Source organism: [Anoxybacillus] calidus (assembly GCF_013760845.1).
GTDB lineage: Bacteria > Bacillota > Bacilli > Bacillales > Anoxybacillaceae > Paranoxybacillus > Paranoxybacillus calidus.
In genome coordinates this window covers 240277-355619 of the sequence record NZ_JACDUU010000003.1, presented here as the reverse complement: position 1 = coordinate 355619, position 115343 = coordinate 240277, and the positions used below count along the sequence as shown (strand labels likewise).

The 115343-nt window shown below is 39.2% G+C and carries 119 protein-coding genes, 1 other RNA gene, 3 pseudogenes and 2 riboswitches (1 of these 125 running past the window's edge); of the genes and pseudogenes, 23 read left to right on the top strand and 100 right to left on the bottom strand.

Going from position 1 to position 115343, the window contains the following annotated elements:
• Positions 1 to 182: 182 nt before the first annotated feature.
• The gene (locus HNQ85_RS08585; protein WP_181537320.1) at positions 183 to 1676 is read right to left on the bottom strand and encodes a leucyl aminopeptidase; all 1494 of its coding nucleotides are present in this window, start codon (positions 1674 to 1676) and stop codon (positions 183 to 185) included.
• A gap of 60 nt (positions 1677 to 1736) precedes the next feature.
• Positions 1737 to 2120 carry a DUF309 domain-containing protein gene (locus HNQ85_RS08580; protein ID WP_181537319.1) on the bottom strand — a complete coding sequence of 128 codons (384 nt, stop codon included), beginning with the start codon at positions 2118 to 2120 and terminating at the stop codon, positions 1737 to 1739.
• 106 nt (positions 2121 to 2226) lie between these two features.
• Between HNQ85_RS08580 and HNQ85_RS08575 the strand changes: the two genes are divergently transcribed.
• Positions 2227 to 3039, top strand: coding sequence for a cobalamin-binding protein (locus HNQ85_RS08575; protein WP_181537318.1), 813 nt, complete (start codon positions 2227 to 2229; stop codon positions 3037 to 3039).
• Positions 3040 to 3146: 107 nt separating this feature from the next.
• On the opposite strand, the gene HNQ85_RS08570 is transcribed toward HNQ85_RS08575, so the two are convergent.
• The 4 genes from HNQ85_RS08570 to HNQ85_RS08555 form a co-directional block, all read right to left on the bottom strand.
• The gene (locus tag HNQ85_RS08570; RefSeq protein ID WP_181537317.1) at positions 3147 to 3857 is read right to left on the bottom strand and encodes a 3D domain-containing protein; all 711 of its coding nucleotides are present in this window, start codon (positions 3855 to 3857) and stop codon (positions 3147 to 3149) included.
• 215 nt (positions 3858 to 4072) lie between these two features.
• Positions 4073 to 4396, bottom strand: coding sequence for a YuiB family protein (locus tag HNQ85_RS08565; RefSeq protein ID WP_181537316.1), 324 nt, complete (start codon positions 4394 to 4396; stop codon positions 4073 to 4075).
• 70 nt (positions 4397 to 4466) lie between these two features.
• On the bottom strand, positions 4467 to 4595 hold the full coding sequence (locus HNQ85_RS08560) for a YuiA family protein (protein WP_181537315.1): 129 nt from the start codon (positions 4593 to 4595) through the stop codon (positions 4467 to 4469).
• A 387-nt stretch (positions 4596 to 4982) separates the two neighbouring features.
• Positions 4983 to 6206 carry an FAD-dependent oxidoreductase gene (locus HNQ85_RS08555; protein WP_181537314.1) on the bottom strand — a complete coding sequence of 408 codons (1224 nt, stop codon included), beginning with the start codon at positions 6204 to 6206 and terminating at the stop codon, positions 4983 to 4985.
• 407 nt (positions 6207 to 6613) lie between these two features.
• Between HNQ85_RS08555 and yumC the strand changes: the two genes are divergently transcribed.
• Positions 6614 to 7606: a ferredoxin--NADP reductase 2 gene (gene yumC / locus HNQ85_RS08550; protein WP_181537313.1), complete on the top strand. Its 993-nt coding sequence runs from the start codon at positions 6614 to 6616 to the stop codon at positions 7604 to 7606.
• A gap of 311 nt (positions 7607 to 7917) precedes the next feature.
• On the opposite strand, the pseudogene HNQ85_RS08545 reads toward yumC, so the two are convergent.
• A pseudogene (locus HNQ85_RS08545) lies at positions 7918 to 8012 on the bottom strand (iron-sulfur cluster assembly accessory protein); the annotation flags it as partial.
• A 360-nt stretch (positions 8013 to 8372) separates the two neighbouring features.
• On the opposite strand from HNQ85_RS08545, the gene HNQ85_RS08540 reads away from it, so the two are divergent.
• On the top strand, positions 8373 to 9128 hold the full coding sequence (locus HNQ85_RS08540; protein ID WP_181537312.1) for a CAP domain-containing protein: 756 nt from the start codon (positions 8373 to 8375) through the stop codon (positions 9126 to 9128).
• A gap of 491 nt (positions 9129 to 9619) precedes the next feature.
• On the opposite strand, the gene HNQ85_RS08535 is transcribed toward HNQ85_RS08540, so the two are convergent.
• Positions 9620 to 9982, bottom strand: coding sequence for an iron-sulfur cluster assembly accessory protein (locus HNQ85_RS08535; protein WP_181537311.1), 363 nt, complete (start codon positions 9980 to 9982; stop codon positions 9620 to 9622).
• 68 nt (positions 9983 to 10050) lie between these two features.
• Entirely contained in the window at positions 10051 to 10905 is an 855-nt protein-coding gene (dapF, locus tag HNQ85_RS08530; protein ID WP_181537310.1) for a diaminopimelate epimerase, read from the bottom strand.
• Positions 10906 to 11247: 342 nt separating this feature from the next.
• On the opposite strand from dapF, the gene HNQ85_RS08525 reads away from it, so the two are divergent.
• Positions 11248 to 11949, top strand: a complete 702-nt coding sequence (locus HNQ85_RS08525) for a DUF2225 domain-containing protein (RefSeq protein ID WP_181537309.1) — start codon at positions 11248 to 11250, stop codon at positions 11947 to 11949.
• A 121-nt stretch (positions 11950 to 12070) separates the two neighbouring features.
• Here HNQ85_RS08525 and HNQ85_RS08520 read toward each other — a convergent pair whose 3' ends face one another.
• Complete coding sequence (locus tag HNQ85_RS08520; RefSeq protein ID WP_181537308.1) at positions 12071 to 12310, bottom strand: YuzB family protein; 240 nt, start codon at positions 12308 to 12310, stop codon at positions 12071 to 12073.
• A gap of 215 nt (positions 12311 to 12525) precedes the next feature.
• Between HNQ85_RS08520 and HNQ85_RS08515 the strand changes: the two genes are divergently transcribed.
• Positions 12526 to 13596 (top strand): NAD(P)/FAD-dependent oxidoreductase, encoded by a 1071-nt coding sequence (locus tag HNQ85_RS08515; protein WP_181537307.1) that lies wholly within the window; start codon positions 12526 to 12528, stop codon positions 13594 to 13596.
• A gap of 231 nt (positions 13597 to 13827) precedes the next feature.
• On the opposite strand, the gene HNQ85_RS08510 is transcribed toward HNQ85_RS08515, so the two are convergent.
• Positions 13828 to 14154: a YuzD family protein gene (locus tag HNQ85_RS08510; protein WP_181537306.1), complete on the bottom strand. Its 327-nt coding sequence runs from the start codon at positions 14152 to 14154 to the stop codon at positions 13828 to 13830.
• Positions 14155 to 14264: 110 nt separating this feature from the next.
• On the opposite strand from HNQ85_RS08510, the gene HNQ85_RS08505 reads away from it, so the two are divergent.
• On the top strand, positions 14265 to 14501 hold the full coding sequence (locus tag HNQ85_RS08505) for a NifU family protein (RefSeq protein WP_044748558.1): 237 nt from the start codon (positions 14265 to 14267) through the stop codon (positions 14499 to 14501).
• 51 nt (positions 14502 to 14552) lie between these two features.
• On the opposite strand, the gene thrB is transcribed toward HNQ85_RS08505, so the two are convergent.
• The 5 genes from thrB to yutH form a co-directional block, all read right to left on the bottom strand.
• Entirely contained in the window at positions 14553 to 15467 is a 915-nt protein-coding gene (gene thrB / locus HNQ85_RS08500; RefSeq protein ID WP_181537305.1) for a homoserine kinase, read from the bottom strand.
• On the bottom strand, positions 15464 to 16525 hold the full coding sequence (thrC, locus tag HNQ85_RS08495) for a threonine synthase (RefSeq protein ID WP_181537304.1): 1062 nt from the start codon (positions 16523 to 16525) through the stop codon (positions 15464 to 15466). The genes thrB and thrC overlap by 4 nt, the downstream gene beginning before the upstream one ends.
• On the bottom strand, positions 16522 to 17823 hold the full coding sequence (locus HNQ85_RS08490) for a homoserine dehydrogenase (RefSeq protein ID WP_181537303.1): 1302 nt from the start codon (positions 17821 to 17823) through the stop codon (positions 16522 to 16524). The genes thrC and HNQ85_RS08490 overlap by 4 nt, the downstream gene beginning before the upstream one ends.
• A 301-nt stretch (positions 17824 to 18124) precedes the next feature.
• Entirely contained in the window at positions 18125 to 19120 is a 996-nt protein-coding gene (locus HNQ85_RS08485) for a 2-hydroxyacid dehydrogenase (RefSeq protein WP_181537302.1), read from the bottom strand.
• Positions 19121 to 19255: 135 nt separating this feature from the next.
• Positions 19256 to 20257, bottom strand: coding sequence for a spore coat putative kinase YutH (yutH, locus tag HNQ85_RS08480; RefSeq protein ID WP_181537301.1), 1002 nt, complete (start codon positions 20255 to 20257; stop codon positions 19256 to 19258).
• Between the two features lie 174 nt (positions 20258 to 20431).
• Between yutH and HNQ85_RS08475 the strand changes: the two genes are divergently transcribed.
• Positions 20432 to 20935: a phosphatidylglycerophosphatase A family protein gene (locus HNQ85_RS08475; protein ID WP_181537300.1), complete on the top strand. Its 504-nt coding sequence runs from the start codon at positions 20432 to 20434 to the stop codon at positions 20933 to 20935.
• A gap of 178 nt (positions 20936 to 21113) precedes the next feature.
• Here the strand turns inward: HNQ85_RS08475 and HNQ85_RS08470 are convergent, their stop codons facing one another.
• The 3 genes from HNQ85_RS08470 to HNQ85_RS08460 all read right to left on the bottom strand — a co-directional run bounded on the left by HNQ85_RS08470 (position 21114) and on the right by HNQ85_RS08460 (position 23432).
• Entirely contained in the window at positions 21114 to 21884 is a 771-nt protein-coding gene (locus HNQ85_RS08470) for a TIGR01457 family HAD-type hydrolase (protein ID WP_181537299.1), read from the bottom strand.
• Positions 21885 to 22277: 393 nt separating this feature from the next.
• Positions 22278 to 22919 (bottom strand): helix-turn-helix transcriptional regulator, encoded by a 642-nt coding sequence (locus tag HNQ85_RS08465; RefSeq protein WP_181537298.1) that lies wholly within the window; start codon positions 22917 to 22919, stop codon positions 22278 to 22280.
• Between the two features lie 75 nt (positions 22920 to 22994).
• On the bottom strand, positions 22995 to 23432 hold the full coding sequence (locus HNQ85_RS08460; protein WP_181537297.1) for a DUF86 domain-containing protein: 438 nt from the start codon (positions 23430 to 23432) through the stop codon (positions 22995 to 22997).
• 137 nt (positions 23433 to 23569) lie between these two features.
• Here HNQ85_RS08460 and HNQ85_RS08455 point away from each other — a divergent pair, with 137 nt between their 5' ends.
• Both HNQ85_RS08455 and HNQ85_RS08450 read left to right on the top strand, forming a co-directional pair.
• Positions 23570 to 23836, top strand: a complete 267-nt coding sequence (locus tag HNQ85_RS08455) for a DUF3055 domain-containing protein (RefSeq protein ID WP_181537296.1) — start codon at positions 23570 to 23572, stop codon at positions 23834 to 23836.
• A 49-nt stretch (positions 23837 to 23885) separates the two neighbouring features.
• Complete coding sequence (locus tag HNQ85_RS08450) at positions 23886 to 24131, top strand: cytosolic protein (protein WP_181537295.1); 246 nt, start codon at positions 23886 to 23888, stop codon at positions 24129 to 24131.
• A gap of 111 nt (positions 24132 to 24242) precedes the next feature.
• Here HNQ85_RS08450 and HNQ85_RS08445 read toward each other — a convergent pair whose 3' ends face one another.
• Positions 24243 to 24518 (bottom strand): YutD family protein, encoded by a 276-nt coding sequence (locus tag HNQ85_RS08445; protein WP_044748569.1) that lies wholly within the window; start codon positions 24516 to 24518, stop codon positions 24243 to 24245.
• Between the two features lie 110 nt (positions 24519 to 24628).
• On the opposite strand from HNQ85_RS08445, the gene HNQ85_RS08440 reads away from it, so the two are divergent.
• On the top strand, positions 24629 to 25327 hold the full coding sequence (locus HNQ85_RS08440; protein ID WP_181537294.1) for a YhcN/YlaJ family sporulation lipoprotein: 699 nt from the start codon (positions 24629 to 24631) through the stop codon (positions 25325 to 25327).
• 144 nt (positions 25328 to 25471) lie between these two features.
• On the opposite strand, the gene lipA is transcribed toward HNQ85_RS08440, so the two are convergent.
• Positions 25472 to 26374, bottom strand: coding sequence for a lipoyl synthase (lipA, locus tag HNQ85_RS08435; RefSeq protein WP_181537293.1), 903 nt, complete (start codon positions 26372 to 26374; stop codon positions 25472 to 25474).
• Positions 26375 to 26589: 215 nt separating this feature from the next.
• On the opposite strand from lipA, the gene HNQ85_RS08430 reads away from it, so the two are divergent.
• Positions 26590 to 27558, top strand: a complete 969-nt coding sequence (locus tag HNQ85_RS08430) for a M23 family metallopeptidase (protein ID WP_181537411.1) — start codon at positions 26590 to 26592, stop codon at positions 27556 to 27558.
• A 157-nt stretch (positions 27559 to 27715) separates the two neighbouring features.
• Here the strand turns inward: HNQ85_RS08430 and yunB are convergent, their stop codons facing one another.
• The 23 genes from yunB to HNQ85_RS08315 all read right to left on the bottom strand — a co-directional run bounded on the left by yunB (position 27716) and on the right by HNQ85_RS08315 (position 50637).
• Positions 27716 to 28471 carry a sporulation protein YunB gene (yunB, locus tag HNQ85_RS08425; RefSeq protein ID WP_246326820.1) on the bottom strand — a complete coding sequence of 252 codons (756 nt, stop codon included), beginning with the start codon at positions 28469 to 28471 and terminating at the stop codon, positions 27716 to 27718.
• 198 nt (positions 28472 to 28669) lie between these two features.
• Positions 28670 to 28972: a YunC family protein gene (locus HNQ85_RS08420; protein WP_181537292.1), complete on the bottom strand. Its 303-nt coding sequence runs from the start codon at positions 28970 to 28972 to the stop codon at positions 28670 to 28672.
• 56 nt (positions 28973 to 29028) lie between these two features.
• Positions 29029 to 30423, bottom strand: coding sequence for a bifunctional metallophosphatase/5'-nucleotidase (locus tag HNQ85_RS08415; protein ID WP_181537291.1), 1395 nt, complete (start codon positions 30421 to 30423; stop codon positions 29029 to 29031).
• A 27-nt stretch (positions 30424 to 30450) separates the two neighbouring features.
• Positions 30451 to 31269 carry a sulfite exporter TauE/SafE family protein gene (locus HNQ85_RS08410; protein WP_181537290.1) on the bottom strand — a complete coding sequence of 273 codons (819 nt, stop codon included), beginning with the start codon at positions 31267 to 31269 and terminating at the stop codon, positions 30451 to 30453.
• Positions 31270 to 31284: 15 nt separating this feature from the next.
• Positions 31285 to 32130 (bottom strand): DUF72 domain-containing protein, encoded by an 846-nt coding sequence (locus tag HNQ85_RS08405; protein WP_181537289.1) that lies wholly within the window; start codon positions 32128 to 32130, stop codon positions 31285 to 31287.
• Between the two features lie 161 nt (positions 32131 to 32291).
• Entirely contained in the window at positions 32292 to 33689 is a 1398-nt protein-coding gene (sufB, locus tag HNQ85_RS08400; RefSeq protein ID WP_181537288.1) for a Fe-S cluster assembly protein SufB, read from the bottom strand.
• A gap of 34 nt (positions 33690 to 33723) precedes the next feature.
• A complete protein-coding gene (gene sufU, locus HNQ85_RS08395; RefSeq protein WP_181537287.1) occupies positions 33724 to 34161 on the bottom strand; it encodes a Fe-S cluster assembly sulfur transfer protein SufU in 438 nt (145 codons plus the stop codon).
• Positions 34151 to 35371: a cysteine desulfurase gene (locus HNQ85_RS08390; protein WP_181537286.1), complete on the bottom strand. Its 1221-nt coding sequence runs from the start codon at positions 35369 to 35371 to the stop codon at positions 34151 to 34153. The genes sufU and HNQ85_RS08390 overlap by 11 nt, the downstream gene beginning before the upstream one ends.
• Positions 35371 to 36681: a Fe-S cluster assembly protein SufD gene (gene sufD / locus HNQ85_RS08385; RefSeq protein ID WP_181537285.1), complete on the bottom strand. Its 1311-nt coding sequence runs from the start codon at positions 36679 to 36681 to the stop codon at positions 35371 to 35373. The genes HNQ85_RS08390 and sufD overlap by 1 nt, the downstream gene beginning before the upstream one ends.
• A gap of 17 nt (positions 36682 to 36698) precedes the next feature.
• Positions 36699 to 37481, bottom strand: a complete 783-nt coding sequence (gene sufC, locus HNQ85_RS08380; RefSeq protein WP_181537284.1) for a Fe-S cluster assembly ATPase SufC — start codon at positions 37479 to 37481, stop codon at positions 36699 to 36701.
• A 305-nt stretch (positions 37482 to 37786) separates the two neighbouring features.
• The gene (locus HNQ85_RS08375) at positions 37787 to 38149 is read right to left on the bottom strand and encodes a carboxymuconolactone decarboxylase family protein (RefSeq protein WP_181537283.1); all 363 of its coding nucleotides are present in this window, start codon (positions 38147 to 38149) and stop codon (positions 37787 to 37789) included.
• 127 nt (positions 38150 to 38276) lie between these two features.
• A complete protein-coding gene (locus HNQ85_RS08370) occupies positions 38277 to 39116 on the bottom strand; it encodes a MetQ/NlpA family ABC transporter substrate-binding protein (protein ID WP_181537282.1) in 840 nt (279 codons plus the stop codon).
• A gap of 15 nt (positions 39117 to 39131) precedes the next feature.
• Positions 39132 to 39800 carry a methionine ABC transporter permease gene (locus HNQ85_RS08365; protein WP_181537281.1) on the bottom strand — a complete coding sequence of 223 codons (669 nt, stop codon included), beginning with the start codon at positions 39798 to 39800 and terminating at the stop codon, positions 39132 to 39134.
• Positions 39790 to 40818 carry an ATP-binding cassette domain-containing protein gene (locus tag HNQ85_RS08360; protein ID WP_181537280.1) on the bottom strand — a complete coding sequence of 343 codons (1029 nt, stop codon included), beginning with the start codon at positions 40816 to 40818 and terminating at the stop codon, positions 39790 to 39792. The genes HNQ85_RS08365 and HNQ85_RS08360 overlap by 11 nt, the downstream gene beginning before the upstream one ends.
• Before the next feature lie 93 nt (positions 40819 to 40911).
• A riboswitch (SAM riboswitch) is annotated at positions 40912 to 41018 on the bottom strand.
• 111 nt (positions 41019 to 41129) lie between these two features.
• Positions 41130 to 42443: an O-acetylhomoserine aminocarboxypropyltransferase/cysteine synthase family protein gene (locus HNQ85_RS08355; RefSeq protein ID WP_181537279.1), complete on the bottom strand. Its 1314-nt coding sequence runs from the start codon at positions 42441 to 42443 to the stop codon at positions 41130 to 41132.
• Positions 42444 to 42510: 67 nt separating this feature from the next.
• Positions 42511 to 42615, bottom strand: a riboswitch (SAM riboswitch).
• A 72-nt stretch (positions 42616 to 42687) separates the two neighbouring features.
• Positions 42688 to 43035, bottom strand: a complete 348-nt coding sequence (locus HNQ85_RS08350; protein ID WP_181537278.1) for an SCP2 sterol-binding domain-containing protein — start codon at positions 43033 to 43035, stop codon at positions 42688 to 42690.
• A gap of 272 nt (positions 43036 to 43307) precedes the next feature.
• Positions 43308 to 43616: a thioredoxin family protein gene (locus tag HNQ85_RS08345; RefSeq protein WP_181537277.1), complete on the bottom strand. Its 309-nt coding sequence runs from the start codon at positions 43614 to 43616 to the stop codon at positions 43308 to 43310.
• 21 nt (positions 43617 to 43637) lie between these two features.
• Complete coding sequence (locus HNQ85_RS08340; protein ID WP_181537276.1) at positions 43638 to 43985, bottom strand: toprim domain-containing protein; 348 nt, start codon at positions 43983 to 43985, stop codon at positions 43638 to 43640.
• A 172-nt stretch (positions 43986 to 44157) separates the two neighbouring features.
• The gene (gene gcvH / locus HNQ85_RS08335; protein ID WP_181537275.1) at positions 44158 to 44541 is read right to left on the bottom strand and encodes a glycine cleavage system protein GcvH; all 384 of its coding nucleotides are present in this window, start codon (positions 44539 to 44541) and stop codon (positions 44158 to 44160) included.
• Between the two features lie 78 nt (positions 44542 to 44619).
• Positions 44620 to 44976: an arsenate reductase family protein gene (locus HNQ85_RS08330; RefSeq protein WP_181537274.1), complete on the bottom strand. Its 357-nt coding sequence runs from the start codon at positions 44974 to 44976 to the stop codon at positions 44620 to 44622.
• A gap of 57 nt (positions 44977 to 45033) precedes the next feature.
• A complete protein-coding gene (locus HNQ85_RS08325) occupies positions 45034 to 46818 on the bottom strand; it encodes an acyl-CoA dehydrogenase family protein (RefSeq protein WP_181537273.1) in 1785 nt (594 codons plus the stop codon).
• A 102-nt stretch (positions 46819 to 46920) separates the two neighbouring features.
• A complete protein-coding gene (locus HNQ85_RS08320) occupies positions 46921 to 48099 on the bottom strand; it encodes an acetyl-CoA C-acetyltransferase (protein ID WP_181537272.1) in 1179 nt (392 codons plus the stop codon).
• A gap of 153 nt (positions 48100 to 48252) precedes the next feature.
• Positions 48253 to 50637, bottom strand: coding sequence for a 3-hydroxyacyl-CoA dehydrogenase/enoyl-CoA hydratase family protein (locus HNQ85_RS08315; RefSeq protein WP_181537271.1), 2385 nt, complete (start codon positions 50635 to 50637; stop codon positions 48253 to 48255).
• Positions 50638 to 50837: 200 nt separating this feature from the next.
• Here HNQ85_RS08315 and HNQ85_RS08310 point away from each other — a divergent pair, with 200 nt between their 5' ends.
• Positions 50838 to 50987 (top strand): YuzL family protein, encoded by a 150-nt coding sequence (locus tag HNQ85_RS08310; protein WP_181537270.1) that lies wholly within the window; start codon positions 50838 to 50840, stop codon positions 50985 to 50987.
• A gap of 330 nt (positions 50988 to 51317) precedes the next feature.
• Here HNQ85_RS08310 and HNQ85_RS08305 read toward each other — a convergent pair whose 3' ends face one another.
• Together HNQ85_RS08305 and HNQ85_RS08300 are read right to left on the bottom strand one after the other, a co-directional pair.
• Positions 51318 to 51797 carry a putative immunity protein gene (locus HNQ85_RS08305; protein WP_181537269.1) on the bottom strand — a complete coding sequence of 160 codons (480 nt, stop codon included), beginning with the start codon at positions 51795 to 51797 and terminating at the stop codon, positions 51318 to 51320.
• 393 nt (positions 51798 to 52190) lie between these two features.
• Positions 52191 to 53108: a proline dehydrogenase family protein gene (locus tag HNQ85_RS08300; protein ID WP_181537268.1), complete on the bottom strand. Its 918-nt coding sequence runs from the start codon at positions 53106 to 53108 to the stop codon at positions 52191 to 52193.
• 177 nt (positions 53109 to 53285) lie between these two features.
• On the opposite strand from HNQ85_RS08300, the gene HNQ85_RS08295 reads away from it, so the two are divergent.
• Together HNQ85_RS08295 and HNQ85_RS08290 are read left to right on the top strand one after the other, a co-directional pair.
• Positions 53286 to 53546: a hypothetical protein gene (locus HNQ85_RS08295; protein ID WP_181537409.1), complete on the top strand. Its 261-nt coding sequence runs from the start codon at positions 53286 to 53288 to the stop codon at positions 53544 to 53546.
• A gap of 74 nt (positions 53547 to 53620) precedes the next feature.
• On the top strand, positions 53621 to 53899 hold the full coding sequence (locus HNQ85_RS08290) for a spore coat protein (protein ID WP_409994124.1): 279 nt from the start codon (positions 53621 to 53623) through the stop codon (positions 53897 to 53899).
• A gap of 198 nt (positions 53900 to 54097) precedes the next feature.
• Here the strand turns inward: HNQ85_RS08290 and HNQ85_RS08285 are convergent, their stop codons facing one another.
• A complete protein-coding gene (locus tag HNQ85_RS08285; RefSeq protein WP_181537266.1) occupies positions 54098 to 54352 on the bottom strand; it encodes a YusU family protein in 255 nt (84 codons plus the stop codon).
• Positions 54353 to 54457: 105 nt separating this feature from the next.
• On the opposite strand from HNQ85_RS08285, the gene HNQ85_RS08280 reads away from it, so the two are divergent.
• From HNQ85_RS08280 to HNQ85_RS08270, 3 genes are read left to right on the top strand one after another with little or no spacing between them, the layout of a single operon-like run.
• Positions 54458 to 55966 (top strand): spore germination protein, encoded by a 1509-nt coding sequence (locus tag HNQ85_RS08280; protein WP_181537265.1) that lies wholly within the window; start codon positions 54458 to 54460, stop codon positions 55964 to 55966.
• 14 nt (positions 55967 to 55980) lie between these two features.
• Positions 55981 to 57069, top strand: a complete 1089-nt coding sequence (locus tag HNQ85_RS08275; RefSeq protein ID WP_181537264.1) for a GerAB/ArcD/ProY family transporter — start codon at positions 55981 to 55983, stop codon at positions 57067 to 57069.
• Positions 57066 to 58133, top strand: a complete 1068-nt coding sequence (locus HNQ85_RS08270) for a Ger(x)C family spore germination protein (protein ID WP_181537263.1) — start codon at positions 57066 to 57068, stop codon at positions 58131 to 58133. Before HNQ85_RS08275 ends, HNQ85_RS08270 begins: the two co-directional genes overlap by 4 nt.
• A 149-nt stretch (positions 58134 to 58282) precedes the next feature.
• Here the strand turns inward: HNQ85_RS08270 and HNQ85_RS08265 are convergent, their stop codons facing one another.
• From HNQ85_RS08265 to HNQ85_RS08250, 4 genes are all read right to left on the bottom strand, one after another.
• Positions 58283 to 58576 (bottom strand): hypothetical protein, encoded by a 294-nt coding sequence (locus HNQ85_RS08265; protein WP_181537262.1) that lies wholly within the window; start codon positions 58574 to 58576, stop codon positions 58283 to 58285.
• 146 nt (positions 58577 to 58722) lie between these two features.
• Positions 58723 to 60096 carry an adenosylmethionine--8-amino-7-oxononanoate transaminase gene (gene bioA, locus HNQ85_RS08260; RefSeq protein WP_181537261.1) on the bottom strand — a complete coding sequence of 458 codons (1374 nt, stop codon included), beginning with the start codon at positions 60094 to 60096 and terminating at the stop codon, positions 58723 to 58725.
• Positions 60086 to 60808, bottom strand: a complete 723-nt coding sequence (bioD, locus tag HNQ85_RS08255; protein ID WP_181537260.1) for a dethiobiotin synthase — start codon at positions 60806 to 60808, stop codon at positions 60086 to 60088. The genes bioA and bioD overlap by 11 nt, the downstream gene beginning before the upstream one ends.
• Positions 60808 to 61371: a biotin transporter BioY gene (locus HNQ85_RS08250; protein ID WP_181537259.1), complete on the bottom strand. Its 564-nt coding sequence runs from the start codon at positions 61369 to 61371 to the stop codon at positions 60808 to 60810. Before HNQ85_RS08250 ends, bioD begins: the two co-directional genes overlap by 1 nt.
• A gap of 774 nt (positions 61372 to 62145) precedes the next feature.
• Between HNQ85_RS08250 and HNQ85_RS08245 the strand changes: the two genes are divergently transcribed.
• Positions 62146 to 62709, top strand: a complete 564-nt coding sequence (locus tag HNQ85_RS08245; RefSeq protein ID WP_181537258.1) for an FAD-dependent oxidoreductase — start codon at positions 62146 to 62148, stop codon at positions 62707 to 62709.
• Here the strand turns inward: HNQ85_RS08245 and HNQ85_RS18050 are convergent.
• The 23 genes and pseudogenes from HNQ85_RS18050 to HNQ85_RS08130 all read right to left on the bottom strand — a co-directional run.
• Positions 62704 to 62893: pseudogene (locus HNQ85_RS18050) on the bottom strand (pre-toxin TG domain-containing protein); the annotation flags it as partial. The gene HNQ85_RS08245 and the pseudogene HNQ85_RS18050 sit on opposite strands and share 6 nt — an antisense overlap.
• A gap of 312 nt (positions 62894 to 63205) precedes the next feature.
• Complete coding sequence (locus HNQ85_RS17590) at positions 63206 to 63343, bottom strand: immunity 22 family protein (RefSeq protein WP_246326831.1); 138 nt, start codon at positions 63341 to 63343, stop codon at positions 63206 to 63208.
• A gap of 159 nt (positions 63344 to 63502) precedes the next feature.
• Positions 63503 to 63919 (bottom strand): immunity 70 family protein, encoded by a 417-nt coding sequence (locus HNQ85_RS08235; RefSeq protein ID WP_181537257.1) that lies wholly within the window; start codon positions 63917 to 63919, stop codon positions 63503 to 63505.
• A 13-nt stretch (positions 63920 to 63932) separates the two neighbouring features.
• Positions 63933 to 65102 carry a pre-toxin TG domain-containing protein gene (locus HNQ85_RS08230; RefSeq protein ID WP_181537256.1) on the bottom strand — a complete coding sequence of 390 codons (1170 nt, stop codon included), beginning with the start codon at positions 65100 to 65102 and terminating at the stop codon, positions 63933 to 63935.
• Positions 65102 to 65413, bottom strand: coding sequence for a DUF5082 domain-containing protein (locus tag HNQ85_RS08225; protein WP_181537255.1), 312 nt, complete (start codon positions 65411 to 65413; stop codon positions 65102 to 65104). The genes HNQ85_RS08230 and HNQ85_RS08225 overlap by 1 nt, the downstream gene beginning before the upstream one ends.
• A gap of 649 nt (positions 65414 to 66062) precedes the next feature.
• Positions 66063 to 66290: a hypothetical protein gene (locus tag HNQ85_RS08215; protein WP_013876263.1), complete on the bottom strand. Its 228-nt coding sequence runs from the start codon at positions 66288 to 66290 to the stop codon at positions 66063 to 66065.
• On the bottom strand, positions 66277 to 67593 hold the full coding sequence (locus HNQ85_RS08210) for a glycohydrolase toxin TNT-related protein (protein ID WP_181537254.1): 1317 nt from the start codon (positions 67591 to 67593) through the stop codon (positions 66277 to 66279). Before HNQ85_RS08210 ends, HNQ85_RS08215 begins: the two co-directional genes overlap by 14 nt.
• Positions 67590 to 67904 carry a DUF5082 domain-containing protein gene (locus HNQ85_RS08205; RefSeq protein WP_181537253.1) on the bottom strand — a complete coding sequence of 105 codons (315 nt, stop codon included), beginning with the start codon at positions 67902 to 67904 and terminating at the stop codon, positions 67590 to 67592. Before HNQ85_RS08205 ends, HNQ85_RS08210 begins: the two co-directional genes overlap by 4 nt.
• Before the next feature lie 149 nt (positions 67905 to 68053).
• Positions 68054 to 68545, bottom strand: a complete 492-nt coding sequence (gene essA, locus HNQ85_RS08200) for a type VII secretion protein EssA (protein ID WP_181537252.1) — start codon at positions 68543 to 68545, stop codon at positions 68054 to 68056.
• The gene (gene esaA / locus HNQ85_RS08195) at positions 68535 to 71348 is read right to left on the bottom strand and encodes a type VII secretion protein EsaA (protein ID WP_181537251.1); all 2814 of its coding nucleotides are present in this window, start codon (positions 71346 to 71348) and stop codon (positions 68535 to 68537) included. The genes essA and esaA overlap by 11 nt, the downstream gene beginning before the upstream one ends.
• 19 nt (positions 71349 to 71367) lie before the next feature.
• A complete protein-coding gene (gene essC / locus HNQ85_RS08190; protein ID WP_181537250.1) occupies positions 71368 to 75807 on the bottom strand; it encodes a type VII secretion protein EssC in 4440 nt (1479 codons plus the stop codon).
• Between the two features lie 41 nt (positions 75808 to 75848).
• The gene (essB, locus tag HNQ85_RS08185; protein ID WP_181537249.1) at positions 75849 to 77183 is read right to left on the bottom strand and encodes a type VII secretion protein EssB; all 1335 of its coding nucleotides are present in this window, start codon (positions 77181 to 77183) and stop codon (positions 75849 to 75851) included.
• Between the two features lie 34 nt (positions 77184 to 77217).
• A complete protein-coding gene (locus HNQ85_RS08180; protein WP_181537248.1) occupies positions 77218 to 77457 on the bottom strand; it encodes an EsaB/YukD family protein in 240 nt (79 codons plus the stop codon).
• Between the two features lie 78 nt (positions 77458 to 77535).
• Positions 77536 to 77829 (bottom strand): WXG100 family type VII secretion target, encoded by a 294-nt coding sequence (locus HNQ85_RS08175; protein ID WP_064552108.1) that lies wholly within the window; start codon positions 77827 to 77829, stop codon positions 77536 to 77538.
• Positions 77830 to 78103: 274 nt separating this feature from the next.
• Positions 78104 to 78436, bottom strand: a complete 333-nt coding sequence (locus HNQ85_RS08170; RefSeq protein ID WP_181537247.1) for a hypothetical protein — start codon at positions 78434 to 78436, stop codon at positions 78104 to 78106.
• A gap of 18 nt (positions 78437 to 78454) precedes the next feature.
• On the bottom strand, positions 78455 to 80389 hold the full coding sequence (locus HNQ85_RS08165) for a DUF6792 domain-containing protein (protein ID WP_181537246.1): 1935 nt from the start codon (positions 80387 to 80389) through the stop codon (positions 78455 to 78457).
• 22 nt (positions 80390 to 80411) lie between these two features.
• Complete coding sequence (locus HNQ85_RS08160) at positions 80412 to 81002, bottom strand: hypothetical protein (protein ID WP_181537245.1); 591 nt, start codon at positions 81000 to 81002, stop codon at positions 80412 to 80414.
• A gap of 165 nt (positions 81003 to 81167) precedes the next feature.
• Positions 81168 to 81767 (bottom strand): annotated as a pseudogene (locus HNQ85_RS17930) (DUF6792 domain-containing protein).
• A gap of 120 nt (positions 81768 to 81887) precedes the next feature.
• A complete protein-coding gene (locus HNQ85_RS08150) occupies positions 81888 to 82451 on the bottom strand; it encodes a 3D domain-containing protein (RefSeq protein ID WP_181537244.1) in 564 nt (187 codons plus the stop codon).
• Between the two features lie 281 nt (positions 82452 to 82732).
• A complete protein-coding gene (locus HNQ85_RS08145; RefSeq protein ID WP_181537243.1) occupies positions 82733 to 83299 on the bottom strand; it encodes a hypothetical protein in 567 nt (188 codons plus the stop codon).
• 18 nt (positions 83300 to 83317) lie between these two features.
• Entirely contained in the window at positions 83318 to 83533 is a 216-nt protein-coding gene (locus HNQ85_RS08140) for a helix-turn-helix domain-containing protein (protein ID WP_181537242.1), read from the bottom strand.
• Positions 83534 to 83543: 10 nt separating this feature from the next.
• Positions 83544 to 83993, bottom strand: coding sequence for a DUF2975 domain-containing protein (locus HNQ85_RS17580; protein ID WP_181537241.1), 450 nt, complete (start codon positions 83991 to 83993; stop codon positions 83544 to 83546).
• Between the two features lie 286 nt (positions 83994 to 84279).
• Complete coding sequence (locus tag HNQ85_RS08130; RefSeq protein ID WP_181537240.1) at positions 84280 to 85275, bottom strand: hypothetical protein; 996 nt, start codon at positions 85273 to 85275, stop codon at positions 84280 to 84282.
• Between the two features lie 336 nt (positions 85276 to 85611).
• Between HNQ85_RS08130 and HNQ85_RS08125 the strand changes: the two genes are divergently transcribed.
• A complete protein-coding gene (locus HNQ85_RS08125) occupies positions 85612 to 85755 on the top strand; it encodes a hypothetical protein (protein WP_181537239.1) in 144 nt (47 codons plus the stop codon).
• 33 nt (positions 85756 to 85788) lie between these two features.
• Here HNQ85_RS08125 and HNQ85_RS08120 read toward each other — a convergent pair whose 3' ends face one another.
• From HNQ85_RS08120 to HNQ85_RS08100, 5 genes are all read right to left on the bottom strand, one after another.
• The gene (locus HNQ85_RS08120) at positions 85789 to 86637 is read right to left on the bottom strand and encodes a sugar phosphate isomerase/epimerase family protein (RefSeq protein ID WP_181537238.1); all 849 of its coding nucleotides are present in this window, start codon (positions 86635 to 86637) and stop codon (positions 85789 to 85791) included.
• Positions 86638 to 86670: 33 nt separating this feature from the next.
• Complete coding sequence (locus tag HNQ85_RS08115) at positions 86671 to 87315, bottom strand: SDR family oxidoreductase (protein ID WP_181537237.1); 645 nt, start codon at positions 87313 to 87315, stop codon at positions 86671 to 86673.
• 46 nt (positions 87316 to 87361) lie between these two features.
• A complete protein-coding gene (locus HNQ85_RS08110; RefSeq protein WP_181537236.1) occupies positions 87362 to 88306 on the bottom strand; it encodes an LLM class oxidoreductase in 945 nt (314 codons plus the stop codon).
• A gap of 197 nt (positions 88307 to 88503) precedes the next feature.
• The gene (gene mnmA / locus HNQ85_RS08105; RefSeq protein ID WP_181537235.1) at positions 88504 to 89616 is read right to left on the bottom strand and encodes a tRNA 2-thiouridine(34) synthase MnmA; all 1113 of its coding nucleotides are present in this window, start codon (positions 89614 to 89616) and stop codon (positions 88504 to 88506) included.
• A gap of 112 nt (positions 89617 to 89728) precedes the next feature.
• Complete coding sequence (locus HNQ85_RS08100; RefSeq protein ID WP_181537234.1) at positions 89729 to 90139, bottom strand: RrF2 family transcriptional regulator; 411 nt, start codon at positions 90137 to 90139, stop codon at positions 89729 to 89731.
• A 241-nt stretch (positions 90140 to 90380) separates the two neighbouring features.
• On the opposite strand from HNQ85_RS08100, the gene HNQ85_RS08095 reads away from it, so the two are divergent.
• Complete coding sequence (locus HNQ85_RS08095; protein ID WP_181537233.1) at positions 90381 to 90581, top strand: hypothetical protein; 201 nt, start codon at positions 90381 to 90383, stop codon at positions 90579 to 90581.
• 256 nt (positions 90582 to 90837) lie between these two features.
• Here HNQ85_RS08095 and ssrA read toward each other — a convergent pair.
• From ssrA to HNQ85_RS08030, 13 genes are all read right to left on the bottom strand, one after another.
• Positions 90838 to 91191: a transfer-messenger RNA gene (gene ssrA / locus HNQ85_RS08090) on the bottom strand.
• A gap of 112 nt (positions 91192 to 91303) precedes the next feature.
• Positions 91304 to 91771, bottom strand: coding sequence for an SsrA-binding protein SmpB (gene smpB, locus HNQ85_RS08085; RefSeq protein WP_181537232.1), 468 nt, complete (start codon positions 91769 to 91771; stop codon positions 91304 to 91306).
• A gap of 147 nt (positions 91772 to 91918) precedes the next feature.
• Positions 91919 to 94240, bottom strand: a complete 2322-nt coding sequence (gene rnr / locus HNQ85_RS08080; RefSeq protein WP_181537231.1) for a ribonuclease R — start codon at positions 94238 to 94240, stop codon at positions 91919 to 91921.
• A 22-nt stretch (positions 94241 to 94262) separates the two neighbouring features.
• A complete protein-coding gene (locus HNQ85_RS08075) occupies positions 94263 to 95003 on the bottom strand; it encodes an alpha/beta hydrolase (RefSeq protein WP_181537230.1) in 741 nt (246 codons plus the stop codon).
• A 126-nt stretch (positions 95004 to 95129) separates the two neighbouring features.
• The gene (gene secG, locus HNQ85_RS08070; protein ID WP_181537229.1) at positions 95130 to 95363 is read right to left on the bottom strand and encodes a preprotein translocase subunit SecG; all 234 of its coding nucleotides are present in this window, start codon (positions 95361 to 95363) and stop codon (positions 95130 to 95132) included.
• A gap of 448 nt (positions 95364 to 95811) precedes the next feature.
• Positions 95812 to 97035, bottom strand: coding sequence for an ABC transporter permease (locus tag HNQ85_RS08065; protein WP_181537228.1), 1224 nt, complete (start codon positions 97033 to 97035; stop codon positions 95812 to 95814).
• Between the two features lie 3 nt (positions 97036 to 97038).
• The gene (locus tag HNQ85_RS08060) at positions 97039 to 97923 is read right to left on the bottom strand and encodes an ABC transporter ATP-binding protein (RefSeq protein WP_181537227.1); all 885 of its coding nucleotides are present in this window, start codon (positions 97921 to 97923) and stop codon (positions 97039 to 97041) included.
• A gap of 77 nt (positions 97924 to 98000) precedes the next feature.
• Positions 98001 to 98285, bottom strand: coding sequence for a hypothetical protein (locus HNQ85_RS08055; RefSeq protein ID WP_181537226.1), 285 nt, complete (start codon positions 98283 to 98285; stop codon positions 98001 to 98003).
• A gap of 2 nt (positions 98286 to 98287) precedes the next feature.
• Entirely contained in the window at positions 98288 to 98488 is a 201-nt protein-coding gene (locus tag HNQ85_RS08050; protein WP_181537225.1) for a helix-turn-helix transcriptional regulator, read from the bottom strand.
• A 110-nt stretch (positions 98489 to 98598) separates the two neighbouring features.
• The gene (locus HNQ85_RS08045) at positions 98599 to 101796 is read right to left on the bottom strand and encodes a type 2 lanthipeptide synthetase LanM family protein (RefSeq protein WP_181537224.1); all 3198 of its coding nucleotides are present in this window, start codon (positions 101794 to 101796) and stop codon (positions 98599 to 98601) included.
• A gap of 91 nt (positions 101797 to 101887) precedes the next feature.
• Positions 101888 to 102076, bottom strand: coding sequence for a mersacidin family lantibiotic (locus tag HNQ85_RS08040; protein WP_181537223.1), 189 nt, complete (start codon positions 102074 to 102076; stop codon positions 101888 to 101890).
• A 21-nt stretch (positions 102077 to 102097) separates the two neighbouring features.
• Complete coding sequence (locus tag HNQ85_RS08035) at positions 102098 to 102283, bottom strand: mersacidin family lantibiotic (protein ID WP_181537222.1); 186 nt, start codon at positions 102281 to 102283, stop codon at positions 102098 to 102100.
• Positions 102284 to 102443: 160 nt separating this feature from the next.
• Complete coding sequence (locus HNQ85_RS08030) at positions 102444 to 102632, bottom strand: mersacidin family lantibiotic (RefSeq protein ID WP_181537221.1); 189 nt, start codon at positions 102630 to 102632, stop codon at positions 102444 to 102446.
• Between the two features lie 655 nt (positions 102633 to 103287).
• Between HNQ85_RS08030 and HNQ85_RS08025 the strand changes: the two genes are divergently transcribed.
• The 3 genes from HNQ85_RS08025 to HNQ85_RS08015 are packed head-to-tail and all read left to right on the top strand — an operon-like array spanning position 103288 to position 107075.
• Positions 103288 to 103539 carry a response regulator transcription factor gene (locus HNQ85_RS08025; protein ID WP_181537220.1) on the top strand — a complete coding sequence of 84 codons (252 nt, stop codon included), beginning with the start codon at positions 103288 to 103290 and terminating at the stop codon, positions 103537 to 103539.
• Positions 103514 to 105664, top strand: coding sequence for a peptidase domain-containing ABC transporter (locus HNQ85_RS08020; protein ID WP_181537219.1), 2151 nt, complete (start codon positions 103514 to 103516; stop codon positions 105662 to 105664). The genes HNQ85_RS08025 and HNQ85_RS08020 overlap by 26 nt, the downstream gene beginning before the upstream one ends.
• Positions 105645 to 107075, top strand: coding sequence for a S8 family peptidase (locus tag HNQ85_RS08015; protein WP_181537218.1), 1431 nt, complete (start codon positions 105645 to 105647; stop codon positions 107073 to 107075). The genes HNQ85_RS08020 and HNQ85_RS08015 overlap by 20 nt, the downstream gene beginning before the upstream one ends.
• A gap of 373 nt (positions 107076 to 107448) precedes the next feature.
• Here HNQ85_RS08015 and eno read toward each other — a convergent pair whose 3' ends face one another.
• From eno to rpoN, 8 genes are all read right to left on the bottom strand, one after another.
• Positions 107449 to 108741 (bottom strand): phosphopyruvate hydratase, encoded by a 1293-nt coding sequence (gene eno / locus HNQ85_RS08010; protein ID WP_181537217.1) that lies wholly within the window; start codon positions 108739 to 108741, stop codon positions 107449 to 107451.
• 86 nt (positions 108742 to 108827) lie between these two features.
• Positions 108828 to 110366, bottom strand: a complete 1539-nt coding sequence (gpmI, locus tag HNQ85_RS08005; protein ID WP_181537216.1) for a 2,3-bisphosphoglycerate-independent phosphoglycerate mutase — start codon at positions 110364 to 110366, stop codon at positions 108828 to 108830.
• Positions 110359 to 111120 (bottom strand): triose-phosphate isomerase, encoded by a 762-nt coding sequence (tpiA, locus tag HNQ85_RS08000; protein WP_181537408.1) that lies wholly within the window; start codon positions 111118 to 111120, stop codon positions 110359 to 110361. Before tpiA ends, gpmI begins: the two co-directional genes overlap by 8 nt.
• A 37-nt stretch (positions 111121 to 111157) precedes the next feature.
• Positions 111158 to 112342: a phosphoglycerate kinase gene (locus HNQ85_RS07995; protein WP_181537215.1), complete on the bottom strand. Its 1185-nt coding sequence runs from the start codon at positions 112340 to 112342 to the stop codon at positions 111158 to 111160.
• 124 nt (positions 112343 to 112466) lie between these two features.
• Positions 112467 to 113474, bottom strand: coding sequence for a type I glyceraldehyde-3-phosphate dehydrogenase (gene gap, locus HNQ85_RS07990; RefSeq protein ID WP_181537214.1), 1008 nt, complete (start codon positions 113472 to 113474; stop codon positions 112467 to 112469).
• A gap of 39 nt (positions 113475 to 113513) precedes the next feature.
• Entirely contained in the window at positions 113514 to 114533 is a 1020-nt protein-coding gene (locus HNQ85_RS07985) for a sugar-binding transcriptional regulator (protein ID WP_181537213.1), read from the bottom strand.
• Between the two features lie 137 nt (positions 114534 to 114670).
• Entirely contained in the window at positions 114671 to 114916 is a 246-nt protein-coding gene (locus tag HNQ85_RS07980; RefSeq protein WP_181537212.1) for a glutaredoxin family protein, read from the bottom strand.
• 18 nt (positions 114917 to 114934) lie between these two features.
• A protein-coding gene (rpoN, locus tag HNQ85_RS07975; protein ID WP_181537407.1) for an RNA polymerase factor sigma-54 crosses the window boundary here: on the bottom strand, positions 114935 to 115343 show its end. The gene runs 890 nt beyond the window's last position; the window shows 409 of its 1299 coding nt (coding positions 891–1299); the start codon falls outside the window, past its right edge; its stop codon occupies positions 114935 to 114937.

Here is a 115343-nt window from a genome sequence, read left to right as displayed (position 1 = left end):
ATATGTCGAATTTACAATTATTTTAGCTAAAATTTACAAAAACTTAACATTAACTTAACATTTATTAAACATAAAATTTTATTACTACCTTATTTTATTTTTCACAAAAAACTTTGTTACTATCTCATTTTATTGTTTGTAAAAAAGGCTATCCGAATAAACGGACAGCCTCCCCTACCAAATTATTCAAAACGCTCAACAAATGTCGCAAGCGTACGCACCATCACTCCTGTCGCACCAGCTGGTCCAAGATCATGCGCGCTTGATGTCACTGATGTACCGGCAATATCAAGGTGAACCCAAGGTGTATCTTCGGCAAACTCGCCTAAGAAAGCGCCGCCCATAATCGCATGCCCCTCACGTCCTGGAGAGTTATTAAGATCAGCAATTTTACTGTTGCGAACGCGTTCTTTATCTTTCTCTGTAATTGGCAAGCGCCAAATAAATTCTCCCGTCTCTGCTGAAGCTTCCAATAATTGTTCAAACAATTGCTCATTATTTGTCATTGCTCCAGTCGTGTGATTTCCTAACGCGATAATCACACCACCTGTTAACGTAGCCACATCGATAATGTAATTCGCTCCATGATGCTTTGCATAAGTAATCGCATCAGCTAAAATCAGTCTTCCTTCAGCATCTGTATTTTTGACTTCAATCGTTTTGCCGCTCATTGACGTGATCACATCATCCGGCTTGAATGCATGACCACTTATCATATTGTCTGTTGCAGGAATGACGGCAACAACATTTTGTTCAGGACGAAGCTCACCGATGATTTCCATTGCTCCAAGGACAGCTGCAGCCCCTGCCATATCCGTTTTCATGTCAACCATGCTCTCTCGCGGTTTCAGCGAATAACCGCCTGTATCAAATGTGACCCCTTTACCAACTAAACCGATAACATTTTCCCAAGTTTCTTTTCCTTGATATTTTAAAACAATCATTTTCGGCGGCTCCGTAGATCCTTTATTAACCGCAAGAAACGCACCCATGCCGAGCTTTTCCATATCTTCTTTTTCAAGCACTTCATATTCAAAATCGTACTTCTTCGCGAGCTTTACTGCATAATTGGCTAAATCAGCAGCTGTTAACATGTTGCCTGGCAAGTTCACTAATGTGCGTGCAGAATTCGTCGCATTTCCATATACATAGCCGACTGTTAAACTAGCTTGAACTTCTTCCTGATCACCTTGTGTATAAACGACGACCTTCTCAATTCGTTTTTCCGGCTCATTTGATTTTTGTTTATAGCCTGCAAACTGATAGGTTGCAAGCGGTAGCGCTTCGGCAAGAGCATGTGCTGCTTCATTATAGTCAATCTGATCGCTCGTGAACGTATCAAGTGCAATCGCTACCTTTGTTAATTTTGCTTCTTTCACCGTTTTAAACAACTTCCCAAACGCTTCTCTTAACACTTCAAATGTGAGATCCTCTTCTTTTCCCAAGCCGACAAAATAAAGCCGCTTTACATTTATTTTCCCAAGCGTATGTACTTTTGTAACCGCTTTTTTCTTTGCGGATATGTCCCCTTCCTTTAACAAAGTCATGAGCTGTCCATCAAGCAGCTCGTTCATTTCTCTTGCCAATCCATCCAGTTGCTTATTCTTTTCAAATAATCCAATGACTAACGCTTCATGTAAATAATTTAGATCAAGATGATTTAATACTGTAAACATAAAAAACACCTCCATCTCTTCACGCTTATTATATATTAAAATTAAAAATATTTCGATTATCTAAATATCATCTTGTAAATATAATAGCAGCATCGGCAGCTTAGGAAGCTGATTAGCCTTATCAAATGAAACACGGTCAATCTCACTTGGTATAACTGCAAGACAGCGCTCGATAAATTCATTTACTTCCTCAAGATTCACTCCCCAATAAAACGGCCGATATTTTTGAATATACTGTCTAGCTGCTTCCATCATCATTCTGGCCCCTTTCACATTGCCGTAGCTGTAGTGATAAAGAGCGACCGTCATTTGCAGCATTCCTTTTAAAAAATAATTTTCTTTATCAGTCATCCAAATTTCTTCAAGCAAATCATGGCAAGTGTAATAATCTCCTTCGTTAAACTTGATAAAAAATTCATAGTACTCAAGCGGGTAATTCTCCAAAGAAATCTCCCCCTTTTTCCCATCATAACAAACAAGGAAATAAAACAGAACATGTAGAATACAGTACATAAGTTGAAACTTCTTATAAAAAACCGAGGAGGATACAATGCGGATTATTTCGATTTGTCCGAGCAATACAGAACTTCTTGAGTATTTAGGAATGACGGAACATTTAGTCGCGGTTGATGATTTTTCTGATTGGCCACTAACCATTCAGCACCTACCTCGTGTTGGTCCTGATTTAGACGTTAACATGGATTTGGTCGAACAATTAAATCCTGATATTGTGCTTGCCTCTCTTAGTGTTCCAGGGATGGAAAAAAATGTGGCACAATTAAAAAAAAGAAACATTCCTCATCTCGTTTCAAATCCTAATTCTTTGGACGAAATTGCAAATGATTTACTCACATTAGGAAATGCTTTACATGTAAAGGATAAAGCCCAAACAATCATTCAAAAGTTTTATACTTTTATTGACGAGTACAAACAGTTATCGAATAAAATTGAGCAAAAAGCACGACTTTATTGGGAATGGTGGCCCAAACCTGTTTTTACTCCAGGAAAAAAGAACTGGTTAACAGAAATTAGTTTGCTTGCTGGAGGGGTAAATATTTTTGCTGATTTGGAGCAAGCCAATGTGCAAACCGACTGGAAGGAAGTAAAAGCGCGAAATCCGGAACATATTTGTCTTGCATGGGTAGGCGTACGAACGGATAAAATCCATCCAGACATCGTACGTAAAAGGCCGCAATGGTGCGAGATAGAAGCAGTCAAAGAAGACCGAATTTATGTTCTTGAAGAAGCATTATATTGCCGCCCCTCACCTCGCCTATTGCTCGGACTAAAAAAGCTAGCAGCTATTTTACATCCTAACGTTTTTCCATTATACGATGAAAAGGATGCACTTTTGGAGAATTAAAATAGGGACTTGACCTAAAAGGAAAGTGTCAGACCCACAACTACAATATATAGTTCTGATACTGTGTATTGTGCGTGAGGTCAGACACTTATAAGTCAGTCCCTATCTCAGCTTTTAGCTTTTAAATATTGTTGACGAAATACTTGCATCGTCTCATTTTCATTTAGCTTTACTAACTCTTGCTCTGAAAGCGTTCCATCACCTTTTTTTACCACATATACATCAACCGTCTTTTTACCCCAATATTTATATACGTCTTCCACAGTATCGTAATATAAGTCAATTCGGTTCCCTTTGATCGCACTTCCCGTGTCAGCAACAACCCCATATCCATAACCAGGAATAAACAAGATTGTCCCAACCGGGAACACATTTAAATCGGCCGCAATGGTTGAATATAAATCTCTTTTTACTTTTACTCCTGAATACGTAATTCCGTATTGAGGATGGTCTGGTGTTTTTCCAGTAGATTCAACTCCTGCTGTATAACCGGTTGCAATGACCGTTTTTGCCGGGTATTTTGACCAATCAAACGCCTCTTCAAGACGAATAGAGCCATTAAAAGTTTGTTTGGATGAAATTTGTGTTTGTATGCGCTTTTGTCGTTGTAACTCTTTATAGTCTAACGATATGCGTTTTTCCATATTATCATTATTATTATTATCATTATTATTGTCACCAAAGAAATGATAACTATAAAACCAATTAGAAAGTATTTTTGCCTCTACCCCAGAAATAGATTGAAAGGTAGTTAATAGTGCAAAAAGAAATAAAATAGATATTGTTATTCGTCTTACAGCTTTCTTGAATCTATTCATCTTCTCACTCCTCTCACAGTTGTATTTATTTCCAAAATAAAAAAGAAATATACATATTAAGAGGAGCAAGAAAGACAAACATTGTTCCTTCATAAAAAAAGAGGCTGACCAAACAAGTGTCAGACCTCACCATCATCATAATAGGACATAACAATAGATAAAAACACTATATATTGTAAGTTACCTGGGAGGTCAGACACTGATGGGACAGCCCTTTAAAACATCTGATATCCTTTAGCTCGTAAAGCACGAATGGCAATACCGGCGCATATTGCTCCAAACAAACCGCTGCTTAAAATCATAATATCAGCAGGAGCCAAAGATAAAATCCGTTCTTTCAAGGCACCGAAAGAAGTAACGGGATCAGTAAAATATTGAATAAACTTTACATCATCAATGATAAATATAAATACGATTGGACTTAATATTGCCATAATCCACGACATTCGAAGCAACATATTCAACAAAAAGCCAATGCCGAAAAACAGTACAAAAAATAACAACATCGATATAACTAAAACGGGTATACTCATTTCCATCCCTAATCACCTCCAGTACATCATTCTTAAGTGTACTGAATCGTGAAAAGGGAGTCAATGAATTACAATGCTATTGTTTATCTTTAACAGCAGTACCTTTTCCAGAGCAACTGTAACAAGTTTCAGAACCACCTAAAATTAACTGTACATATCCGTTTCCTGAACAATAAGGACATACTGTTTGATTGGTTTGTGTCATTTTTCATCCATCCCTTCGTTATTTTCTTAATTTTCTGATAATATAACAAAATTTTTAGCAAAAAGGAAAGAGAGAAATTAAGCTGTTTACACCAATGTAAACGGATACATTGATGATATACTCCCAATTTCTTTATCTTTTGTAATTTTTCGAATTTTTAAAACAAAAGTGTGTTTTGTATATCTGAACTTATTTTCAAGATTTATTTGGTAATAAGGTGTTAACATCGAATTTTGACAACCATTTCTGCAACAGCTAACTATATTTTGCCCCATTTCTCGTTCATATTAATCATCCGATTCCTCTTTTTCTTTCTATTGTAAAACAAAAAAGGCAAAAGCAGGAGGAATCATCTCCTGCTTTTGCCTTTTGTTTTATTCATTATTATTAAAGGAAATTGAATTTACCTTTTTTCATCACTAATGACGGACCACCGATTAAGTATAACGCGCGGTTGTCAACCATTTTCTTCATGAAGCTCGCTTTTGAGCCCCATACTTTCTTACCGAATACAACACCGATTGCATCATCATGACCAAGAGAGCAAACCGTACCTTTAATATCCGGCTTAAATGGTTGTAACTCACCTTGCTGGCGGATAAGAACAGCAAGGTTCTTCGCACAAACTTCACCTTGTTGCATTGCAATTTGTGCAGTTGGTGGGTATGGACGGTTCGTTTCTTCGTTAATGATTAATGAACAGTCACCAACAATAAATACATTCTCATAGCCTGGCGCACGTAAGAATGGGTCCACTTTTACGCGTCCGCGCATTGCTTCAAATCCTGATTCATCAATCACATGGCTGCCGCGCACACCTGCTGCCCAAACAACAGTACCAGCTTTAATTTCTTCTACTTCATCGCCTTTAGCAACGATGATGCCTTCTGGAGTACACTCTTTAATCGCTGTTCCAATTTTGAATTCGACACCTTTGCGCTCTAATAAGTTCACCGCATACTCCACTAGCTCTGGGTCAAAGCCAGGAAGAGCAGTTGGAGCGGCTTCAACGCAAATAATGCGCACTTTATGCGGGTCAACATCATACTCACGGCAAAGCTCTGGAACACGGTTCACTAATTCTCCAAGGAATTCGATACCAGTGAAGCCTGCACCACCAACAACGATTGTTAAACGCTCATCACGTTTTTCTTCTTCTGTGTTATAAGTCGCAAATTGATACTCAATGTGCTCGCGAATTTGACGTGCTGCATTTACGTTTGCGATTGAGAAAGCATATTCTTTTAAGCCTTTAATACCGAATGTTTCTGACTCAAATCCAAGTGCCACAACTAAGTAATCGTAAGTTAATTCACCGTTTTCTAAAATAACGCGATTTTCCTCTGGAACAACTTTTACTACTGTGTCTTTAACAAAGTTTACTTTGCTGCGATCAATTACATCGGCAATCGGATAGCGAACGCGATCATGATGCAATGTACCAGCAGATGCTTCATGTAACCATGTTGATTCATAGTGATAGTCGTTTTTGTTTACGAGCGTAATGTTCGCTTCATTGACGCCTACCATTTTTTGCAGGCGTACTGTTGTCATTAAACCACCATAACCAGCACCTAAAATAACAACATTTGGCTTTTTCAACCGAATCACTTCCACCCTTTTTAGTTTTTTGCAGCTTTAATTAGCTATATTGTACCGCTTCGTAAAAAATTTTATCGAAAAAAGTTTGTGAATTAATTCACGATGTACTACACAAAAAAATTATACATTTGTAAAAATGTTGTCACAAAATCTTAACAATCTCTCCACTAAATCATATTATTCGTTTTCCTGACAATTTTCAAGTGATTTTTATGTTTTTTCCCCTTGTTTTTTCTTTGCTCCACCGCCTGTTTTAAAACCTCAAATATAAGCCTGTTCAAAGCGTTAGTTGAATATGATAAAATGAATATGTGCTAACTATCGTGCATGAATTGAGTGATGAGAAAGCAAAAATGATGATATAGCTTTATAACCATGCTGGCTCATCAGACAATTGATATTTAGGGGGAATTGTTGTGAAAGAAGATCAAAAAGTATACGATATCACCATTATCGGTGGCGGTCCAACGGGGTTATTTGCTGCTTTTTATGGCGGTATGCGTCAAGCGAGCGTGAAAATCATTGAAAGTCTTCCACAGCTAGGCGGACAACTTTCTGCGCTTTATCCGGAAAAATACATATATGACGTTGCTGGATTCCCAAAAATCCGCGCTCAAGAGTTAATTGATAACCTAAAAGAGCAAATGGCCAAATTCAATCCTACTGTTTGCTTAGAACAGTCTGTGGAAAAGCTTGAGAAACTCGAAGATGGTACATTCAAGCTTACTACGAACAAAGAAATTCACTATTCAAAAACAGTGATTATTACCGCTGGAAACGGTGCTTTCCAACCACGCCGCTTAGAGCTTGAAAACGCGATGCAATACGAAGGAAAAAATCTTCATTACTTTATCGATGATTTAAATAAATTTGCCGGCAAAAAAGTGCTTGTTTGCGGCGGTGGAGACTCTGCGGTAGACTGGGCATTAATGCTTGAACCGATTGCAGAAAAAGTAACCATCGTTCATCGTCGCGATAAATTCCGTGCTCATGAACACAGCGTTGAAAACTTAATGAAATCAAAAGTAGAAGTAAAAACTCCATTTGTGCCTGTAGAATTAATTGGCGATGAAAACAGCATTAAACAAGTCGTATTGGAAGAAGTAAAAGCGGGAACAAAAGAAACAATTGATGTTGATGCAGTCATTGTAAACTACGGCTTTATTTCTTCTCTCGGACCAATTAAAGAATGGGGATTAGAAATCGAAAAGAACTCGATTAAAGTCAACTCGAAAATGGAAACGAACATTCTGGGCATCTATGCCGCTGGAGACATTTGCACATATGAAGGAAAAGTAAAATTAATTGCTTGCGGTTTTGGAGAAGCACCGATAGCAGTTAACAACGCGAAAGCATACATCGATCCAAACGCAAAAGTACAACCGTTGCATTCAACATCCATGTTCTAATAAGAAAAGCGGAGGCGCCGCGGTTAGCTCTCGAAGCCAAATGTTCTTCACCCGCAGAAGTGCTTGTCACTTCGAGGGGGAAGGTTATTTGGCACAGAGAGCTAGGCGCTGAAGCTAGACAACAAGAAAAGCGGAGGCTGCTTGCTTATCCCCGACACGCTCTGGAGGATCCGCGAGGAGGCTGTTGCCGCCACAGCGGAGCCGAAGCGTCGGAAGGGGATAGCCGCCAGAGCTAGACAACCAAGAAAAGCGGAACAACGATCTCTCATATTAGAAAACGAGTTGGTGGTGCCCAACTCGTTTTTTTATTCTTACCATTCCTCCGGCGTACCTGCATCGTCGCTGTTCTAAACGATGAACCGCAGCTGCAGGAAGCGATGGCGTTCGAATTATTAATCGCGAACCCCGCGCTATGTTTACTGGAGATTGAAATACAATAATATCAACGTTTTAACCCGCTTGTGTGGGGTTATTTTTCGCTTTAAGGATTGTTTTAAACGTTCTAACTTACCTCATTCAATAATACCCAAAGCCGAAGCTATGTACATATAGAGGAAAATAGAAAAAGCCGCAGTTCTACCTTAAGGCAAGCCCGTTAGTTTTTTCACCATAAACCACTGAATCTCATTTGACTCCGTATTTTGCCCATAAGTAACCCACTTTTATTCTCCGTACCTTCCATTTATCACAGGTATTCCCATCTTTACTTTCCTTCAAAGATATAAAAACTAAGGATGTAAAAATAATACCTTAGGAGGCGTTACAATTGATAAAGAAAATAACTGGCTTTCTCGTAGCTTCTGCCCTAGTAATGGGACTTACAGCGTGTAACACAATGGATACAAACCGTAATGACAATGATGATAATGAAAACATGAATATTTCAGCTTGTTATACATCAATACCAAGTAACAAATATCCTCATACAAGAGCGATATTAATCCAAGATGCAAAGTACCAATTTGTTCAGGTGGACCCTAAACAAGCAGCTGAGTTGCAAGCAAGGCTTCAGCAAGAATTGAATCAGCAAAGAAGACAATATGCACTACCACCAAATCAAACACAAACGCCAACACAACAGCAACAAACTCAACCTAAACAACAGACACCAACTCAGCAACAACAGGCTCAGGTTCCCACAGGGATCAGTCAATATGCCCAACAAGTAATTGAATTAACGAACAAAGAAAGAGCTCGAGCAGGTCTCCCCGCTTTAAAAGCGGATGCTCAACTAAGTGCTGTAGCTCAGAAGAAATCACAGGATATGCAACAAAACCATTATTTCTCACATACAAGTCCGACGTATGGTTCTCCTTTTGATATGATGAGGGACTTTGGTGTTACTTACAAAACAGCGGGTGAAAACATTGCTCAAGGTCAACGTACTCCACAAGAGGTTGTTACAGCTTGGATGAATAGCCCTGGTCACAGAGCAAACATTTTGAATCAACAGTTTACTCACATTGGAGTAGGTTTTGAGCAAGCTGGAAACCACTGGACACAAATGTTTATCGGTAAATAATAAATGGATATTCAAACAGGGAGTCTAATATTCGGCTCCCTTTTTGAACCCATATACAAATAAGTACGGTTATTTCCCCCTTCTGAATCGAATCCCTAAACGCGTTGTACATGGCGGCAAACTCAATGTGATGGTTGAGCCTGTCCGAAAGCAAGCCCGTTATTTAAACGTAATGATCGTTTACGTAGTCCCTCTACTCGTTTCCGAGTGATTACCAAATCGAGAGCTTGGCCTAGCGTCAATTTCGGGTATTGCCCGCTTTCTTTCGCTTTAAAGCCAAATAAAAAACCTCCTTACCGACGAAATTCGATGTTTCATCGGTAAGAAGGCCGTTATTCACAATCCTATTCCCACTCATTTTACGGTCGTTCATATGCTCGTACACGCGGATTCTCTAGCGTGATTATCAACCCCGTCGAGGCTATCCGTTTATGTTTGCAATAGATTGAACGAAATAATATCCCGCCTCTAAAAACGTTGATAGATCGCGTTTAACACTCCTCCGGCGTACCTGCATTTGTCGCTGTTCTGAACGATGAACCGCAGCCGCAGGAAGCGATGGCGTTCGGATTATTGATCGTGAACCCCCCGCCCATTAATGATTGCTTATAATCAATAACCGTTCCTTTTAAAATCGGTGCACTTTCTTTATCAATTAAAATTTTAATACCATGTTGTTCGAATTCATGATCATCCTCGTTACGTTCATGCTCAAAGCCCATGCCATATGTTAAGCCGCTGCAACCACCGCCTTTTACACCAACGCGGAGATATGCACCTTCTTCCTCATTTTCTTTCATCATATCTTTAATTTGTAAAGCTGCTACTTCCGTAAGAGTAATAATTTCACTCACAATTTTCCCTCCTTTATCTCCTTGTTGTTAGTATATCTTTTTCAAGCTAATCTGCTCAAATATTATGTTTAATAATAATAAACTCCTGTACAAATAGTTTCCGCTGGCCCTGTCATTAATACATTTCCTTCATCTGTCCATGTAATATATAAATCACCGCCAGCAAGATGAACGACCGTCTCTTTATTTCTCGCTGTCTTTCCGTTTAGCACTGACGCGACTACTGCCGCACACGCTCCTGTTCCACACGCCTGTGTAACGCCAGAGCCGCGCTCCCAAACGCGAAAATGAAGCTCATGATCATTGACGACCTCAACAAATTCAACATTAATACCTTCCGGGAAGCGAGTGTCTTTTTCGACAATTGGTCCAAGCGTCGTCACCGGAGCTTGCTCAATATCATCGACGTAAAATACAGCGTGCGGATTCCCCATAGAAACGCCTGTCATTTCATACCATTCTTCACGAAATTGTATTGGCTCCGCGACAACTTGTTCGGCTTCTTCCCCAACCATTGGAATTTCGCTCCGCTTCAAACGTGGACGTCCCATATCAATTGTTACTTTTGTCACTACATCGTTTTCGACAAACACTTCTGCTTTTACAAGTCCTGACAATGTTTCAATAAAAAACGATGTTTCTTTCACTAATTGATGCTCGTACGCATACTTCGCCACGCAGCGTAACCCGTTGCCGCAATTTTTTCCTTCTGAGCCATCACTATTGAAAATGCGCATTTTCACAGGGGCTACTTCTGATGGACAAATTAAAATCATTCCATCAGCGCCAATTCCGGTGTTAACGTTAGAAACTCGAACAGCTAACTCTGACAGCATTTTCTCTGGGATATTCTCTTCAAATAAATTCACATATATATAGCTATTGCCTAATCCATGCATTTTTGTGAATGAAAAGCTCCGCATTTTTTCCTCCTAGATGAATCATTTTTTAAGTTAAGTATAAAGTGTAGAAGATTAGGAAACAATGAAAATATCCCCCGTTTTTTCACATACATCTAAAAGGGGCTGACCCATAAGTACTGACCTCACACGAAATCCATCATATATCGTGTTCTCACGTTATTTACTATATGGTGGTTGTGGGGTCTGACACTTTGCTTTCGGGTCAGCCCTTTTTTCTTAGGAAAATAGATAGGAATATACGAACAAATCTATATAATATAGTTCTATCATCACACATTTGACGTTATAATCGTGGTATACAATATAGGATGTTATTCTTATTAGCGAGAGGAAGGAGTTACAATGAAACATTTAGAACCACTCTATGACCGAAAGATAAAATGCTTAGTCTGTAAAAACGTTTATACAACAAAAAAAATTCGCTCTCGCTTTATCCGAGCTATTCAGCATGATACCGACTTTTGTTCTTATTATCATCCCGAAGAACTGAACCCTTTGTTTTATTATGTTAGTGTCTGCCCTCATTGCGGATTTTCAGCAACAGAAGAATTTTCTACGTATTTTCCACCTTCTACTCTTGAAACAATTCAAAAGAAAATATGTGAGCCATGGTCCGGCTTTGATTACGGTGGTCAACGCACATTTCAAGAAGCCGTTAACACATATAAGCTTGGTATTTATTCAGCTACACTAAAACGCGAAAAACATATTGCGATGGCAGGATTGTATATGCGTCTGGCTTGGTTATACCGCACATATCAAATCATAGACCAAGAAGAACGCTTTATGAGACTGGCATTGCAGGAATATATCTCTTCCTATAGCGAAGAGGACTTTATCTATACGCATATGTCGGAAGTTCGTCTTCTTTACTTAATTGGTGAACTGAACAGAAGACTTGGCAATGATAAAGAAGCTATTTTGTACTTTTCTAAAGTAATCGCTAAAAGGAAAGAAACAATTGAAAGAAGAATTGCTGAAATGGCATATGAACGTTGGCAGGAAATTCGTGAACAACAGAAGCTTGTACAAAACAGGGGCTGACCCATAAGTGTCTGACCTCACACCCAATCCATCATATACCGTGTTCTTATCGAGTGTTGGATACTATATATTTTGGTTGCGGGGGTTGACACTTTACTTTACGGTCAGCCTCGTTTTTTAGCTAAAACATCGGATTTTCATCTAAATATTTATAAATATTTTTCACTAAATCATCAGGAGTTTCCCCAGTAACAATCTCCCCATTCACCATCGCATATAATGTCTGTGCACATTTTCCGCAATACCCTAAACATCCATATTCAAGGATATCTAAATTCGGGTCTTTTTCTAATATTTCTAAAGCCTTCTGAGCCCCGTTGGCTAAATTGCTAATACAAAATTCAATCATCGGCTTAATCATTTTGTTTGCTCACCTCACTACTGTTTATCATCGTATCCATTTCTGTTTAAAACGTCAATTTTTATGTTTTTTCGACACAATTAGAGATTTGTGTTATCATTTTTCGAAAAATTGTTGTTATTTTGTCACAATTTAGCTATACTTTTAGTGTCATTTTGTACACGTTTTTTTGGATATACTGCTTGATGAAAAGAAGAAAAAAGGGGAATCCTGCCATGAGAAACCTCGTTCTGCTCGGCGGGGGGTACGGAAACATGAGAATTTTGCTCCGCCTTCTGCCAAACAACGTACCTGAGAACGTTCACATCACACTTGTTGACCGTGTACCTTATCATTGTTTAAAAACGGAATATTATGCACTTGCAGCTGGAACAATTAGCGACCATCACATTCGCGTTCCATTTCCTGAACATCCTCGCTTGACACATGTCTTTGGTGAAGTAGTAAAAATTGATTTAGAAAATAAAAGTGTTATTTTAAGCGACGAAACGGTCATTCATTATGACGAACTTGTGATCGGCTTAGGATGTGAAGACAAGTATCATAATGTTCCCGGCGCCGAAGAGTTTACGCACAGCATTCAATCGATTGATAAATCAAGGGCAACTTATCAAAAATTAAATAATTTACCGCCCGGTTCAATCGTTGGAGTTGTCGGTGCAGGTTTAAGCGGTGTAGAGCTCGCAAGTGAATTAGTTGAAAGTCGACCGGATCTACACATTAAGCTATTCGACCGTGGACAACGAATTTTATCCATGTTCCCAGAGCGGCTCAGCAACTATGTAGAAAACTGGTTCCATTCTCACGGTGTTGAAATTGTTCGTCAATCTAACATTACAAAAGTTGAAGAAAATGTGCTGTATAACCATGATGAACCGATTCATTGTGACGCGATTGTTTGGACAGCGGGCGTTCAGCCAAATAAAGTTGTGCGCGAACTGGATGTCGAAAAAGATGGGCAAGGCCGTGTTGTGCTAACAAATCAACATAATATCCCAGGCTATGAAAATGTATATGTTGTTGGCGACTGTGCGAGCTTACCGCATGCTCCAAGCGCTCAACTCGCTGAGGGACAAGCGGAACAAATCGTTCAAGTACTGCAGAAGCGTTGGAGAGGCGAAGAACCGCCTAGTGAGTTTCCACCAATTAAATTAAAAGGGATACTCGGCTCTCTTGGAAAAAAACATGGCTTCGGACTTGTCGCTGATCGTCCTTTAATCGGAAGAGTACCACGCCTGCTCAAGTCAGGTGTGCTTTGGATGTATAAATACCATAACGGTCATTGAGAAAAGCAGTCGCGAACGCTGAACACGGTAAAACATTGTTCTTCTGTGTATAGTTGCAAAGCTGCTCATTCAAACTGTTGACACATTCAAGGCAGAACTTAGCGAAAAAGGGGCTGCCCCATAAGTGTCTGACTTCACTCGCATTCCACAATATGTAGGATATTTCGCCTGTTCTACGTACCATTGTGTTGCGGAGGTTGACACTTTGTTTTCGGGTCAGCCTCTTTTTCATCACTGGGCTTTATAACCGTATTTCTCCATTTCTGCATACACATCTTTTAACTTTGGATTTCCTTCGCCGACAATGGTTCCTTCCACTAATACAACAGGATAAAATAAATCTTCCTCAATCACTCTTGCCGCAAACGCTTTCTTTTCTGCATCATTTGGCGGATTAAAAATGTCAATATAAGAAATAGAAAACGGTTGATTGGGATACTTGCGCTTAATGGCCGCTTCTAACCATTCATATGTCTCTTTAGAAGAGGGTAAATTGACACAGGAAGGGCATACTACTTCTGCGCCATATACACATATTTCTACAGGTTTGAATATCATGTTTTGTCACCATTCCTCTCAGCGCTGAAAAATGAAATCATATAAACTATGTCAATAGATTTTTTTCTTTATCCTGATTATAATAAAGTTAAAGAAAGGAGTCGATAAGAATGTCTGATCAAGATATTAAACAACAAGTACAAGAAGTTTTAGATAAACTTCGTCCATTTTTACTCCGCGATGGCGGTGACTGCGAATTAGTCGATGTGGAAGACGGCGTAGTAAAATTGCGCTTGCTTGGTGCATGCGGCAGCTGCCCAAGTTCAACCATTACATTAAAAGCTGGTATCGAACGTGCACTTTTAGAAGAAGTGCCTGGCGTTGTCGAAGTAGAACAAGTGTTTTAATCTCTGAACGCCGAAACAAAATAGGAGCAGCTCTTCTTTAAGAGCCTGCTCCTATTTTTCTAGCGCCATCTTATAAACTTGGCTTCCGTTTCGCTCCACGGATAATAATTCAACCGAGCAATCTTGAAAATGACGAGAAAGATGTTTGTGTATTTCTTTTCCTTTTCCAGGTTCAGCAAAGCAAAGCACCGTTGGCCCTGCACCGCTCAAGGCGGCACCGAATGCTCCATACTTTTTCGCAACATTTTGTACAGTCTGCAATTCTGGAATGATGGCCTTGCGATATGGTTGATGGAATACATCACAATCCATCATTTTCCCAGCTAAACTCCAGTTTCCTGTCAGTAATGCAGCCACTAATACATTGCTTACCGAGCTTGCTTCAACAGCATCATATCGTGAAAAATAATCGGGGAGAACACTTCTTGCCTCTGCTGTTTTTAATTCATAACGCGGAATCACAGCAACGAGATCAAAATCAAGATTGTTAACATGCACAATATTTGTCTCATCTCTCCTATGACTGCCAATGACGAGCCCACCGTATAAAGAGGCTCCTACATTGTCAGGATGTCCTTCAAAACAGCTGGCAAAACGCGCTTTTTCCTCCATTGTAAGCGAAAGACCGGCCAGCTCATTTGCCAATTCAATGCCGGCAATGATGGCCGCGGCACTGCTTCCAAGTCCACGCGTAAACGGAATATCGCTATATACATTCACTAAGCAGCTGGGAAGAATTTTTCCATACTTCTTTGCCAAGTGGTCCGCGACTTGAAAAATGAGATTGTCTTCACCCGTTGGAATATTTTCTACTTCCGGAGAGCAGGGAACAAATGTCCATTGATTGCTTAACATAACTTCCAATGTTAAATAGCGAGACACGGCCAAGCCGATTGAATCAAATCCGGGACCAAGGTTGGCTGTGCTGGCAGGAACAACAATCTTTAACATTTCATCTTCCTTCATTGATGAACAACTCCTTGAATATGTTGAAAAAGAATTTGTTCATCATTTGGAAGAACAAGCGGTTTTATATCAGCTGCGTCCATGGCTATATTCGGGTCTTTCAAACCGTTTCCCGTTAATACAGCAACAACCGTACTTCCTTTCGTAATTTCACCTGATTTCAATTGTTTTAATACACCGGCAATGGAAGCGCATGAAGCCGGCTCAGCAAATACCCCTTCTTTTCTAGCAAGAAGCTTATAGGCCTCTAATATTTCCCCATCTGACACCTCATCAATCTTTCCGTTTGACTCGTTTGCTGCCTGTACGGCCTTATCCCAGCTTGCTGGATTTCCGATACGAATCGCTGTGGCAATTGTTTCTGGATTCTCAATGACTTGATTGCGAACAATCGCCGCAGCCCCTTCCGCTTCGAAACCGCGCATTTGCGGCAGTCCGGTTTGATGTTTTTCATTATATTCTTTAAATCCTTTCCAATAAGCAGTAATATTTCCGGCATTGCCGACCGGAATCGCAAGAATATCCGGTGCTTTGCCAAGTTGGTCACAAATTTCAAAAGCGGCAGTTTTTTGTCCTTCGATTCGATATGGATTCACGGAGTTGACTAATGTAATCGGGGCAACCTCACTAAGGCGGCGTACCATTTTTAGTGCTTCATCAAAATTCCCTTGAATCGCAAAAATCTGCGCTCCATACATCACTGCCTGAGCCAACTTGCCCATCGCAATTTTTCCGTCAGGAATGACAACCATACAGCGCAAGCCGGCACGCGCCGCATACGCAGCAGCGGCTGCTGACGTATTGCCTGTCGAAGCACAAATAATGGTGCTGCTTCCTTCCTCTTTCGCTTTAGCGACCGCCATCACCATGCCACGGTCCTTAAAAGAGCCTGTCGGATTAGCCCCCTCTACTTTTACATAGAAATCAATCTCAAATCTTTTCGACAAACTTTCTAAGCGAATCAGAGGGGTATTGCCTTCATTCAACGAAATCATTGGTGTTTTCTCTGTAACCGGTAAATAGTCACGATATTGATGCAAAAGCCCTTTCCACATCATAGCTGCCCGTCTCCTTCAACACGATACGAACTTTTCACTTCCTGAACAACTTCTAAGTCGCGAAGCTTTTGGAAAATTTCCTCATAATCCTGAAGCGATGCCTTATGTGTAACAACAACAATCTCAGCAAGCTCGCTGTTTTTTAAAGGAAGCTGCAAAATCTTCTCAAAGCTGACTCCGTGCTCTGCAAAAACCGCTGTAATTTTCGCAAATGCCCCAACTTGATCTTTTACATGGATACGCAAGAAATATTTAGAAAAAATTTCGCAAGGCGACTTCAATCGTTTAGCATACTGAGGAGCAACAGCATTTCTGCCATTAACCCCTAATCTCATGTTTTTCATGACTGCTACTAAATCGGATACAACCGCTGTCGCTGTTGGAAGACTTCCTGCTCCTGGCCCGTAAAACATCGTTTCACCAACCGCTTCCCCGTAGACATAAACAGCATTAAATTCATCATTAACCGATGCAAGCGGGTGTGAATCAGGCAGCAACGTTGGTTGGACGCTTACTTCGACTTTGTCCCCGTCGCGATGAGCAATACCAATCAGTTTCATCGTATAACCGAGACGTTTGCTATAATTGAGATCTTCCTCCGTAATTTCCGTAATCCCTTTTACTTGTACATCATCTAAATCAATGTTCATCGAAAACCCTAATCGCGCTAAAATCGCCATTTTCCTCGCTGCATCTAATCCTTCTACGTCAGATGTTGGATCCGCTTCCGCATAGCCGAGCGCCTGCGCTTCAGCCAACACTTCTTCATAAGGTGCTCCATATTTGCACATTTTCGTTAAAATAAAATTCGTTGTTCCATTAACAATTCCCATCATTTTCGTAATCCGGTCTGAAGCTAATCCATCAACAAGGCTCCGCAAAATCGGAATACCGCCCGCTACGCTCGCCTCATAAAACAAATCACAGTGATTCTCTGATGCAACCGTTAAAAGTTCTGAACCATATAATGCCATTAAATCTTTGTTTGCCGTAACGACATGTTTGCCATTTCTTAACGCATTTAAAAGATGACGTCTTGTTTCTTCAATCCCCCCCATCACTTCAATAACGACATCGATTTCCGGATCATTAATCACTTCATTCACATCTGTCGTCAATAAATGAGCATCGATTTTCACACCGCGTTCCTTATATAAATCTCTTACAAGAACTTTTTTTATTTTCACAGGACAGCCGACTTGATGGCTTAATTTGTCTTGATGATTCTCAATAATTTTCACAACTCCACTGCCGACTGTTCCTAATCCTAACAAACCAACCGAAATCGGTTTTACCACTTTCCCCACCTCTTTGTATTTTTAGAATGAACATATGTATTTATATAGTAGACATTATAATTGATTATGGTTTTCTTTACAATCGTTATTTTTATCATCTTATATCTTGAAAACGCTTAACATCAAGTTAATTCCGAATTATTTAAATAAAAAAATTTTTATAAAAAATAAAAAGGAGCTGCCCAAAAGCAAAGTGTCACCCCTCACAACACAATATATAGGACATCACATCGGATCAATGAACGATATATTGTGAAATGTACGCGAGGTCAGACGCTTATGGGTCAGCCCCTTTTATTCATTAACAACGCTTCGTTTCGCGTAGCCATTCTTTATTTACTAGTGTTTCCGGCTTTTCACCATTTAGCACTAACATAATGTTTCGGCAGCATAATTCCATCATCGCTAAACGGGTCTCCATGCTTGCACTTCCGATATGTGGCAAAGCAACTACATTTTTCAATGTTAATAGCGGATGGGTTGCATCAATTGGTTCTTTATAAAAGACATCTAAACCAGCTCCGGCAATTTCCCCATTGACAAGCGCTTCATATAACGCATCTTCATCAACGACAGGACCACGCGAAGCATTAACAAAAATGGCTGTTTTCTTCATTTTTTTAAATGCTTCTTTGTCAAACAAATGACGTGTTTCATCCGTTAATGGAGTTAAACATACAACAAAATCAGATTGTTTTAATAACTCGTCAAATGAACAGTATGTAGCTCCAAGCATTTGTTCTGCTTCTTCATTTCTTGAACGGTTATGGTAAAGAATGTTCATGTCAAAACCTGTCGCCCGCTTTGCAACCGCCTGCCCAATTTTCCCCATACCCACAATGCCGATTGTTTTATGATGTACATCATAGCCTGCTAAAAGAAGCGGACTCCAGCTTTTCCACTCTCCTGCTTTAACAAACTCAGCCGCTTCAACTAGACGACGAGCCGTAGCCAACAATAAAGCAAATGTCAAATCTGCGGTTGTATCCGTTAATATATCAGGTGTATTACAAACAGCAATTCTCCGCTCAGTAGCAAACGTAATATCAATATTATCAAAACCAACTGCTAAGTTAGCGATGATTTTGAGATTTTGTCCAGCTTCTATAACTTCTTTGTCAATGCAGTCCGACAGCATCGTCAATAGCGCATCTGCTTTTTTCGCTTCTTCCAATAATACCTCTCGGGTAACTGGCACGTCCTCATACGGCCACATTTTGACTTCAGCGAATGACTGCAAACGTTCAATGATGGTGTCCGGCAATTTTCTTGTAATGAAAATGTACGGCTTATTCATGAATAGGACCCCTTTCAAAAGTTAAACTATTTCTACACTAGAATAGAAAAATTTCCATCTTTTTTCAAACAAAAATCAATAGGATAGCCCCCTATTCTGCAGCCTCTCGAAGAAGTCAAACGACTTTTCTTATTCTCACGAAAAGGACAGCCATTTAATTTTTGGTAAGTTGAACCGTTTTACCGGAAGCTCTACTAAATCATAAAATCCCTGTAAAAATTGCTCATATTCGCTGGAGTGGTTTAATATGTGTAACAACCTTTCTTCATATATTCTTTTCTGCTCTTCCTCCTGAGCCAAATAATATCCTTCAATGCATTCAAAATAATGAAGCGGAAACAACAGCCGGGAATAAATCAGCCGCCAAGAAAAGGTGGTAAGCGGCGTGACCCGTTGATATTCCGCAAAAAAGCTTTTCATTTTCTCCGCTTCAAACGATGAATTGGCATGATAAAAATAACGAACCCATTCCGCAAGATCGCGGGAACAATGGTCATATACCCATTCCGTGGGCAACTTTGTTCCCTGCCTCCACAACCGTTCTGTAAACCGCTGATGACAAATCGTCGCACAATCAACTGTATGCGGCTCGTCATCAAGTTCAGTGTCAACTAAATATTGAATCGCATTTTCCGTCAATCCTAAATAATAAGGGAAGGAGTCAACAAACATTCGTTCAAACGCATTTTCTGGATGCATTTGCACTTTGCTGCGCCAAAACATTTCCATCTGGTCTAACCTTTTTCCCCATAAATCTTTCCATTGTCCAATTCGTTTGCAATAATTCACGGAATATGGATAAGTCCGACCACGTTGGTGAAATTTTGCTAATTCTTTTCCTATGTTGATTGCTCTCGTATACGGCTGAATATGCTTGCGTAAAATAACAATCGGTTGTTCATGAATGTGAGCAATGATGGTGCCTGTTCTCGTTGGAACAAAGGAAGCAACTGCTGTATCTCCTTTTGATAACATATATGCGCTCATCTGATGCAATTCCGTCATTTCGCCTTCTGTTATATGGATTGCCGGCACAATAAAATACAAATAATTTTGAATGATAAATGTGTCATAACCGTCAGCTTTTTCAATTTTGTCCGTTCTTAATCCGTATTTTTCATAAATCTGTTTTTGCATCTTTTCCGCCCCCCTCTATGAAAAATATATGTAGATATTCAACAAAAAATCTGCATAAAGTTCCAAAGGGGGGTAATGATGAAAAAGAGAATATGTAAAAAAAATCACATTTCTATCATAATAAACGTATATATATCTAAAAAGCTTTTACTTTAGAAGAAATAGGTGACGATGATGAGTGAAGAGAAACGAATCATGAGTAAAATCGAGCAAGCAGCACGAAAATGGCTCGAGGAGCGCGGAGTTACCATTGAAGATATTGCGGAACTAGTGTACTATTTGCAGTCAAAATATCATCCTAACTTACAAATAGAAGAATGCATTCGTAACGTTGACCGCGTTATCGCTAAACGCGAAGTACAAAACGCCATTTTAACAGGGATTCAGCTTGACAAATTAGCGGAAAGCGGACTGTTAGATGAGCCGCTGCAAACAACCATCAAAAACGACGAGGGTCTATATGGAATAGATGAAATTTTAGCCTTATCGATTGTAAACATCTACGGTTCGATTGGCTTTACAAACTATGGTTATGTTGATAAAGAAAAGCCAGGCATCTTAAAATACTTAAATGATAAATCGAGCGGCAAATGCCATACTTTCTTAGATGATATTGTCGGTGCGATTGCCGCTGCTGCTTCAAGTCGTCTTGCTCACCGCGCCGCTAATACAGAATAACAGGGGCATGAACTTCATGACTTTGTGATTGAAGGAGGCTGACGCATAAGGTGTCTGACCTCACGCACATTCAATTATATAGCTTATTTATCCAATATTATGTCTTATACATTGCGTTGTGTGGGGGGGTGACACTTTGATATTAGGTCAGCCTCCTTTTGCATTGCGGCATGTTAACTTAAATACGATCCATCCACTCTTTTAGTGAATCGACTACATATGTCGGCTGCTTTTCATATTTCTTTAGCAATTCTTTTGTTGTTACCCCTGTATGAACGAGCAATGTATCCATCCCAGCGTTCATTCCGGCCATAATATCTGTATCATAATAATCTCCAATCATTAACGTATCTTCCCGGGGAACTCCTAAAACTTTCAAAGCTTGTTCCATAATGATTTTTTCTGGCTTGCCGATAAAGATAGGATTTACTTGTGTCGATACGGCGACTACGGAAGTTAATGAGCCATTACCAGGCAATAACCCTCTTTCTGTTGGAATCGCAATATCTCCGTTCGTCGAAATAAAGGTTGCCCCGTTGCGAACAGCCAAGCAGGCAATTGCTAATTTCTCGTAGTTAATGCTGCGGTCGATTCCCATAACAACAAATTCTGCATTTTCTTCAGCAAATGTAAACCCTTTTTCCTCTAAAGCGGTGCGAATGCCTTCTTCACCAATGACATAGACAGAAGCATTAGGTTTTCGTTCGAAAATATAGTTAGCCGTTGCCTGACTTGTGGTAAATACTTGCTCTTTTGTTGCTGGAATACCAAAGTTCTCAAGTTTTTTTGCGACTTGTTCTGGCGTGCGTGATGAGTTATTCGTAACAAATAAATAAGGAATGTTTCGTTTGTGCAATTCCTTAACAAAATCACGCGCTTCCACAATACATTCCGTTCCGCGATACATCGTACCATCTAAATCAATTAAATAGCCTTTGTACTTTTTCATTCCTATACACTCCTTTATGATACATAAAAGAAAAGCAAAAGCGCCCCAATTTCGCCTAAAGGGCTGCCCACACCTGTAGACAAACGGCGAAATGTCGCCATCCTAGCTCTCTCGAAGCCAAATGTTTTTCACCCGCAGAAGTGCTTGAGGGGAAGGTTATTTGGCACATGAGAGCTAAGCGCTGAAGCTAGACAATAACGAAAAGCGGAGGCGAGCGCCTAACGCCGTAGGAAAATGTTCTTCCGACGAGAAGCGCTTGCCGCTTCGATGGAGGAAGGTTATTTTCCACTAGGCGTTGCGAGCTGAGCTAGACAATCACATGAAAAACTGTATCGTATGTTTTATTTATTGTCAAAAAGCAAAAACGCTTCCTGTTTGAGAAAGCGTTTTTGCTTATTCAGCATAATCGTGTTTCTTGATTTCGTAATGACAAACATCATCGCCTTTTGCCATGCAAGCTTGCGACGTCACTTTTGAAGTTCCTAACCATTGTTGAAACAATTGCAGCTCACAATCACAGGCAGCTTGATAATCTTTAGCCACTTCAACGATTGGACAATGATGTTCAATGAAATGATACGTGCCATCTTTATCTTTTTTCAACTCTGTCATATAGCCTTGTTTATTTTGAATATGGGCTAATTCAACCACTTTTTCATCAAATGATTTATTTGCAAACTGTTCCTCATACATTTGTTTGATGCGTTCTTTCCGGTTTTGAAACAATTTCTCTACTAAATCTCGCCCTGCTACAGATTCAATATCTTTTAGAAAATCGAGAGCGATTTGCTTATAGCTTTGTGGAAATAGCTCTTCGCCCTTTTCTGACAATTCATAAACATTCATCGGGCGTCCCATCGCTTGACGAACAAGTATTGTCCGTACTAACTGATCACGTTCCAGTGTATTTAAATGACGACGCACCGCCATTTCTGTAATCCCTAGCTGCTTTGCCATTTCACTGACCGTTAAGCGTTTTTGGAATTTTAACATGTTTACAATTTCCTGTTTTGTTGAAGAGGACTTACTTTCCATTTCCTTCACCATCCTCTTCCTATTTTATATGATTTGCGATAATGAAACAATTTTTAAACAAAATTGTTTCATAAGTTAGTTACGGAAGGCAGAAACCGGACCGAGTTCATTTCGCAAATAGTCGCGAATCGCTATTGGATATGCTTCTAAAGCTGTAAAGTGTTTTGTTAACGTTTCCAATAATTCTTGGTGATTAATATTTGTATATTTTTGTACAAGCACTTTTCGATATTGAATAATTTCTTTTAATCCTTGTGCACTATCTGCGGTAATTACTTTTTCATCCGTTAAAATATCAATGATGTCTTCGTAGCTTCCCGGGTCACGCATAATAAATCCGTCAATCATCGCATTTCCAACATCGAGCACCGCTTCAATGAACAGGTGAGCAATGCGCTCAAGGGTTAATTGTTCAAATTCGGATTCCCATGTTTGCCGTTGTTTAAAGATGTACATTACTTTTTCCATGTACTGCAATGTTTCCTCAATTTTTTGCCGATCGACGAAATACATCCCCTTGTGCTCCTTTCTTATCTCCATTTACAATGTATATTTTATCACATATTTACAATATTCTGTTTCTTTGTTGCAGACATAGGCAAAAACGTTTGATATGATGAAGATATTGAAAATGATGGAGGTGTTTATGTATGGGAGAAAGATTTTTCCTTTATGATGATACGGTGCAAACAAAAACGCGGTTTGTTAGCTTTATGGGGGAAACTCAGCGATTTGATTTGGCTATTATGCAAACCGATCGTTTTTACGGAAAATATTTAGTGTTAGACTTACAAAGCAATCGATTTGCCATTATCGGGCAAGACGATCTAGATGAACCTGGATATTTGGAGCATGCATACAATTTAAGCGAAGAAGATGCCAATGATTTACGTTCATTTTTACAAGAATTTATCTAATATCACATCTTCCTTGCGGGGAAAGTATAAGCAAGGAAGGTGATGAACTATGAGAGATGAAGAAAAATACAGTGACTTTTCCAATGTAGAAGCAATGCACAATTTTCTTATACCAGAAACATTGCCTGAAGGTCCATATGGCTCTCCACGCGGAAAAACAGAGCCTGTCCAAAATAAAAGCACCCCTTGGAAAAAAGGACAGCGCTACCATAGTGCATTTAACTATGAATACAAATCATTTCATCAAGACATTCCAAGACAAGACCCAGGAGCTCATCCACCACACGATGAATAGGGGTCTGACCCCCACTCCATTAACGTATTAACGCTTTAAATTAGTGGGGGTCTGACCCCCATTACATTAACGTATTAACGCTTTAAATTAGTGGAGATCTGATCCCCACGTTTATCTTTTTACTTTGCGCAAAACAAAATAAGCACAACCGAAATTACAGTACTCGTACAAATACTCTGACAATGTACTTATTTTTGTGTCATATGTCGCTTTTTGATTATGGTCATCAAAAAAGCCTCTTAGCCGTAACTGATTGTATCCCCAATCTCCAACAATGTAATCATATTTATTTAAAATATCCGCATAACGTGCACGAAATGCCTCTTCATTAAACCCATTTTTCACATTTTCTACAAGTTCATAACATGTATTGTTAATACAAATCATCCCACTCACCTCGTCTTCCTCTTTAATCATAAATGATGAAACATTCCCAATCAATTACTGTTATCAAATATTTTAAAGTTAGCCATTCTGAAAGTGAGGGGGTGTTAAAGTTGAAAAAAACGTTACTTGTGTTATCGATGGGTGCAACGATATCATTATTTGGCTGTGCACAAATGGCGGAAAATAATAATGATGAGCTATTTGAACGCAGCGGAAATACGATTAATGTAACAGATCGCAACGAGTTATATAATGATGACGGCATACGAAACGGCAATGATTCACGCATGACGAACTTTGGCTATGTGCGTCATCAAAAAAGTCCGGTTCCCGGGGATACAAACAACTACACAAATATCCCTACATTAAACCGTGAACGAGTCGCTGATTTAATCAGCAAGTTATGTACACAATTGCCAAACGTCAATGATGTAGCAACGCTTGTCACAGATGAAGAAGTGTTAATTGCGTATGATACGGATACAAAAAACCGTTTTGAAACAGCAGACCAAGTAAAGAAAACCGCTCTTTCTGCTGTCCCGCGTTATTATCACGTGTACGTTGCCGACAATCCGCGCATGATAAGAGAAATTGAACGTTACGGCCGCTTAGATGCGAATAGTAGAAACATTGATCAAATCATCGATACGACCATTAAAGAAATGTTAAAATATCCGCAAGGCCGCAAACTAAGTGACGGTGAAAACGCAAATGGAGAAATGATAAACGAAATGAATGATCGTATTGATCGTGATTTCAATGATGGTTCAGCTAAACGAATTACTCCACAGCAAACCATGACAAAATAAAAAAATGAAAAACAGGGAACTGACCCATCAGTGTCTGACCTCACGTGCACTTCACAATATATAGTTTATTTATTCAATGTGATGTCTTATACATTGTGTTGTGGGGTCTGACACTTTATTTTTTGGTCAGCCTCCTGTTTTGTTTTACTCTTTTTCGTTCATTTGCTTTTGCTTTGCCGCAGCATTTACCTGCTCATCAGCATGATAAGAAGAGCGAACGAGCGGTCCTGCCTCACAATGACTGAATCCTTTGCTTAAAGCGATTTCCTTTAACTCCATAAATTCATGTGGATGATAATATTTTTCTACTTTCAAATGTTTTTTTGTCGGTTGTAAATATTGTCCAATTGTTAAAATATCAACATGATTTGCCCGCAAATCGTCCATCGCTTCTAAAATCTCTTCTTTTGTTTCTCCTAGTCCAATCATAATACTTGATTTTGTTGGAATATCCGGTTGCAGTTCTTTAGCACGGCGCAAAAATTCCAGTGAACGTTCGTATGTTGCACGGGCACGCACTCTTGGAGTAAGACGACGAACCGTCTCAATATTATGATTTAAAATATCTGGTCTTGCATCCATTAAAATCTTTAAGTTTTCATAAACGCCACCCATGTCGGAAGGAAGCACTTCAATCGTCGTAAACGGATTTTTGCGGCGAATTGCACGCACTGTTTCTGCAAAAACAGCTGCTCCACCATCTTTTAAGTCATCGCGGGCAACTGCTGTCACGACAACATGCTTTAAATTCATTAAGCGAACAGAATCTGCGACACGCTCTGGCTCCTGCCAATCAAGCTCTGTTGGCAATCCCGTTTTTACCGCACAAAAGCGGCAAGCCCGAGTACAAATATCCCCTAAAATCATAAATGTTGCTGTTCTTCTTACCGCCCAGCATTCATGAATATTCGGGCATTTCGCTTCTTCACATACGGTATGCAGCTGTTTTTCGCGCATCATTTTCTTTAAACCGATATAATTTTCATTTGTATTTAGTTTTATTTTCAACCATTCCGGCTTACGAACATGTTCTTCTCTCGTTGCCATTTATCTCACTCCACTATATGTAGTTTAATATCAAGATGATTGTAACATAAACAAAGACATCGGAAAAATTTTTTGCGGGAACAAACTCCTTTTATATAATTACCAATCATTATCAATTATGAAAAATGAACAATCTCCTTAAACTAAAAGTATGAAATCGGCTGAAAGGAGTAAAAAACGTGCATAAATTATTTGCTCTTATCACCAGCACAGCAATGTTTTTTTCTCTGTTTTTCCCTGCTTCCACGCAGGCAACAAAAGAGCAAGATGCTATTTATGAAAAACGAATGGAACTTTACAAAAAGGCGGAAGCGGTTTCTTTCATTCCGTGGTATTACTTTGCAGCCATCGACCAATATGAACGAAATGTCCGCCAAGTGCGCCGCGATATCCCAACAGCTGAAGGAGTACTTGGGATTTATATAAAACCAGAAATATGGGCAGGGCCGCTCAACAAGGACAAAAATGACACAAACCCATTTACGATTTCTCAATTTGGAGGGCTCGGAGTAGATGGAAACGGCGACGGTATTGCTGATAGAAAAAATGATGAAGATGTCATTTTTGCCATCGCTCGCTACCTTCAATCTTACGGCACCGACCATGAACATATAAAAATCGCGTTATGGGAATACTATCAACGGAGCAAAACGGTCGATTTAATATTAGGGAAAGTAAAAATTTACAAGAAATATGGGACATTAAAGTTAGACGAGCACGCTTTTCCACTCCCGCTTTATACGAATTACAGTTATAAAAATACATGGGGCGATGCAAGAGGCTGGGGTGGAAGACGAATTCACGAAGGAACTGATATATTTGCTGGTTATGGAGTGCCAGTTCGTTCAACTTGCTATGGCATTGTTGAGTTAAAAGGTTGGAATAAATATGGCGGATGGCGCATTGGGATTCGTGATATTAACAATACGTATCATTATTTTGCTCATTTAAATGGCTTTGCGAGTTATTTGCATGAAGGACAAATTGTTGAGCCGGGAATGATTATCGGATCGGTTGGAAGTTCTGGCTACGGTCCGCCGGGAACAGCAGGAAAATTCCCTCCTCACCTTCATTACGGAATGTATAAAGATAACGGATACACAGAATGGTCATTTGACCCGTACCCTCACTTAAAACATTGGGAAAGGTTAGAAAAGTTAGAAACAGCGAAGAGCAGAAAATGAGGTCGACCGAAGCCGACCTCATTCTTTATGCTTTTGCGTTTTGTTCTTTATTACCGCATGAATGATACTAGCCGCAAGACTTCCTAAAATTACAACGATACCGATAACCATCATTACTACAATTGTGCATAAATTTGACAATATGTTTATAAACCTGTTATTCTGACGGCATTTCAATGGAAGGATCGACATTGCCGCCATTATTATAAAACTTTGGTACTTCCCCTGAAATGACTTGCATCGCTATAGGAATATTGTTCGATACGGTCGCTGTTTTCGTCGCAAATGGAATGACGACTTGAACATTTACTTCAATTTGTATATAAACTTTCACTAATGCATTATTAATTCCAAACGGCTGAATCGTCTCTTTTACATCTGATTCAACATTACCCATGATATAAAACCGCACTGGAATACGAGGACCAAGGTTCCCAAGAAGCGTATTATTTGTGGCTTGCCCTAATGGAATATAATAAATAATTCCTTTTTCTTTCGGTTCTTTCGGTTTAATATCTTTGTCATAAAATTCTAATTCATCCAAATTCCCTTCCATCGCTGCTTTCAAACTGGTTTGCACACTATCATTCGTTTTTGCAAGCACATGTTGAACAACAGCAGCATCAAAATCAATAGAAGAAATTTTTCCGTATTCATCCTTTTCCACCTTAATTAAGTTATTCACATCAATATCACCGTTGAGAATTTGCTGATCAACAGAGCTGTCAATGATAAGATTGGCAATCCGCTTCGTTTCCTTTTCAGCAATATCAATTAATGTCGGCTCAATTCCCTTATTAATAATCCAAATACTGATTGCTGTCGATAAAATAAAAAATACTGTCGTCAACAAAAATACATAACGAAAAGGTAACGGTCCTGCCTGTCTCATGCGGATGGGAAACTTAGCCAATAAAAATCCCCCCTTTACAAGCTATATGTATGCCGTAAAGAGAGGACATAGCGCAGTTTATTTGTATTATTTTTCTTAATTTGCTACTATTGCTGTTTCACAACTCTTAATCATTGCATTTCATTTCATAACCCGATTCATAAGATGTCTAAGATGCATACGACAGATTAGTTGGAAGTAACTGTCCCAAATATATAGCTATATCATTTTTAATAACGCATCTTTTCCTTTTGTACCAACCGTAATGCCTAGTTCCTCAGCGGCAATCGTCACTGATTCAAGCGGAGCTTCCAACAGCTGCTCAATTGTGCGAACTCCGACAGCTCTTCCGGCAATAATGCCCCGACTCTTTAACTTTTCATTTAATAATCCTACATCCAATGCTCCGCACATAATATAACCTTTGTCACTAGTAACAGCTAACAAATTCGTTTTCGGCAATTGAACAGAAATAGCGATAAATGGATGATTTTCAATAAAAACCGGTGTTACGGTAACCATTTTCCACCACGCCCCCTTCCTCTACTTCAATGTATGAAGAGGAAAGAAAATCGTGCCTAAGTTTTATATAAATTGCTTAATTTCCAGGCGAGAACATCGCGCAGGAACTCCGGCATATAATATTCCTTCCGTTCCGCACGGCGAATCTCTGGATAAAGATTGCCAAATGTAAACATATCAATCGTTGCTACTGCATACGTTTTTTCTAAATCAAGCGGTTCCCCATTAATAAAAATGTGTTCGATATGTTCAAGTCCGTCGCTCAGCCTCTCTGTTTCGAGCTGGACGCCTTCGTACGCCATCTGTCCCATGATTTTACCGCGAAATCCTAGGCCTTTTATTTGTAATGTTTTCATCCGCTCTGTAGCAGCCTGCAAAATCACTTCCTTTAGTTCATCCCCTCTCAAATACACTTTACAAGGATTAATCGGATGCGGGCAAATGCGATGTAAATCTTTTTTTGTTACAATCCCCTTATAGAGCGGCTCTAATAATACCCCGGCGTTGACCATGCCGATATCACCGTTGCACCACTCTTTTAACGCCTCGGCTAACAATTTCGGAAATCTCGAAGGAGCAAACCAGTGTAACTCTAAGTCTTCTGTTAATTCAACAATTGTTTCGCCCAGTTTTTCTTCACTTTGATGATAAAGACTCGCCAATTTCTGTTCCGTATCACCGCATTCCTGCAGCTCAGAAACTGTAATAATCGAAGCTTTCTTATCAAACGTTTTTGTTTCGTCATCGATCTCTATTTTCACAACCCCGATATACTCACCATATTTTCCTGCTCCACATAGTAATGCATTGCGAATATATTGCCCTTCTGGAAGCAAATGATGCGTATGAGCACCAAGAATAAGATCAATATCCGTAAACATCTCTGCTATTTGTTCGTCTTCATGAATTCCCAAATGAGACAGCAAAATAATAAAGTCCACCTGAGGCTTCAGTTCTTTTAATATCTCTTTTAATACAGCAAACGGATTTTCAATTGTCCAGCCGAGTAATTCATAAAACTTTGTAAAATGAATCGTTAAACCGATCACTCCGATTTTCAATGTTTCAGACAACGGAATAATGAAATACGGCTGTGCCCATTTCGGTCTTTCCCCGCTTCGTGTAAACAAATTCGCAACAAGAACCGGGAAATCAGCTTTTTGATACAATTGGTTTAAATGTTCATAAGGCAGAGTAATCCCTTCATTATTGCCGATGGTCACTGCATCATAACCTAAGTCATTTAACAGTTCAACATTTGCTTTGCCATTCGTTGCTTCTGTAATCGGATGAGACCGGTCAACAAAATCTCCGATGTCGAATAAAAGCATTGTTTCATTTCTTTGTTGATGAACCTTTCTTTGCTTCTTTAAAAACCAAGCAATTCTCGGCCAATTTTCAAAATGACTGTGTATATCATTTGTATGATAAATATAAATGGTTCTTTTCAAGCATCAGCATCCCCTTTTATCGCTATTTTAGGCAATGCCTTGATAAATAAGACGAATACCAAGAAGAATCAGCACAATGCGCAAAATCATTACAATCGTTTTACTTTTTAACCTTTGATTAATCCATGCTCCAGTCTTTGCGCCAAACCATACTCCTGGAATAAGCGCAAGAGTAAACATCCATTGAACATTTCCTAACATAATATGAGTAAATGAACTTACTAAGGAAGATAAACAGATAATAAACATGGTAGTTGCCACCGCTACATGCGGTGGGAAGAAAAATAATAGAATCATTGCCGGCACCATTAAAGAGCCGCCACCAATACCAAACAAACCACCAAAAAAGCCAACAATAAAGGAAATCAGGATAGCGGGTACTGGATGATAACCGTAAGTAATGGTTTCACCCTCGTTCGTTATATATGTACGAATAAGCTTTAAATTTTTCCTTTTTCTCTCATTAGCAGAGCGCCCTTGCAACATGAACAAGAACGAAGAAAAAACGAGAAACATTCCAAAATAAAGTGAAAAATGAGCTACATTTAACAAATTGTTTACCCATGCTCCAATAATAGCTCCAGGGCCGCTTCCTAAAAAGAAAAGAAGACCGCTTTTGTAATCCACCGTCTTATGTTTCATGTAGCTTAATGTGGAAGATAATCCGTTAAAAATAATAACGACAAGCGACGTACCAACCGCTACTTGCGGCGATATCTCCGGCAGAAAAGCGGTTGCTCCTAAAAACAACAAGGCTGGCACAATGATGACGCCGCCTCCCAACCCAACTAAACTTCCAATGGTCCCTGCTGTAAATCCAATCAAAATAAGCAATACGTATTCCATCTTTTCCTCTCCGTTCTAAAATAAATCTAACTGCCGAGGCGCTAAATCAGTATATTCGATGCCCAGCATTTGGATAAGCTGTTTTGCATTATCCGCTGCATCACCGCCAGAGTTATTGTTAAACAAGACATAAATATTTTCCGTCTTCTTTTCTAATTTCTTTAAATGTTCCACCCACTCTGCTAATTCTGCTTCATTATAACGGTACAAATAACGAACCGCCCTCCAATTTTCTTCACTCGGTCTATTCCATCCATAAACGTTTCGGCCATGAAGACGCACAAGCGTTTTCTTTGAGTCAGTCGGATAAAGAACGGTCGGAATCGATCCTTCGCCTGCCTGCGGTTCATCACAAATGCTATGAATCCATTTTTCCTCTTCCATAAATTTTAATGTTTTTTCATAAAAACGCGGTGTAAACCATGATTGATGACGAAACTCAAGCGCTACCGGCACATCTACCATTTGTTCACGACACCAGCGCAAGTACATAACATGCTCCCGGCGGCAATCAAACCAAGGAGGAAATTGAAATAACACCATCGCCAGTTTTCCTGCTTCAATAAATGGTTCGATCGATGTTAAAAATGCAGAAAACATTTCTTCTTTATTTTTATACGGGATTTCTCCACGCTCATGCCCCGTCATTCCTTGATACGCTTTCACAATAAATTGGAACGACTTCGGCGTTTCGCGAATCCATTTTTCGACATTTTGTCTCGGCTGAATCGCATAAAAATAAGAATCAACCTCTACCGTTGGGAAATGGGCAGCATATTCCTGTAATTTGTCTTTTGCTGATATTCCAGATGGATAAATACTGTCGTGGTCTCCCCATCCGGTTAGTCCGACGTAAATCATATTCATCACCTGCAATTTCATCATACCATAAGTACAGAGCAGTGAGAAAAAGGATCGCATCTCCTGCTATCCATCTAACGAGAATATCATATCGACCTAAAAACAAGAAAACCGATTATCCGCCTTGTTTGACGAATAATCGGTTTGTTTTCGATTTTTTATTAGCCGATAGAACCTTCCATTTCGAACTTGATGAGACGGTTCATTTCCACTGCATATTCCATTGGAAGTTCTCTTGTAAATGGCTCAATGAAGCCCATAACAATCATTTCTGTCGCTTCTTGCTCAGAAATACCGCGGCTCATGAGATAGAACAATTGCTCTTCAGATACTTTCGATACTTTCGCTTCATGTTCAAGCGAGATGTTGTCATTTAAGATTTCGTTATATGGAATTGTATCTGAAGTCGATTGGTTATCCATAATTAATGTGTCGCACTCAATGTTGGAACGCGAACCTGATGCTTTGCGGCCAAAATGAACAATACCACGATATGTTACTTTACCGCCTTGTTTAGAAATGGATTTTGAAACAATCGTTGAAGATGTGTTTGGTGCAAGATGAATCATTTTTGCACCAGCATCTTGGTGTTGTCCTTTACCGGCAATCGCAATGGAAAGAGTTAATCCGCGTGCCCCTTCTCCTTTTAAGATAACAGCTGGATATTTCATCGTTAATTTTGAACCGATGTTACCATCAATCCATTCCATCGTTGCGTTTTCTTCGCAAACGGCGCGTTTCGTAACAAGGTTAAAGACGTTGTTCGCCCAGTTTTGAATCGTTGTATAGCGGCAGTAAGCACCTTTTTTGACGATGATTTCAACGACTGCACTATGCAATGAGTTTGTTGTATAAACTGGTGCTGTACATCCTTCTACGTAATGAACATGTGCGCCTTCATCAACGATAATTAACGTGCGCTCAAATTGTCCCATGTTCTCAGAGTTAATACGGAAATACGCTTGCAACGGCGTATCCACTTTCACTCCTTTTGGAACATAGATGAATGAACCACCTGACCATACCGCAGAGTTAAGTGCAGCAAATTTGTTATCCGTTGGTGGCACTACTTTGGCCCAGTGCTCACGGAAAATATCTTCATTTTCTTTTAAAGCTGAATCTGTATCTTTAAAAATAACGCCCAGCTTCTCAAGATCTTCTTTCATATTATGGTAAACAACTTCTGATTCGTATTGTGCAGATACCCCTGCTAAATATTTTTGTTCCGCTTCTGGAATACCAAGTTTATCAAATGTTGCTTTAATTTCAGCAGGGACTTCATCCCAAGAGCGTTCAGACTTTTCTGATGGTTTTACATAATAAGTAATTTCATCAAAATCTAAGCTTGATAAGTCTCCGCCCCATTGCGGCATTGGCATGCTGTAGAAAATATCCAATGCTTTTAAGCGAAATTCTAACATCCATTCCGGTTCATTTTTCATGCGCGAAATCTCTTCAACAATCTCTCTCGTTAAACCGCGCTTCGCACGGAAAATCGAAACATCTTTATCGACGAACCCATACTTATATTCGCCAATTTCTGGCATTTTTTTCGCCATCTGCATTCGCCCTCCTTTTTAAGCGTTACAGCTATTACTTATCCGTATGCAACCCTTTTTCCATCGCTTTCCAAGCGAGTGTCGCACATTTAATGCGAGCAGGGAATTTGGAAACTCCTTGAAGCGCTTCAATATCTCCTAAATCAATAGAATCATCATACTCTTTTCCTTGCATCATCTCAGAAAACACTTTTGAAAGTGCTAACGCTTCTTCCACCGTTTTCCCTTTAATCGCTTGCGTCATCATTGAAGCGGACGACATCGAAATCGAACAACCTTCTCCTTCAAACTTCGCATCAACAATTTTTCCGTCTTCCACTTTCATTGTTAAATGGATACGGTCACCGCACGTTGGGTTGTTCATGTTAATATCGACGCTGTCGCCCTCAAGAACACCGCGATTTCTTGGATTTTTATAATGGTCCATAATCACTTGGCGATAAAGCGTATCTAAACGATTATCAAAAGACATGACTGAAATACTCCTTTGTTTTCTTTAATGCAGCAACAAGCTTGTCAATGTCTTCTTCTGTGTTATATAGATAAAAGCTTGCCCGTGCTGTTGCAGAAACATTTAACCACTTCATGAGCGGCTGAGCGCAATGATGGCCAGCACGAACGGCAATCCCTTCCGCATCAAGAACAGTTGCCACATCATGCGGATGAACATCTTCGATATTAAATGTCACTAATCCCGCACGCTCTTTCGGTCCATAAATCGTTAATCCTTCAATTGTGGACATTTGTTCTAGTGCATATTGTGCTAACTTATGCTCATGAGCAGCAATGTGATCTAAGCCGATTTGCTCAAGGAAATCAATAGCAGCTCCTAGACCAATAGCTCCGGCAATGATTGGTGTACCGCCTTCAAACTTCCAAGGAAGCTCTTTCCAAGTTGACTCGTACAGACCGACAAAATCAATCATTTCGCCGCCAAACTCAACAGGCTCCATCTTCTCAAGCAATTCCTTTTTACCGTACAACACGCCAATTCCAGTCGGTCCGCACATTTTATGCCCAGAAAACGCTAAAAAGTCGCAATCTAAATCTTGAACGTCAATTTTCATGTGCGGGGCACTTTGTGCACCGTCAACGACCATAATCGCCCCGTTTTTATGAGCAATCTTAGCAATCTCCTTGATTGGATTAATTGCTCCTAAAACGTTGGACACTTGCACAACAGAAACGATTTTCGTATTTGGCGTTACTGTTTTCTCCACTTCTTCAAGGCTGATGGAGCCATCTTCTTGAAGCGGGATGTATTTTAATGTTGCTCCCGTTTGTTTGGCAACTTGCTGCCATGGAATAATATTGCTGTGATGTTCCATATACGTAATGACAATTTCATCGCCTTCACGAAGGTTAGCGCGTCCGTAGCTTGCCGCTACTGTGTTAATCGCCGTCGTCGTTCCGCGCGTAAAAATAACTTCCGCACTGGATCTTGCATTAATAAACTTGCGCACTTTTTCGCGTGCACCTTCATACGCGTCCGTCGCTTTTGTGCCAAGCGTATGCACGCCACGATGAACATTCGAATTGTACTCACGATAATATTGCTCGAGCGCTTCAATAACTGGAAGAGGCTTCTGAGAGGTTGCAGCGCTATCAAGATAAACCAAAGGCTTTCCGTTTACTTCCTGACTTAAAATAGGAAATAGCTTACGAACCTCTTTTGCATCCATTATTTAACTTTCCTTTCGATAACTTTAATTAATTGTTTTTTTACACCTTCAATTGGAATTTCGTTAACGACAGGTGATAAGAAACCATGAATAATTAAACGTTCTGCCTCTACTTTTGGAATACCGCGGCTCATTAAGTAGTAAAGCTGTGTAGGGTCAACACGGCCAACAGAAGCAGCATGACCAGCTGTTACATCATCTTCGTCAATTAAAAGAATCGGATTCGCATCTCCGCGCGCCTTGTCGCTTAACATAAGCACACGCGATTCTTGTTCAGCGTTAGATTTCGATGCGCCATGCTCAATTTTGCCGATACCATTGAAGATGGAAGTTGCGCTATCCTTCATCACGCCATGCTTTAAAATATATCCTTCTGTATGTTTGCCATAATGAATGACACTTGTTGTAAAGTTTTGCGTTTGTTCACCGCGACCGACTACTACCGTTTTTGTATCGCCGTATGAGCCATCACCAATTAAACGGGTAATGTTTTCAGAAACGGTATCACCGTCGTTCATTAAACCTAACGCCCACTCGATGCGACCGTCGCGACCTGCGATTCCACGGCGGTTCACATATGTTGTTACACCTTTCGCTAAATTATCTACAGCACCAAAGAATACGCGTGCATTTGTATTGGCAAATACTTCAGCAATAATATTCACAACGGCATTCGCTGTTTCATTTGTTGAAATATAGTTTTCAACATATGTTACTTTACTATTATCATCAGCGACAACAATCACATGGTTAAATAATGTTGCTTCCGGATTGTCATGAACATAGACAGCTTGGAGAGGTACATCTACTTCCACATTTTTTGGTACATATACGAATACACCGCCATTGATCAGTGCTGCATGCAATGCCGTCAAACGGTGTTCATCCACTTTTACGCCATCTTTCATGAAATATTTTTGCACAAGTTCACTATGTTCACGCACGGCTGTAAAAATATCCGTAAAAATAACACCTTTTGCCTTTAAATCTTCAGACAGGGAAATGTACGCTGCTGTATTATTACGCTGTACATATAAATTCTTATTTTCTTCGTTTAAATCAATGAGCGCTTTTACTGCTTCTGGAAGTTCTTCTAAAGAAGAAAGCGGTTCGCTCTCTACAACATGGTTTGCAAATTGTGTAAAATTCCATTTATCAATTTTGGTTTTGTCTGGCTTTGGTAATGGCAACTCTTCTGCTTTTGCAAGAGCTTGTAAGCGAAGATTTAAAAGCCAGCTAGGTTCACCGCGTTCTTCAGAAAACGAACGCACATAATCTTGATTGAATGGTAATTTCGTCTCAACCTTCATAATAATCCTCCTAACGCTTACGCTTCTTGCTCAACAGCTTCGTCGTCTTCGATACCTAGTTCTTTTTTAATCCAGTCATAGCCTTCTGCTTCTAAACGTTGTGCTAATTCAGGACCACCAGATTTTACAATGCGCCCTTGCATCATCACATGCACATAGTCAGGAGTAATGTAGTTCAACAAGCGTTGATAGTGTGTAATAATAAGACAGCCAAATTCGCTGCTACGCATTTCGTTAACGCCTTTTGAAACAACTTTTAATGCATCAATGTCAAGACCAGAGTCGATTTCGTCTAAAATTGCAATTTTTGGTTCTAACATCATTAATTGAAGAATTTCGTTGCGCTTTTTCTCACCACCGGAGAATCCTTCGTTCAAGTAACGATGAGCCATATCTGGATTCATTTCAAGAAACGCCATTTTTTCATCTAATTTGCGGATAAATTTCATTAACGAAATTTCGTTTCCTTCTCCAAGACGAGCGTTAATCGCTGCGCGAAGGAAATCCGCGTTTGTTACTCCACTGATTTCACTTGGATATTGCATCGCTAAGAAAAGACCAGCACGAGCGCGCTCGTCTACTTCCATTTCAAGTACATCTTGACCATCAAGCGTGATGCTTCCTTTTGTTACTTCATATTTAGGATGCCCCATGATAGCCGAAGACAAAGTTGATTTTCCTGTTCCGTTCGGTCCCATGATGGCATGGATTTCTCCACCTTTTACTTCGAGGTTAACCCCTTTTAAAATTTCTTTCCCTTCAACTGATACATGAAGATCCTTAATCGTCAACACTGCCATGACAAATACCTCCAATTTTCCACAAAAAAATTTGTGTATCTCATTCAATTTCTCATATTCTCATTTTATTCTCATTACAATCTTATAACAAATGAAAATGATTAGCAACTATTTACCAATATTACTATACTTTTTAAACAAAAAAGTTTACTAACTTCTTTATACTATATGTTCTAACATGATTGTCTGCTATCCTACTATTGACATTTGTGCTAAATAGAATAAGGGTCTGACTTTCTCAAACAATAAAAATGGGATTTTATTTACCCATATATGCCGTTGAGAGGCCAGACCCTTTTTAATGTTTAATGTTTTCGGTTTAGTTCAGCAACGCACTCTTGAACGAGAGTAACCGCTTGGCTCATTGCCGCTCCTCCAGCAAACGCTGCTGCAACACCGCACGCTTCTAAAATTTCCTGCTCCGATGCACCTTGATCTAAACAGCCTTTCGTATGATAAATCGTACAATATTCATCTTGCATCGCTAAACTAATGCCAAGGGCAATTAGTTGTTTTTCCTTTCTTGACAAAGCTCCCTCGTTAAAACAAGCTTCTGTAAAAGCATTAAAACTTTCAGCTACCTCAGGAAGTTTTTTCGTAAACGTTCCTAAACCTTCCTTATAATGGTGCAGCGCTGCTTCCGTTGAAGTTTGAAATTGCTGCTCCATCCATGTCACCCCTTTATTCAAATCATTATATCGCTCTTAGTATGCTTAAAAAAAAGACAATTAAACAACAATAAAAAAGAAGTGCCTCTGTTAAAAGACACTTCCTTTTTCAAATGGATATTTATCGTTACTTTGCTGCCGGGATGACTGCTCCTTTATATTGTTCTTTAATGAAATCTTGAATTTCTTTTGATTGAAGCACTTCGACAAGCGTTTTAATTTCTTTACGGTTTTCATCGCCTTTACGCACGGCAATGATGTTTACGTATGGGTTATTTTCTGGAGATTCAACAGCAATCGGATCTTTTGCAGGATCTAAACCAGCATCGAGTGCATAGTTCGCATTAATTAATACAGCGTCTCCTTCATTGTTTTTGTACACTTGCGGTAATAGCCCTGCTTCCACATCTGCTTCAAACACAAGTTTCTTTGGATTTTCAACAATATCGTCAATCGTTGCCTTTGTTTTGTCTACGCCTTCTTTTAATTTAATTAATCCTTTTTCCTCTAACATTGATAAAATACGGCCATGGTCAGCAACAGAGTTGCTCATAATAATTTTTGCACCTTCTGGTAACTCTTCAAGACTTTTATATTTTTTAGAATATACACCGATTGGCTCGATATGAATCCCGCCAGCATTGACGAAATCATAACCATGTTCTTTTTTCTGAGCCTCTAAATAAGGAATGTGTTGGAAATAGTTTGCATCAATTTCTTTGTCAGCTAGCGCTTTGTTCGGCAATACATAGTCTTGGAATGTTACGATTTCAAGATCGATACCTTTTTCTTTTAAGATTGGTTTTGCTTTTTCTAAAATTTCCGCATGAGGTACGTTAGATGCCCCAACAACAAGCTTACCTGATTTTGTTCCTTCTTTGCCCCCTTCAGCATTTTCTTTACTGCCGCATGCTGCAAGAGAGAACAATAAAACAACGGCAAATAAAGCTGTTAACCATTTTTTCATCTCTAAAATCCCCCTTTATCGTTTATCTATTTTAGAAGTGACAAAGTCACCAATAAACTGAATCACAAAAACAATAACTAAAATTAACACAGTTGCCACGAAAGTGACATCGTTATGATTGCGCTGGAAGCCTTCTAAATAAGCTAAGTTCCCCAAGCCCCCGGCTCCGACGACTCCTGCCATAGCGGTATAGCCGACAAGCGCGATGGCCGTAACAGTGATGCCGGAAACAAGCGCTGGCATTGATTCAGGCAGCAATACTTTAAAAATAATCGTAGATGTCGTTGCTCCCATCGATTTCGCTGCTTCAATGACACCTTTATCAATTTCGCGAAGAGCAATTTCCACCATACGGGCGTAAAACGGAGCAGCCCCAATAATTAACGCCGGCAATGCTGCTTCAGCACCGAGAATGGTACCGACAACCAATTTCGTAAACGGAATAAGCAAAATAATTAAGATAATAAATGGAATGGAACGAAAAATATTTACAAAAGCAGCGATCATCGTATTAGCCACTTTATTTTCCCATATATTCCCTTTTGAAGTTAAAAACAGCAATAAACCGAGAATGATGCCGAGAATGAATGTCGCCAATACAGAAATCCCTGTCATATAAAGCGTTTCAGCCGTAGCTGCCCAAATTTTATCCCACTGTACATTCGGCAAGAGATTACTCCACATTCGTCATCACCTCCGCCTCTACTTGTTGTTGACGAATGTAATCAATGACCTTATCCATTTCTTCCTCAGTGCCATCGATATGGATAAACAAAACACCATATGCTCCTTGATGCGTTTGTGAGATTTTTCCCTGAACAATATTGACGCTTACATTAAAATTCCGAATGATGTTTGTCATTAGCGGCTGCTCTGCTGCATCACCAACAAAGGTTAATTGAATTACTCGTCCTTGCGGATATTTTTCCAGCAAATGAGAGACAGTTTCTTTTGTTTCTTCCGGCTCTGTCACTTGCTGCACAAAACGCTTTGTAATCGGTTGCTCCGGTTTGCGGAACACGCGCAGTACTTCTCCTTCTTCAACGATTTTTCCGCTCTCCATGACCGCTACTCTGTCGCAAATTTTCCGAATGACATGCATCTCATGAGTGATGAGCACAATCGTTAAACCAAGACGCTTATTGATATCAACGAGTAAATCAAGAATGGAATCTGTTGTCTGCGGGTCTAAAGCGGAAGTCGCCTCATCGCACAGCAATACTTTTGGATTATTCGCCAAAGCTCGAGCAATTCCGACACGCTGTTTTTGCCCCCCGCTTAATTGCGATGGATATGCATTTTCACGTCCTTCTAATCCAACTAGCTTAATGAGCTCATCTACTCGCTTGAGGCGTTCTTGTTTTGGTACTCCAGCAATTTCTAACGGGAAGGCAATATTTTCCCGTACCGTTCTTGACCATAATAAATTAAAATGTTGGAAAATCATGCCGATTTCTTGACGCGCCTTGCGAAGCTCTCTCCCTTTAATGTTGGCCATATCACGTCCTGCAACAATGACTTGGCCGCTTGTTGCCTTCTCTAAACCGTTCAGCATGCGAATTAAAGAGCTTTTTCCCGCACCGCTGTAACCAATAATGCCAAAAATTTCACCTTCGCGGATATGTAAACTCACATTGTCAACTGCTGTTACCGATCCGCTTTTTGATTTATAAATTTTCGTGACATTAGACAATGTAATCACGCGTGCCTCACCTTCCTTCTTCTGCTGCATGTTCTACGTAACAAAAAAGCCTTTCTGCTCAAGAGAACAGAAAGGCGTTATTTTCCAATCTGTCTCTTATCTCTCAAAGCAAGCGCTTTGTGTGAATTGGCACCATTTCAGCGAAAGCTGACGGTTGCCGGGCTTCATTGGGCACATCCCTCCGCCTCTCTTGATAAGAGCATTCATTGCAATCTATTCAATTGAAATTTTAATAAAATTCAAGCATTATCATAAATTACAAATGTGATTCTAGCACGCATGATATACAGTGTCAACAAAAATTTTTTTCATTATCGCGACAAAGGTAAATGCGATACAAGTCCAGTAGCTGCTTCAATCGCCTGTTCCAAATCCTCAATTAAATCATCGACATTTTCAATTCCAACAGAAAGGCGAATCAAGTCTTCTTTCACACCAGATGCTTTTAAATCCTCAGCGCTTAACTGCTGATGTGTTGTGCTCGCCGGGTGAATGATTAAACTTTTCGCATCACCGACATTCGCTACATGCGACCATAATTTTACATGATTAATAAGTTTCGCTCCTGCTTCCCGGCCTCCCTTAATTCCAAAAACAACAATCGATCCAGCTCCTTTTGGCAAATATTTCTTCGCCAAATGTTTATCAGGATGAGCGTCATGTTCTGGATATAACACCCATTCAACAGCCGGATGGTTATTTAAATACTCGACAACTTTCCGCGTATTCGCAATGTGCTCTTTCATGCGTACATGTAATGTTTCAAGTCCGAGATTAAGCTGAAACGCATTGAAAGGGCTAATCGCTGGTCCTAAGTCGCGCAATAGTTGCACGCGCGCCTTAACAATATAAGCCGCTGCGCCTAACGCTTCCGCATAAACGAGATTATGGTAGCTTGGATCTGGTGTTGTAAATCCAGGAAACTTCGGTGAGTTCCAGTCAAACTTTCCACCGTCAACAATGATACCGCCAAGGGTTGTACCGTTTCCAAGCAGCCATTTTGTCGCCGAGTGGACAACAATATCAGCACCGTGTTCAATCGGTCTGCATAAATAAGGTGTCGCAAACGTGTTATCGATAATAAGCGGGATACCTGCTTCATGAGCAATATCCGCTACCGCTTCAATATCTAATATATGCAGACTTGGGTTACCAATCGTTTCCGCAAAAATCGCTTTTGTTCTTGGCGTGATGGCCGCTCGGAAATTTTCTGGATTAGAAGGATCAACAAAATGCGTCTTAATGCCATACTTAGGAAGAGTGTTCGCAAACAAGTTATATGTACCGCCATATAACGTTGAAGCGGAAACAATCTCATCACCTGCTCCGGCAATATTGAATATCGCCATTGTAATAGCAGCTGCCCCACTTGCCAACGCTAAACTACCGATTCCTCCTTCTAATTGAGCAACCCTTTCCTCAAAAACAGTGACAGTTGGATTATGAATCCGCGTATAAATGTATCCTTGCTCTTTTAATGCAAAGAGATTAGCCGCATGTTCCGTATTTTCAAACTTGTAAGCAGTCGATTGATAAATCGGAACTGCCCTTGCTCCTGTAACCGGATCTGGTTGCAAACCACCATGTACCGCAATTGTCTCTAAACGATATTGCTTTTCACTCATTATAATCCTCTCCCCCTATATAATAAAAAACCCCTCTTCATAAGAAGAGGGAATACTCCTTAACCCCTTCTTATCTTCCAGAGTATAGAACTCTGCTGGAATTAGCACCGTGTTGTGAAAAACCGGTTGCCGGGCTTCATTGGGCCAGTCCCTCCGCCACTCTTGATAAGAACTTCGTGATTTTATTGTTGTTTCGAATTGTATCACTTATTTTTCCTCTAGTCAACAATTTATCTAAATATTTTTAATTAAACGATAAATAAGGTTTCCCTAAGTGGAAAATTGATTCTAAAAGAAGCATATGTCGAAAGCTTCCAGCAACTGAAAGCTCTTTGAGGCGCATTTGCTGCTGCAGTTTTAGTTCTCCGGTTACAAGTGCGTGAATCGCTTCTGCTGAACCACGAATCGTTAAAAGTCTTCGCTCATCTGCTTCTTCTTTCTTTTCTGTACCGTTCTTCGAAAGCGCAAAAATAATGTTCTCGTTTTCACATTCAAAGCGAATATACACACGCTCCTCAGGTAAAAGAGGAGATAAATGGCTCGATGTTTGAATTCTCTCAATAAATTGCTGAATTAATTCTTGAATTTTCACGATTCGCCTGCCCCCTTGTTCATTTCTCTATATGTACATTTCCATAGGGAAGCTTGCGAATCCTTTATGAACTTCTCGACAAAACCCCGACTGAACAAGCATTTTTAAACAAAAACACTACTGTTTTTTAAAAATTTCCCAAGAAATATGTCAAAAAAAGTAGTATTTTAAATGATTTTTTCCATAAAAAAATCCCCCCCATAGTTAGACAGTACAGCCTTTTCTTTTTACCGTCTACTATAAGGGGATCATATCATTTAAGGTTAACCTCTTTATAAAAAGGATTTTATTGTTTCATATAAATATGGCACAGAGTGAAAGGCATATATCTTTTTCTCTAACTTCCCATTACGAAATACAAGCAAACACGGAACACTTTCGATACTCCATTCGATAGCACGCTCTGGCATATAGTTAATATCTGTTTTACAAAATGTAATATGCGGAAACAACTCGTTCACAATTTCAAGCATTCGGCCTGCTAATTGACATGTTCCACATATTGGTGTATACAAATATACACATACAATGTTTTCCTGTTCAATTACTTGATCAATTTGTGCTAAAGTTAAAGAATCCATCGTTTCAGTTCTTCACACCTTTTACAAATACTCAGCATGCACATCAATATTAGCGCTTAGCAACACCGTAGCAATATGCTGTTTCGGCGCTGCTGCCACTTCGCGATACATTCGATCAATATATAAATGCTCCGCCTCTGGAAATTCTCTCCTAAATTGTTTACGAAGCTTCTCTCCTGCCTCATCCGAGTCTACTAATATAAATACTTCTTTATTGTATAGTTCGTCAATTAGTTCGTCCAATTTTGCATAGCTAATCGTTCCGTTCGTACAAATAATTTCAACAGGCTCTTTAATGATGCTCTCAAGCTTCTTTTTATCAGAGCGTCCTTCTACAATAATCACTTTCTCTACCTCTACAGTCGCCATTGTCATCACCTAACAAAAGAGATTACACATATTTTATTCGATATAATCTTAAAAATCTCCTTTCAACTAACTAATAACAAAAAGTGGCTGACCCATAAGCTCTAATACCATAAAAAAGACACCCTTTCTGCAAATGCTTTGCTAATAGGGTGTCCAAAATGTGAACAATGAATTAGTTTTCGTTAATCATTGCTTCATATTGTTCTGCTGTCAAAAGGTTGTCCACTTCGCTTAAATCAGAAGGTTCAACGACAATCATCCATGCTTTTTCATATGGAGATTCGTTAACAAACTCCGGCTTATCATTTAGTTCTTCGTTTACTTCAACCACTTTTCCGCTAATTGGCGCATACAATTCAGAAACCGTTTTTACAGACTCCACGCTGCCAAATGGCTCATTAGCTGTAATTTCTGTGCCCACTTCAGGAAGCTCTACGAATACGATATCGCCTAATTCAGACTGCGCAAAATCAGTAATGCCGATGCGCACTTTGTCACCTTCAACACGTACCCATTCATGTTCTTCAGAATAACGCAATTCTTTTGGTGTGTTCATATCAAGTCCCTCCAACAACAAGTTTATTCTTTTTAATAATAACCGATTTTTCAGAAAAACTCACCGGATGCGTGGCGTTTATTCAAAAAATTTTTGATACTCTTCTTCTTTAAAGCCTACAGCCACTTTTTCACCGTCAGTCAAAATCGGCCGTTTAATGAGCATTCCGTCTGATGAGAGAATGTCGAGCAGCTCTTCTTCAGAAGCTGTATTCACTTTATCTTTCATGCCCAATTCACGGTATTTCATTCCGCTTGTATTAAAAAATTTTTTTAGCGGTAGCCCGCTTTTGCGATAAAGTTGCGCCAATTCTTCTCTTGAAGGAGGATTTTCTACAATATGTACCTCATTAACGGAAATACCATTGTTTTCTAACCATTTTTTTGCTTTTCGACATGTGCCACATTTGGGATACCAATAAAACGTTAACGCCATCCTGTCACCCCCCTTTTACGAATAAAGAGGCTGACTTTAGGTCAACCTCTTTCATTATTACACAATATAGCGTTCTGCTTCAATTAATGCCACAGCTGCTTCACGTTTTTTCGCAATGACATTAATTGGCGTATGGCGTGTAAATTTACGCAATGCTGACAACATCATGCGCAACATATCGCCTTGCTCAACGGCAACGATCGTTTCTTTCGCATGCGCTTCAATTTCGTTGAATGCTTCTTGGCAGAAAATTTGCGTATAAAGAACTTTTTGTTTGTTTTTCTCAAGGCCTGATTTTTGAATCGCTTTTTCCGTACGAAGTAATGCGGATTCCATTGCATATACGTTGCTTACGATATCGGCGATATTTACCAAAACTTCTTGCTCTTTTTCCAACTTCGGACCAAATTTTTGCGCTGCCAATCCAGCAACCATCAGAGCGATTTTCTTCGCATTGCGTACAAGATATTTTTCCTGCTCTAATACGTCGTCACCAACTTCTTCAGGCATTAACATCATTAACTCTTCTTGGAGTTGTTGCGCTTTTTGTAAAAGCGGAAGTTCTCCCTTCATCGCTTTGCGTAAATACATGCCTGGCACTAGCAAACGGTTAATTTCGTTCGTACCTTCGAAAATCCGGTTAATGCGGGAGTCACGGTAAATTCGTTCGATTTCATATTCTTGCATAAAACCGTAACCACCATGGATTTGCACACCTTCATCAGCAATATAATCCAGTGTTTCAGTCGCAAAAAATTTGTTTAGTGAGCATTCAATCGCATATTCAGCAATGGAGTTTGCCACCTCTTTACCCTCTTTTGCTTTTTCCTCTGTCAGTTGGCTCATTCTCTCTTCAAATAGACCAACTGTACGATAAACGGAGCTTTCTGTTGCATATAGCTTTGCCGCCATCGTCGCCAATTTCTCTTGCGTTAATGTAAATTGAGAAATTGGGGTTTTAAATTGTTGACGTTGATTTGCATATTGAATAGTAATTTCTAATGCCCTTTTCGAAGCACCAACCGCTCCTACACCGAGTTTATAACGACCAATATTTAAAATGTTAAAGGCAATCACATGTCCTTTGCCGACTTCGCCAAGCAGATTTTCTTTTGGCACAAGAGCATCTTGTAAAATTAATGTACGTGTCGAAGAACTTTTAATCCCCATTTTCTTTTCTTCTACCCCTGTTGAAACACCTGGAAAATCACGCTCGACGATAAAGGCGGAGAAATGCTCGCCATCTACTTTTGCATAGACAACAAACACATCAGCAAAGCCAGCGTTTGTAATCCATTGTTTTTCCCCATTTAAAATGTAGTGCGTGCCTTCTGCGTTTAACTTCGCCGTTGTTTTTGCTCCTAGTGCGTCCGAACCAGAACTTGGCTCAGTCAACGCATAAGCAGCAATCTTTTCACCTGTTGCCAGCGCTGGAAGATATTTTTTCTTCTGCTCTTCTGTACCGAACAATACAATTGGCAGGGAACCGATTCCGACATGGGCACCATGGGTGATAGAGAAGCCGCCCGCTCGCGACATTTTCTCAGCGATTAACGCTGAACTCACTTTATCTAGGCCAAGTCCACCGTACTCCTCAGGAACATCCGCTCCTAACAGCCCTAAATCTCCTGCTTCCTTTAATAATTTTACAGACCGGTCAAATTCATGATTTTCTAGATGTTCCAGCTGTGGAAGTACCTCGTTGACAACAAACTCTTCTGTCGTTTTGGCAATCATTTTATGCTCGTCTGTGAAATCTTCTGGAGTAAATACTCGCTCACATGGAACATCTTCAATTAAAAAGCTGCCGCCTTTAATCGCATTGTCAAGCTCTTTTGTCATTTATAGCTCCTCCCTCATCTTTCATCATTGTTCATAAGTGACCAGCCTTCTGTTTGTCGAACATCTGGCTGTCATTTCTATAAAACTTTCATTGTTTTTCAATTAAGAAATCAGTTCGAACACTCCCGCTGCTCCCATGCCACCACCGATACACATCGTCACAATTCCAAATTGTTCATTGCGGCGGCGCATTTCATACAGCAATGATAATGTTAGTTTAGCCCCTGTACAGCCAAGCGGGTGACCAAGCGCAATTGCTCCGCCGTTGACATTTACTTTTTCCTCATCTAAGCCAAGCTCACGAATAACTTGAATGGATTGGGAAGCGAAGGCTTCATTTAATTCAATCAAGCCGATATCAGAAAGCTCAAGTCCCGCAAGCTTCAACGCTTTTGGAATCGCCTCAACTGGGCCGATTCCCATTACTTCCGGCGGCACTCCGGCAACAGCAAACGAACGGAATTTGCCAAGCGGTTTTAAACCAAGAGATTCTGCCTTTTCACGGTCCATCACCATTACTGCTGCAGCACCGTCACTCGTTTGTGATGCATTTCCAGCCGTCACTGTCCCGTTGATTGCAAATGCAGGGCGAAGTTTTGCTAACGTTTCCATATTGGTATCTGGACGAACCCCTTCATCTTCAGAAAATAGCACTGTTTTTTCCACTAACTTGTTATCTGCAGAAACAGTCCGTACCGTTACTTCAACCGGCACAATTTCATCGACAAACTTTCCTTCGCGAATCGCTTTCGCTGCACGCTGATGACTACGAACAGCAAATGCATCTTGATCTTCGCGGCTGACACTATACTTTTTGGCCACTTGCTCCGCTGTATGTCCCATGGACATATAGTATTCGGGAGCATTTTCGGCGATTTTCACGTTTGGCCGAACGACATGTCCCATCATCGGCACAAGGCTCATCGATTCAACACCGCCTGCGATAATCGTGTCGGATTGTCCGAGCATAATTCGCTCAGCGGCATAAGCAATCGCTTGTAATCCCGATGAGCAATAACGATTAATCGTAATCGCCGGTACTGTATAAGGCAATCCTGCCAATGCTCCAATGTTTCTTGCTAAATTTAACCCCTGCTCCGCCTCCGGCATCGCGCAGCCAATAATTAAATCATCAATATTTCCTTCATAATTTCCGGCACGTTTTAACGTTTCTTTGACAACTAGAGCCCCTAAATCGTCTGGTCGCACGTTTGCAAGTGTGCCTTTCTTCGCTTTTCCAACCGGTGTACGTGCTCCAGCAACAATGACCGCTTCTCTCATAATCGTCCCCCTGTTTCTTGTTTTTAGGATGCTGACCTATCAGTGTATGACCCTCACGCACATTCCACAATATATACAACATCATGTACTAGATAGTGTGTGACGGGGTCTGACACTTTGCTTTAAGGTCAGTCTCGTTCACAAACAACCAAATTAGTTGCGTAACGGCTTGCCTTTTACAAGCATATGCTGCATTCTTGCCTGCGATTTCGGCTCACCTACTAAACTCAAAAATGCTTCGCGCTCTAAATCTAGTAAATATTGCTCGTCAACTTCCGTACCGTATGGAACTTTTCCGCCGGCAATGACATACGCTAACTTTTTCGCAATTTTTAGATCATGTTCAGAAATATAACCTGAATGGTACATACCTTGTGCAGCAAGCAGCAATGTTGCGTAACCAGTTTCACCGACAACCGGAATTTTCTTGCGAACAGGCGGCTGATAGCCACTGTCATACAGAGAGATAACAGCTTGTTTAGCATCATGAAGCAATTGATCACTGTTTATCGTAATGCCGTCTTTTGTGTTCAAAAAGTTCAATTCGCGTGCTTCTGCTGCCGATGTTGATACTTTCGCCATTGCAATTGTTTCAAATACTTTATTGGCAACCTTCTGTAAGTCGAACTCAACACCATTTGGCATGCTATTCAAATGTTTAATGTATAGTTCTTTATTTCCACCGCCGCCCGGGATTAAACCGACACCAACTTCCACAAGCCCCATATATGTTTCACTTGCCGCTTGAATGCGCGCTGCCGGCAGGCAAATTTCCGTCCCACCGCCGAGCGTCATCGCAAACGGTGCAACAACAACTGGCTTTGAGCTGTATTTTATATTCATCATCGCCTTCTGGAATTGACGGACAACAAGGTCGATTTCAAAATAGTTATCATCTTGCGCTTCCATTAAAATTAGTGCAAGGTTGGCACCAACACAGAAGTTTTTTCCTTGATTGCCGATCACCAATCCTTTATAGTTGCGGTCTACCTCTTCAAGCGCATCGTTAATCATTTGCACAATATCTAAGCCGATTGCATTGTTTGGTGAATGGAACTCAAGCAATGCAACATCATCGCCTAAATCAATTAAGCTTGCCCCGTTGTTTTTCTTGATTACTCCTTTTTCTTCTTTTAAGCGCTTAATATGAATGACCTTTGGATTTTCCTCAACCGCTTTATATTCACCTTTGTCATAAAATAAAACTTTTCCATTTTCATTTTTATAGAAAGATGTATGGCCATTGGCGAACATATCCGTTACCCAAGATGGAACTTGCCGGCCTTCTGCCATCATTTTTCTTACAGACTGTTCTACACCGATCGCATCCCACGTTTCAAATGGACCAAGCTCCCAGCCAAATCCCCATTTCATCGCACGGTCAATCGCAACGATATCATCAGCAATTTCTCCTAAAAGCTCCGCTGAGTAGAGAAGCACAGGGCTTAAAATGTTCCAAAGCAATGTACCCGCACGATCGTCTGCATATATAAGCGCTTTCAACTTGTTTGCAAACCCTTTTGTCTGCTTGCTCATTTCTGTAGCTGCTGTTTTTAATTTTTTGCGCGGTTCATATTTAAGCGTTTCATAATTTAGTTCTAAAATGTCTTTTCCTTGTTTTAAGAAAAAGCCCTGTCCTGATTTGCTGCCAAGCCATCCTTTTTCAAGCATCGCTTTCATAAACTCCGGAACGCGGAATACTTCTTTTTCTTCGCCTTCGACCTTTTCAAATACGTTATTTGCGACATGTACAAACGTGTCTAGCCCAACAACATCAAGAGTGCGGAATGTTGCACTCTTCGGCCGTCCGATAAGCGGGCCTGTGATCGAATCGACTTCACCGACGCTGTATCCTCCTTTCACCATTTCCCGCACTGTCACTAGCAACCCATAAGTTCCAATGCGGTTGGCAATAAAGTTTGGCGTATCTTTGGCAATGACTACTCCTTTACCGAGAACATCCTCACTAAACGTTTTCATGAACGATAAAATTTCCGGGTCCGTATCTTTTGTTGGAATAATCTCCAGCAATTTCAAATAACGTGGCGGGTTAAAAAAATGCGTACCTAAAAAATGCCTTTTGAAATCTGCAGATCGGCCTTCGCTCATCGCTTCAACAGAAATGCCAGATGTATTGGAACTGACGATGCTTCCAGGCTTCCTTACTTCATCTACCTTTGCAAATACACTCTTCTTTACTTCTAAATTTTCGACGACGACTTCAATGATCCAATCCACTTCTGCTAAACGGTGAAAATCATCTTCAAAGTTCCCCACTTCGATTAAAGACAAATTTTCTTTCGAAGTAAGAGGTGCTGGTTTTTGCGTGAGCAGTTTTTGCAAAGCTTGATTGACAAAACGATTGCGCACTTCTTTATGTTCCAGAGTAAGCCCCTTTGCTGCTTCTTCTTTTGTTAATTCACGAGGAACGATATCTAATAGTAAGGTTGGAATTCCGACGTTTGCTAAATGGGCAGCGATTCCGGACCCCATTACACCAGAGCCAAGAACCGCAGCTCGCTTAATTCGTTTGACCATGCGATTTCCCCCTTTATATTTATTGAATGAATAATCATTCATTTTTTGCTCAAAAAAAATTTTGCGCTTCACTATTCTTCTATCTCAAATATAAATTATTTTTTAAATTTTCGCAATATATAAACATAGAAAAATTTGGTTCAATTTTTCGACATTACCAACCTCTTTTTTGGTCAATCTAATAGCGGAGGTGAACAAACATGGCTAAACAAAAGAAAAATCCATCAAAAGCAGCAGTAAGTGCAGCAAGTGTCAAAGGAAATGCAGGACCAACCGTTGAACTGGATGGAGGTGGAAAACAGACAAGTCAAAACCAGCAATATAAGAAAAACAATATGCAAGGAGAATAAGCGTAAGAAACAATTTTACCGACATTGCTTACCGGAGATCAATGAGACTAGTTGTTCAACATGTGGCCATATAATCAAAAACCATATGAAAAAAGCGATGTTCCGCTAAGAATAAGTAGTTCAGATATTGTGGAGAAAATGTCAAAAAACAGTTTAAATAACATCATTATAAGGGGATTCGCACTCTAAATAACAGTATAAGTAGCACACAACAACGCTTGGATTTTATTCCAAGCGTTGTTTTTCGTTATAATTCATATTCTCTTATTAAATTAAAGTATCCATTACTTGAATAAAAGCTATGTTTTTCTTTTTTGTTCATCAATTTCACTATAATTTAAAACCTTTTTCTTTCTTTTTCATTGTAGTTAGCACTAGCTCTACGATTTCCAAAGGCAATTGCTGTAATTGTTTGATTTGCCATTCTCTTTCTTCGTTTATTGATTTACCTGCATGCTTCACGGCTTTCAAAGCATACAATGCTGCACCTAGTGAATGGTCTGCCATATGAGCGGTAGCAACGGCTTGTCCAATGGAACGAGCTACTACTGCTATTGAAATCTGATTAGAAGATTCTCTTGCCACAGCATGAGCATCTAATGAAGCTTTCATAGCATCACCTGTTGATACATTACCATTTTCCCATTCTTTAGCTACATTTAAAGCATGAATTAACCGCTTATCGATTTTTTCGTCAATGAGTGGTAAAACATGTTCCGAACATTCCCTAGCCCATCGAATTAGTCCATGATGATTATCTTTAGTGAGGTGTCCTCCACGATGTACTGCAACAAAACGTTTATCGCGCATATTCTAACTCCTTTTTATTTCTTATTATTCACCACACAAATACCATTCCTTTATTTACAACTAACTGCTCGTTAGTTTAAGAACAATCCTTCACAACTCGATATTTATTTTAACATAAAATTACAATTACCTATTGAATCCAACATAATTAACATATTAAATAGCACACCTTTTAACATACCAATTCGGACGTTGACAATAGCTATTGACATTTTATGATTTAGGGTGTGATCTGCTATGCGATTTCATATGTTAAAATCCAATAATCTTTGATATAAAGGTAATAATAAAGACCGAATCATTATGAGATTCGGTCTGATAATTGGTATGTGATTTCGTATATTTCTCCAAGATAACGGAACTACTTACGCTAAAGAAGACATCCCTTTTGTTTTATTTGCGCAATATCCCTTTTAATACGAACGCAACGTTTGCTGGACGCTCTGCGAGGCGGCGCATAAAGTAGCCGTACCAGTCTGTTCCGTATGGTACATATACACGCATTGTATAACCTTCTTTGGTAAGCTGCTCCTGACGTTCCGGACGGATTCCGTATAACATTTGAAACTCAAATTGGTCATTTGGAATGTTATATTCCTTTACTAATTGCTTTGTATATTCAATGATCGCATCATCATGAGTCGCCACCGCTGTATAGTTGCCGTTTAGCAAATGCATCTTAATAATCTTTTTGAAGTTTTCATCGACATCTTTTTTATCCGGAAACGCCACTTCTGGCGACTCTTTGTACGCACCTTTTACAAGACGTAAGTTTGGACGATAATCTTTCAAATCTTGAATATCTGACTCAGTACGATACAAATATGCTTGCAGTACTGTGCCGACATTGTCGTATTCTTTTTTCAGTTGCTTAAAAATATCAAGCGTTTTTTGACAGCGTGAGTAATCCTCCATATCGATTGTCACAAAAACGCCGTGTTCTTTTGCTGCGTCTAAAATACGGCGCATATTACGCATAACAAGATCATTCGAAATATCTAATCCCATTGAAGTCATTTTTAAAGATAGTTGGGAATTTAACTTTTCGCGCCCGATAGCTCGAATGGCTTCAATGGAGTTATCTGCCATTTCATTTGCTTCTCTTTCGTTATCAACAAACTCCCCTAAGTAGTCGATTGTTACAGCAAGACCTTTTCTATTTAATTCCTTGATGACTTCAACTGCTTGATCAATTGTCTCCCCTGCCACAAAACGAGAAGCTCCAAAACGCAGTCCGTATTTTTTAGCTAAACTTGTTAGCGCTTTATTTTTTGATAAAAATAAGAAAAAGTCGCGCATGAGTTGCTCCATTGTTGTACCCCCTTTATTTCCGTAAACGCATACAACGATACGCATTATTATTGTAGCACTTTTTCATATAATTGAATATCTTTTTGTCGAAAACATCCGTTTTTTGTCATGCGCATATTTTTTACATAAAGAGGACAATCTACACACGAACAATTAATTTGGAAGGAGCGTTTTATGATGCAACAGCAAATGAACGTGCAAAATCAACAAGCTACAATGCAACAGCCACCGCAGGTCATTTCCACGAAAGATTCACTTTATCTTACAGATATGATGTCTTGGAATTTATTAGCGATGAAAAAAGCTCACTTTTTTGCCTCACAATGTCAAGACCAAGAAATTATAGCAGCTATTGAAAGAGCTGGCCAAATGCATCAACGCCATTATCAAAAGATTTTAAGCCATCTACAAAATCCTAATCAACCACCACTGCAATAATAATGAAGGAGGGCGTCCAAGTGAATCAAAACAAAATCCAAAATCCAGCTACACAAGTACCGAAAACACCGCAAATGAACGAGCGCGATTTCCTGAATGACATCTTAACAACCGAAAAATATATGACTCATTCTTACTCAACGTTTTTAAATGAAGCAAGCCACAACAGTCTCTATCAAGATGTGTTAAACATTTTTACAGAAACGCAAAACTGTCAACGTGAACTATATAATTTAATGTTCAAAAAGGGATGGTACAAGCTTGAAGCAGCCGACCAGCAAAAATTACAACAAACCTATCAACAATTTCAAGGGTATACAAACCAATTCCCTTACAACAACATCGTTCAGTAACACCAAAAGAGGCTGACCCTAAAGCAAAGTGTCAGCCCTATATCTCCCATAAGCTATATGATGGATTAGTCGTGAAGTCAAACACTTTATGAAGATGCTGACAAAAAAGGTTTCAAGCAAAAAGAAGATGATTTTATACAATAGTAGTGCTCATCTTCTTTTTGGATTTCGCCGTTGTGCATTTTCGTTTGTCGACAGTTAACCTTTTCTTGTTCTAGCCCGCTCTTCTTCATTTAAACGCTTAATTTCGGAAATGATTTCTTTCATTTGTTCCTTCGCATCGGGATATAATTCATTCCAGTGTTTCCCTAATGCCGGCATGGACTTTGCGATATGAGAATAAAGGGCCCAAATTTTCACTTTTTCTTTTAATTCTGGATTGCTTTTGCCAAGCAATAACTCGGTATATTTTTCTACTAATGCCTCAAACTGCTCTACAAATGATTGATTCATTCTTTCTCCTCCAGCATATTGAAAAGTTTTTATCCTAATTATAAATAAAAATTTCCAAATTACACAAACTATAGTAAACGCTTTTCCCTTAGAAGGTGAATTATCATGTTCAAATGGTTCCGCAAGAAGCAAAATAAACAAAAGCAAGCGTCACCGATCAACACAACGTGGGAATTATTGAATGTATTGGCACAATCAATGGATTTCGAAAAACAAACTTTTACAAATGCCAATTCACAGCAACACTTTTGGATGTCATATATTGTCCCTTTAGTTGATTTTGAAGTTGTCCAAAAAAACATTTTGCCTTTTTTGCTTCATTCCCCTATTGAAACATTAGATGATATAAAACAGATGATTCCTGTTGAAGATATCATTATTACATCTAATGTTACCACTGTCGAAGAGAAGATGCATGAAGGCTATTTATTTGTACAGTTTAATGAATTTGCTAATAAAGGGGCTTTGATTAAAGCACAACGAAACGTTATTAGAAACGTTTCAATCCCTGAAGTAGAATTTAGCGTTGTTGGTCCAAAGGAAACGTTTCTCGAATCGCTAGAGGTTAATTTACACCTATTACGGAAACGCATTCCCTGTAATCATTTAACAGTTAAAATCCTTAAAATAGGCAAGTTATCAAAAACGAAAATAGCGATTATTTATCTCAAAGGCATTGCCGATGAAGAAAATGTTAACACGGTTACACAAAGAATTAGCGAGATTGATTTTGATCAAATCACAGACAGCTCTTATATTGTACAGTTAATTTCCGATAATCAAAATTCTCCCTTTCCTCAGCTATTGGATACAGAACGACCAGACCGGGTGGCTGCTATTTTAGCTGAAGGAAAAGTGGCAATTATTGTCGACGGCTCGCCGCATGCATTAATTGGTCCAACAACATTAGTGGAGTTCTTTTCATCATTTGAAGACTATTTTTTAAACTGGTATATCGCATCGTTTTTTCGTCTCATTCGTTTATTTTCCGTAGCATTTTCCGTATTAATTACGCCTATTTACGTTGCGACACTAAGCTATCATTACGAACTAATTCCGAAAGACTTATTAGGCACACTGATTACATCGCGCCGAGAAATACCGTTTCCTCCTATTTTAGAAGCATTGTTTTTAGAGTTGACGATTGAGCTTTTAAGAGAGGCAGGAGCAAGACTGCCGACAAAAGTCGGTCAGACAATTGGTATCGTAGGCGGTATCGTCATTGGAACAGCTTCGGTTGAAGCAGGTTTAACAAGTAATGTCTTGCTTATTCTTGTTGCTTTAGCGGCACTGGCATCATTTACGACCCCGGTTTATAAAATGGGCAATACGATTCGTTTAATGAGATTCCCGTTCTTATTGTTTGCGGAACTTTGGGGACTATTAGGCGTTGTATTCTGCTTTTGTATTTTTATGGGGCATTTACTGCAACTAACATCTTTAGGCAGACCGTTTTTGGAGCCTATTTATCCACTAAGGCTCACTGATTTGAAAGACGCACTAATCCGTTTGCCATTTTCAAACCAATCAACGAGACCGCAACAGCTTCACCCTAATCAACTATTTCGCTTTTCTAGAAAAAAAGCAAAGCAGAAAAAAGATATTGATGAATAAATGGGGAGGAACATATGCAAGCAATTTCTGAGCGGTTTAAAATTTCTCCATTTCTTGTCTTTTTTATCATTACCGATATGCAAATCGGTATCGGCGTATTAGGATATCAACGTATTATTGCAAAATCAGCAGGATACGATGCCTGGATTTCTATTATCATAGCTGGAATCGTGGGCCACATCATCATTTGGATGATGTATTATATTTTGCAAAAAACAGGCGGCAATTTTGTTGAATCGAACCAAAGAATTTTCGGCAAATTCATTGGCAATGCTTTAAATTTTATTTTAGTTCTGTATTATACAGCACTTACTATAAGTGTTCTTCGTACCTATATTGAAGTGATTCAAGTTTGGATGTTCCCAGAGTTAGAGACATGGGCTTTTGCTGCTGCTTTGATGCTGCTTACCATCTATATTGTTTTAGGCGGCTTTCGGGTAGTCGTTGGTGTCTGCTTTTTCGGAATTATATTACCTGCCTATTTAATTTTTATGTTTGCTTATACGTTTGAGTATGCGAACTTCCGGATGCTTTTGCCTATTTTTGAACACGCTGTACTCGACATCTTAAAGGCAACGAAAGATATGACATTAACCATACTAGGGTTTGAGACATTGCTAATTTATTATCCATTTATTAAGAATCCGGAGCAATCGAAAAAATGGGCACATTTAGCGATGCTTTCAACAACTCTTCTATATGCTGTAATAGCAGTGATTACTTTCGCTTACTTTAGTGAAAAGCAGCTGCAAAAACATATTTGGCCGACTTTATCGATATGGAAAACCGTTGAAATGCCGTTTATTGAACGTTTTGAATATATCGGTATTGCCAATTGGACGATTGTTATACTTCCGGATATGTGTTTAGCCATTTGGTGCGCATCAAGAATCATGAAACAAATAACAAACATTCGACAAAAACACTCTTTAGTTATACTCGCTACACTCTGTACAATCGCCGCTTCTTTTATAAAAACGCGCGAAGATGTGAATGTACTCAATGATATAGTAGCAAATATCGGCTTTTATTTTTTATACGCTTTTGTTCCACTCATGTTCACTATTATTTACGTTATGCATAAAGTGAGGAAAAAAGCATGAAAAAATGGTATTATTTCCTTTTCGGCTGTTTTCTGATTATGGCTGGAGGCTGTATCCGCAAGGAAATTTTAGATGATATCAATATTTTAAGTGCCTTCGGCTATGATTATGTGGACGAAAACAAAATAAGAGGGACGGCTCTGATTTCTGTGTATGAAACAGATAATATTTCAAATGAAACATTCGTAGCAACATCAATCACTAGTAAAGATATACTTGAGCAATTACAGCATAAATCATCCGATCCACTCGCAAACGGAAGTATTGAAGTTATATTATATGAAGATAAGTTAGCCAAAAAAGGGATTATGCCAATTATGGATACATTGAGCCGCGATCCAAGTCTTGGAACAAGGTTGTATTTAACGGTTGTTAAAGGAACGGCCAAAGAAGTTTTAGAAGGGAAATATGCGAATAGAGGAAACGGAATTTATTTATCGAATTTAATTAGACAAAACATTGAGCAGCGCGATATTCCGAAAACAAATTTGCATAAATTTTTGTATGCTTATTACTCAGATGGGAGAGATCCTTTTCTCCCTTACATACAAAGATCCAAAGATAAAGTCAAAATTGTTGGTATCGCTCTATTTGACAACGATCGTATGGTTCATTACATCAAAGGAGATGAAATGTTTTACTTTAAAATTTTGGTCGATCGCTATACAGAAGGAACGCACACTATTCAACTGGAAAACGATGAATATGCCGCGATAAAAAGTATTGTTACAAACCGCACCTTTTCTTTTTCTGGTTCGAAAGAGCATCCAAAAATTACCGTAAAAATTAAAATAGAAGGCGTCTTGTACGAGTATTCAGGCGGACATTATAACAAGAAAGTAAAACGCATGATTGAAAAAAGCTTTGAAAAAGAAATCATAAAGGAATCAGGCAACCTTATTAAACATTTACAGTCTCATCAAATTGACCCAATTGGGTTTGGTGACGAAGCAAAGAGCCGATATCGAAATTTTAGCTATAAAACGTTTTACGAAAATTATCCAACCCTTGATATTGAAGTACAAGCAAAAGCAACAATCATTGATTCAGGCATTGTGGAGTAAACTTTGTTGTTTTTCTTTCAAACCAGAATGTCCTTAAACCATTCTTTGATTCACTCGATGTGATGTGTGAACATGACACAATAGTAAAAAGAGCCGTTACTTAAGTATAAAAGCCTGCCATATAAACCGGCAGGCTCAAGCCATTTTTATCACCAAATTCCACCATAAGGGATTCCGTATCCGTAGCCATAACCGCCATAGAACGGACTTAGTAGCGCGCTACCCAACAATCCTCCTAAAAGACCGCCGCCAAAGCCGCCAAAGAATGGGCCGCCGAAGCCGCCAAAAAATGGACCGCCAAAGAACGGACGGCCAAAGAACGGACCACCAAAGAATGGACGGCCAAAGAAGGGACCGCCAAAGAACGGACGGCCAAAACCACCAAATCCCCATGGGCGCCCAAATCCCCATATTCTTGTATCTTGTAAATTCACATCACTCATCGTATTTATCCTCCTTAGTGTTTGTTTCATACACTTTATACATATGTAGGACAAATGTGGAAGGATTGGGCGAATACACTGCGTTTTGCTGCTTTTTATTTATCAATAAAAATGCGCTGTCAAGATTGACTTGACAGCGTGTAAAGCTAAATCTGTTTAATTTTAACCATTTCCGCAATGGCATCAAAAAGAATGTCAACGGCGATTTCCATCTCTTCTTCTTTCATTGCTAGTACAGGAATAAACGTTAACACAGGACCTAATGGTCTGATAATGAGCCCACGCTTTCTTGCTTCTAAAATAATTTTATGCTCGATTTGCTCTGAACGATCGAAAATTTCTTTTGTTTTCTTATCCTTCACGATTTCGATTCCAACCATTAACCCTTTCTGGCGAACATCACCTACAATCGGCAGTTCATAAAGCTTTTGCAGCTTACCTGCCAATGCTTGAGCCTTTCGTTGTACATCTGAAACTAAGTTTCTCTTCTCGATTAACTCAATATTTTTTAAAGCAACAGAACAAGATAATTGGTTTCCCGTATATGTATGTCCATGGAAGAATGTTTTATTTTCATGAACCTCTCCTAAAAAGGCAGAATAGACTTCTTCCGTTGTTAACGTTGCCGCAAGCGGTAAATATCCGCCTGTAATGCCTTTTCCTAAGCATACAATATCCGGCTCGACATCTTCTTGTTCACAAGCAAATAATGTTCCTGTTCTCCCGAATCCTACAGCCACTTCATCACAAATAAGCAAAACATTGTATTTGCGGCAAAGCTTTTCAACACCTTTTAAAAACCCTTTCGGATGTGTAATGATTCCTGCCGCACCTTGAACGAGCGGTTCCACAATCATTCCCGCGACTTCCTCATGCCGCTGTTCAAGAGTTTCCTCAAGCTGTTTTAAACAATAATTCACAATCTCTTCTTCATCACCATATTCATCCATACGGTACACATACGGAGAAGGAACCTCGATTCTTTCAAACAACAACGGCCTAAAGATTCGATGGAATAAATCCATTCCACCTACACTTACAGCACCAATTGTATCCCCGTGATAAGCTTCTTTTAATGAGATAAATTTGTTTTTATGCTTGTAGCGAACAGGGTCAATGTTTTGCCAATATTGATATGCCATCTTCAGAGCAATTTCAACAGCAGCAGCCCCAGTATCAGAGTAAAATACTTTTGATAAATTTCCTCCCCAAATTTCAACTAGTTTTTTCGCTAATAGAATAGAAGGAACATTAGCAGAGCCTAGAAGAGTTGAATGAGAGATTTTTTCGATTTGTTCATGCAACGCTTCATTTAATTCAGGGTCGTTATGTCCATGTACATTTACCCATAAAGATGCGTAACCGTCCAAATATCGATTCCCATCTACATCATAAAGATAACTTCCCTTTCCTCTTTCAATAATTAACGGCTTTTCTTCTACATATGCCTTCATTTGTGTAAATGGATGCCAAACATACTGTTTATCAAATTGTTCTAATTGTTCATAACTATACTTCAATGGATAAACCTCCTAACAACATATTGTTTAACTCTTGATTATTCAAAAACTTCTTCACTAATTGCATGAGATGATCTTTGGAAGGCTGTTCTAAAGTAGACAATTTTGCAAGAATTGGCAAATTCAACATCTTTTGTATCGTGCGTACATTATCAACATGAATCATATTGTTTTGGTCAAAGTGGTTAAATATGAGTCCAATGATATCAATGTTGTGCTTCTCTGCATAAGATACAGTTGTGACTGTATGATGAATAGCTCCTAATCCTGCCACAGACACAATAATTGTTGGTAGCTCACATTCTTGAATCAAATCCTTTGTCATATAAAAATCATGATCATTTTCTATCAGTGGTACCGCAAGCCCACCGGCTCCTTCTACAAGAACGACATCATATTGATTCTTGAATTCTAAAATTTTATTTTTTATTAACTTCGGTTCAATGGTAGTATGAGTGAGTTGTGAAGCCAAATGAGGGGATACAGCTGGTTCCATATAATACAGCCCTGTCGAACCCGTTTCTTCTTCAAGCACTGTTTCATACCAATATTGATCAGCGAAAGAGGAGCTTTCTTCAGCTAATCCTGTTTGTATCGGCTTAAAAATCTTTGTTTTCATCCCCAATTCTTGCAATGCAAGAGATAGAAAAGAAGTCACAATGGTTTTACCAATTTCTGTTCCCGTGCCAGTTATAAAAATCGCTTTGCCCATTAGGAAACAACCTCCTGTCTATGAATGATGAAGTTCGTTCGCGGAAGGAGACGAGCTATGAGGATGGAACAAATGATACATAAGAAAATATCACCCGGTACTGGAAGTGCAAATCCAAATAACAATGTTTGTCCAATGGTGAAAGGCTTTTCCACAACAAATTTCATAGAAGCATACAACCAAAGGCATCCAATTAGATATACAACGAGAAGACTAGAAAAATTCGCAAGAAAAATAGAAGCAACTCTAGCAAACTTAAATCGTTGGATGAACCATCCATTCACATAAGCTCCTAAAATAAAACCGATTAAATATCCAAACGTAGGTTTGAACACATAACCTAGTCCTCCTCCTTCCGCGAAAACCGGCGCACCAGCTAGTCCAATCAACACATACACTAGCTGACTTAGCATCCCGTATTTTGGTCCTAATAAACACCCTGCCAAATAAACAGATACAATTTGCAAAGTAAACGGAACGTAAGGAATCGGGATTTTAATAAACCCACCTATTGCCGTTAACGCAGCAAAAAGAGCGACCAAAGCCATCGAACGTGTTTTCATTGTTTACCTCCAATTCCAATATTTTGATTTATATTCTGAACGACAAGGTTATAATTGTCAACTATTTTTTATTATAGGTTAACATATAGTTAAAAAGGACTAATATATGTTTAAAACCGCTGGTATCATGACCAGCGGTTTTAATGATCATCTTATTCAACCAATCATACAATTCCTCATTGCTTTTTCTTACAATCGGATGAAACAAGAAACTAAAAATAAAGCGATTAAGGTTATGAATAAATATCTCTTTCTCATTACCTTTCATTATTATATAACCATTATTAATAAAAACACGTCTGATCTCCCATCAAGCGTGTTTTCTACATCGATTTATGAATCGTTAAGATTTTTGGTCCACATTGACAAAGGATAGAGTGTTTTAATCGGCGCACCGGTTGTTGGCATCGCTCACAAAGGATTGGTTTGGGCATAGACGATTCTCCCTTCAATTCGAACATACATCCACTTTCCTCATATGCGAAAAAGGGACAGACGATTATTCATATCTTTCCCTAATCTTTTACATAGCTAGATGAGTCTTGTATCGTAAGATCCTTATTTTGTTTTCTCGTTAACGGTGTTATAAACCGATAGATAATTTTTCAATTAACAAAGAGAGAAGTGATTTTACAATTTTCATTATACATCATTTATTTTTAAAATCAATATAAAATTATAATAATTTTAATTTAATAACAACCATATGATATGACTTGAATACAAAGAAATGGTATAATATTTTTAAAATTTTTAAAAAAAGGAGATGGGACAATGTATGATGTAGCGATTATCGGTGCTGGTCCTGCCGGAGCAAGTGCTGCTATTTTTACCGCAAAAGCCGGAAAGAAAACAGTGCTGATTGATAATGACAAAAGCATTACAAAACGAGCTTGGATTGAAAACCACTACGGAGTTATGGAAGCCACAGGTCCAGATTTAGTGGAAACGGGAAAAAAACAAGCGGTCAAATTCGGAGCAGAACTCGTGAACGAACAAGTGGTCAACATCCAAAAATCAGAAGCAGGTTTCCAAGTAGAAACCGAAAACCAATTTTTTGAAGCCAAACACGTCATCTTGGCAACAGGTGTAGCAACCGATCTCGCTGAAAAAATTGGCGTGAAAACAAAACAAGGTACAGAACCACGCATTAAAACGGTCATCGACGTCGATGCCGCTGGACGTACCAACATCGAAGGAATTTGGGCAGCTGGAACTGTAGCAGGGGTAAGCGTACATACGATTATCACGGCCGGCGATGGCGCGAAAGTAGCCATTAACATCATCAGCGAGCTCAACGGTGAACGATATGTCGACCATGATGTGTTAAAATCGTAAATAAGACAGGAGCTGATCCATAGCTTCTCTTCATAGCGGCGGAGCCGATGCCGGGAATCTCCATTACTAGAGAGGGAAATTCCCAGGAAAGCGAGGTTCGCGCACGCTGGCAGGCGTCTTCTGCATCGGGAACATGCTTTGCTACGGCTTCCAGTTCTTCCGGCTGAACTCGAATCGTAGTCATTGCAGTTCCTCTATTTTTCGCTAAATCTGTGCGATTTCCCTTCTCATTACTTTCAAGTAACGAGTCAAAAATGTTGCATTCCCCCCTCTTATAAAATAAAAAAAGACACCTTGAAAGAGTGTCACACACTCATTCAAGGTGTCTATAATTACTTATATTGTACGATTCCTAAAAATCTAAACCGATTTTTTATTTACATTTCCATTATATTGAAGGTTATAAAGTAAAATAACTGAGCTCGCTTCTTGATTTAAACGCTCACCGCAAAGCTTTATAAATTTTGGAATTATTTCCTCATCATAAGAAAAACCTTCAAAGTAGAACACGTAAATCATTCAATGGTTTATCATAGAATTCTACTTCTCTAAAATCTTCATTATAGTAATCAATGTTAAATTCTTTTTCAAATTCGGAAGGTAATAAATCTCCATCTTCTGTATAACTATTCAAAATATAGTTTTGAAGATCCCTGCTAATGAACAATGATATAAATCCTTCTCATACTCCTAATTGTATTACAACCAATTTATATTGGCACTCTCAATCCTGTCAATTTTGTTGACATGTTAATACCATGGGTAATTTCACCCATGGTTCATAATAAATTAATTACATTTTTATTATTTTTATATCACTCTTATCTTCTTCCGCTACATCCATTGCATTATATAATACTTCAAAAAAAGTTTTCCCCTCACTAGTTGCAAAATAATTTGCTAAATTAGTTACTTTTGAACTTATCTTATCTCCCCATGGCGGAACTTTTGATAAATCGTCAATATCCCATACAACTTGTTCAGGTGAATATTTTGAAAGTTGTTCTTCAATTTCTTTTAATTGATTCCTTGCTTTTGGTACATCATGCCATTTTAATTTATCATTGTACAAATCATTCATTAATAGAGGATACTTTGTCCCCCAACCTTCCTCTTCTAAATGAAATGAAATGGTAGAAAAGAAAGAATGAAGGAAATCTGGATGTCCTACTTCATAGAAAAAGCAATCCACTAAGAAACCTACCGGCATAAATGTTCACCCCCTAGTTTATTTTAAATATTATTTCGGCCACACCATTTGTTATTTCATTTATTCTATTTCTCACATCTCTTAATACATCCCTTGATGTGTTTTGTCCTCTAACGTCTATTATAACTGTCTGCTTTGTACCACTTGGCAAGTCATTTATTCTCTTATTAATCTGTTTTGAAACATTTCTTACTAAGTTACTTCTCCCTGATGAAGTAGTCAAGTTATAGTTTTTTACTTCTATACTATGTCCTTTAATATAAAAATCCGGTCTGGAACTATGTTTTGTACCATGCTGTACTTCAACACCATCTTTAAATGACACTTGGTCACGGTATCCTGGATATTCTTTTCCTATGTCAATTTCTGATTGTCTCCAAGACGGTCTAGCATTAACCGTCCCCTTACCAACCACCTCATCCCCAGTTTTGCCAATTATGTTCATCGTAGTTTCTTTTACTTCTTCCTTGGCTTCGCTCATCCATACGCGGGATGCTGGACCGATTCCCGCAAAGGCGAGCTGCAGTTGGACAGATCGAACGCTGTCAAGAAGATCGTCCCATTGCTTCTTGAACGAACGGATCGTTTGGGTAATCGGCGCTTTTACGACTTGGTAGTATACCGCTTGAAGGGCAGGCATAACTTTATCATAGCGGAGAACATGTTTTGTTTGCGAGACCAATTTGGACACATCCGCTGCTGTTCCTGCCGCTTTCGCTCCTTTCACCGCAGCTTTGCCGGCGATGCCTACCCCTTTGGCAGGAGGTAAGATGGACAACAATAGCATTCCTCCCGCAAGCAGGCGGTCCCATCCTGAAATCCGTTCTCCGGTGATCGGATCGTATTCTCCAAACAATCGCTGCAAGTCATACCAGCCACTAAGCTCCAGCCCAAATTCTTTCATGTTATCGGCGAGCGTTTGGTCCGCCTGGCGCATCGCCGCGGCCGTACGATACAGCAGTTCCTCGGCCTCATTCAGCTTTTCTTCATAGCGCCGGAGCCAATGAAGCAGTTCGTCTGTAAGCTCCTGAATAGCGGCAGAGCCGATGCCGGGAATCTCCATCACGAGAGAGGGAATCCCCCAGGAAAGCGAGGTTTGCGCACGCTGGCAGGCGTCTTCCGCATCGGGGACATGCTTTGCTACTGCTTCCAGCTCTTCCGGATTGACTCGAATCGTAGTCATTATAGCTCCTCTATCTTTCGACGAATTTTGGCGATTTCCCTGCTTATTTCATGAAGAAGCTCGTCTGCGGTCGCATAAATACGTGCCTCGATTTGCCGCAAGTCCCCGTATACCAATTCATACGCTGCTCTCGACTCTCCCTGCCAATACGGAACATACTCGTCATTTGCGCGATAAAATGCACGAGTGCCATGTTGAAATTCCTCGATCGCTTCTTCGACCTGTCCCTGATAGGATTGAAGGCAGCCGATCATGGCTGCATATGCCCGGCGCTTTGCTTCTTTTTCGATGGATTCCAATAAAGACGCCACCTTGATTCCTCCCCCCATTTATACGCTATTTAAATGGTAACATAAGGAAAATAAGGATAAATCATGATATGTTCCTGTTTTTCCAGATGACAAACAGGACTTTTTCCTTATCTATTATTCTGCCATACTAAACATGTCAAAGTTCCTTCGAAAATAACCTGTTTACGGAACAAACTTTTTCATGCGCGGAACGATTACCGTGAAGATGACGATAAGAAATCCTAAAATGAAAAAGCCGAACAGCCATGGCAGAAACGATGATGATGTTCGTTCCGTCTTATCCAATGGTTGTCGAGACGGAACAGATTGTGTTTGCTGCATATTACGCTGACGAAAAAAATAGCTGCATAAATTCAGCTATTTCTCTCTGTTTAACGTGTCCGTTTTCTTGACATAATACCAGTGGGAAATTTACACAATAATTTGGACTTGACCTTCATTGAATCATTTCACAGCATCGGCAAAACAAAAATCCGTTCTCTTCTTAACGACGATGTAGAGGGTGACTTCTCTTGAGAAGGGGAAAGGCTAAATCAACCATTCTCCTTCCCAGGAGCTCATCAAACGCAGTGCTGCGATAGGATGGATTTGAAATAGTCCTTCCTTTGATGTGTCTACTTTCTTTACATAATACTAGAGTTAAATAATTTTAATTCAGTAGTTCTAAAATTGTTTTATAAAAATACTCACATGCCTCTTCCTCTGATTTAAAAATCTTTAATTGTGATTTCACCCCACGCTCACTATAATAAACTTCCCAAACACTGCCTTCTTTATTTAAGCAAAGTGCCTCATTAGGCAATCCTCCTTTTAAACTGTATAAATCTTTCGGAACATCTAAATCAAGTAGTAATTGGTGCAATTCATCTTTTTTCATTATACTTTACCACCCTTCTAAGAACTCCTTGCTCAATTAAATCTTTAACTGATTGGTTAAGCTCATATTGAATACCCAGACCTGGTTCATCAAACCACGGAGCAATCCTGCCCGCCTGCACCTCAATCGGTTTGGTAACTACATAAACATTATATGGCTTTAAAAACGTTTCAGGAGCTAGTGAGCGCATTTCATAGGGGACCCCATATGGAGAAACAAACGTTCCACCCTCATAACCAAATCGATCTATAATTGTACCTGGCTTTAATATTATTCTTTCAGGCTCACCTAATACTCCACGATTAGGAGGCCAAATAATTTCTCCCTCAGGAGTATAATAATGAGGGTTAGATTTTACAAGATCATAACTTTTTTCCTGAATAGTTGGTTTTGGATAATTAGTTTTTATACGCCTCTCTCTATCCAAAGCCTTCCACTCTTCTCGTGTCATTGTCCTTTCACCAGGTTGCGGTCTATAGCCCTTGGTTTCAAGACTATTACCTGTCCCCTTAGCGACATCACCCGTTCCTTTCTCTCCAACTTGACTCATCGAAAAGCGCACCGAGCTGGCGGATTCTTCAGCGATTCCTATCACCCGTCCACTTGGCACCGCTCCAACTCCATCGGCGGCTAGCTGCGGTCCCTGTAGGACAGAGCCAACATTTTCGAGAAGGTTCTCCCATCGCTTTTTGAACGACCGGATTGTTTCGGTGATTGGTCTTTTGATGACTTGGTGATAGATCGTTTGAAAGAACGATTTGATCTTATCATAATTGAGGACGTTTTTCGTTTTCGAGATCAATTTCGAAACATCCACCGCTGTTTCCGCCGCTTTCGCTCCTTTGATCGCGGCTTTACCGGCGACGCCTGCTCCTTTGACCGGAGGAACAAAAGAAGCCAATAACATTCCTCCCGCAACCAAGCGGTCCCATCCTGAAATCCGTTCTCCAGTCACTGGATCGTATTCTCCAAACAATCGCTGCAAGTCATACCAGCCACTAAGCTCCAGCCCAAATTCTTTCATGTTGTCGGCGAGCGTTTGGTCTGCCTGGCTTATTGCCGCGGCTGTTCGATACAGCAGTTCTTCCGCTTCATTCAGCTTTTCTTCATAGCGCCGGAGCCAATGAAGCAGTTCGTCTGTAAGCTCCTGAATAGCGGCAGAGCCGATGCCGGGAATCTCCATCACGAGAGAGGGAAGCCCCCAGGAAAGCGAGGTTTGCGCACGCTGGCAGGCGTCTTCCGCATCGGGGACATGCTTTGCTACCGTTTCCAGTTCTTCCGGCTGAACTCGAATCGTAGTCATTGTATCTCCTCTATCTTTCGCTGTATTCGGGCAATTTCCCTGCTAATTTCATGAAGAAGCTCATCTGCGGTCGCATAAATATGTGCTTCGATTTGCCGCAAGTCCCCGTATACCAATTCATACGCTTCCCTCGATTCTCCCTGCCAATGCGGAACATACTCGTCATTTGCGCGATAAAATGCACGAGTGCCATGATGAAATTCCTCGATCGCTTCTTCGACCTGCCCCCGATAGGATTGAAGGCAGCGGATCATGGCTACATATGCCCGACGCTTTGCTTCTTTTTCGATGGATTCCAATAAGGATGACACCTTCATCCCCTCCCCCATTTACACACTATTTAAATGGTAACATAAGGAAAATAAGAATAAATCATGATATATTCCTATTTTCTAGACAGCAACCAGGGCTTTTTCCTTATTTATCCATTATTCCATACTAAACATATAGAACATTTTGTTTACGGAACAAACTTTTTCATTCGTGGAACGATTACCGTGAAGATGACGATAAGAAAGCCAAAAATGAAAAAGCCAAACACCCATGGCAGAAACGATGATGATGTTCGTTCCGTCTCATCCAATGGTTGACGAGACGGAACGGATTGCTCTTCGATAGAAGAAAATAATCCTAGTTTCTCCGCTTTGGCGGCAATAGTATTTGTTCCTTTTTCTCTCGATAAAAATAACTGTGCTTTTGTTTGCCCGACGAAAGAAGAGGTTGATCTTTGAAATGTTAGCGATGTTTGCACCTCCGGTAAATCTCTCTTTTCATCGAGCAGTGACTCTTCATGAATGTAATCGGTGCGTAAATCAATTTCCTGCTGTTTATATTGATTTGGTTCAATTTCTAGCCACTCGTCCGTTTCCGCGTAAACCGTCACTCCCATCGCAGCCAATACAGAGCAGAGGAAGAGAAACAAGAACATCACAAGACGTCCTTTACCCTTCATATGTTTCCTCCTTCTGCAGAGCGGCTAGACGCTGCTTCAAAAACGGAACAGCGGACATGAACAGCGTGACAACTCCTAACGCAATGACAGCTGGATAAAATGCTTGCTGGTCTCCATATTGAATCGACATGTACGTTTCTGATATCGGATGATCAAAGCTAAAGTTTGGCAACACTAAGTCGAGTAATGGAGTAATGAAAAACAGGATTAAGCCGACTCCGAGCACCCAACCAGTAAACGGTCCGATGAAAAAGGCCAAGCGAACAATAGCGGAACAGAAAAATAATAAAATAATGGTAAATATGCTCCACTTGAGTGCCTGCACATCTTGCATCGGATAAATTCGCAATCCATATGTGCTGATGATGAATCCAACAAGCAAGTTCATCATGACCAACAAGGCAATCTGCATCAGGAGCGGAACGGAAGAATAATAATGCAGGAAGAACCCAATGAGCATGCCGCACAGCAAAATAATAACAAGCATCACGACAGGCGGCGTGTACGTTGTTTTCTCTTCCGGGATATCTCCGCTTACTTGTACCGGATTGGTTAAGTAATCATACACATAACCATTTGTTTGGTTGTCTACCATCGTATTGTCTAACAGATCATATACATCATTTTTAATTTGTTTTGTTGTATTGACATTGGCTGCCCATTTGCTGTTTAACTCATCCGCTCGCTCTTGGACCGATGCCACTTTTTCATGCAGAGCATTCGTATAATCGATAATCCGGTCTTGCCCTTCGGCCATGGATGTGACCAAATCAGAAATTTGCGCGACGTCTTGCATCGTATTTTGCTGCATGGTAATAACAAATTCACCATCATTGGCTCCTAACGTCGAATGGATTGTTTCTGATTCATTCATAGCTTGCTGAAGCTGTTCTGTTACTTTATTTGCGGCGTCGTTTAGTGCTTGTAATTGTCCCATCAACTCTTCCTGCACTTTTTCCACATTTTCATCATATTGCCGTATATATCCAAGCGTTGCTTCCACAAAAGAATGAACATTATTTTCGACCGCTTCTGCGTCTTTCAAAGAAGTAGACAAATGATGCTGTAACTGATAAAAATATGGAATTTCGCTATGAATATTTGATAAAATTTGGAAAACACCCTCTTCTTCCTTCCAATTTAAAATCAGCTGATCCACGAATGCTTCATCAAAATTCCCTATTCGCTTTAACGCATCCTCAAAAATCGATAACCAAGCAAAATAGGCGAGAAGATCATTCATGTTTCTACTTTGAATAGCCGGCTGAAAGCTGGCTGATAATTGTTGCTTTTGCTCTTCGGACAACGATGAGGACTGAAGAATAGCTTGTTCTTTGGCGACAATTTGCTGAACCACTGTTTCTTCCGATAGCCCATTGTCGTCATTCTCCTGCTCGGCCAACTGCTTTGCTAATTGCGCGTATTTTTCCCGCCATTGTTGCTGAAGGGCTAGCTGCTTTTGCCATGCTTCTTTTGCCTTTTGTATTTCTACTTCCAACTGATTCATGACATTGTCAATATTCCTCCAGCTTCTTGATGTATCTTGCCCCTCCTGCGTCTCTTGTGGTTGTTGAGGCTTTATCGTTTGCAGCTCGGTCTTTAAAGACGCCAGCTGCTGCTGCAACTCATTCAGCCATTCCCCATTCCCTGATGGCTGTGGCAACTCTCCCGTTACCGGCTGTTCATTCGGTGCTGACGGAGTTGTGGCGGATTGCAGCTGCTGCCGTAGCGGAATGAGTTTTTGCTGCACTTCGTCCAATGTCTTTGTATCTGTTTGTTGTTGATATTGACGAATGAGGTCTTTTTGCAACGCAAGCAGTTGTTCAAACTGTTCATCAACGCTTGAATTTTTCAGCTGGTCATGGAGATTCGTCAATGCCGTATGACTGTTTGTAACCGTATTACGCAGTGTAGATACAGATTCTAACAATGTTTGTCCATTTAATTCAAACTCCGGTTTGACATTCCATGGCCGTTCTACGACGGAACGTATTCCCCCGCTCATCATCGCTTCATACTGATGAATTCCTTCTTGAATGATGTCATGCTGCCTTTGCTGATACTCTTTGTACGCCTGAATATCCTCGATAAACGAAGCAATTTCCGCTTCCGCCTGCTCCAAACCTTTTAATGTATCGTTGGAGGAGCTTTCGGCGTTTTTCGAAGACGAAAGCAGCTGGTCAAGCATCTTCTTTTGACTCTCGATCTCTTTTGTTAATTTTGTAGAGCTAGGGGTGTAAAAATCGTACATCGTCTTTTGAAAAGCGATTTCTTTTTCCAAAATATCACTAAATTTTTTTCGAATATCTTCTACCGCTTGACCGACATAGCTCCAATACAGCGTAGACATCTTTTGATTGATCGTATTTTTGGCTGTCTCTAACTCTTTCTGTACCCGTTCCCGATTTTTTGCCTCGAGATTTGGCTGGATTTTATATTGAACGGTTGCCTTTAGCGGCTGTTTTTCATGAAAGGTCAAAATGTTTCTTGAAAAATCGGATGGCAAATAAACAACAGCGTCGTATTGACCGTCCGCTAGCCCTTTTTCCGCCTGACTGCGATTGACGACAGACCACTGATAATTAGAGCGATCATCAAGGGCTGGTATAATTTCTTTGCCGAATTCGTATGTTCTCTTATCATAATCAGCTCCTATATCTTCGTTGACTACCGCGATTCGGTTTGTTGTCCTCTCTGTTACCTTCATCGGGTGATGGCCAATGAACGTAAAGAATAGTACAGGAAGAGCAGCAATAAACACAATCTTCGCGATCAACTTGACGATTTTCCCTTTTTCAGTCATATGATTCACCTTATTTCCTTTATTCTACTTTTGGGATTTGCATTTTCTGTTCTTTTCCATTTAAGACAAAATAGCCAAACCCTGGGTCCACTTCTGGTTCATGTCGCGTAAATGGCAATGTAAACAAGCTTTGTTCCGATTTTTTCATGACGAGGATCGCTTGACGAATTTGTTTCAGTTCGGTTGTCAGCGCATCAAAGCCCTTCGTAAATTCATTCGCATTTCCTGCGACAATAACACTAAATCCGAGATGACTGTATCGCTTCATCATCATCGCGATTTGCTCGTGAATTTTACTATCGACAGACTGCTGAAGCCGGGAAAGGCTATCCGCAACAAAAACAACAGGTGAAAAGACTTGTACATGAACATCTGTTTTCCCGATTGCCGCTAAGTACTCTTCCTCTCTCTTTTGTAATATTCCATTTACCTCGTCAAGCCAATGGTGCATTTGCTCTTTTGTTTCTATATAGGTGACGTTTTCTTTATCAGCATATAAAGCAAGGCCGCGGTCAACTCCATCAAATAGCCCGATGCCTGCTGTCGGCTGGGCGAGTAATGATTCCAATATCACTTTGATCGCATTCGTCTTCCCTTTTCGAGATTGTCCTACCACAAGACAATGCGGATTTGTTTGTATATGAAGCGAAATCGGACGAACAGTCTCTTCATCAAGACCAATCGGAATCAAGCCAGGCAGCGGCTGAACCACATACGTTTTCGCAAAGACTGCAAATGGCAACCGCGATGGAAGCATCGGAATAGGCTGTGGACTGCGCGTGCCTTTATATTTTTCTTTCAACCTTGCTATCTCTTCCTTCACGTTTTCAAGCACCGCGATGTCATCTTCCCCATCAGCCGGAAGATATATTTGTGTTAAGACCGCTTGCTCTTTTTTTACTAGTGCTCGCCCCGGAATCGGCTCGACATCGTACGGAGTTCGTCCAATGATGGAAAACCGCTCCGAACTGTCAAGGAAATAATGAACGATTTTCGTTTTTAAATTGTTCATGAGCGGCGGGCGAATCCCACTGATTCTCGTTGCCGTCAGCATCAAAAATATGCCGAGCGATTGTCCATCACGCGCATATTGAATGAGCTGTGTTTCCAGCTCCGGCATTTCTTCTTTGACAAGATCAAAGTTATCAATCGTTATAAAGATAATCGGAAGCTTCTCATCGGAAAGCGTGTTATACCATTTAATCGTACTTACCTCTTTTTCCATAAAACGCTGCTTTCGCCGTTCGATTTCTTCTTTCATCAACTTCATGAATTTCTCAATTTTCTTTTCATCATCAAGCCGAAAGTAATCAGCCGTATGTGGCAATTGCCTTAGCGGTAGCAACGCGCTGTTGCCAAAGTCGAAAATATAATAATGAAGTTGTTCCGGACTATAGACGGACGCAAAGCTCATTAACAATGTCATCGTCGTTGTCGATTTCCCATATCCCGCAGAACCAAAAATGCCGATATTTCCATCTTCAAGCCATTGATATAAGTAGTCCGATTGCCGCTGCAGTTCCGGTTCATCTTTTAGACCAATCGGAAAATGAACGGTGTCTTGTTCTAGTAAGAAAGGGCGATGTAAGCGCGAAGATAGCGGCGGCAACCATGGACTCGGGAGCTTTTTGATCCCGAGTTGTTGCTGTACCTTGATCATTTCTTGAACAACCATTTCAATTTCTGTTTTTTGTTTTTTCTTGTTTTTCTTCATTTTCGCATCAATATTTGAAACCGGGATAAGTCCTAAATCCGTGACAATATAAATATCATCTTCTGATTCAAAGCCTTCTTCTATATACGGCGCACCGCTCCATGCCGATTGAAATAACTCATATACCTCATTATTTCCAACTTGAAGATACGCGCGTCCTGTTACAGTAATCGTAGCCGCATCTCCGTTTTTCAATATTTCCTTACTGTCGCTGGCATCTTGCACTTTTAAGCTGATGCGAAAGCGGGCATTGCTCCAAATTTGCTCGTCGATGACTCCTCTTGGCTTTTGTGTTGCTAAAATAAGATGAACTCCTAAGCTGCGGCCAATCCGCGCCGCGCTGACCAATTCGCGAATAAAGTCCGGTTCTTCGCTTTTTAATTCGGCAAATTCATCGGCGATTAAGAATAGGTGCGGAAGAGGCTCTTTTGCCTTTCCTTGTTTATATAACTCCATATAGTCATTGATGTGATTTACTTCATATCGGTCAAACAAGCGCTGACGCTTTTTCAACTCACTATTAATGGAAGCCAATGCGCGCGCGCTGAAGTTTTTGCTGCCGTGAATATTCGTAATAGTGCCTAATAAATGTGGAATGTTTTTAAACGGCTGTGCCATGCCGCCTCCCTTATAGTCAATGAGCAAAAATGCGACCTCATGAGGGTGAAAATGCACCGCCAATGACAAAATGTACGTTTGCAGTAGTTCACTTTTCCCGGACCCTGTCGTTCCCGCGACAAGCCCGTGTGGACCGTGCACTTTTTCATGCAAGTTCAGCTCTACGACGTCTTTTTTGCCTTTTAGTCCAATTGGAACGGCCAACGAGCGCGAAGGTTGATGAATCATCCAATTTTCCTTAATATTTATCTCTTCCGCTTTCTTCACTTGAAGTAATTCGAAAAACGTGACTTTTTCTGGAATAGAGTTGTGCATTCCCCTTTGATGATCTAAAGAGCGCAATAGGCGCGCGAACCGCTCGTTTCCTTCCCGAGTATGTTCATCGAGTGTAAACGGAATATGCGCTGCTTTCCGGTGCTGGATTAAAATTTCTCCATCCCGCTCGTTGATATATTGTACAAGCGTATGAATGTTTTCTGTTAAACTTTCCTTTGTATCGGAAGCAAAAATGACGGAAATGCCGATATCTTCGTTTTTCTCCTCTAAATATTCCAAAATGACATGTTCCGCAATTAAAGAGCGGTTGGCAACGATAAACACGAAATGCGGGGAAAACCGTTTCTTCTCTTTTTCTTCGTCCAGGTCGCGCTCCCTCAACATTTCGTAAATAGACGACAACAATTGGTCACGTGTCTGTTCGTTATAAATAAATCCCTTCGCAAAAGAATTGGGCAGTTGAAAATGCGGGAGCCATTTCATCCATTCCCAATCCTTATAATCTTTTTCAGCAAAGATGGCAACAAACCGTACATCATGATAACTGTGGAAAAAGGCGATTTGCCCTACAAGCTGCTGAATTTCATGATTAACGATCGCAGCTTTTCCGATCATTCCCATTGCCCCGCTTGACAAATCAATCGTAAGCGGCACATTTTTTACTGTTTGATAAACTTGTGCCATCTGTTGAGCCTGCTCTAATAAATCATCGATTTCCCGGTTGGCCAAATCACTCATACTCACCGACACTTCATATGTAGATGGAACATCTGCTTTCCCGATCCGAAGATAAAGGAAATCGTCGCTTTCCATCGTTCGTTCCCAAATACGGTCGCTAATTTGCAACACGAACGATTTCATCTTTTCAAATGACGGAAAGTGATAATATAGCACGTTTCTTTGTTTCTCGGATAGCGCGTGAAGCTCTTCCCGTTTTTGTTCCAAGTAATTCGTATAAATGCGCTGTCGTTTCTCTTTCCGTGCTTTTCGATTCTTTCTTTCCCGAAAATATTGCACGGTCGATGTCACTAACGTTGTCGCAAACATCACGATTGAAATGAGAATAAAGATACCCCGCGGCTGAATTAAAGCAATAATTCCCATAACAAGAAGCATCATCAACGGCGGTAAAATCATTAGCCATAAACCACGCTGATCTCCGTCTCCTTCTTGGCTTGGAAACGAAACCGTAACCTTTTCTCTTGGCGGTTCATAAATCATGCGCGGTGTCCGGTGATAAACAGGATATTTTTTTTTCATTTCCGAAACCGGCGGTAATGTTTCCGTCAGCGAAGATGTTATCTCTTGGCTGCTCGTAACCGCTAATAAATCATCCTCTAAAAAAACAAATTGTACATACGGACATAGGACCATGTCCCCGTTTTGTAAAGGAGCAACATTGGATATTTTCGCTCCATTGAGAAACAAAGGAGATTCATTATTTGGAGTAACCAACCATTCTCCCTGTTTTTTGATAAACGATACCCTCGCCGTTTGAGTTTGAATGTCTGCTTGTGGCTCAGGCGCTACCATTAGTTCGGTTTTATTTCCAACATAATAAATGTGTTTTTTTATTTCCTTGTCAATCCACACGACCGTGATCGTTTGTCCATCGTCATCCACCGTAAAGGGATCATACGGCTTCAACTCCCCAATTGGTTGATCTCCTTGAAGCATCGTCATGGTGGCAGCATCTTTTTGTTTTCTTATTTCTATATATCCGTTATGAAATAAAAAAGATGGGATGGTGACATGATGCTCTAGTTTATTTCCAATAGAAATACAATCCTCTTGTCCTGTCAGCGGGAATCGCTGACAAATATCCTCATAAAAAACCCATAATTGACTCATATAATCCTCTCCTATGATGCTCGCGGCTACACTTTCTTCTATTATTTTTTCGTTTCCACATTGTTTGGCTGCGCGCTATTAGATGCAGGCGGCGTATGATTAGGCGGCGGTGCGTTGGACTGTTGTTTTGGCGCCGTCGAGGCCGGAGGACTGGCTGCTGGCTGCTGTGCTGGAGTTTGCTGCTGGCTCGGCTCCTCTTGCTGCTCTTCTTTCAATCTCTTTTCCTGCTCCTCCCGTTCTCTCTCATATTCCTCTATCTCTCTATCAATCTCTTCTAATTTTTGCTGCTTCTCCTCTCCGGATAACTTTTCGTCCGCCTTTATCTCTTCACGATATTTTAACAAACTGTATACAATCAGCTCCCGATCTTCCATCGCTCTCGCCAATTCAAGCGCATCCTCGCTTCTTCCCCGGCCGATATAAATCCAATACAGCAAATACTGCGGATCTGTTTTCAACGTAATATTATTTAATACCACCTTCCGCTGTTCTTCAGTAAGCGACTCCGTCATCACGTAGGAAGAAGCCAGTTCATATTGCACGACATACGGCATTTTTTCTGGAGGGTAATTTTCTAATGTCGTAATCACTTCGCTATATTTATTCTGTAAAAACAGCTCTGCACTTTGGACATATGCTTCTTGTTTTGGCTGCAAAAAAAAGAACGAATAAAACGTATAAATCATAGCAGGAATTAACAAAGCCATTGTCGAAAAGAAGATGTATCGCTGCACACTCCATGTTCGTTTCGGAATATGTACAGACGCCCGTTCTTTCGCTTCTTCCTCCTCTATCCATCGTTCTAAAATAGACAGAAGCGCTTCTAGATGTTCTGCTTGCAACATTTCCTTAGCGATATCGGAACATTTTAATGTTTCATGAAATTTCAGATATTTTTCAAAGCGGTGTTGCCCGTCCGTCAATGCGAGCACTGTCGCTTTTACTTCTTGAAGGAGACGCGCTTCATCCGGCTCATACGGCGGCAGGCTTTCCTTTATTCCAACATGAAGGAAAAAAGGCTCCAACCCATGATCAAACACGAGGTTTTCCGGGCATACAATAAGGATAAAACGACGAAGAGAGTGATTTTTCACTTTTGTGACGAGTTGATATGCCGCTCTTAACCGGGAAAGAAGCGATTTTTTCCGCACAACTGGAAACGGAAAAAACGACGCGGGTAGAGTGATGGTGATTTTCACTTCATCCTCAGACACGTCAATATCCCGCAATAAATATGGATCAATTTCCTTTATGATCTGCAATTCTCGTGGATGTTGCATTCTTAATTTCGCGCGTTGGAAGACGATCATATAATGTTTATCTTTTGTCATTACGGCATCGATTTGTGTTTCTAAATAGGTCTTTTTCTCTTCCATAATAAAATAGAACTCCTTTTCTCTTTCTCAATGGCTACAATATGACGATGCGGTCTCCATCCGTAATTCCGCTGTCCTTTAATGTAAAATAGCCTGGGCAGACCATTTGTTTATTGTCTACCCGCACCCAGTAGCCTTCTCTTGGCGGTGCCGATATGTTTCTTAACTGCCAAACAATATCGATGACTTTTTTGATCGAATAAAAATTGGACAAACGAAGATCAAATACATCCTCTGTATAATGTCGAAGATCGATAGTGACTTGAATGTACATGACGATAAGCCTCCAATATAAGAAAAAAGCGCCATAATCTTTCTTAGATTGGTAGCGCTTTTTTGAACATGTCATTGTTTATCCACGGATTTGGCCAGCGATTTGCTGATCCGTTTCTTCTAAAATCGTAGCGGAGTTGTGTAATTGTTGCGCGATTTCATTTAATAGTACAGCCATTTTTTCAAACGATGGACGCAACTCATGGTACTGCTGGATGAACGCTTCACTGGAAGCACCTTCCCAAATTCCCTGTAGCATATTGCTCATTTGATCCAATCTTGAAATCAACTCCGTGACATTAGAACTTTCTGTATTATATTGTCTTGCGACTCCACGTAACTCTTCCGGTGTTAAACGAATAACGCCTGACATAGTTTCTCCCCCCATAACCATATTTTCCCTTTTATTTTAATGGAGATGACAAACAGCGGTCAACAATATATAACCATTTATTTCAAAATAAGTAAAAAGCACCATTTTTCACCTTGTTAATTACATAGAAACCATGATTGTTTTACGCTTTTGCGCCATTATCCTCATATAAAAAACACTTTCTTACTATTTATTTATGGGATTAAAAGAAGATGGAGTATAGAAGAAATGTATGGGGGTAAGCAAAGCTGATTTTCATTAATCCCCCTCTAGTTTACTTTTTCTTTTCCCGCGTGATGACATCATAATACAAGGTGATATTTTGTCCTCTCATGTCATTAATCATGTTTGTGTATCGCTGAGCGGCGGTATGCATGGAGTTTTTATACATATCATTGTACGATTGATTGGTTTTTTGATACTGTTCTATCGCTTCATTGGTTTTGTCGATGATTTGTCCCCTGCCATATTTCATTTCATCATGAATCAAATGAACCAATTCCGCATCCAATTCACTCATTCTATTTAATTGTTGAATAAACGTGTTCGCTTTATACATAAAATCCTGCTCTACATCAAAATGATAGAACATATTCAATTGTCCCATACAGAATATCCCTCTTTATCAATATCGCAAATCAAATATCTTGGACACATTTTGGTCCTGCTCAAAAAACTCTTCAAACGATTTTTTGATGGTTGTAACAAGTTCTTTTCCTTTAGAAATTTCCTGTTCATAATACGAAAACATCGTTTCAAAGATATGCGGAATCATCGGATCCATCGGCGGAATCGACTCATGGACATCAATGCGGCGTAACACATACACTTGTTCGGCATCGTAGGTGAACTGTCCCAATAAATGCTGATACGACCACGGATTTTGTTCCATGTCATCGATTTTCTTCATCAGTTTTTGTTTTTGTATTTCAAAATCCTCTACATATTCATAGGAATAACGTTGCTTCATCTCATGTAATACCGCTTCTTTTTCATCCAAGATTTGCAATCCCTTTTGATATATTCTTACGGCGGAAGAAAGATTCATCCGGATTTCGGTTTCACCTATTTTCTTGATTAAAATCAAATTTCCATACTCATCATACGTTCTACCTTTTGAACGGGCGAGGGCTAGGATGACTTCGTTCAAGGAATGGGCATTCACGCTCGTGGTGATGGCATTTTGAAGATTTATCGTATTTTCTTGGATAATTTGAAGGCGTTTTAAGATGTTCAAAACCTTATCTCGAATCCGGAATAACACCTCAATACTAGCTTTCCATTGAAGAATGTCATCAGTTACAAATGGGGTAAGGAATGGAGTGACCATGCCCCAATTGAATGTTTTACGAAGCAGTTGTTGAATCGATGCGACATCCTCTTCGATTCCTTTGACTTCGGTCAAAACCGTTTTCTTTTCTTCTGGAGTAACATAGCCCAACTCCACGAATACGCTGAATATCGGATCCAAATTTTTATATAAAATCGCCACGTTCTCCATGAGCTCCGGAATTTTCACATTCATATCATCGATCATATGATTCGCTTTCGAGACAATGTCTCCTGCATGAATCACATAGTCCATGGTCTCATAGTCCTGAAGCGATTCAATAAAGGCAATATCGACTCCCGTCATCGCCTGAACAACTCCATCAAACCCTTTTTCATTGTAAACATCTGAGTATTGCGATAAATATAATTGAATGGCTCTTACATCTTTATCCGATATTTTTGATACCAAATCTTTGATACTAGTAAAATCCTTATTTGTATCAATGACCCGGCGGCTTCCAATATCGATGAACCCCCGTACGTCACTCACCGCATACAACATATCCTCTTGGGATGTCAGATGATGAATCGAACGCTCGTCGATTTGCTTTTTATAGTATTCTTCCGCAAAGGCTTTAAGCTCGGAAGGGGGGATGGAGTATATTATGTTGTAATCAGTTGAAACATTTACACCAAATTCTTCCTCTAATTTACTACGAAAATCAAGATCTACATAAGCCAATTGATATACATTGGGTGGCGCATCGTTAATGACATATACTTGGTCGAATAGATGTTTTGTGAGTTGGATCATTTCAGAGTGGTTCCCACCTTGCGAATGACCCAATCCGATTTTTTTCAGTTCGATTGTAGCTCCCTTTTGTTTTAATTCTTCGATAATTTTTTGCGCCACAATCTCTTCAAACCGTAATGCATCATCATATTGATTTTTACTTTGTCCGACGAAAATCCCCAAAGCATTGTAAGCCCAATCAAGCGGTTTCCATGTATCTTTTTCTTGTATTTCGCTTCCCCGTGCGATGTTATACATTTGATTGATTCCTTTTTCTTCATCATAAAAATGAATAATCGTACCGTCAAAGCCGGAATCGTTGACGTTTACACTTTTAAAGTCTTCTGAATGATAAACATGGATTTGGGTAGGGGGATTACTTCCTGTTTCTTCAATGTAGATACGCTTGATTTCTTCTACGGTCAAATGTTTGTATTCCAAATTCATCACTCTTGCCCGCAAGAGATCTGTATCCAAAACCAGTTCCTGAGACATGGCACTTCCACCTCCTTATCCCTTAATCGTGAAATTCGATGGATTTCATCAACATTTTCGCCAGTTCTTCCTCTCTATCTACATCGATGTGGCACCCCCTGGTGGCATCCTCACATTTGACCTTGTATATAAATCGCACTGCTTGGGGACTGTGATTGGATTTTATATAGGCAAAAAATTTGTAATCAATATTTTTTTTGTTATCAACCGAAATATCGTTTTCATTTTTCGCAAAATAAATGGTATTGCGATCAGCCTCTATCTTCGTATATTTCCCGTTATAGTTGGCATAACCAGATAACAAATTAAGATTTATATCGATTTCATTCGTTATGTTTCTTTTTTCGTAAGTTAAGTCAACAGAATATGTTATATTTTCTTCTTCTCTCACCCCTGCAATAACAGAAGATTCATAATACTTGTCATGCTTTTCATAAAATCCATTGTTTACTTTCGCGTCTTTCGGAAACCACATCGTAAAACCTCCGGTTTTCGACCGGAACAAATAATATCCTTCCTTCACTTCTTTCGGAGACACCATAAACTTTCGGGTGAACTCGTCTTGAAATGGTATCGTGTCCGGCAACTTCTCCGGATGAGCCTTCGAATCCATCTCACATCCTCCGATCAATATCAAAGTCAATAGTAATAAGTTCCTCCAGCGCTTTCGCAAATGACGGTCTCCTTTCCCAATTATCCCCATTCTCTCTATACGTATCATATGATCACTGTTTAAGCAACAAAAAATGTAATTATATCCAATTTTAGAAAAATAGAACTATGGATTTAAGAGGAAATGCAGGTTATTTATGACTTTAGACCTTATTGATGAATCAGAGAAATGAAAAGCAAATAGGGGACTTATCTTGTATGTCCTTTGAGGGGTTTTTTGAAAGGGGGACCTGACATACACTTGGTCAAATCGATGTTTTGTGAGTTGGATCATTTCAGAGTGGTTCCCACCTTGCGAATGACCCAATCCGATTTTTTTCAGTTCGATTGTAGCTCCCTTTTGTTTTAATTCTTCGGTAATTTTTTAAGTCACTTTTTCGTCAAATCGAATTGCATCATTAAATTGACTTCTGCTTTGTCCGACGAAAATCCCTAAAGCATTGTACGCCCAATCGAGCGGCTTCCACGTATCGGCTTCCCGCATTTCGCTTCCCTGTGCAATGGTATACTTTTGGTTGATTCCTTTTTTTTCATCGTACAGATGAATCACCGTGCCATCAAAACCGGAATCGATAGTGTTCAAATTTTTAAAGTCGTCCGAGTGGTACACGCGGATATAGGCGGGAGGCTCGCTGCCCATATCTTCGATGTAGATGCATTTGATGTCCTCTTCGGCGAAGGTAAAGAAATCAATAAGAGAACACAAACTTACTTTAATAATTTAATAGGAAAACGAATTTATGAAACTTAAAGATATCAAGTATTATATAATTGGAAGGAGAGGAGCTATATTATGAAAAAAGCCGGCATCCTGCCGGCTTTTGGATTATTTATATACTTTTACTTTTACTGTTTTGACACCCCATTGGATAGCTTTTGCTTTTGTAGGCATGAATACGTCAATTTTGTTACCTCTGATTCCGCCACCTTTATCAGCTGCAATCGCATAGCCGTAACCTTCCACATACACCTTTGAACCTAGCGGAATTACCTTTGGATCAACGGCAATTACTTTAATCGAAGGGTTTTTCTTTAAATTTAAGCCTGTAGCTGTTATTCCGCTGCAGCCTTTGCAGTCTACTGTATAAGCATACGCTTTAACGGTGATTGTTTTGTACGCTGCTGTTTTGACTGCTGCCTTTTTTACTGTAGTTCTAGCAGCCGCTTTCGTTGCCGTTCCTGAAATCTTTAACACCTGCTTTGGCTTAATCAAATCGCTTTTAAGGTTATTCCAGCTCTTTAACTGGCTGACAGTCACTTTATACTTTTTAGCTATGCCCCAAAGAGTGTCACCGCTTTTTACCTGATATGTACCAGCTGCCGATGCTGCACCTGAAAATCCGAAAACTAGAAAGATTGATGAAGTCATATATAATAGTAATCTTTTCAAAGTACTACTCCCCCTTGACAGTAATTTTTTCAAAATACTACTCTCCCTTGCCTAATTTCGTAACAATAGAATATCAATAAAATATAACAGTTATGTTTCATTCAATTAGCAATTATGTTACAAAATGAAGACATAATCGTGTCTTCTTGTTTTTTCTTGACTTTTAGTTCCTCTATCAAAGATGCCGGGCGTATAAAAAGAGGCTGACTCAAAAGGTCGCTGAATCGACCTTTTGAAGCCAGCCTCTTCAATTTTTTGGACACCGTAAATTTGGAAAGCTTCTATGTTTGATGTTTATACACTTTTTTTATAAAAGCATAAATGACAAGAATAGCAACAGCTGAACAAATCAAGCATGCTAACCAAGCATACAATACAATTTGTGTAATTTGATTAATGATATTTTCTGTCTCATACATGGAGTGTGCACCCACTATATAGTAGTTATTGGATTTAATGGCGACGGTAGCGAAGCGAAGACCATTTGGGGTTTGCCAAGTAACACGATCTTCCCCGTTTTTCGAAACATAGTTTAAACCCCCTTTTGGATAAAATGGTTTTTGGGTATCAAACATTCCAGACATTGCAACTAGATTTTTATTTTTATCGTATATCATAACAAATCCATCATCACTTTTTGACGCATCCACTTTGTGAGGTGGGATGGAGGCTTGAGCGCTTAGCCCCTTCTGTAAGTTAATGGCTGCATCTTTTGCTAATTGAGCTGGAAGGACATTCGCACCAAGTCGTAGTGATTGTTGCGTCATTAGATACGTCAACGCGCAAGTAAAAGTAATGAAAAACATCGCAATAACCCATATGAAAAATAATTTTTTTCCCACATTCATTGTTTTTTCCCCAATTTCTTAAACCTGATCATCTGGTTGATATTCCAAAATATCACCAGGTTGGCAATCCAATGCTTTACACAATGCCTCAAGAGTCGAAAACCGTATCGCTTTCGCCTTATTGTTTTTCAGTATGGAAAGATTCGGAAGCGTAATCCCCACTTTTTCAGCAAGTTCAGAAGCGCTCATTTTACGTTTTGCGAGCATTACATCAATATTAACAATGATTGGCATGCTTTCCACCTCAAATGGTTAGATCGTTTTCCTCTTTAATCTCTAAAGCTAACTTGGCTAGATGTGATAATACTAAGCCCACCATACCGACCATAAAAGCCGCGATCATTAGAGTAAGGGATAATAAATTTTTAAAAATAAATGTCCCAATCAAGTAAAGAAAAAAATCAATAAAGGCGCAAATACTGATGATATAAAGTGACTTAATACTACTTGGCGAGAAAGGATTATTTTGCAATATGTTTTTGCATAATTTTTTAGCCATTACAAGCAGGAACGTAAAAGGGATGGCGGTAAGGTACAAAAAAAGTTTGATCCAAAATAAATGTGTTAAATCCATACCTGTCATTTCGCCGTACTTGTTTACTAGCATAGGCAATTTAACAAAGGTTATTGCCATTAGTACTAAGAAGACCATAACCAATAAATTCAGCACCTTGACCACAGTAATGCTTTTCACATAACTCAACTCCTAAAAATATTGTTCATGTACATAATATATAAAAAAATTTATCGTTTTCCAATAAATATTTTATGATAAACAAAAAATAATAGAAGACATCATTTTAATTTAACCTTAAAAGGACTTGTCACATAGACAAGTCCTTTTATATTTATCCATCAATGGCGTATTCATTATGTTTGGTGGAGACGGGACTAGACAAACAAGATACACAAACCTTAAAGCAAAGATTAACAGACATTAAGAGTATTATTGTGATACTTTCTTGTTCTTTCCCTTATTGCTATTTTGCTGAGCTAAAAAAATTAGGTGCCAAACTAGGTGGTGGTGGCTGTAAATAACCAAATATAAAAACGTTTGGTCCATTGACTCCAGGCATATTTTCACCATCTACAACGACATTGGGATAAGCAATAGACCACGCCTGTGCTCCAACTAAATTGAGAGCCGTAAGTGCCTCATCCCTAGTGGCAGCAGCCCCATAGAAAAGTTGGAAAAATCTAGATTGACCTGGTAATAGCTGGCCAAATCTAAAATCGAATGCTGCCCCTTGATCAAGAGGACCAAAAAAGTAATCAGGATCTCCGGGATTGATAAGGCCATCAGGATCTACTGGGGTAGAAATCCCAGACAGGGGGGCCAACGGATCTGCAGAGTTAAACCCTTGGTTGGATGCCTGAAATAGGTTTGGTGCTAGGTTAACATGAATTTCCACCCACTCATTAAATATAGTTGGCGGAACATCCCAGTCCATTACTCGTCTATAACGCAAGTCATCGATTGGAGTAGCGCCGATATTTGTAATCGTGACAAAAATTTGATAAAGGTTTGGTGATACCGATGGGAAAAAGTCATGTGTAACTTCTACACGTCCACCATTATCCTGAATAATTGATCGAAAGGCACTTCCTTCTGACTCGGGCTGGCTTTGTCCTACGGGGTTTGTAATTCCTGTTCCAGCTTGTACCGTCATATTAGTTGCCCCACCTTCGCTTACATTTGCAAAAGCGGAGAATGTTCCACTACCAGGGTCAGCGTTAGCTACTCCCCATCCTTCCCATGGAATGCCTACAAAAAGTACTTCTCCACCTGTGGGGATATATCGAAGTCCTACTGTTGCCCCTGTTATGGACGATGTAGCAATTAAATTGGCCGTCTCATTAATTCCTAATTGCACAGTCCCTCCAGTACCACCATTATCAATCACTGGGTCTAGAGGATTAGGGGGAGGCAGAAAGATATCTCCAGCTTGTTGATTATTTTTAGGTAATTCACTCACGTTTCCCACTTCCACTCTATTATTTTTTATCTTGATTTCTATCAAGATATTCGTTAATATACTATTCAATTGTTAAACCATAAGTTTGTACAAATATATTGAATCAATTGACTATTCTTATAACAATGATTTTATAGCTACAAGAACAAATCGCTCTGAGAGATTTCTGCGAGTCTCTTAGAGCGTTTTTTATTTACAAAACATGTCTCTTTAGTCGACGAATGTTTAGACATGCATTTAAAAACATCAGTTGAATATAGCATCAGATTAGAAGAACTTTGTCAACTCATTCAGCATAACGATAAAAACAGGATTGTTCTTAAAGGGGGAAGGATAATGACGAAACAAAATTTGGGATTGGTCTCTTTAATTTTCCAACAAAGAAAGAATGAAGGAAGTAATATTAAATCAACCATTTATAAAAAAATGTACTCCGGTGAATACCGTAGTACATTACTTAATACCCGTGGTGCTAGTTGAACTTTATTGTTCTAGCACCACAGTCTTTTTCTATTATGGAGTTAATTTTAAATCCGCCCAATGTGGATGTGCCTCAAGTCTACGTTCCATATCACGAAACGCTTTGAGTGAACGACTTAGCTTACTGTAAGCGTCGCCGCCTTCACTCCAACCTTGGTAACCAATCATTCCATTATAACCGATCTTTTTTAACTGCCCAAGTAACGCAAAATTATCTAACTCCCCGACGTCCAAAGGTTCGATTGTTGCAACTCCACCAAAACCGTGTGGATTGCGACGACTACCAGAAATGTTCACTTGTTTCAAGTAAGGGGACACCGCTTGAAGCGTCGCTGATAGATTTGTTCCGTCGACTGCGTACCAATGGTAGCCACAAAATACAATGCCAAGATTAGGATGATTAAGCCGTTTACAAAGTCTCACTGCATCTTCATGGCGTTCAATCCAAAATGATAGGTGGGTGTAAAGTAAGATATTAATGTTTCTTCGTTCAGCAATCTTCAGTGCTTGTTCCAGCCACTTCACTGCAATGTCGTCCCCTTTAGGGTCTGAAGGGAGGATATGATGTCCGACAGATTGAATCGCCAGCTCAACAGTGGAGCACCCCTCCATAATCTCCAACATTTTTAAAATTCCCTTATTTCTTGGATGTTCCTCACCGAGTGAAAGGTCTAATACAACGTACACGCCAGCGACATCTAGACCATATTTCTCCTTAACGTTTTTAAGCTTTTCTACATCTCTCCACCGTTCTCCGTGCCAGACGGATAAATGGGTCGCGTCATACCCGATCTCTTTTAACATTTCACATCGAGCCTCAAAGCTATAAATGCCCATGGAGTTATAAAAGGCAAAATCCATTGCATAAAAGGGGTAAGCCATATTTCCAAATTCTCCTTTCTACTGAACGGTTCATTACAGCGATTTCAACGCTTCGGCAATCTCTGTATCCCCTGACGTTAAATCGAATGCTTTTTTATACGTATTTGGTTCATCAAGAGATTGAACGATTGTTCTTGCTACATCTTCACGTGGAATGCTCCCACCATTTAAGTTATCTGCTGTGGTAACCAACCCAGTACCTTTTTCATTAAGAAGATAGCCTGGACGAATAATCGTATAATTTAAACCGCTATTCATTAACATACGGTCAGCATAATGTTTGGCAACATAATAAGGCTTAATGTTTTCAGGCCAGTTCTCACGGTTGTGAGCTTGGAATGAGCTCACCATGATAAATCGTTTAATTCCGACTTTTTCTGCAGCTTCCATCGCTTTTACAGCACCGTCTAAATCAACAAGCAATGTTTTATCTGCTCCTGTGTGTCCACCTGAACCAGCGGAGAATACGATCGCGTCGCAACCTTTGGCTGCTTCGGCGATTTCATCGACAGTACCTTCAAGATCAGCAAGTACTGCTTCAATTCCTTTTTTCTGAAGAGCCTCCAATTGCTCTTGTTTTCGAACCATCGCACGAACGGTATGTTGTTCATGCGCATGAAGCATGTTTACCACCTGTTGACCTACTTTTCCGTTGGCACCAATGACCAAAACTTCCATCCATATCCATCCTTTCTTATATTGCTGGCTTTAAGATTGTTTCTCATCATGATAAAGCTGGAAAATGTGGAAGCACATATTCGCCTAATTCTTCGATCACTTCTTCTACTGGGCGTTGGCCATATTTCAAGTTGATGATGACATGATTCACACCTGCATTTTGTAAAGCTTCAAGAAATTCGATAACGAAATTTCGCCCCGTACGGAATCCAAGATGAATCGGTATTGGTACATGATTTGGGTCTTCCGCTAAATCAATATAAAGCGATTGGGTAAATGGCTTAAATTCCTCTGTTAACGAACGCCAATTATCGATTAATGCTTTTTGAAATTTGAGTCCACGTGGATAGTAAATCCAACCATCACTATGTTCAGCAATCCATTCAGGAGATTGTCCACTGTGACCCGTCACCATTAATGGTATGTCTGACAATTTCGGTTTTGGTAAAAGATCTCCATTTGCTAGGTGCACTCGTAAAGAGTCAATGGTAGGAAAATGCTCTTTCCATGCTTTTCTCATGACAGCCACTGATTCACGGAATAGTTCGCTCCGATTTTCTGGATTCACAGAGAATGCTGGAAACTCGATTGGACGGTCACCTGTTGCAACACCGAGAATGAGTCTTTCACCAGATAATCTGTCTACAGAAGCTGCCGCTTTTGCGACATGAAGAGGGTGGCGCAATGTTAAAATAATACTTCCCGTTCCTAAAGCAATCTTTTCTGTGTTGGCAGCAACATACCCTAAATACGTAAACGGATCATACATTTGCCCGACATCACCGAAATTCGGATCGCGTAATGGTACATCTCTCACAAATAATGAAGCGAAATTGAGTTCTTCTGCTCGTTTTGCTAACTTCATTTGCTTTTCTATATTCATCTCAGGGACGTCCCCCATATACGATTCGATTGGAAAGAACAACCCTAAAGTCAGTTTGTTTTCTTGATACATGCGTGAATACCCTTTATGGTTTTTAAATTTTTCCATTATTACCACTCCCTAAGAAAACTCCACTTAAAATCATTACGTTATGCCACACTTATAAGCTTTAACGATTACTGAAGAACCTCTTTTGAATCTAGCTAATCCATATAATCCTGTTGAACACTGATATGAACAATATTTATATTTTGTAAAAAAACAAATATATATAGAAAAAATCTTAAATTTCCATAACGATCTTTTTACGATGCGATAGCGGCAATGACTGCATCCTTTTTTATCACTTTGTCAATAATGGCACTGCCAAGACAAACCTCATTGTCATAAAATACCGCTACTTGTCCTGGAGTAACCGCTTTAATTGGTTTTTCGAATTCTACAAAGGCCGTTCCATCCGGATGAATATGGACACGTACCTTTTGATCTTCTTGACGGTAACGAAATTTAGCTGTACATTCAAACATACCCGGGCGAATATCCCCATTTATTAGGCTAAGGTTAGATGCAATAAGACCGGTAGAGAACAAGGCCGGATGATTTTTTCCTTGAGCAACGAGTAAAACGTTGTTTTCTAAATCTTTATCGACGACATACCAAGGTTCACCTGTTCCTTTTCCACCGATGCCAAGTCCTTTTCGTTGACCAATCGTGTAGTACATTAACCCATCATGAGTACCTAGCACTTCTCCATCTAGAGAACGAATTTCTCCGGGCTGTGCTGGTAAAAAATTTTTTAAAAAGCTTTTGAAATTCCTTTCTCCAATAAAACAAATTCCAGTACTATCTTTTTTATTGGCGGTAATAAGGTTCAATTCTTGAGCGATTTTTCGTACCTCATCCTTCGTTAATTCTCCTAGTGGAAACAGAACTTTAGACAAATGGTCTGCCGTTAATTGGCTAAGAAAATAAGTTTGATCTTTATTGGAGTCTTTTCCACGTAGTAAGGTGATTTGACCATTTTCTCTGTTGATTCTTGCATAATGACCCGTCGCGATATAATCAGCATCTAGTGAAAGGGCGTAGTCAACGAACGCTTTAAATTTAATTTCGGTATTACATAATACATCTGGATTAGGTGTTCGCCCTCGCTTCAGCTCATCCATAAAGTACGTAAATACACGATCCCAATATTCTTTCTCAAAGTTCACACTATAGTAAGGAATACCAAGCTGATTGGCAACTCTCTTCACATCTTCGTAATCTTCCGCTGCCGTACATACACCATCATCATTCGTATCATCCCAGTTTTTCATAAATACACCGATGACGTCGTACCCTTCTTTTTTAAGAAGGTAAGCAGCCACAGAGGAATCCACCCCACCAGACATTCCGACGACAACTCGTTTTTTCTTCAACCTTATTCACCTCCTTAAACTGAAATTTTTTTTGTTACAGTTATATTTAAAAAAATTTATGGTGCACAACTAACACAAAGTATTAGTTGTGCTTTTGTTTCAGGCATGAAAACTAACTATTATTGATTTCATCAATGATATCTTTGATCGTCACACCTTTTAAATAGTTTAAAAAGTGTTCTTCTGCATTGTGACAAACGCGAATAAGTATATCTGATAGGTTTTTACCTATTGGGCAATTCTCATTGGAATCGGGGCATTTCGGTACAAGCGTTTCCTCACTAGTGATTTTAAATATTTTGTCTAACGTAATATGCTCAGGTTGATCGTTTAAAGAGAATCCGCCTTTTGCCCCTTCTTTAGAAGTAATAATATTTTCTTTCCTTAATGTGCTCAAAATTTTTCTTAACCTTACTGGGTGGACAGAAACACTTTGGGCGATATCTTCACTGGTCACTCGTTGGTTTTGCTTTTTGGCTAGATAAGCAACACAGTGAACAGCAATCGAAAAATCGCTATTCATAATGAACCTTCCTCCTAAATGTAATAATAATGATTACAGTTTATATTGTCAACTCATAAATCACTTCTTTTGGTTTATCATGAATAAAGTTCTGTTGATATATACACAATATTAGCCTTATGCGTTTGTCAAAGAACCTCTTGACTTAGAGTTAGCTCTAATATATAGAGAAGTAATAAGTGAACCCTGTCTTATAGATGATGATGTGACGATATAAAGTTAGTTAGAAAGAAGACGAACCATGTTACAAGATTTTCTTAATGATATTAAAGAGCATGAAGAATTCCAACTAAAAATGGGTGGGTTAATAAAGATTACATTATATGGTTTGTCGTTTACGAAAACCGGGTTTTCGCAAGAACACGGATTCATTTACCAAACGGTTGGTATCAAAAAGATCGTCGTGTACATATTAGATACAATGACAGAATTTATAATGTAAGCAGACATATACCTCACGATTAGAGAAATACATTGCGAAAATCATAATTGGATGATAAAGATATGATTTCACATTTACCAAAAAGTCATTTCAATCATAAAAAAGAGGGTATCCCAAAAGTAGAAAATGGGATACCCTCTTTACTCACTATATGTCGAAGTATATATTTGCCGTAAGTTTTTTGAATTATAAACTTGCCAAAGTGACAAATTTATGGTTTAAGTCAATATGCTTTACATCCCATCTGTTTTATGTATGGTGGAGACGGTGGGAGTCGAACCCACGTCCAGAGATATCGCCACTTAAGCATCTACGAGCGTAGTCGGTATATTTAGCTTTCGCCGCATCTTCCGCCTACCGACAGGCCTCCGAGCAGCTAGTCTGATTGTTCTCTTCCCTCGTCCTCAGACGGCGGACTCGGGCGTATCCCACTCGTTATGAACCCCTGACCCTACCACATGGGCGATGGAGGGAGGAGCTAGCCGCACTAATTAAGCAGCTAAAGCGTAGTTTTCTTTGCCAGTTATCTTTAGGTGACGTTTTTACGAGGACGATCCCCTCGGCTCGCAGCTTAAGCTCGATCTATCCCTGTCGAATCCGTAACGTCCCCGTGTTTTAAACAAGAGGAGTTAACGATTGGAGCTTAAGCACAACGATTAACTGGCAACGACAATTATTATTATAGCATACGAACTTCATTTTTCAATTGTAAAGTATTGGATTTACATTTTCTGACGTTCGCGGAAGGCACGTTCAATTTCACGTTTTGCCTCTCTCTTTTTCAAGTCTTCGCGCTTATCGTATTTTTTCTTACCTTTACCAACACCCAACAATAATTTGGCAAACCCATTTTTTACATAGAGCTTTAACGGAACAAGCGTATAGCCTTGTTCTTTTGTATAGCCAATCAGTTTATTAATTTCGCGGCGGTGAAGAAGCAATTTTCTTGTGCGCAATGGATCATGATTATAGCGGTTTCCTTGTTCATAAGGGCTAATATGCATATTATGAAGGAATACTTCGCCCTTTTCCACTTTCGCGAATGAATCTTTTAAATTCACTTTTCCAGCGCGAATGGATTTGATTTCTGTTCCTTGCAAGACAAGACCTGCTTCATATGTTTCTTCAATGAAATAATCATGATGCGCTTTTTTATTTTGTGCAATTAGTTTTCCTTCACCTTTTGGCATTGCGCTCTTCCTCCCCATGTAACGACAAATTACATTTTAACAAAAACTCTCTGAAATCTCAAGAACATAAGGGGATTCGCAAGGGGCTATCTTCCTCGAACATTTACCATATTTTGATTGCATGCGAGGAGCTAGCCCCTTTACTTTTTACCGTTTTCTCTTTTTCTTCTTCTTTTTCGCTTTTAAGTTTGGAATATCTTCATAAAACTTCTTTTTCTTCTTCGGTTTTTTCGTTGACCATTCATCATCCATCGACTCTTTGCCGGGCTTTTTTCGCTTTTTGCGCTCCTTTTTTCCCTCGATGACAAGCGGAGCATCTTTCGCCGTTTTTCTGCGATTTCCTTTCATGCCAACGACTTCAAAATCAACAATGCGTTCTTCTTTATTTACATTAATGACGCGAACCGTAATCTCATCGCCGATGCGATATACTTTTCCAGTCCGTTCGCCAATCATCGCATAATGGCGCTCATCATAGCGGTAATAATCATCCGTTAAGTAGCTGACATGAACAAGACCTTCAATCGTATTTGGCAACTCAACAAACAAGCCGAAGTTCGTGACAGAACTAATAATGCCATCAAACTCCATGCCGATTTTATCTTCCATAAACTCGGTCTTCTTCAAGTCATCTGTTTCACGTTCCGCTTCAACCGCGCGTCGCTCCATATTTGAAGCGTGCTCTGCAATATCAGGCAGCTTTTCCGCCCACTTTTCTTGCGTTTCATTGTCCAACTGTCCGTTAATTAAATACGTGCGAATGAGCCTGTGGACAATTAAATCCGGATAACGGCGAATCGGTGACGTAAAATGCGTATAAAAATCTGTCGATAAGCCATAGTGACCAAGACTTTCTGCATCGTAACGCGCCTGCTTCATCGAACGAAGCATCACCGTCGACACGACCATTTCTTCCGGCTCGCCACGCACCGCTTCTAAAATTTCTTGCAATGCGCGCGGATGGATTTGATTTCCTGTTCCTTTGACAACGTAGCCGAAGTTTGTAATAAACTCAAGGAAACGCTGCAGTTTCTCAGGTTTTGGATCTTCATGGACACGATAAATAAACGGTACGTTCAGCCAGTGAAAATGTTCAGCGACAGTTTCATTTGCCAGCAACATAAATTCCTCAATGAGCCGCTCAGCAACGGAACGCTCCCTTAAGACCACATCATATGGTTTTCCATCTTCATTGACCAATACTTTTGCTTCTTTAAAATCAAAGTCGATCGCACCGCGTTTCATTCGCTTATTGCGTAAGATTTCCGCCAGTTCCGCCATCCGTTCAAACATCGGTACAAGCGGTTCGTATTTTTTTCGCAATTCTTCGTCTTTATCAACGAGAATTTTATTGACATCCGAGTATGTCATTCGTTCTGTTGTTCTGATCACGCTTTGGAAAATTTCATGGCTGACGACTTCCCCATGCTCATTGACTTCCATTTCGCATGAAAGCGTCAGACGGTCAACTTTCGGATTCAATGAGCAAATTCCGTTGGACAACCGATGCGGAATCATCGGAATGACACGGTCCACTAAATAGACGCTCGTGCCGCGCTCGTATGCTTCGCGGTCAATCGGTGAACCTTCTTTCACATAATGGCTCACATCAGCAATATGCACACCTAGTTTATAGTTGCCGTTTTCCAGTTTTGTCACTGTTACCGCATCGTCTAAGTCTTTTGCATCGGCTCCGTCAATAGTGACAATCATTTGGTCGCGCAAATCGCGGCGACCTTTTAAATCCTCTTCGGTAATCTCTTCTGAAATGCTGTTCGCATGCTCGATGACGTCCTCAGGAAACTGAAGCGGCAAACCGTGTTTATGAATAATCGATAAAATGTCAACTCCTGGATCGTTTTTATGTCCAAGAATTTTAATAACTTCCCCTTCAGCGCTCATTCTTCCTTCAGGATATGTCGTCAGTCTCACGACAACTTTATGTCCTTCTACGGCTCCGTTTGTCGCATGCTTTGGAATAAAAATGTCATTGATAATTTTTTTATCATCCGGAATCACAAAACCGAAATTTTTGCTTTCCGTGTATGTGCCGACGATTTCTGTAACACCGCGCTCGATAACACGAACGATCGTTCCTTCTTTTCGCGCTCCCGATGTTTGCGAGCTGACGCGTACTAATACGGTGTCACCATGCATCGCGTTTTTTAATTCAGAAGGTGGAATAAAAATATCATCAAGTGTTGGGTCTTCAGGGACAACAAAGGCAAATCCTTTCGCATGTGCTGTTACTTTTCCGCGAACAAGATTCATTTTTTCCGGCACGCCGTAGCGATTGCTTCTTGTTCGCACAATGAGTCCCTCTTCTTCCATAGCGACAAGCGCCTTCACAAATTCCTTAAATTGCGATGCATCTTCAATTTGAAACACTTCCTCAAGCTCCTGCACGGTTAACGGCTTGTAAGCTTCATCTCTCATGAACGTTAACAGCCGTTCTTTTAACTCCTCCATATATCTTCCTCCTTTCGAGGATTTACCAATCTAATGATTCTAAAAACTCGTAAATATCTTCGTGCAGTTGATCCTTTTCCTTATCCAATGTAATGACATGGCCTGACTCTTCGTACCATTTAATTTTTTTCACTGGAGATTCCACGCCGTTATAAATAATATTTGCACTATCAGTATTAATCATGTCATCGTGGCGCGCTTGAACAACGAATGTCGGCGCATAAATAAGGTCAATATTGTCACGAACTTCAGCAATTAATTGTTGCAGTGCTTTTAACGTGTTCATCGGTGTCTTTTTGAACTCTTCCATTTCTTTTTCAATTTGTTCAGGCGTTTTTCCTTCACGTTTTTTATATTCACGCGCATATTGTAAAACTCCTTGGTACATCGTTTCCTCGCTTTTGATATACATTGGAGCGCACATCGGCACAATACCCGTTATAGGTACAGTGTAACCTAATTTAAGGGAAAATACGCCACCAAGCGATAAACCAACCGCAGCGATTTTTTCATAGCCTTTCTCTTTTAAAAACTGATATGCATTCATCACATCTTGCCACCAATCATCTGGACCTGTATGTACAAGCTCTTCCGGTGGCACACCATGTCCTTTATAAATCGGTGCATGACATGTATATCCTTTTGACTCAAGAAAACGCCCTAACATGCGTACATCAGATGAATTTCCTGTAAATCCATGGAGAAGCAGCACCGCGCGCTCCCCAGCCTCAAACAAAAACGGTTTTGGTGAAACGATCTTCATTGCACATAACTCCTTTCTATGGGGTCTAACCCCCACTACGTTAAAGTGTTAAAGCGAAAATAATGTGATGTAAGCGGTTGTAAAGAGAAAAGGCAGCCCACCATATACGGACCGCCCCCAAAACTATTATAGCTGAAAATACGTTACCGCAATCGTTAACACAAAGAATAATACAGCTAACACAACCGTTACGCGGTGCAATACAGCATCAATACCGCGCGCTTTTTGCTTGCCAAACAATTGCTCCGCACCGCCTGTAATTGCTCCGGAAAGACCTGCGCTTCTTCCAGATTGCAGCAAAACGACGGCAATTAGCCCAATACATACAATCACTAATAATGTCACAAGCAGAGCATGCATGTCTACTCCTCCTTCTAAAGAACGCACGTTGCAATATTTTAAACATATCATAAATTTGCCATTACTACAATAGTGAGCATTGAGATATACAATAAATCAAGAAGTTACTTTAATTTCTCATCTGCATTTATCTTTCTGGCTGTAGTAATGTTACTTTTAAGTGTAGTAGTAAAAAATGTTTCGTTTGGATAAAATAACGTACATGCTGTTTTATTATTGCCCACAAATAAAATATTGACATAGACCAAAAGAAGAGAAAAGACATGTATAAGCATAAAATCGATTCGTATGCCTATTTACCAAAACACAAGCTATGGTTGATTTTCTTATATCATTGCTCTTTATGATTTGAACAAAAATACTAGCGTTGCATTCATTATTTAGTTTTATGCAGTGCTAGTGATTTATTACGCCATTTATTCAACTGATGACCAGAACTAACTTAAAATTACATCTCTATCCCTTTCCTTACTACCTGAACTAACTCTTTCATTTTTAATTTCCCCCTATAGTTCGTAACGCTATTAACGTAAATGATGCTGACCAGACGATTCATGAAAAAAATGCTACATACAAGCAATAGTACTGTTATACCAATTTCCCCATAACTGGCCTCTTCAACCATAATTCTTGAAAATGTTACAATTGGTGAAAAAACAGGTATATAGGAGCTAATCACTACGATATCGCTTGATGGATTAAATAAAGATCTCATTCCAATAAATAAAGCGCACATCACAAGAATAATAATTGGTGATAAACCTGAACTTAAATCTTCCGTACGACTTACGGTAGCACCTACTGCTGCATATAGCAGCGCATAAAGTAAAAAACCTAAAATGAAATAAATCAAGAATGATACAATAACAAATAGTGAAAGATTTTGCAAATTAATATTTAGACCAAATATAGAAAGACCATCCTCGTCGAACCATCCTAACAAATAACTTGTACCGAATGCCAGCATAATAATAAAAAACTGAGCCAACCCTGCGAATAGAATCGCAAGAATCTTTGCGTACATCATATAAATTGGCTTTACTTTTGAAATAATTACCTCTATTACACGGGATGATTTTTCCGAGACAATGGAACTTGCTATCATTTGCCCAAAGGTTGCTATAAAAATATACATTAAAAAAACAAAACTATACACAATACCAAATGCTTCTCTCGTATCTTTTATAGCCTCTTTCTTTATTTTGACTGGTGTTAACAACTTGTTTACTATTTCTGGATCAACCTTACTTTCATCAATCACTTTCATTATATATGCTTGTTGAATTTTTTGAGAAACTGCAGCTATAATTTTAGAATCTTCATATGATTTATAAATATAGGTAATAGAAGGAGGTGTTTGCTTCTCTAAGAGGATAATTCCATCTAATTTCCCGTTTTTTACATCTTTTTTTAATTTCGATAAAGATTCTTCTCTTTCAAAATGTAGGTTAACTGACTTTAAGCCCTCATTTAGAGATTCAAGGTCCACTGAATATGGTATTTGTGAAGAAATAAAAGCAATATTTTTATCTTCTTCCTTGCCTTTTGCAAAGCGGTCAATACCGAATATCCCCATAATAATAAAGTAAATCACAATCGAAGAAATAACAGTAGACTTAGCAAATAACGTTTGAGTCAAATAAAATTTAAATACCACTAAAAACTTATTCATTTTTTATTTCACCTTCTCAATAAATATTTCGTTTAAAGATGGCTCCGCTACTTGAAAATTTCGAATAGGTATGCTATTTTGTTTGAATAGATTAACCAGTTGAATTGATTCATCATAATTTTTGACCTTTATGATAATTTCTGCAGCCTCTTTTTTATAAGGCAATCCTAGCTTTTTAATAAATTCTTCTGTTTCTGGCGAAGCTGTTAAAGTAAAATTTCGATAGCTATAATTTTGTTTAATTTCATCTAATTTACCTGAAAGGACAACTCGACCTTTTTTCAATATGCAAATTTTTTTACAGAATTTTTCAATTTGCTCCATTCGATGACTTGATAATATTACGGTTTTTCCTAATTTAATCTGTTCTTCGATAATGGAAGAAAGCAAACTTGCATTAATCGGATCCAATCCACTAAATGGCTCATCTAAAATGACAATCTCAGGATTATGCAATAAAGTACCAATTAGCTGTATTTTTTGTTGATTCCCTTTTGATAATTCATTAGCACGCATAGATTTATAATTAGACATCCCGAGTTTTTCCATCCAATAATTAACGGATTGATCAACCGATTTTTTGCTCATTCCCTCTAACTGGCCAAAAAATCGAAGCTGATCTATAACTTTACTTTTGGGATATAATCCTCTTTCCTCCGGCAAATATCCAATAGAAACGCTTGATCTATCCAGTTTTTTCCCATCCCACATAATAACTCCTTTATCCGGCGTTAATAATCCTAAAAGCATTTTGATAGTGGTTGTCTTGCCTGCCCCATTTTGACCTAATAATCCAAGGACCTCTCCTCTTTTTAAAACGAAGCTGAGATTATTCACCGCTATTACATTCCCAAAAAACTTATGTAAATCATAAACCTCTAAAGTCAATTTTCTCCGCTCCCTTAATGTATTTTTATCAACCCGTGATTAGATGTTCTCATATTCGAAAAATGGTTACCATGATCTTATATACGTCTCTTTAAATAGGAATACACCGCACCAAATATTCCTAAAGAGACAAAGAAATACAGCAAGATATCAACTAATTGTTTCGGAGTGATGTATCCAATCAAATTTAAAATCAACAAGATAACAACACCTAAATAAAATAGATGAAATAAAAAACGAGTCGTCTGATATTGAATCTCCACTCCTCTTTCGTCCTTTCCCTCTAAACTGCTCTGAAATTTCAATACATACATCTGACCTACCATTCCTAAAAGCAACAGCAAGCACTTCAAGAACAACATAATTATTCCTCCTTAAACTCAAAAATTTCAGTTAACGGTTTACCGAAGGCATGAGCAATTCGAAAAGCAAGGATTAGCGATGGATTGTACTTATTCTTTTCTAAGGCAGCAATCGTTTGACGACTAACACCTACTCTCTCCGCTAAATCCTGCTGAGTCCATCCCTTTTCAGCTCGAAAAACCACAATTCGATTGCTTAACAAAATATCACCTCCAAATACATTATAGTATTTTAATTCCAAATTGTAAAATATTTTTTACAAAATGCACAAAAAATATTACAAACAAAACAGCACAGGAATTCTGTGCTGTTTTATTTGCTTTCAATTGGTTTTTCTAAAGTTAATACGGATGGAACTTGCTGAGGATGGGACAATCGTAACAGCTGATATCCTATACCAGAAATACCCAAAAACAAACCAGGTATTTCTATTTGGCGAGGAACACCTGTATTATATTTTCCATTTTGCTTTCTCTCTTGGATTACGTTCATTCCAATTGCTTCAGCCATACGAACCCATTCTGTTCTCCCAAGCATCGATCCTGCCATATAAAACAGTTCCGCATTTCCTAAATCACCATGACAAAGGCAATGACTTCTCCCCATTCCAGACATGAGAGTAGTAGATACAGCCGTTTCGATTTCTTGCAATAGTAACTGTTCATTTAGATATGCTAAATATAAAACGCGACTTAACCCAATTCCAGCTGCACCGTGACACCATGCAGCAGCAAAATCACTGTCTTTATGCTCTGAACATCTTAAATCCAACCAATTATTTTCATTTGGATCATACAGCGAACGATCATATCGAATAGCTTCTAATGCTGTTTCATAATAATCTTGTTTGGATGTTAACTTGTGTAAACGCAATAATGACCAAGCAATACCACTGGTTCCGTGTGAAAAGCCTCCCAGCAAATTTTGACTGACCTGATCTCGCCATCCCACCCCTTTATCCGTCATAACTTTGTTTTTAAGTAAATGATCACCGTACATTTGAGCAATATGAAGAGCATATTCACTTTCAAATTGTTCAGAAATATTTAAAAGAATATGGATGATACCAGCACTACCTCCAAGGAGATCATAAAAATTATCACTCCTTACATTCCTTTCAATATTAGTTAAAACTCTATTTAAATATGAATCCCATGTTTTCTGTTTTCCATATAATGTAATAAAATGAGCTAGTGTATATAATGTTGATGCTTGTCCATAAAATGCGCTACAGAAACTTTTTGAATGAATAGGACTGTGTATAATCGTTTCAACAGCCTGTAGTGCTAATTTAGTAAAATCTTTTTCATTTGTAACCTTACCTAAATAAGCTAAAAATAATGCAATTCCACTTAAGCCATTGTACAGACTTTGATCTAAAGCAGAAACCTGCCATTGACCATAGTAATTTGTAACAAGTCCGATCCAAGCAGCATCGTTTCTGTTGCCAATGATAGCTTGTTCTGCAAGTCGGTAACCGATTTTTTTTGCCTCTTCCACAAATAAATTAGTATCGACATTGTTTAAGTCTTCCGGAGAAAAATGATATTGTTTAATGCTAATTTTTTCTTTACAATTGCTCGCAATTGACGCTTCAATCCATCGGGCCTGTTGTTCAATATTTCCCATGGTTAAACCCGCAATACGTTCTACCGATATATCATAGCTGGCTTTTTTAAAGAAATTAGGTATTCTCTCTCCTGAGCTAGTAATGAGATCCCTACTTCCTGGTTTGGTTGTAAAAATTGGGATGTCTCCATTAAGCAAATCCCTTTTTTCGAACGGAATTTGACGTGTATCTAAAACTGTGAACCACAGACGGTCTAAGAGCTTATCACGTTCTATCCAATCTCTCATATAATCTGGATGTTGAGATTCCAGAATGAAGTTTCCGTAATACTGTGTAGGGCGTATTATAATGCGAATTTCCACGTCTTTAAACTTTGAAAGTGGTCCTGTTTCGCTAATTAGCTCTTCTTTATTATTTAAAATAATCCGCCCAGCATTTTTAAATCCTTCAATAATAAAGTCAATATAGTCTGCTGCTCCTACTATTTTTCCATTTAATTTCGGGGCATTATAATAATTTGTTTTCAAGATTGCTTTTTTACGAACAAAACGCATTTCGTCAGTCCCTTCATTTTCCACCTGCAATATAGGTATAGGGAGCTCTTGTGCCTTTGTACTAATACCACTTATATCTACTCCACGACCATCTGCACTTCTGAAAAACAAATGCGGTAGTAGTCCCGTTCCTAAAACTGAATTTACTACCATTAATTTTGCTTTTACCTCAGCAGTTTCCTCAATTTTTATCTCAGGAACATGATGAAATATAGTTTCCAAGTCTATTAATTTCGGGAATTCTCCATTTGCAATGATATTCTCATGATGGAAATCCGCACCATTTAACACATATAAAACAGCTAAGTACCCGCCAAGACGCTTATAATAATTCTGAATTTGTTCCTCTTTCTTACAATCTTCATGTTTAACCAATTCTTCCCAAGAATAACAATGCCGATCTATGATTTTATAACCCTTTAATTCTGGCCGGAACCCCTTCTTATTTATCCATTCCAGTAGTTGGTGAAAATGAACCGCTACACTAAGGGATTTTGGCTTATATAGAACTTCTTGATTTGAAGCAAATTGAAACTTTATGACAGAACGTCCTTGTTGATGTGAATCGCCTAATCCAGCAGAAACAGACTTAAGGAGAGGAGGCTTCTCAATTATAAAGCAGTCACGAATCTGTTCATAGTCATTAATATAACGACTTAAAGCTTCTGTCATAGCATTCACAAAATAGCTAGTTCGACTCATAAGCACTCTTGCAAGCACAGGGTATTCTTTATATATAAACTCTAAACAATCCGGATTAATTAATTTGGTTCTGATAAATGATTCATATCTTTCCTCAGGAGTATCCCCTGTTAGCTCATTTAACTGCTTAGCAATGTGCAATTCTAAAACGATAGTTCGCGCTCCGATGCTTGCTAGTCCGTGTGCTAGGTTATGTATAATAGATTCTAATAATTCCTCCCAGATTACCTTTTGAGCAAGAGAAGGATTTTCCTGGTAAAATTGATTAAGTTTATTTCTCGCCCATAAGATGAATGGACGGAAAGCAACACTAAGATCTACTTGATCATATTTCGGTAAAGGTTCTGCACGGTTAATCCAAAAAGCTTCATCGATTTCATTCATCCAACTTGGTCTTTGGTTCTCGCTAAACTTATATTTATGTGTCCATTCTTCATTTTTAGATACTTCTAATACCTTAGAGAACAGTTCTTCATCTAAACCCTCAATTTCTAACCGCTCTTTGAATGTTTGATCGTTCAACAGAGCAAAATCTTTCCATTTATTTGAATGATTTTTTATTTGCTCCTGGGTTAAATGAATATGATCAAGATCATCCATTATTTGGATTCTTTCCTTGATCGACAACGATTTATATAATTCATCTGAAAGGCGTAATCGTTTCATAGTAACATCGAGTTTCAATCTACTCACTCCTCTATTGCTATTACTATCAGTCAAAAAAGCCATAGTGTAAGGATCCCTTACCTATGGCTTTCTTTTATTATAGATACTCTTAGCAAAACAATTTGGAAAGTGCAATACCTAAAGAAATGCCTCCACCTATCGCGCAAACAGTGGTCGTTTCTGGTTGCACATCCCCACCGCCATATACACGCTGCAATTCTTCCATAGAAACTTCTACCAATCTTTCACCAGATGGGTGATTTTGATGAATTACCTCAAGAACTTGATTACGTGTCATTGTTTTATTTACCCCTTTCTTTTAACAGAATAATTTTGAAATTCCTATACCTATTCCAATACCAATTGTTACACAAGCAGGACTTGTTTCCGGCTGCACATCCCCGCCTCCGTATACACGTTGCAATTCTTCCGCAGAAACTTCTACTAATCTTTCACCAGATGGGTGGTTTTGATGAATTGCCTCAAGAACTTGATTACGTGTCATTGTTCTTCCCCTTTCTTTCTCTTATTTGTACTATCAATGAATAATAATTTCATAAGTTCCGTACAAACTAGAGCTGGTAATATAGCTATATATCCCCAAACCACGATTCTCTACTCAGTCACCATAAAAGTGATCTTTGAGTTCTTTCGACTACACAAGATTAACATTTCCACATAGAGAGAGTAATACCGATAGTCACTCCTATAGTATAGGCACAAGGAGTGGTTGTTTCTGGCTGTACATCTCCACCGCCATACACTCTTTCTAATTCTTCCTTAGAAACCTCCACTAACGTTTCACCCGATGGATGATTCTCTTTTATAGATTTAAGGACTTGTAAACGATTCATTTTATCCAACCTCCCTTCTAATCTTATGATCAATTTAACTGTACCTTAGTTTGAAAAGATTTTTTACTTCGCAAAATTGCATTTTTTTCTTTTTATCATTTCCTACAATTCCTACTCAATCCTATCATGCACATATCATCCAGATGGAAACCATCAGCCAGTGAACTCTTTCTTCCGTTTACAGATCACTAAGTTGACTGAGTAAGCTTTTATAATACTTACACTCATATAGGTCAAGATTTTATGAACTATCACAATCGTTGAAATATGTATAAATATCTATCATTAATTAAACAGCTGGATTCATATTTAATTTAACCTAATATTCACATATAAACTTAATATTTACAAATAATACATATAAAATTAATATTTTACAAATAATACAATATTTACAAATTACACATATCAATTATATAATATTTTGCGTATACTAAATTTTACCTTTTTATCTAATTTTTACATCTATTAATATTTTACCTATTTATCATAAATAGGAAGGTGAGATTATGTATTATAATTAACCATATTGAAGCGTAAATTAGAAGTTTTTTGTAGGTTCGTCTCTAGGTTTGATAAGGATTTTATTGTGATTATTGGTAATATTAAACTATATTTCAAACTATCTATCAATTTATTAAGGTAGGGGATTAAATTGCAACCTTTTCTAAGTGAACGGGAAAAGGAAGTTGCACTTCTCATCGCCAAGGGATATAAGGATACTGAGATAGCCAAACAATTATTTATCAGTAGAAGAAGAGTAGGAGAGATTGTGTCATCAATTAAAAACAAATTCCAAGTATCTTCTAGAGTTAAAATAGGAATTCTTGTTTATCACATGGGATGGTTAGACATTAAAGAAATTATAAAGGAAGAGGAATATGCGGAAAAAAGTACCATATATTGAGCAAATGGAACATAGTGAATGCGGGTTAGCATGCCTCGGAATGATACTAGGTTATTATGGCTTTCATATCACTCTTCCTCAACTACGAGAAGAATTTGGATCTTCCAAAAAGGGAACTTCTCTTTACGATTTGATTGAAATGGGAAAAGTATTTCATTTAAATGGTAAAGCTTATAAAGCTGACCCCTCCTTATTGAGAGAAGTCTCACTACCAGCCATAATCTTTTGGGAGGAAAAACACTATGTTGTTGTGGAGAAAATAGCCAATAACAGTATTACTATTGTAGATCCCGCCAACGGCAGACGAAAAGTTAGTTCAGACGAATTCAAGAAATCTTTTTCAGGCTATATTTTGACATTTAATCCTAACTCAAACTTTACTGTAAGAAAAAAAAGCAGGAAACTCAATTTTCTTATTACCCATATTTTAAAGCAAAAAAAAATACTCACCAGCATAATGCTCATTTCTCTTCTACTACAGGGAATTGGATTGATAATTCCGAAATTCACTCAGTGGATTACTGATAATGTAATTTTACCTAATAATAAAGAATATATTACGACTGTTGGATTTGGGGTGCTTACTCTATATTTATCCCACCAATTATTTTCTACTCTACGCGTATATATGATATCTAGACTTCAAACTTTAATGGACTCTTCCATGATGTCTGATTTTATTTCAAGATTGCTAAATTTACATTACTCTTTTTTTGAGACTAGAACAAGTGGTGACTTGATATTCCGAGCCAATTCAACTGTATTTATTAGACAAATTCTTTCATCAAGGGTAATATCCCTAGTGATTGATATGATTCTAATAATTGGGTATGCAGCAATGATGTTTTATATTAATTGGAAATTAAGTCTCTTAGTTATATTTCTTTGTATTATCATCATTACTATAACGTTGTTAAGTACTCAGTGGATTAGAAGGCTATCAATTCAGAATTTAGCTGCCCAAACAAAGACACAAAGCTACTTAACAGAAATTATTCATGGCATCTGTGATATCAAGGTACTAGGTGCTGAGAAAAAGGTATTTGACCAATGGCACAACTTGTTTCACAATCAACTAAAAGTTTCTCAAAAACAAAACTTTCTTAGTTCATCTTTAGAAACCCTTAGCTCGGGAATACAATTCATTACACCTCTGCTCTTGCTCTGGATAGGTTCATATTTTGTATTACAGGGGAAAGTTACACTAGGTGAGGTTCTCGGATTTACGTCGCTAGCCACATCACTTATGGTACCTATCGCATCAATAGGAACCACTTACTCTCAATTTCTCCTATTAGGAAATTACATACAACGACTTCAAGATGTTGTCGACAGCAAAACAGAAAAAACGGACGGATTAGAACTAGAAAATTTAAGTGGAAAAATTGAATTAAAAAATGTTTCTTTTAAGTATGATAAATTTGGAAAGGAAATCATTTCCTCCATTAACCTAAGTATAAATGCTGGAGAAAAAATTGCTATTGTAGGGCAATCCGGCTCAGGAAAAAGCACATTGGCTAAATTGATTTTAGGTCTCTATTCACCAACTGAGGGCAGTATTACCTTTGATGGAAAACCAATTGAAGAGCTAGATTTGCATCATTTACGCAGTCAAATAGGTGCGGTACTACAAGAAACTCGATTGTTTCACGGAAGTATTCTTGAAAATATTCGTCTTCTAAATGATCAAGTGCCCTTTGAAAAAGTAATAGAGGCATGTAAACTGGCAGATATACACGAAGAAATCATTAAACAGCCAATGGGATATTATACAATGATATCTGAAGGTGGAAGCAACTTCTCTGGAGGACAGAGACAAAGATTGCTTTTAGCAAGAGCTTTAGTAAATGAACCAAAAATACTAATTCTAGATGAAGCAACTTCAGCACTAGACAACCTTTCTGAAATACGTGTTCAGCAAAATTTACGAAGATTAGACTGTACACAAATCATAATTGCCCACAGATTAACAACTATTGTGGATGCAGACCGAATTATTGTATTAAAGGACGGAAAGATTGTAGAAATTGGAAATCATCAAGAACTGCTAAAAAATAAAGGTTTTTATTACAACTTATATACTAGAAAACAAAAGGGGGATCAAAATGAAGAGATTGCTATTTAAACTTACTATTTCTCTTTTAGTTATTTTCTCTATATATGTATTTCCTATAAAAGAGATACACGCAAAAGATCAACCTAAATATAAGCAAATAATTGTTTTTTATGATTCAAAAATCCCAGACGATTTTATTAAATTACTAAATCAAAACTATAAAAACGTCAAGACAACTATTATTCCTGAAATTGGCGTTATTAAGCTTGAAAATAGTCTACCTGATATCGTCGAAACGTTAAAGGAAAAATTCCCTAACGAAATTCAATATATCGGACCTGAAACCGAATTCATTGTTCCATGGAAAGGAGAACTCACCAATCAAACAACCGAAACCTATCAATTAAAAAGTATTGTTAAATCTTCATTTTCAAGTTCTAAACTAGAAGAAGCAGAACTGTACGAATTATTTGGATGGGATATTAAAAAAATCACAGAAAATGGAGAGAGTTTCAATAAGCAAAAGGGAAGCCATAAAGTTAAGATAGCGATTATTGATAGTGGTATTGACTTTAACCATCCAGATTTAAAAAATAACATTGTTTCTCCAGGAAAATCATTTGTACCAAACGTACATGATACTGAAGATAATATAGGGCACGGTACCATGATCGCTGGTACGATAGCAGCCAACGGTAAAATGTTAGGTGTAGGACCACATTTAGGTATTGTACCATACAAAGTAATGGATAACTGGGAAGATGGAGCGGAATCAGCATGGATTGTAAAAGCGATTATAGAAGCTGCAAATGATGGAGTAGACGTCATAAATTTAAGCCTTGGAACCTATAAATCTTTAAATAGTTCTGAGGATAAAGCTGTCATAGAAGCATACCAACGCGCTGTAAAATATGCACATGATAAAGGCGTCATTGTTGTTGCTAGTGCAGGAAATGACGGCTTAGATTTAAGAAATCCAAAAAAACTTGCTGAGCAAAGAGGATTTCCTAATGATAAGCAACTACATCTTCCTGGTGGCGGTATACATTTCTTGCTCACTGTAGCGGCTACTAATAAAAATGATGAACGAAGCTTCTATTCTAACTACGGAAATATATCTGTAGCAGCGCCAGGCGGGGATTATGGTCCGGAGTGGTTATCTCAACAGAAACTCGACCCATTTTCCCTAACTTTAACAACCTATCCTATCGATTTACCAAAACCCATCCTTAGTCAAATCTTGAATTTGCCAGATGGTTACGTACTCACTGGCGGTACCAGTGTATCTTCATCAAAAGTAGCAGGAGCTATCGGAGTTCTAATTGCAGAACAAAAGGAAAAAAACACCAAAAAACTAACATTGTCTATGGTTAAGAAAATTCTTAGAGAGAGCTCAACAGATATTGGAAAAAAAGGGAAAGATCCTGAATTTGGATATGGACTAATAAATGTTAATAAAGCGTTAGAATTAATTAAGTAAATTGTTTATAATTTTTTAGTTATATGAACACCCCCACTTATGATTCGACAGTGGGGGATTTCTATTTTATTACCTTAGAACAACAATGTCTTACTAACCTACTCCTTAGTCTTTAGTTTATCTCTTTCCTTAATGAAAACGGAGCTCTCCTACCGGCGCTTTTGCGTACGACCCCCCAATAGTAAACGCTTCCATTTTTACTTCCTTGTAATTTTCCATAGCGTGTCTCGACCAAAGTGTCAGCCATGAAACCTATTTTTTCTAAATAATACAGTTATTGTTAATAAATATGATTGAAATATATAGAAATGTAAATTTTTCACAAAAAGAACCTAACCAAATATTGGTTAGGTTCTTTTCTGAAATCGTTCCATTATTTTTTCAAGTTATAGAACGATTTAATACCGTTGTAAATCGCTGTATCACCAAGCTGATCTTCAATGCGAAGCAATTGATTGTACTTCGCCACGCGGTCTGTGCGAGAAGGTGCACCTGTTTTAATTTGACCAGCGTTTGTCGCAACAGCGATGTCAGCGATTGTGCTGTCTTCTGTTTCACCAGAACGGTGAGAAATAACCGCTGTGTAACCAGCGCGTTTTGCCATTTCAATGGCATCAAATGTTTCTGTTAAAGTACCGATTTGGTTCACTTTAATAAGGATAGAGTTACCTACACCTTTTTCAATACCTTCTGCAAGCTTCTTCGTATTTGTTACGAATAAGTCGTCACCAACAAGCTGAACTTTCTTACCAAGACGCTCTGTTAATAGTTTATGTCCTTCCCAGTCATTTTCATCTAAACCGTCTTCAATAGAGATGATTGGGTATTTAGATACAAGCTCTTCATACCAAACAACCATTTCTTCAGACGTTTTAACAACGCCTTCACCTTCAAGATGGTATTTACCTGTTTCTTTGTTGTAAAGCTCAGAAGATGCTACGTCCATCGCAAGCATCACTTCTTCGCCTGGTTTGTAGCCTGCTTTTTCAATCGCTTCAATGATTGTTTGAAGAGCTTCTTCGTTTGATTTTAAGTTTGGCGCGAATCCACCTTCGTCACCAACCGCTGTGTTGTAGCCTTTTGCTTTTAATACTGCTTTTAAGCTATGGAAAATTTCTGTACCCATGCGAAGTGCTTCACGGAATGTTGGCGCACCAACAGGCATAATCATAAACTCTTGAATATCAACATTGTTATCAGCGTGAGCACCGCCGTTTAAAATGTTCATCATTGGCACAGGAAGTGTTTTTGCGTTAAATCCGCCAAGATATTGATATAAAGGAACCTCTAAGTAATCAGCTGCAGCGCGAGCAACTGCCATAGAAACACCTAAAATTGCGTTCGCACCTAATTTACCTTTGTTTTCTGTACCGTCAAGTTCAATTAATGTTTTGTCAATACCAACTTGGTCAGTTACATCAAAGCCGATAATCGCTGGAGCGATAATTTCATTTACGTTTTCAACCGCTTTTAATACACCTTTACCGAGATAGCGGTTTTTATCTCCATCGCGCAACTCAACTGCTTCATATTCACCAGTAGAAGCACCGCTTGGCACTAATGCACGGCCGAATGCGCCAGATTCAGTGTAAACTTCTACTTCCACTGTCGGATTACCGCGAGAATCTAATACTTCACGAGCATATACATCAATAATTGTTGGCATAAAACTTCTCTCCTTTTCTGATTTTTGATTTATTGTGTGTAAACTTTCAAAGCTAAATAACCTTTTTAGTCACTTTCATTCAACGACTATTCTTTCACAATTAACGATTTACCCGTCATTTCTTTTGGTTGTTCCAAACCTAAAAGATCAAGCATTGTTGGCGCTAAATCTCCTAAAATGCCACCTTCACGAAGCGTAATGCCTTTTTTCGTAACGATGACAGGCACTGGATTTGTCGTATGCGCCGTATGCGGTTTGCCTTCAGGAGTGATGACTTCATCCGCATTTCCGTGGTCAGCAGTAATAATCGCAATACCACCTTTGGCTAAAATAGCGTCAACTACTTTTCCTAGGCACTCATCAACCGCTTCAACTGCTTTGATCGTTGGCTCTAATTTACCGGAATGGCCGACCATATCTGGGTTTGCGTAGTTTAAAATAATAGCATCGTGCTTGTCTGCCTCGATTTCTTTTAAAAGAGCTTCCGTTACTTCATAGGCGCTCATTTCCGGTTTTAAGTCATATGTCGGCACTTTTGGCGAGTTGATTAAAATACGCTCTTCTCCCGGAAACTTTTCTTCACGACCGCCACTCATAAAGAATGTGACGTGCGGATATTTTTCTGTTTCCGCGATACGAAGCTGCTTAAGACCGTTTTGTGATAATACTTCACCAAGCGTATTATCAAGGTTCGTCGGCTTAAACGCCACATATCCTTTGACTGTTTCACTAAAGTGTGTTAAGCACACGAAGAATAAGTTTTTCGGATGTTTCGGACCGCGGTCAAACGAACGGAAATCGTCGTTCGTAAACGTATTGGAAATCTGAATCGCACGGTCTGGGCGGAAGTTATAGAAAATAATCGCATCTTCATCTTTAATGGTTGCAACCGGCGAACCGTCTTCACGCACCATAACAGACGGGAGCACGAACTCATCATAAATGCCATGTTGATAAGAATCTTCGACACACTGAGCGGCACTGCGATAAGTTGGCCCTTCGCCATATACCATTGCGCGATACGCCTTTTCAACACGCTCCCAACGCTTATCGCGGTCCATTGAATAGTAGCGTCCGGAAATCGTCGCAATTTCCCCAACGCCATACTCTTTGATTTTTTCATTTAGTTCGTTAATGTACTTCAACGCTGTTTGTGGTCCTACATCGCGGCCATCAAGGAATCCATGGATATAAACGTTTTTTACGCCTTCTTTTGCCGCAAGTTTTAACAAAGCGTATAAATGGTTAATATGGCTGTGTACACCGCCATCAGAAAGCAAACCAAACAAGTGAAGGTTTGTTCCTTTTTCTTTGACGTGGTTCATTGCCGCTAAAAACGTTTCGTTGCGGTCAAATTCTCCTTCACGAATCGCAATGTTGACACGCGTCAAGCTTTGATAGACGATGCGGCCGGCACCAATGTTTAAGTGCCCTACTTCAGAGTTTCCCATTTGTCCTTCAGGCAAACCAACTGCTTCACCGCAAGCAGTTAATGTTGTATGTGGGAATTCGTTCCAATAACGATCGAAGTTCGGTTTTTTCGCCAAAGCGACCGCGTTTCCTTTCGTTTCTTCACGAAGCGCGAAACCGTCCAAAATAATTAACGCTACTGGTTTTTTACTCATGATTTCCCGCCTCCACTAACTGTAAAAACGATTGCGGCTCTAAGCTGGCACCGCCAACTAATGCACCATCAATATGCTCCTGTGCTAAAAATTCTTTAATGTTGTTTGGCTTCACACTACCGCCGTATTGAATACGAACAGCATCAGCAACCTCTTGTGAGAATTTTTTCGCAATCACGGAGCGAATATGACCGCATACTGCATTTGCATCTTCCGCTGTGGAAGATTTGCCTGTACCGATTGCCCAAATCGGTTCGTAAGCAATCACCACTTGTTTTGCCTGTTCTTCAGTTAATCCTTCAAGCGCCTTTTCTACTTGCGCTCCAACAATTTCATTAGTTTGGCCGCTTTCACGTTGTTCTAACGTCTCACCGCAGCAAACAATCGGAGTTAAGCCATGTGTAAATGCAGCCATCACTTTTTTGTTTACTGTTTCATCTGTTTCCGCAAACATTTCACGGCGCTCAGAGTGACCGATGATCACATAAGTAACACCGATATCTTTTAAAGCCATCGGGCTGATTTCTCCTGTATAAGCGCCACTTTCTGCAAAATGCATGTTTTGTGCCCCAATTTTTAAATCGGTGCCTTGAACCGCTTGTACTAAGCGTTCTAAAAATAGGGCTGGTGCACAAATAACAGAATCTACTTTCTCAGCAGACGGAATAAGCCCTTTTACTTCTTCGACAAAGCTTACTGCCTCAGAAAGTGTTTTGTGCATTTTCCAGTTGCCTGCAATAATTGGTTTACGCATCATTTTTCATCCCTTCTTTGTTTAAAAATGGGAGAGATTACTTATCATTTAAAGCAACAACGCCTGGAAGCTGCTTTCCTTCCATAAACTCAAGAGAAGCTCCGCCGCCTGTTGAAACATGATCCATTTTATCAGCAAGGCCAAATTTCTCAACAGCCGCTGCTGAATCACCACCGCCGATGACGGAATATGTATCGTTCGCATCAGCTAATGCTTGAGCAACAGCCTTTGTTCCTTCAGCAAATGCGTCCATTTCAAATACTCCCATCGGTCCGTTCCAAATAACTAATTTTGATTTAGAAATCACGTCACGATAAAGTTCACGTGTTTTCGGACCGATATCAAGTGCTTCCCAATCGCTTGGAATTGCATCAATATCAACCACTTTTTTGTTCGCATCGTTAGAGAAGTCATCAGCTACAACAACATCCACAGGCATGTAGAAGTTGACGCCTTTTTCTTTCGCCTTCTCCATAAACGATTTTGCAAGCTCAATTTTGTCTTCCTCAAGCAAAGACTTGCCGATTTCATGGCCTAACGCTTTCACAAATGTGTAAGCAAGACCGCCGCCGATAATTAAGTTATCGACTTTATCTAATAAGTTTTCAATGACGCCAATTTTATCTTTTACTTTTGCGCCGCCAATAATCGCTGTAAATGGACGCTCTGGATTAGAGAGAGCTTTTCCTAATACTTCGATTTCTTTTTCCATTAAGAAACCTGCTACAGCTGGTAAGTAATGCGCAATTCCTTCTGTTGAAGCATGCGCGCGATGAGCAGCACCAAAAGCATCATTGACATAAATATCAGCTAATTCAGCGAAAGCCTTTGCTAATTCTGGATCATTTTTCTCTTCGCCCGGATAGAAACGCACGTTTTCAAGAAGCAATACATCGCCTTCATTCATTTGCGCAATCGCTTTTTTCACTTCGTCGCCGTAAGCTTCATCTGTTTTAACAACGTTTTTTCCTAAAAGTTCGCTCAAACGCTCTGCCACGGCATTTAAACGCATCTCTTCAACAACTTTTCCTTTTGGACGGCCAAGGTGACTCGCTAAAATCACTTTTGCCCCTTGCTCAGACAAATATTGAATCGTTGGAAGAGCTGCTCGAATACGAGTGTCATCCGTCACTTTGCCGTCTTGCATCGGAACGTTAAAATCGACACGGCAAAAGACACGTTTTCCTTTTACATCAATGTCGCGGACGGTTTTTTTGTTCATGGCAAAAAGCCTCCTTTTTTAGACAAATGTAGTCCCTACATACGAAAGGGAGTGGGGAAAACCCCCGCTCCCCTTTCCATTTCAATATTATAGACTTGACTGAGCGACGAATACAATTTTTTTCTTATAATCCTTTAGAAGCGATGTATTCAGCTAAGTCAACTACACGATGAGAGTATCCAGTTTCATTGTCATACCAAGATACAACTTTCACCATGCGGCCTTCCATTACCATTGTAGAAAGCGCGTCAATTGTTGAAGAAGCTGGGTTGCCATTGTAGTCACGAGATACTAATGGCTCTTCACTGTACGCTAAAATTCCTTTTAGTTCTCCTTCCGCTGCTGCTTTTAATGCTGCATTTACATCTTCTACTGTTACATCTGTCTCAAGCTCTGCTACAAGGTCTACAATAGAAACGTTTGGAGTTGGCACACGCATCGCCATACCGTTCAATTTACCTTTTAACTCAGGCAACACAAGTGCAACTGCTTTTGCTGCGCCTGTAGTTGTTGGGATAATAGACTCTGCCGCAGCACGAGCACGACGTAAATCTTTATGAGGTAAATCTAAGATTTGTTGGTCGTTTGTATAAGCGTGAACCGTTGTCATCATACCGCGTTTGATTCCGAATTTTTCATGAAGTACTTTTGCAAATGGCGCTAAGCAGTTTGTTGTACAAGAAGCGTTAGAGATAACGTGATGATTTGCTGGATCATATTTGTCTTGGTTAACACCCATAACAATTGTAATATCTTCGTTTGTTGCAGGTGCAGAAATAATCACTTTTTTCGCGCCAGCTTCTAAGTGCTTAGCCGCATCTTCACGTTTTGTAAAACGTCCAGTAGATTCAACAACGATGTCTACACCTAATTCGCCCCAAGCTAATTGAGCTGGGTCGCGCTCAGCTTTAACGATAATTTCTTTTCCGTTTACAACAAGGTTATTTCCATTTACAGAAACTTCTGCATCTAATGTTCCATGAACAGAGTCATATTTTAAAAGATGTGCAAGCGTTTTTGCATCTGTTAAGTCATTTACAGCTACTACTTCAATGTTAGGATTTTTTAATGCTGCACGGAATACGTTACGACCAATACGACCGAAACCGTTAATACCAATTTTTACAGCCATGATTAGTTCCTCCTTAAAGATTTTTATATTTCAGGGATTTTACTCCCTTATTAACTCTCTTGCTGCTCCTTCATCTGTAATCAATACAGAATGATGAGCTTGTTTCATATAAGCCTTGATAGCTTTTGCCTTAGAGGCACCGCCAGCCACTGCGATGACATGTTTCACTTTTTTTACATCCTCAAGCTGAATGCCCATTGTCTTTACTTTGTGCACAACTTCACCTTCTTGGTTAAAGTAATAACCAAAAGCTTCGGCGACTGCATGACGATGCTTAATTTTTGCCATTTCTTCTCGTGCCGTTTTACGGCGCTCCGCCATCGTAATTGCATCGCCAATTCCGTGAATGACCATGTTTGAAGAGCGGATGAGCTCAAGCACTTCCTTGATAGCAGGCTCTTCAATCATTGATTGATATGCTTCATCACTTAATTGATCAGGCACATGAAGAAGACGATAATTCCCCATTGCTTTTTCCGCCATGCGGGCGCAAATCGTATTGGCTTGGTTTTTCACATCTTCTCCTAGACCGCCTCGGGCTGGCACGAATAAAATGTCCATTTGTTTAAGTTCAGGAGTCATCATCTCAGCAACAGCGGCAAGTGTCGTCCCACCTGCAACCGCAACAATGCTTTGGCTCGCTAATCTTTCCTTCATACAGGCAACGCAAGCTCGACCCATCTCTTTTTTCACCCAAGGGGAAAGGTCGCTATCGCCCGCTACAACAATGACATCTTTTATGTCAAGAAGACTCTTTATTTGTTTTTCCAAATCTTTTAATCCTGAAACTTCTTTCATCATATCTTCAAGATTTTTTAACAGTTCGCTTCCTTCAAGCGTTACGCTCATTCCAGTAGAACTAACGTCAATTAAATTTTGCTCTTTTAAAAATTGAACTTCCGAACGAAGTACGCGTTCGCTAATACCTAGGTTGGTTGACAACACTCTTCTGCCAATCGGCTGCATCAGCCGAATGTGATGCAAAATTTGATAACGTTTTTGCATGATTTCAAGAAGATCAGGTAATAATTTCTTTTGTGCATCAATCAACGTTTGCATGCAGTCCCTTTCCCCTTGTTATTTAATGATGAGCTTATGGACCAAATATGTCCCGGTGTGACATATTATGTCCCACCAGCATTAAAAAAAATCACTCCTGCCTTACAATTCTATTTTAACAGGAGTGAAATCTGTCTTCAACCATTCAGTTTATGAAGTAAACGCTTTCTTATGACATCTTTATGAATCATTCCATATTCAATTTCTTCACCATCTATTTCAACAACTGGAATCATCAATTGATATTTTTCAAGCAAACGATCATCTTTATAAATATCGATTTCTTCTACTTCAAACGAAAATTCTCTCTGCAGCTCCTGTAAAACAGTTTTCGCTTTCTCGCATAAACCACAGTCTACTTTCGAATAAAGAGTGACTTTCATCTATCCCACTTCCTAATACTAATATCTTTTTCTTTTCGCTGAAGACGGAATATTTAACTGTTCTCGATATTTTGCAACGGTACGTCGCGAAATGACGATTTTATATTTTTCATAAAGCAGCTCAGCAAGTTTTTGATCCGATAGAGGTGCACTTTTGTTTTCTTTTTCAATCAGTTGTTTAATGAATGCTTTTGCTTGTGCCGCTGAAGCGTCTTCACTTGCATTAGCTAGCGAAATAGCACTGCTGAAAAAATATCGCAACTCTACCGTGCCGTATGGTGTTTGTACAAATTTATTTTTTACTGCCCTGCTTACCGTTGACTCATGAATATTTAATGCTTCGGCAATCTCCCGCATTGTTAACGGCTTTAAAGCCGAAAATCCCTTTTCAAAACACTCCGCTTGCTTCTCTACAATCTTATTCATC

What these genes read in the sequence shown, in the direction of transcription:
- HNQ85_RS08585 (WP_181537320.1), bottom strand. Translation starts at nt 1,676, where the DNA reads ATGTTTACAGTATTAAATCATCTTGATCTAAATTATTTACATGAAGCG.
- HNQ85_RS08575 (WP_181537318.1), top strand. Translation starts at nt 2,227, where the DNA reads ATGCGGATTATTTCGATTTGTCCGAGCAATACAGAACTTCTTGAGTAT.
- HNQ85_RS08570 (WP_181537317.1), bottom strand. Translation starts at nt 3,857, where the DNA reads ATGAATAGATTCAAGAAAGCTGTAAGACGAATAACAATATCTATTTTA.
- HNQ85_RS08565 (WP_181537316.1), bottom strand. Translation starts at nt 4,396, where the DNA reads ATGGAAATGAGTATACCCGTTTTAGTTATATCGATGTTGTTATTTTTT.
- HNQ85_RS08560 (WP_181537315.1), bottom strand. Translation starts at nt 4,595, where the DNA reads ATGACACAAACCAATCAAACAGTATGTCCTTATTGTTCAGGAAACGGA.
- dapF (WP_181537310.1), bottom strand. Translation starts at nt 10,905, where the DNA reads ATGCGGAGCTTTTCATTCACAAAAATGCATGGATTAGGCAATAGCTAT.
- HNQ85_RS08525 (WP_181537309.1), top strand. Translation starts at nt 11,248, where the DNA reads ATGAAACATTTAGAACCACTCTATGACCGAAAGATAAAATGCTTAGTC.
- HNQ85_RS08520 (WP_181537308.1), bottom strand. Translation starts at nt 12,310, where the DNA reads ATGATTAAGCCGATGATTGAATTTTGTATTAGCAATTTAGCCAACGGG.
- HNQ85_RS08515 (WP_181537307.1), top strand. Translation starts at nt 12,526, where the DNA reads ATGAGAAACCTCGTTCTGCTCGGCGGGGGGTACGGAAACATGAGAATT.
- HNQ85_RS08510 (WP_181537306.1), bottom strand. Translation starts at nt 14,154, where the DNA reads ATGATATTCAAACCTGTAGAAATATGTGTATATGGCGCAGAAGTAGTA.
- HNQ85_RS08505 (WP_044748558.1), top strand. Translation starts at nt 14,265, where the DNA reads ATGTCTGATCAAGATATTAAACAACAAGTACAAGAAGTTTTAGATAAA.
- thrB (WP_181537305.1), bottom strand. Translation starts at nt 15,467, where the DNA reads ATGAAGGAAGATGAAATGTTAAAGATTGTTGTTCCTGCCAGCACAGCC.
- thrC (WP_181537304.1), bottom strand. Translation starts at nt 16,525, where the DNA reads ATGATGTGGAAAGGGCTTTTGCATCAATATCGTGACTATTTACCGGTT.
- HNQ85_RS08485 (WP_181537302.1), bottom strand. Translation starts at nt 19,120, where the DNA reads ATGAATAAGCCGTACATTTTCATTACAAGAAAATTGCCGGACACCATC.
- yutH (WP_181537301.1), bottom strand. Translation starts at nt 20,257, where the DNA reads ATGCAAAAACAGATTTATGAAAAATACGGATTAAGAACGGACAAAATT.
- HNQ85_RS08475 (WP_181537300.1), top strand. Translation starts at nt 20,432, where the DNA reads ATGAGTGAAGAGAAACGAATCATGAGTAAAATCGAGCAAGCAGCACGA.
- HNQ85_RS08470 (WP_181537299.1), bottom strand. Translation starts at nt 21,884, where the DNA reads ATGAAAAAGTACAAAGGCTATTTAATTGATTTAGATGGTACGATGTAT.
- HNQ85_RS08465 (WP_181537298.1), bottom strand. Translation starts at nt 22,919, where the DNA reads ATGGAAAGTAAGTCCTCTTCAACAAAACAGGAAATTGTAAACATGTTA.
- HNQ85_RS08460 (WP_181537297.1), bottom strand. Translation starts at nt 23,432, where the DNA reads ATGTATTTCGTCGATCGGCAAAAAATTGAGGAAACATTGCAGTACATG.
- HNQ85_RS08455 (WP_181537296.1), top strand. Translation starts at nt 23,570, where the DNA reads ATGGGAGAAAGATTTTTCCTTTATGATGATACGGTGCAAACAAAAACG.
- HNQ85_RS08450 (WP_181537295.1), top strand. Translation starts at nt 23,886, where the DNA reads ATGAGAGATGAAGAAAAATACAGTGACTTTTCCAATGTAGAAGCAATG.
- HNQ85_RS08445 (WP_044748569.1), bottom strand. Translation starts at nt 24,518, where the DNA reads ATGATTTGTATTAACAATACATGTTATGAACTTGTAGAAAATGTGAAA.
- lipA (WP_181537293.1), bottom strand. Translation starts at nt 26,374, where the DNA reads ATGGCAACGAGAGAAGAACATGTTCGTAAGCCGGAATGGTTGAAAATA.
- HNQ85_RS08430 (WP_181537411.1), top strand. Translation starts at nt 26,590, where the DNA reads ATGTTTTTTTCTCTGTTTTTCCCTGCTTCCACGCAGGCAACAAAAGAG.
- HNQ85_RS08420 (WP_181537292.1), bottom strand. Translation starts at nt 28,972, where the DNA reads ATGGTTACCGTAACACCGGTTTTTATTGAAAATCATCCATTTATCGCT.
- HNQ85_RS08410 (WP_181537290.1), bottom strand. Translation starts at nt 31,269, where the DNA reads ATGGAATACGTATTGCTTATTTTGATTGGATTTACAGCAGGGACCATT.
- HNQ85_RS08405 (WP_181537289.1), bottom strand. Translation starts at nt 32,130, where the DNA reads ATGATTTACGTCGGACTAACCGGATGGGGAGACCACGACAGTATTTAT.
- sufB (WP_181537288.1), bottom strand. Translation starts at nt 33,689, where the DNA reads ATGGCGAAAAAAATGCCAGAAATTGGCGAATATAAGTATGGGTTCGTC.
- sufU (WP_181537287.1), bottom strand. Translation starts at nt 34,161, where the DNA reads ATGTCTTTTGATAATCGTTTAGATACGCTTTATCGCCAAGTGATTATG.
- HNQ85_RS08390 (WP_181537286.1), bottom strand. Translation starts at nt 35,371, where the DNA reads ATGGATGCAAAAGAGGTTCGTAAGCTATTTCCTATTTTAAGTCAGGAA.
- sufD (WP_181537285.1), bottom strand. Translation starts at nt 36,681, where the DNA reads ATGAAGGTTGAGACGAAATTACCATTCAATCAAGATTATGTGCGTTCG.
- sufC (WP_181537284.1), bottom strand. Translation starts at nt 37,481, where the DNA reads ATGGCAGTGTTGACGATTAAGGATCTTCATGTATCAGTTGAAGGGAAA.
- HNQ85_RS08375 (WP_181537283.1), bottom strand. Translation starts at nt 38,149, where the DNA reads ATGGAGCAGCAATTTCAAACTTCAACGGAAGCAGCGCTGCACCATTAT.
- HNQ85_RS08370 (WP_181537282.1), bottom strand. Translation starts at nt 39,116, where the DNA reads ATGAAAAAATGGTTAACAGCTTTATTTGCCGTTGTTTTATTGTTCTCT.
- HNQ85_RS08365 (WP_181537281.1), bottom strand. Translation starts at nt 39,800, where the DNA reads ATGTGGAGTAATCTCTTGCCGAATGTACAGTGGGATAAAATTTGGGCA.
- HNQ85_RS08355 (WP_181537279.1), bottom strand. Translation starts at nt 42,443, where the DNA reads ATGAGTGAAAAGCAATATCGTTTAGAGACAATTGCGGTACATGGTGGT.
- HNQ85_RS08345 (WP_181537277.1), bottom strand. Translation starts at nt 43,616, where the DNA reads ATGGATTCTTTAACTTTAGCACAAATTGATCAAGTAATTGAACAGGAA.
- HNQ85_RS08340 (WP_181537276.1), bottom strand. Translation starts at nt 43,985, where the DNA reads ATGGCGACTGTAGAGGTAGAGAAAGTGATTATTGTAGAAGGACGCTCT.
- gcvH (WP_181537275.1), bottom strand. Translation starts at nt 44,541, where the DNA reads ATGAACACACCAAAAGAATTGCGTTATTCTGAAGAACATGAATGGGTA.
- HNQ85_RS08330 (WP_181537274.1), bottom strand. Translation starts at nt 44,976, where the DNA reads ATGGCGTTAACGTTTTATTGGTATCCCAAATGTGGCACATGTCGAAAA.
- HNQ85_RS08325 (WP_181537273.1), bottom strand. Translation starts at nt 46,818, where the DNA reads ATGACAAAAGAGCTTGACAATGCGATTAAAGGCGGCAGCTTTTTAATT.
- HNQ85_RS08320 (WP_181537272.1), bottom strand. Translation starts at nt 48,099, where the DNA reads ATGAGAGAAGCGGTCATTGTTGCTGGAGCACGTACACCGGTTGGAAAA.
- HNQ85_RS08315 (WP_181537271.1), bottom strand. Translation starts at nt 50,637, where the DNA reads ATGGTCAAACGAATTAAGCGAGCTGCGGTTCTTGGCTCTGGTGTAATG.
- HNQ85_RS08310 (WP_181537270.1), top strand. Translation starts at nt 50,838, where the DNA reads ATGGCTAAACAAAAGAAAAATCCATCAAAAGCAGCAGTAAGTGCAGCA.
- HNQ85_RS08305 (WP_181537269.1), bottom strand. Translation starts at nt 51,797, where the DNA reads ATGCGCGATAAACGTTTTGTTGCAGTACATCGTGGAGGACACCTCACT.
- HNQ85_RS08300 (WP_181537268.1), bottom strand. Translation starts at nt 53,108, where the DNA reads ATGGAGCAACTCATGCGCGACTTTTTCTTATTTTTATCAAAAAATAAA.
- HNQ85_RS08295 (WP_181537409.1), top strand. Translation starts at nt 53,286, where the DNA reads ATGCAACAGCAAATGAACGTGCAAAATCAACAAGCTACAATGCAACAG.
- HNQ85_RS08290 (WP_409994124.1), top strand. Translation starts at nt 53,621, where the DNA reads ATGAACGAGCGCGATTTCCTGAATGACATCTTAACAACCGAAAAATAT.
- HNQ85_RS08285 (WP_181537266.1), bottom strand. Translation starts at nt 54,352, where the DNA reads ATGAATCAATCATTTGTAGAGCAGTTTGAGGCATTAGTAGAAAAATAT.
- HNQ85_RS08280 (WP_181537265.1), top strand. Translation starts at nt 54,458, where the DNA reads ATGTTCAAATGGTTCCGCAAGAAGCAAAATAAACAAAAGCAAGCGTCA.
- HNQ85_RS08275 (WP_181537264.1), top strand. Translation starts at nt 55,981, where the DNA reads ATGCAAGCAATTTCTGAGCGGTTTAAAATTTCTCCATTTCTTGTCTTT.
- HNQ85_RS08270 (WP_181537263.1), top strand. Translation starts at nt 57,066, where the DNA reads ATGAAAAAATGGTATTATTTCCTTTTCGGCTGTTTTCTGATTATGGCT.
- HNQ85_RS08265 (WP_181537262.1), bottom strand. Translation starts at nt 58,576, where the DNA reads ATGAGTGATGTGAATTTACAAGATACAAGAATATGGGGATTTGGGCGC.
- bioD (WP_181537260.1), bottom strand. Translation starts at nt 60,808, where the DNA reads ATGGGCAAAGCGATTTTTATAACTGGCACGGGAACAGAAATTGGTAAA.
- HNQ85_RS08250 (WP_181537259.1), bottom strand. Translation starts at nt 61,371, where the DNA reads ATGAAAACACGTTCGATGGCTTTGGTCGCTCTTTTTGCTGCGTTAACG.
- HNQ85_RS08245 (WP_181537258.1), top strand. Translation starts at nt 62,146, where the DNA reads ATGTATGATGTAGCGATTATCGGTGCTGGTCCTGCCGGAGCAAGTGCT.
- HNQ85_RS08235 (WP_181537257.1), bottom strand. Translation starts at nt 63,919, where the DNA reads ATGCCGGTAGGTTTCTTAGTGGATTGCTTTTTCTATGAAGTAGGACAT.
- HNQ85_RS08230 (WP_181537256.1), bottom strand. Translation starts at nt 65,102, where the DNA reads ATGACTACGATTCGAGTCAATCCGGAAGAGCTGGAAGCAGTAGCAAAG.
- HNQ85_RS08215 (WP_013876263.1), bottom strand. Translation starts at nt 66,290, where the DNA reads ATGAAAAAAGATGAATTGCACCAATTACTACTTGATTTAGATGTTCCG.
- HNQ85_RS08210 (WP_181537254.1), bottom strand. Translation starts at nt 67,593, where the DNA reads ATGACTACGATTCGAGTTCAGCCGGAAGAACTGGAAACGGTAGCAAAG.
- essA (WP_181537252.1), bottom strand. Translation starts at nt 68,545, where the DNA reads ATGAAGGGTAAAGGACGTCTTGTGATGTTCTTGTTTCTCTTCCTCTGC.
- esaA (WP_181537251.1), bottom strand. Translation starts at nt 71,348, where the DNA reads ATGACTGAAAAAGGGAAAATCGTCAAGTTGATCGCGAAGATTGTGTTT.
- essC (WP_181537250.1), bottom strand. Translation starts at nt 75,807, where the DNA reads ATGAGTCAATTATGGGTTTTTTATGAGGATATTTGTCAGCGATTCCCG.
- essB (WP_181537249.1), bottom strand. Translation starts at nt 77,183, where the DNA reads ATGGAAGAGAAAAAGACCTATTTAGAAACACAAATCGATGCCGTAATG.
- HNQ85_RS08180 (WP_181537248.1), bottom strand. Translation starts at nt 77,457, where the DNA reads ATGTACATTCAAGTCACTATCGATCTTCGACATTATACAGAGGATGTA.
- HNQ85_RS08175 (WP_064552108.1), bottom strand. Translation starts at nt 77,829, where the DNA reads ATGTCAGGCGTTATTCGTTTAACACCGGAAGAGTTACGTGGAGTCGCA.
- HNQ85_RS08170 (WP_181537247.1), bottom strand. Translation starts at nt 78,436, where the DNA reads ATGGGACAATTGAATATGTTCTATCATTTTGATGTAGAGCAGGATTTT.
- HNQ85_RS08165 (WP_181537246.1), bottom strand. Translation starts at nt 80,389, where the DNA reads ATGTCTCAGGAACTGGTTTTGGATACAGATCTCTTGCGGGCAAGAGTG.
- HNQ85_RS08160 (WP_181537245.1), bottom strand. Translation starts at nt 81,002, where the DNA reads ATGGATTCGAAGGCTCATCCGGAGAAGTTGCCGGACACGATACCATTT.
- HNQ85_RS08145 (WP_181537243.1), bottom strand. Translation starts at nt 83,299, where the DNA reads ATGAATGTGGGAAAAAAATTATTTTTCATATGGGTTATTGCGATGTTT.
- HNQ85_RS08140 (WP_181537242.1), bottom strand. Translation starts at nt 83,533, where the DNA reads ATGCCAATCATTGTTAATATTGATGTAATGCTCGCAAAACGTAAAATG.
- HNQ85_RS08125 (WP_181537239.1), top strand. Translation starts at nt 85,612, where the DNA reads ATGACGAAACAAAATTTGGGATTGGTCTCTTTAATTTTCCAACAAAGA.
- HNQ85_RS08120 (WP_181537238.1), bottom strand. Translation starts at nt 86,637, where the DNA reads ATGGCTTACCCCTTTTATGCAATGGATTTTGCCTTTTATAACTCCATG.
- HNQ85_RS08115 (WP_181537237.1), bottom strand. Translation starts at nt 87,315, where the DNA reads ATGGAAGTTTTGGTCATTGGTGCCAACGGAAAAGTAGGTCAACAGGTG.
- HNQ85_RS08110 (WP_181537236.1), bottom strand. Translation starts at nt 88,306, where the DNA reads ATGGAAAAATTTAAAAACCATAAAGGGTATTCACGCATGTATCAAGAA.
- HNQ85_RS08100 (WP_181537234.1), bottom strand. Translation starts at nt 90,139, where the DNA reads ATGAATAGCGATTTTTCGATTGCTGTTCACTGTGTTGCTTATCTAGCC.
- HNQ85_RS08095 (WP_181537233.1), top strand. Translation starts at nt 90,381, where the DNA reads ATGTTACAAGATTTTCTTAATGATATTAAAGAGCATGAAGAATTCCAA.
- smpB (WP_181537232.1), bottom strand. Translation starts at nt 91,771, where the DNA reads ATGCCAAAAGGTGAAGGAAAACTAATTGCACAAAATAAAAAAGCGCAT.
- rnr (WP_181537231.1), bottom strand. Translation starts at nt 94,240, where the DNA reads ATGGAGGAGTTAAAAGAACGGCTGTTAACGTTCATGAGAGATGAAGCT.
- HNQ85_RS08075 (WP_181537230.1), bottom strand. Translation starts at nt 95,003, where the DNA reads ATGAAGATCGTTTCACCAAAACCGTTTTTGTTTGAGGCTGGGGAGCGC.
- secG (WP_181537229.1), bottom strand. Translation starts at nt 95,363, where the DNA reads ATGCATGCTCTGCTTGTGACATTATTAGTGATTGTATGTATTGGGCTA.
- HNQ85_RS08065 (WP_181537228.1), bottom strand. Translation starts at nt 97,035, where the DNA reads ATGAATAAGTTTTTAGTGGTATTTAAATTTTATTTGACTCAAACGTTA.
- HNQ85_RS08055 (WP_181537226.1), bottom strand. Translation starts at nt 98,285, where the DNA reads ATGTTGTTCTTGAAGTGCTTGCTGTTGCTTTTAGGAATGGTAGGTCAG.
- HNQ85_RS08040 (WP_181537223.1), bottom strand. Translation starts at nt 102,076, where the DNA reads ATGACACGTAATCAAGTTCTTGAGGTAATTCATCAAAATCACCCATCT.
- HNQ85_RS08035 (WP_181537222.1), bottom strand. Translation starts at nt 102,283, where the DNA reads ATGACACGTAATCAAGTTCTTGAGGCAATTCATCAAAACCACCCATCT.
- HNQ85_RS08030 (WP_181537221.1), bottom strand. Translation starts at nt 102,632, where the DNA reads ATGAATCGTTTACAAGTCCTTAAATCTATAAAAGAGAATCATCCATCG.
- HNQ85_RS08020 (WP_181537219.1), top strand. Translation starts at nt 103,514, where the DNA reads ATGCGGAAAAAAGTACCATATATTGAGCAAATGGAACATAGTGAATGC.
- HNQ85_RS08015 (WP_181537218.1), top strand. Translation starts at nt 105,645, where the DNA reads ATGAAGAGATTGCTATTTAAACTTACTATTTCTCTTTTAGTTATTTTC.
- eno (WP_181537217.1), bottom strand. Translation starts at nt 108,741, where the DNA reads ATGCCAACAATTATTGATGTATATGCTCGTGAAGTATTAGATTCTCGC.
- gpmI (WP_181537216.1), bottom strand. Translation starts at nt 110,366, where the DNA reads ATGAGTAAAAAACCAGTAGCGTTAATTATTTTGGACGGTTTCGCGCTT.
- tpiA (WP_181537408.1), bottom strand. Translation starts at nt 111,120, where the DNA reads ATGCGTAAACCAATTATTGCAGGCAACTGGAAAATGCACAAAACACTT.
- HNQ85_RS07995 (WP_181537215.1), bottom strand. Translation starts at nt 112,342, where the DNA reads ATGAACAAAAAAACCGTCCGCGACATTGATGTAAAAGGAAAACGTGTC.
- gap (WP_181537214.1), bottom strand. Translation starts at nt 113,474, where the DNA reads ATGGCTGTAAAAATTGGTATTAACGGTTTCGGTCGTATTGGTCGTAAC.
- HNQ85_RS07985 (WP_181537213.1), bottom strand. Translation starts at nt 114,533, where the DNA reads ATGCAAACGTTGATTGATGCACAAAAGAAATTATTACCTGATCTTCTT.
- HNQ85_RS07980 (WP_181537212.1), bottom strand. Translation starts at nt 114,916, where the DNA reads ATGAAAGTCACTCTTTATTCGAAAGTAGACTGTGGTTTATGCGAGAAA.